Genomic DNA, 115,343 nt, shown 5'->3' with positions numbered 1-115,343 from the left:
CCCGATGGACGAACTCACCCTTCAAGTCGCCCGAAAATGGCTGGAGTTCCGGCGCCGCCGCTGGCCCGATACTGCCAACCCGCACCTGCTGATCAACAAGCACACCGCGCTGGGAACCGGCCCCATCGGCAAGAGCTCGGTCGCCGGGCCGGCTCTGCACCGCCAGACCGCGACCCTGGAACGACTCCGCATAGACCGCCAGCTCGAAGAAGCCCTCGTCCACGGTCCCGACCCGCTCCACCTCGCTGAGGTCTTCGGCCTCAGCGAGAAGACCGCGATCCGATACGCGAACTCGGCGCGGGCACTGCTGGAACAGGCAGCCGAGCACTCAACATCCCACTCGGGAAAAGAACTTGGCCCGGATTGTGGAGCCTTGAAGAATGACGGCCATGCAGATTCGACAGGCATGGCCTGATGACGCTTCAGCGGTCGCTGGCGTCTACGTGCGCTCCTGGCAGGCGGCCTTTGCCGGTCTTGTTCCGCAGCACTACCTCGATGCCATGGACCCAAGCCGTGAAGAGTCCGGCTGGAAGACACGCATCGCGGAGACACAGTGGCCAACTTCGGGAGTACTGGTAGCCGAGACCGAGGTGGGGATCGTCGGGTTCGCAGGTTACAGCCCGTCTCAGGAGACGCCCGCCGTCGCGGAGATCGGCACGCTCTACGCGATGCCCGAGGTATGGGGCACGGGGATCGGAAAGCAGTTGATGCTGGCCACGCTGACCACCCTCGGACAGGCCGACTACACGCAAGCCACCTTGTGGGTACTGGAAGGCAATGAACGCGCCCGGCGCTTCTACGAGGCCGCCGGTTGGCGCGCAGATGGCGCGGCCGTGGAAGACACCACTGGCGGAGCCGCTCTGAACAAGTTGCGATACCGCCGCCCTCTCGGCTAGCCCGCTCACCATCTTGCGCGTCCGGAGAGCCATGAAGCGGCGTGGTCGCGAGTTGGAGTCGAACTCGCGGATCCAGTGCCGTGGAGCACGACGACGGACCCCTGGGTTCCCACTCAGAGCCCTTCAGTTTCCCTGAACTCACGGAGGTCCACGGGCATCGCCGAGATACGGGTCAAAGGGGCAACGAGATGATCTTGAAGCCCTGATGCGCTCGGACTCACCTGCGACGGCGGGCGGCAGGGTCGCGTTCGGCGACGTGCCGGGCGACCGCGTCGACGCCGGGGCGGGCGTACCGCTCCAGGGAGCGGACGGAGGCGTGGCGGGAGCGCGCCAGCAGCATCGGGGTGGATGTGCCGCCCTCGGCGTCGGCGGCGAACACGATCGCGTACTGCTGGACGAACTTGGCGTTCATGCTTACCTGGGTCATGCCCCCAGATCCTCCGTCACGGGCAGGCACTCGGCGAGCAGGTCGACGACGTCGCGCCAGGCTCGCTGCGCGTGCCGTGGGTGGTAGCCGACGCCGGGACGCACGGGGTGGTCGACCGGCGGGTGGTGGAAGGCGTGCAAGGCGCCGCCGTAGACCGCGAGGCGCCAGTCGACGCCCGCGGCCTGCATCTCTGCGGTGAACGCGTTCCGTTGCGCGGGCGGCATGATCGGGTCTTCCGACCCGACCCCGGCCCACACCGGGCAGCGAATGCGCGCCGGCTCGCCCGGTCGGCCCGTGGTCAGTGCGTTGACTGTCCCGATCGCGCGCAGGCTGACGCCGTCGCGCCCGAGTTCCAGCCCGACGGCACCCCCGGTGCCGTAGCCGATGGCGGCTATCCGGTCGGGGTCGGTCCGCGGTTCGGCGCGCAACACGTCGAGCGCCGCATGACCGATGCCCCGCATCCGGTCGGGGTTGGCGAGCAGCGGCATGCAACGGGCCAACATCTCCTCGGGGTCACCCAAATAGCGCCCGCCGTGAAGGTCGAAGGCCAGCGCTACATATCCCAGCTCGGCGAGAGCATCGGCCCGGCTGCGCTCGACGTCGCTGAGCCCCGTTCCCTCTGGTCCGAGCAGCACCGCGGGCCGGCGGTCGACGCCGGCCGGGAGTGCGAGGTGCCCGATCATCGTCAGACCGTCGGCCGGGTACTCGACCGTGCGCGTTGTAATCGTCGTCATGAGACTGGACTGTAGTGATCGTCGAGCCCGGTCGGGCCGGGGTTCACCGCTGGCAGAACAGCGCGGATGTCCCTCTGAAATGCGGCGATGGCTCACAAGAACCGTCAAAAACCCCGTTCCCACGGCAGCGCTATCGGATCACCTGCCCAGGCCACGGCGTTGGAGGCTGACCCTAGCGGCAGGATTCTGGCGTATACCGGCCCGGCCCCCTGAAGGGGCGTCACCAGCTAGTAGGGCTTTGTTACGTGTCTGGGCAGGCGGTGGTTCTGGTGGTTTCCTGCTGGTATGAGGGCGGATGAACTCGCTTTGTGTCGTGGCCGGTTGGAGGAGTTCGCCGGGGAGGTGTTCGCTTCGCTGAGACGTGCTGACCAGCGGGTGAAGGGCCGGTTGTATCTGCGGGGTCTGTTGCTGGACGGGCGTCGGAAGTCGATGCAGCCGATGGCTGGGCGTCTGGGTGTGGACCATCAGCAGTTGCAGCAGTTCATGACGTCCTCGACCTGGCCGGTGGGCACAGTCCGCGCGGGGTTGGCCCGCCGTGCGGTCGGGGTGGTGCGTCCGCAGGTGTGGGTGGTGGACGACACCGGCTTCCCCAAGGACGGAGTGTCCTCGCCCGGGGTGGCCCGGCAGTACTCCGGCACCCTGGGCAAGGTCGGCAACTGCCAGATCGGCGTCAGCGTCCATGCCGCCTCCGGCACCGCATCCTGCCCGCTCTCGTGGCGGCTGTTCCTGCCCCAGAGCTGGGACAGCCCAGAAGCGGCGGACCGGCGGGCCCACTGCCGGATCCCCGACGAAGAGCGTCACCGGCCGAAGTGGCAGCTCGCGCTGGACATGCTCGACGAACTGGCAGCGGTCGGACTGTGGCCCGCGGTGCTGGTCGCGGATGCCGGCTACGGCGCGAACGCCGACTTCCGGCACGCGCTGGAAGACCGGGGCCTGGCCTACGCACTGCAGGTCAAGGGCGAACTGACCGCTCATGCCGAGGCGGCCAAGCCCCACCAGCCGCCCTACGGTGGGCTCGGTCCCAGGCCGCTGCCCCGCTACCGAACCCGCCCACTCAGCCTGCGCGAACACGTCCTGGCCGCCGGCCGCGACAAAGCGGTGACGGTCACCTGGCGCAAGGGCTCCAAAGCCGCGATGACCTCCCGCTTCGTGTTCCTGCGCATCCGGCTCGCGGGACGCCGTCCAAAGCCCGCTCCCGACGGTGTCATCGGCCTGACCTGGCTGATCGCCCAGTGGCCCGAGGGTGAGGACGAGCCGGTCAAGTACTGGATATCCAACCTGCCAGCCGACATCCCGGCCCGGGATCTGGCCCGCCTCGCGAAGTTACGGTGGCGCATCGAGCACGACTACCGCGAGCTGAAGACCACCCTCGGACTCGACCACTTCGAAGGCCGCTCATTCACCGGCTGGCACCGCCACGTCACCCTCGTCACCGCCGCCCACCTGTTCCTGACCGAACAGCGGACCTGCCCAAAAGTCCCTGCCAGGGCCTGACCCTCTACCAGGCCCTGGACCTCCTCCAACATCTGCTGGCCACCTGGACCGGAACCTGCCCCACCTGCCAACAACCCACCCCATGGCAGCCCTACGACACCACCTAACAAAGCCCTACTAGGGACAATACCGGTGATTTAGGTGCTCTTCTGGCGTCTGCTGGCGGGTTTGGTGGGCGGGATGAGTGTGATTGCTGCTGCGGGTGGTCGGGGTGGGTTGCGGTGGTGGGTGTGTTTGAGGTGCCAGTTGGCCATCTTGCGTTTGATGACACGGGGGTTGGAGCGTTGCCTGCGGGGTGGCAGGAGTCGTTCCAGCAGCTCACGGATGGTGTGGGTCAGGGCTCGACTGAGTCGTGAGGGGGGAAAGTGCCGCCTGGTCGGTGACGTGGCGGCGAGCGATGCGAAGGGTGCGGGTGAAGGACAGTCTGTCGGGGTCGAGGCCGGCCTGGTGAGCGGTGTGGTGCATGACGTCCCGGAGTGCGTGGTGGACAAGAAGGAAACCGTAGATTTCCTGCTCGACGCCATCGGGGTACTGGGAGCGGAGGACGAGGCGGTGTCCGCCCTGATGGGTCTTGATCTCGTCCAGGGTGTTCTCGATCTCCCAGCGTTGATGGTAGAGGCCCGCCAGGTCGGCCGCAGGGGCCTCCTGCGGGTTACAGATGGTCGTGATCAGCCGGTAGACCGTGTCGTCGTCCTCGCGGCCGAGGGTGTACTCGATGACGCGGACCCGGACCGGGTCCCGGTGCTTGCGGTCGCCTGCCGCAACGATCTCGGACAGGTAGGAGCCGTCGTCGAAGGCTTCGAGGACCGGGAGCACGATGTTCTTCCGGACGCGCCACAACAGGTCCGCGCCCGTGTCCGAGGCGGCCCGCCACAGCTCGAAGCCGGTGATGCCGCGGTCGGCCATCAGCAGCATTCCCGGCTCGAGCCGGCCCAGCAGGCCGGGAATCAACTGCTGTTCATGAACCGACAGCGGGCCGGTCGCCGCGGCGAACACCGCGTGTGTCCCGCACTCCACCAGTGCAGCGACCCTCACCTGCGGGTAGGCACTGCGCTGCTGTCCCCGGCCCGAGCCGGGCCGGCCGAAGAAATCGCTGTTCGCCCCGGTGTCCGGCACATCGAAGACCGTGCCGTCCACCGCAACCAGACGCCACTGCCGATACCAGGCACCAGTAGTGTCCGGGGCGGCCACCGGCCGGCACACTCGCGCGAACAGCACCTTCAACGGCTCCGGCCCCAATCGCCGGCGGGCCCGGCCGATCGCCGCTGTCGTGGGCACCTGCCACGGTTTCTCCCACCGCCGCACCCGCTCCAGCCCCTGCGTCAGCAGTCGGGCCACCTCCTCATAGCCCTGCCCGGAGAACAGACACATCGCGAGCACGAAATAGACCACCACCCGGGCCGGCAACAGCCGCGACCGCTGTTCCAGACGCCCACACCCAACAACCACCTCATCCACCAACTCGGGCGGAAACACCCGCGTCAGCACACCCAGAGCGATCCGGTCCGACAACCGCTCACCCGACGACTTCACCTGTCCAGGCCTTGGCACACCACACCCAACGACCCACCACCAACAAAGTCACCGGTATTGCTACTAGGGACTGTTTCTCGGATCTCCTGACAGGACTGGGGTGTTGAGGTCAGGGTGGTGGGATGGGTCGTGGGGATCTGACGAATGCGGAGTGGGACCGGCTGGAGTCATTCCTGCCTCGTGGTGGTGGGCGCGGGGGTCGGTGGAGTGACCACCGTCGGGTGATCAACGGGGTTCTCTACCGAGTGCGGACGGGTGTCCAGTGGCGGGACCTGCCGGAGCGGTTTGGGCCGTGGGAGACCGTCTACAAACGGCATCGTCGCTGGTCAGCTGATGGAACCTGGAAGATGCTGCTGTCTCGCATCCAGGCCGCCGAGGATGCCGCGGGCCGGATCGACTGGGATGTGTCCGTGGACTCGACCGCCGTGCGAGCCCACCAGCACGCTGCCGGAGACGTAGCCGCGCTTGTCGTATCGCGTGGCCACGGCCCGGGACTGTTTCAGCTTGTTGATGGCCCGCTCGACGGTGTTGCGTTTCTTGTAGCGCTGCCTGTCGAAGCCGGGTGGCCGTCCGCCACGTGAGCCTTTGCGCTGGCGGGCGGCCTGGCTGTCGGTTTTCTCCGGGATGGTGTGCCGGATGCCCCGGCGGCGCAGGCTGTCCCGGCGTGGCCCGTTGCTGTACGCCTTGTCCGCGGCGAGGCTGTCGGGCTTCTTGCGCGGTCTGCCCGGACCGGTGCGCGGAACGCGGATCTTGTCAAGTACGGGGTCCAGTTGGGTGCAGTCGGCCCGTTGGCCGGGTGTGACGATCAGGGACAGCGGCCGGCACCGGCCTTCGGCGCTCAGATGGAGCTTGGTGGTGAAGCCGCCCCTTGAGCGGCCCAGTCCCTCACCTGCTTCACCACCTCCACCAGGCGGGCGTGAAGGCTCTGCCACGGCGGTTCGTCCTGGTGTTCCCCGCCCGCGTCCCCTTTTGACGTGCGGGGCGCGGGCGGCGGGCTGGTACGGGCGCCCGCCGCGTGCTGATGAGCGCGCACCGCCGTGGAATCCACCCCGATGTCCCGTCGATCTCACCGGCGGCATCCGCTTCGGCTTGGACCTGCTGGAGCAGCCGCTCCCAGGTTCCGTCGGCCGACCACAGCCGGTGCCGCTCATAGAGCGTCTTCCACGGCCCGAACCGTTCCGGCAGGTCACGCCGGTGGATGCCGGTCCGCACCCGGTGCAAGATCCCGTCGATCACCTGCCGATGATCCCGCCACCTACCGCATCGGCCATTGCCCACCGGCAGGAACGGCCGCAGCCGCTCCCACTCCGCATCTGTCAGATCACCCCGCCCCATGGCCGAGACAACGATCCGCCGACGTGACAGTCACATGGGCGGACAAATCCCAGGGCTTACGCTCCCGGGCATGACCAAGTTCTTCGCCGCTGTGTGCCTGCCGCCGACCTCGCCTCGGAAGGTTCCCCAGGCCATAGCTGCCATCATGGCGCCCTACAACGCCAACCTCACCGAGGAATGGAATCCGGTCGACCACTGGGACGGGACTGTCACATTGACGGTCGGGCTGGGATGATCTCCGGGTTGGTGGGTCCGGGGAGGGGAGCCGATCATGCCTTCCACGGCACCGTCGTACAAAGGCCACCGGTACCCGGTGGAGGTCATCTCGCACTGCGTGTGACTGTACTTCCGCTTCCCGCTCAGCTTCCGCGAGGTCGAGGAGCTGATGCTCGAGCGCGGAGTGATCGTCTCCTACGAGACAATCCGCCGCTGGAGCCTGAAGTTCGGTCAGGCCTATGCCAACTCGTTGCGCCGGAGGTGCCCCCGGCCGGGTGACAAGTGGCATCTCGACGAGGTCTTCATCAAGATCAATGGTGAGTGGAAGTACCTGTTGCGGGCCGTGGACCAAGACGGGATGGTACTCGACATCCTCGTGCAGGCCCGTCGTGACAAGGCCGCGGCCAGGCGCTTCTTCCGCCGGCTCCTCAAAACGACCGGGCGGTGCCCAGGGTGATCGTCACGGACAAACTCCGTGCCTACGGCGCAGCGCACCGTGAGGTGATGCCCTCGGTGGAACATCTCTCGCACAAGGGGTTGAACAACCGGGCAAAGAACTCCCATCAGCCGACGAGGCAGCGTGAACGCGCGATGAAAGGATTCCGCAGCATTGGCGGGGCGCAGCGGTTCCTGTCCGCGTTCACCGGGATCTCACCCCACTTCCGACCCGACCGCCACCACATGGCCGCCGGCCGCCACCGCCTCGAGATGACCATCCGCTTCACTATCTGGAACCACATCACCGGCAGCACCGGCCTGCCCGCCAGGGTCTGAACAACAGGCCGCCCCGGCCCCCGCTCGCCCACAGACGATCACGCCCCCGACAACGTGACAACGCCAGATGTTGTAGTCCACGCCGAGTGCCACCAGGAACACGAACCCGTACAGCGGCACCGAGGCGTCCGTTCTGCTGAAGCCGAGCAGGTGCTCGAAGACGACGGCCGACACCCCCAGCGTCGCCAGGAATTTCAGCGCGACGGTCGCCACGAGCAGGACCGGGACGAGCAGTGAGCGCAGCAGCAGGACCAGGATGAGCAGGATGATGCCGAGTACGACGGGCACGATGAGCGTGCGGTCCCGGGCGGCCGTCTGCTGGGAGTCGTACTGCTGGCGGGGCCGCCCCGAGGCTGGGTGAAACGCGGCGCGCCCTCCCTCGAATCGTCTTTGCGGGGGCTGCCAAGTTGCCTTCATATACCGCCACTTGAACGTTCTTAGTCGCCGAGGATCCGCTCCCCAGCAGCCCGTCGCGCCAGCTCCCGTCGAGAAGGATCGAGGAGTGGGCCACGCCGTACGGGCTGAACCCGTTGGGGCGCAGGTGCGGCTGCGGGAGGATGCCTCCGACGGCGATCTGACCGATCACCTGGTCAACGACGAGCACCACGCCCGGCCAGACCGTACCGGCCCGGTGTCCGGCGTGCAGGCCTTCGATCCGCCTGGCGCGGGTGTGCGCACCGGTCCGCCCGGACGCCGGGCCGGGTGTGGTCGGTCAGCGTCTGACGATCCGGTCGAGGGCGGCGGCGAGTGCGGACTTGACCGCGTCGCGGTGGTGGAGGGGTTGCGCGGGCAGTTCGTCGACGGGGCGTACGCCTCGGTCGGCGAGTATGTAGAGCAGGCGCAGGGTGCGCAGGCAGTTGCTGAGGTGAGCGGGCACCGGCGTGCTGATCCGGGCGGCCCCGAAACGGTTGGCAATCGGATCCAGCCAGCGGACGGCGTCGCGTTCACTCAGGTCCGTGCGGGTGAGGACCCGGGCGATCGCGCGTGCCAGGCGGTCGTCCTCCAACTGGTCGTAGACGTGATCGGTGGGCGCCGTCAGCCGAGCGGCGGCAAGGTCCAGCATCCGCACCGGCGCCACCCGGGGATGGCAGCCGAAGCCGGCGAGCAGGTCCGCGCCGTGCGCCACCGCGTGCAGCCAGCCGAGCGTCTCGTCGTGGCCGCGTAGATCCCGCTCCACCGGGTACCAGCGCTCGAACGCGTCCACCCAGCCGGGCTTGAAGTCCCCCGCTTCCACCAGCATGTCGAGCACGAGCGGCGCGAAGGTGCGGGCCTCGACCCGCGGGTCGGTGAACCGGCTGGCCATCTCGTCCCCCAGCTCCAGCCGCCGGGACGCCGCGATCGTCCCGCGGGCGATCCAGGTCGCAAGGACGGTGTAGGGCGCGCCGTCCCGGACCTGCGGATCGGGATCCGCGAGGGCACGGGACAGCTCGCGAACGAGGTCGTCCATGGGCCGGTCATCGGGCACGGCACAGTCGGCGGCCTCGACGCTTTTCCAATCGGTCATGAGGAGCAGAATAGGTTCATTCCATGACTGCACGCCTGCGAATTATGTCCGAGTATCCACCCGGACATTCAACTCCCCGGCCAGCGGCGGCAGTTCCTGCGTTCGCGTACCGCTCCCTGCCTTGGTCGGCCGCGTGCCGACGACGAACGGTGCTACCGCACGAAGATCACTGAGACAGGACCCGGACATTCACGGGATCACTTCAGGATCGAATCAGCCCTAGTGTCATCGGTGTCAGCAGGAAAGACCGCAACCAACAGCCGCTGGAGTTCACGATGCGCTCGCGTCTCGCCGCCCGTTCCACCCGTCTCGTCCTGGCCGCCGCAGCCATCACGGCCCTCGCCGCCACCACCACGGCCTGCGACCCCGAAGACGCCGCGGACGCCGCCGGTCCCGCAGCTCCCTCCGCCGCCGCCTCCGCGAGCAGCGGCGGGAGCGACGGCTCCTCCAGCGACAAGCCCTCCGCCAGCGGCTCCGGGTCCAACGGCTCCTCCACCGGCGGCTCGACCGACAAGACCGACTCCGGCGACGGCAAGAAGGACGGCTACGGACAGTCCTGCGGCACCAACGACCTCAGCTTCACGGTCACCTCGGAGTCCCAGGCCGGCGGCTACTACCTCGTCACCGCCAAGGCCAAGCCCGGTATCACCTGCTTCCTGGAGGTCAACACGCCCAGCGTGTCCTTCGGTTCCGGCGCCGACGGTGTCGCCTCCCCCGTCGGGCAGGGCGGCGAAGACCCGATCAAGCTCACCGGCTCCGCCGTCGCGTACACCGGCATCAACCCCAAGACCACCGACGGCGACGGCGGCACGGAGTTCGAGAACGTCATCATCTCCACCACCGAGGACGACCCGAACCCCGCCGAGCTCAAGCTCCCCGACCCCGCCACCGTCGAAAAGCCCATCGTCACCAACTGGGCCACCAACCGTGCCGAGGCCGTCCCCGTCATCGTCTGACCGGGCACCGAGTCACACCGAGCCGCGCCGATCCACACCGAGGCCGTCGACGCTGCGGGCTCCACGCCACGGCGTCCGCGGCCCGGTGGCCGTCATGTACGGGGGAACGGGAGAGAGCAGGGATCACCCCTCCGGGCCCGACCGGCGGGGCAGCACCTGACCTGCGACGGCCCGGCCAGTGCCGTCCCGCTGCGGCCAGTGGGTCAGTAGGTCAGCGGGTCAGTAGGTCGGCGGGCTGGACGGGATGCCAGGCACCGCAACAGGACGGAGCACCATCAGAGACTCTTCCTGGCGAGCCACCATCGCGAAGGGGAATCTGCCGATCTCCAGGCAGAGGTCGACATCGTCCGGGTGGTTTCCGCTCCGCAGCCCACTGGCAAGATCGGCTGCGGCTCGGGAAGTCCTCGCACGGTCGAGATACGGGGCCGCCTCGACATCGTCTCCGGCCATGGAACGACTGATGTACTCGGCGCAGGCCAGGTCCTCGTCGGCCCGGCCTTCCTCGCCGGTGACGACGAACGTCACTGGGCCGGGATCCCCGGCCCGCAGGAACCGCGCGGTCGGGCCGGCCACCACGAAGCTCGCGCACAGGACCAGCGGTGCGTCGGCGACGGCCAGCGCGCCCACGGTCCCTGCCGTCGTCTTCTGCACCATCGTGCGGCCCGCGAAATCGCGTGACCTGAGCAGGCCGGGTGAGTTCACCGCATCGAAGCCCGCTGCCGGCGCACCGTCCTTCAAGGCCACCCACCCCGGATGGCTCTCCTTCAGGGCAAGGGCCTCGATCTCGGTCGAGGCCAGCACGATCCTCTCGACGCCACGCGAGAAGGCCCACGCGGCCACGGTGCGCATGACGTCGATGACGACAGCGACACGGGGAACGCCGGTCAAATCCGGTATGCCTACGAAGTGATGATCCATCGCACCATTCTGGCGCCCCGGACCATCCGGGGGGTCTCCTCGCCCGGATCGGCGGTTCGGACGTACCCGGCGAACACGAAGAACAGCGGGCACGACGTCGTGCCGAGCCACCCCCTCTTCATGGCGTCTTCGTGGTGGTGCCACTCTTCGTGGTGGTGTCACCAGCACCCCGAACCCACTGCCTGGAGCCAGTGACCATGGATCCGGCCCGGACCAGAGTGGTGCCATGCCCACTCGACGCGAAGCCCTCGCCACCTCGGCCGCCCTCTCCGGCGGCGCCCTCCTGTCCGCCGCACCGCCCGCGGCGGCCTTCCCCCGCACGGCTCCGGACCGTACGACGGCCGCATCCGGTCAGCACCCCGGCAGCAGCACCATCGCCCTCACCCACGCCACGATCCTGGGCGCGGGCGCCGACCGCACCGTTCTCGTACGCGACGGCCGCATCATCCGTACGGGCCGCTCGGCCGAGGTCGCGATTCCGAGCGGGGCGACGACGTACGACCTGACCGGCAAGTACATCGTCATGGGCGGCCTCATCGAGTCCCACGTCCACAACCAAGGGCCCGAGACCGTGCTGCCGCCCCTCTTCCCGCTCAACGGCGTGACCGCAGTGCGCGAGATGTGGGGCGGGCCCCTCCACCACGAGTGGCGCGGCAAGGTCCGTGCGGGCAAACTCCTCGGCCCGCGCTGGGTGATCGCCAGCTCGATCATCGACGGGCGGCCCTCGTTGTGGGCCAATGACACCGGCGATCGCGTCGTCGAGGTCACCGACGCCCCGTCCGCGCGACAGGCGGTGCGCGAGGCGAAAGCGAGCGGCGCCGACTTCGTCAAGGTGTACTCGCGGCTGACACCGGAGGCGTACGAGGCGATCGCCGACGAGTCCCGCAGGCAGGGCCTGCGTCACGCGGGCCACTGCCCCGACACCCTTCCCGTCGCCCGAGCGAGCGACAGCGGGCAGCAGTCCATCGAGCACCTGCACGCCCTCCTCCTCGCCACCTCGGCCCGCGAGGACGAAATCAGGCGGGCCATGGCGAGGATCCGTATCGACCCCGCCCTCGGCACCAGCTTCGAGCGTTACGCGAGCTGGTTCCGGCAGGTGCACGCGGTGGAGTGGGAGGCGATGCGGACGTACGACATCGGCCGCACCCGTGCCCTCTTCGACCGGCTCGCCGCCAATGGCACCCGCGTCGTACCGACCCTCACCGTCCACCACTCGCTGGAGCGCACCGATCAATTGCCCACCGAGTCACCGGAGTTCGCCTACCTGCCCGGCTGGATGACCGAATCCTGGCCCGCCATCTGGTCCTCCCTCACCGCAGGCCGCACCGCGCAGGACACCTCCCGTATCCACCAGATCTACGAACACCGGCTGCGCCTCGTCGCGGAACTCCACCGGGCCGGTGTGCAGTTGATCGCGGGTACTGACACCGGTACCGGCTACGCGGTTCCCGGCTTCTCCCTGCACCACGAGTTGGAACTGCTCGCCGAGGTGGGGCTGCCCACGCGGGACGTGCTCCAGGCAGCGACCAGCGCACCCGCCCGGATGCTCGGACTGCCGGACGACCGAGCAGACCTGCTGGTCCTGGACGCGGACCCGCGCACCGACATCCGGCACACGCAGCGGATCCACTCCGTCCTGGTCGACGGCCGGTACCTGGACCGCGCGGAGCGCCTGCGCCTGCTGGCCGATGTGGCGCGCGCCGCCGCGAGCGAGCCACCGGCGACGGGCACCGCGACGCCCCACATCTGCGTCCACTGACCACCCGGCACCGTCCTCGCGAGGCGGCGGCAGGCAGGGCCGCACGGGTCTCGGCTCGATGCCGCCGACCGAGGGCGGGCTCGGCCCGGTCGGTGAGACCGGTGGGATGGCGAGCGACGTCGGGAAAAGGTGGGTCTGCCGCCGTCTCCCCTTCACGTGCGGCGTCCACATCAGGACGAGTCCGGGCAGCATCCGCCCCAGGGATCAGTCGAGCAACGCGGTCGCTTCGACCTCGACGAGTACGTCCGGCTTGAAGAGGTACTCGACTCCGATGAGGGAGGCCGGCGGCATGGGGAGCCGGAGCCCGGTCTCGTCGGCGACGGCCTCCACACCGGCCATGAACTCGCCGATCTTCTCCGGGCTCCACCGGGTCACGTAGAACGTCAGGCGCAGCACGTCCGCGAACGACACGCCCGCGCCCGCCAGCCCGACGGAGGTGTTGCGCAGCGCCTGGGCGACCTGCCCGGCCAGATCGCCGGGCGCAACCGGAGTGCCGTCGGCCCGGCGTGCGACCTGTCCGCTGACGTGGATGTGCTTCGTTCCGGTGCCCACGGCCACGTTGTGGTACGGGGCCGGTTGCAGCATGCCTTCCGGCGTGAAGTGCTGAACAGTCATGGGTGTTTCTCCGTTGCTCTAGGTATCCGTAAGCCACCTAGTGCAAGAAGGACACTTCAACGAGACCAGGTTTCGCCATGGATACCGACGACGAATTCCGCATCGACCCTCCACACCGCGAACTGCTTGACCAGATCCTCGACAAGTGGTCGCTCAGCGTCCTCAACGAACTCTGCGAACGCCCGTGCCGCTTCAACGAGTTGCGCCGGGCCATCCCGCAGGTCACACAGAAGTCGCTGACCTCGACCCTTCGGCGGCTCGAACGGAACGGCGTGGTCGAGCGCGAGGTCGTCTCCACCCGCCGGTGGCGGTCAGGTACCGGATCACACCCCTCGGCAAGACCCTTCGACCCCCCATCGACGTGCTGCTGGCGTGGGCCTCACAGAACATGCCCGCCATCACACGCGCCCGTGACGCCTTCGACACCCGGGAAGAAGAATCAGGCCTCTGATCCGCCTGCCCTTCCCCACTCCGCCCCATCCACTCCGCCCCATCCACTCCGCCTCCTCTGCTCCCCCTCCCGTCACTCCCGGTGTTGGGTCTCTCAGGCTTCGATGTACGCCACGATCGTGATCGTCTTCAGGGCCGTCACGAAGTAGATGACCCGTACGCCGTCGATCTCGTCCGTGTAGTCGCGCAACAGGGTGCCGGGCACCTCGGTGCCCAGTTCGGGGTTGACGCTGATCGCGACGATCGCGCGGTCCAAGCGGTGCGTCTCGCCCGCGGTGAGCTTGGACAACTGGGTGAGCGCGGGCTCCACCGTGATGACGTGTGAGCGGCGCGGGCCGGGCTCATGCGACACGGGGCCGCTCTTCCCCGAAACGGGCGAGGTGCTCGTCCCGGGCCGTCGCCCACGGCATCCCGGCCTCGGGAGAGAGGGCCGAGCCGTCGGCCTCCTGACGCCCCGCCCCTCGAAGGCGGCCCCGCCCACCCGGTGAGGCTGCCTTCGACCGTTTCCGCCCCCTATCGCAAAAGGAACGGCCTACAGGGCGAAGGTCTTCGGGGCATTGCGGGCGCAGGGTGTGTCAATTTAACGGCTCTGTTCCGTAGTCGGTGGTGACGACATGTGACGAGTCTCGTTGACATCACATGTGCGATGCCAACTCCCTTGTGGGAAAAGTGTTTTCGGGGCTCGCTGCGCTGGTCATCGAGGAGGTGGTGGATGGCGGTGAGGTGATCCGGATCGCGGCCCGGACCCGGGATGTTCCTTTGCCCTGCCCGGTGTGCGGGGTGCTGACGGGGAAGGTGCACGGGTACCACAGCCGGACCGTGGCGGATGTGCCGGTCGACGGCCGAAAGGTCGTGATCCACGTCCAGGTACGACGCTTGGTCTGCCCGGTCCTGGGATGCCGGCGGCAGACCTTCCGTGAACAGGTCCCCGGGCTGCTGGAGCGTCTCCAGCGCCGCACCACGCGTCTGACCGGCCAGGTCTCCGCGGTGGTGAAGGAGTTATGCGGCCGGGCGGCCGCCCGGCTCACACGGTCGCTGGCCGCGCCCGTGTCGTTCGCCACCGCCCTGCGGCTGCTGCGGCGCATCCCCGTACCAGCGGCACGGACCCCGCGAGTGGTCGGGGCCGACGACTTCGCCCTGCGCCGCCGACACCGGTACGCCACGATCATCATCGACGCCGAAACAAGCGCGCGCATCGACGTGCTGCCCGACCGTGAGGCCGCCGGGCTGGAAGCCTGGCTGCGCACGCATCCCGGCGTCGAGGTCGTGTGCCGGGACGGGTCGGCCACCTACGCCGAGGCGATCCGTCGGGCGCTGCCCGACGCGGTGCAGGTCAGCGACCGATGGCACCTGTGGCGGAATCTGTGCAACAAGGTCCTGGCCGAAGTGCGGGCCCACGCCCCCTGCGGGGCAACCGTGAATGCGCCCCGCCCCGGCGGGGTCCACGAGCAGACCACCCGCGAGCGCTGGCGCAAGGTCCACGACCTCCTCGGCCAGGGTGTCGGACTCCTGGAATGCTCCCGCCGCCTGAACCTGGCCCTGAACACCGTCAAGCGCTATTCCCGCATCCCCGAGCCGTCGGCCGAACGCATCACCCCTCGCTACCGGCCCACCCTGGTCGACCCCTACCGCGAGCACCTGCGCACCCGGCGCGCGGCCGAGCCCGCGGTGACCGTCACGCAACTGTTCCGCGAGATCAAAGCCCAGGGCTATACCGGCAGCCACAACCTCCTGGTCCGCTACCTCACCCAGGGACGAGCCGAAGGCAACCGGCCGGTAACCACCCCACGCCACGCCACCCGGCTCCTGCTCACTCACCCCGAACACCTGTGGACCAAGGACACCGCCCTCCTGTCGACCCTCACCACCGCATGCCCCGAGATGGCCGAACTCGCCCGACTCGTCGCAGAGTTCGCCCAGCTGCTGACCCCGTCGAAGGGCAACGACACCCGGCTCACAAGTGGATCAGCGCCGCCCGTGTGGCCGGCCTGCCCCACCTGCACAGCTTCTGCAACGGCCTGGAACCCGACCGCGCCGCCGTCAACGTCGGCCTGACCCTGCGCTTCCACAACGGCCGCACCGAAGGCGTCAACACCCACACGAAGAGAATCATGCGCCAGATGCACGGCCGAGCAGGATTCGACCTCCTCCGCCACCGAATCCTTCTGTCGTGACAACAGAACGTCACCACCGACTACGGAACAGAGCCAATTTAACGGCTGATCTTGGTTGTTGAGGTTCAGTTGTTGGCCGGGGTGAGCCGGCCCTCGAAGGTGATCTGGAACGCGTTGAGGGGTGCCTTCCAGCGCATGGCCCACCTCTTGCGGCCCTTCCCCGTCGGGTCCAGGCTCATCAGCGCCATGTAGACGCACTTGAGGGCGGCGGCCTCGTTGGGGAAGTGTCCGCGGGCCCGTACGGCCTTGCGTATGCGGGCGTTCACGGACTCGATCGCGTTCGTCGAGCAGATGACCTTTCGGATCTCGACGTCGAAGGAGAGGAAGGGCACGAACTCGGCCCAGGCGTTCTCCCACAGCTTGATGATCGCCGGATACTTCCGGCCCCAGGCTTCCTGGAACTCCCCGAACCGCTCTGCCGCCGCGTCTTCGTTGGGTGCGGTGCAGACGGGCTTGAGGGCCTTGGCGACCTTGTCCCGGTCCTGGCGGGCCGCGTGACGGAAGCTGTTGCGCAGGAGGTGAACCACGCAGGTCTGGACAGTCGTTCGAGGCCAAACGGCCTCCACCGCCTCGGGCAGGCCCTTGAGGACATCGCAGACGAGCATGAGCACATCGTCCAGGCCGCGGTTCTTCAGCCCGGTGAACACGTGCAGCCAGTACTCGGCGCCCTCACCACCGTCGCCGGCCCAGATCCCGGGATGTCCCGGGTGCCTTCGACGGTCACCGCCATCACGACGTAGACCGGCCGGTTCGCGACCTGCCCATCCCTGATCTCGACGTTGATGGCGTCCACGAACAGAACCGGATGGACACGGTCGAGTGGCCGGTTCTGCCATTCGGTCATCCCCTCCATCACCTTGTCGGTGATCGTGGAGATGGTCTGCTTGGACACCTCCGCCCCGTAGACCTCGGCCAGGTGCGCGGAGATCTCCCCGTGGGTGAGGCCCTTCGCGGACAGGGAGAGCACCCTTTCGTCCACGCCGGACAGGCGGCGCTGCCGCCTCTTGACGATCTGCGGCTCGAAGCTGCCGGCGGTGTCCCGGGGCACCCTGACCTCGACCGGGCCGACGTCGGTCAGCACGGTTTTCGCACGAGTTCCGTTGCGGCTGTCGCCGCTGTTCTTCCCGGCCGGATCGTGCTTTTCGTAGCCGACATGGTCGGTGATCTCGCCCTCCAGGGCCGACTCCACCACCCGCTTGGTCAGCTGCTGCAGCAGCCCACCCTCACCGGTCAGCTGCAGGCCCTCGTTGCGGGCCCGGTCGACCAGCATCGCGACGAGCTGTTCGTCCGATGCGGCCGACGGCACCGCACCACCGCCCGGCTCCTCGACGGAATCGTGCTCGATCACTGTCCCGCTCACCTGGCGTCTCTCCTTGATCAGCAGATCCGCCGTTGATTAGACACTCCCCGTGTTCCAGAACAGCGCCAGAGAAGGCGACGACGTCTGTCCGTGCAGTCCGCTGTACCTCCGGTGGTGGGGGTACCCCCCGGAACATTCGGGAGCAGACTCCCTTTCGTGACCATGGAATCGAGGGCGAGGATTCTCTCAAGCCGAAGAAAGTAAATTAAGGGGTAAAAGTATGAATAGGCGCCGGAAGAAAATCAGCCGACGGGGACTGCTGGCTACCGCAGTGGCCGCGATAGGGGCGGTCCTCGTTCCTGTGGCGGTCCAGGCAGCACAGGCCGACGTGCCTGAGAAGAAGCAGAACGTGGTCCGCGCGCTGGAGCGGGCGGCACACCCGCTGCGCTCGACGGAGCCCGGGGGAAACACGGCCGACCTGCGAGCCCTGGACTCGATGATCGGCGACGCCACGGTGGTCGGTCTCGGAGAGGCCACTCACGGCTCCCACGAGTTCTTCACCATGAAGGAACGGGTCTTCCGCCACCTCGTGGAGAAGAAGGGTTTCACCACTTTCTCTCTGGAGATGAGCTGGTCCTCAGGGCTCCAGATCAACGAATATCTCCAGACCGGAAAGGGAGACGTCCGCAAGATCGCCAAGGAGGCACTGGGCAGCTCTCCCTGGGAACGAGAGGAGTTCGTGAGCCTTATCGAGTGGATGCGTGATTTCAACCGCAGCCACCCCAACCGCACCGTCCACTTCATGGGCAACGACGTCGGCGCTCCCACACTGAGCGACGAGTTCTTCGGCCGGGTGACCAGCTACGTACAGCGCAACCACCCAGCGGTTCTGCCGCGGCTCAACGGGCTCTACGCCGGCCTGCGCCCCATCGATGACGTCTTCGCCTACCTGGGCAAGCCGCTCGCGGAACGACAGCAGCTCGCCGCCAAGGCACAGCAGGCCCTGGAACTTGTCAGTGGCCAAGAGGGCTCTGAGGAAGAGGAGTTCGTGTGGGCCGAGCAGAACGCCCGGTCGATCGCCCAGACCACCAAATTCCTCACGATGGACATCACCAACCCCGACTCGGTGGCCGCCTCGCAGCGCTTCCGCGACGAGGTGATGGCCCAGAACGTCACCTGGTGGCAGCGCGAGACCGGCGGCAAGGTGTTGCTGTCCGCACACAACGACCACGTAGGCTACCTTGCAGGCGACCCCGAGATGTATCCCAAGACACAGGGCTCATTCCTGCGCGACACCATGGGCAAGAACTATCTCCCCATCGGCTTCACCTTCAACCAGGGTTCCTTCCTCTCGAAGGACGCCGCCCTCGGCGGTGACTGGAAGAAGTTCACCGTGGGATCCGCCGGCCCCGGCAGGAACGAACACATCCTCGACCAGGTCCGCTACCGGGACTTCTACCTCGACGTCCGCCACTCCCCGGCCCCCACACGCTCCTGGCTGAACACCGCACGGCCCACGCTCAATCTCGGCACCCAGTTCCCCGCCGAGCCGCGCGACATCGCGATCGCCAAATCCTTCGACATTCTCATCCACCTCCACGAAGTCCGGGAGGCCGACAAAATGAAGCCGTGACGGCGGTCTCTCGGTTCTGGGACAGGTTACAAGTTCGTGAGCGACGCGACCGCGAAGGACTGGCTGCTGCGCAACGAGCACGACGACGCCGTGACGCGTCCGGCTCGACCAGCGCCAACAGCGCGGGCCGCAGTCCCGGATCTGCCTCGACTGCCCGCTTGCACCCGCCACCGGGACGGCGGACCCGACCCAGCGGTTCCGCCCCCGCTTCCAACTCGTCAACACCCTTGCGGAGGGTGGTCTCGCTGACCTCGGCCGCCTGCGCGACGGCCCGGATCCCGCCGCGTCCCAGAATTCGAGCCTCAGCGCCCATCAGTAGACGGCGCTGCCGCTCGTCCAGGCGGAATCGGGGGCTTCATCCCCATTCCGAAGCGATGGGCGGTCGAGCGGACCTATGGCTGGCTCATGCTCCACCGCCGCCTGGCCCGCGACTACGAAACCCTGCCCACACGCTCCGAAGCCATGATCCACCTCGCCATGACCGACCTCATGGCCCGCCGCCTCACCAACGAAGCCACCATCTCCTGGCGCGACCCGACACCACAGACCAAACAGTAGATCCCGGGATAAAACACTGGGAGAAGACGACCTCTTAGCTTGGAATTTATCCTCGTCGGGCTTGGTGTTCCTTGATCGATTCGGCGCGTTTGACCGTCTTTCCGACGTCGTGACGTGTGGCCCGCTGCTTGTTCCTCGAGCCGGGAGGCCGTCCCGGGCCTGGCTTGGACGGTTTCGGTGCTGCCGCTGGGCGAGCGGTAGTCGGGCGGATGTTGCGAAACCCCCGCCGCACCCGGGCAGGGGTGAGGCGGCGGGGCTCGGCGGGCCGCTCCCAGGGGCGGCGGAGGTCCTCGGCCAGCGGCCGGGCAAGGCGGAGTTGGGTGTGGGCGACGATGATGAGCCAGGTCCACAGGTCGGCGCTGTCGGCGTGGCGGATCTTCGGGGCGGTCCAGCCGAGCGTCTGCTTCAGGAGCCTGAAGGTGTGCTCCAGGTCGAATCTGCGGAGGAACGACTGCCACCAGCGGTTCACGTCCGCGCCGGTGGCAGCGGTGGCCGAGCACCACAGCCAGACCGGTTTTGGGTCCCGGTCGCCTGGCAGGCGCTCGACCTTCAGCCGCACCAACGTCCCGTGCAGAATGGGGAGTTCTTCGTCGGCGTGGTCCAGCCAGGGGCCGCGGTGGGTGAGCCTGGGATGCATCCGGTCCCATGCGATCGCCTCGGCGGTGCCGTAGCGGGTGGTGCCCGTGAGCGTGGCGACCTCGGGCTGATGCCAGCTCTCGGGCTTCGCGAAGGTGAGGACGCCACCGTGCCGACGCGGCCGTCCGCCCTTCGGCCCGGAGCGGGCGGGGCCGGGGTCGCGGAGCATGACGCGGTCCGAGCGCAGGCGTCCGACCAGGACGACCGGCAGGTCCGCGAGAGCGTGGGAGAGGTAGGCGACGTCGTAGCCGGAGTCCATCGTGATCAGGACCTTGGGATCGCCGGGCTGCCAGTGTCCGGCCTGTGTCAACCGCTCGACGACATCACGCAGTTGGGCGGCGGTGACGGTGGTTGAGTCGTCGGCCGGCCCGAGGCGCACAGCGTCCAGCAGCGCGACCCAGGAGGTGCGGCCGGCCTCCAGGGCGGCGACGAAGGAGTACGGCCAGCCGTTCCTGTCTCTTCCCAGGATGTCCAGTCCTCGGGGGGCGTGCTTGCGTCGCTGTTGCCGTGCGCCTGGGCGCACTCGGTCCGGAGCGGTACGCCGGGAGCATGTCTGCGCGACGTCCGTACCCGAGTGATCTGTCCGATGCTCGCTGGGAGCTGATCGAGCCGGCTCTTGCCGCCTGGCGGTTCGAACGCCGGGGCAGGGCACTGGACTTCGGCCGGCCACCCGAGCACGACCTGCGCGAGATCATGGACGCGATCTTGTACGTGGACCGCACCGGCGTGCAGTGGCGCTGCCTCCCACACGACTTCCCGCCCTGGAACACGGTCTACGGATACTTTGCGAAGTGGCAGCAAGAAGGCGTGTTCGCCCAGCTCAACGGCCTGCTCAGGCAACTGTTGCGGCAGAAGGAAGGACGGGACGCCGAACCGTCGGCCTGCATGATCGACGCGCAGAGCGTCAAGACCTCCACCAGCGTCCCCGCCTCCGGCCAGGGCGTCGACGCCGGGAAGAAGATCGTCGGACGGAAGCGGAGCATCGTCGTCGACACCATCGGCCTCCTGCTCGCGGTGCTGGTCACCGCGGCAAGCGTGCAGGACTCCGCGGCCGGCACCCGACTGCTCGACCAGGTCTCCGCCGAACACCCCGGCATCCGCAAGGTCTGGGCCGATGGCGGCTACCGCCGGCACCTCGTGGAACACGCAGCCGCACCCGGTATCGACATGGAGATCACCGCCCGCACCCCCGGAACCAGGGGCTTCACCCCCATACCGAAGCGATGGGCGGTCGAGCGGACCTATGGCTGGCTCATGCTCCACCGCCGCCTGGCCCGCGACTACGAGACCCTGCCCACACGCTCCGAAGCCATGATCCACCTCGCCATGACCGACCTCATGGCCCGCCGCCTCACCGACGAAGCCACCATCTCCTGGCGCGACCCGACACCGCAGACCAAACAGCAGATCCCGGGATAAAACACTGGGAGAAAACGACCTCTCAGCTTGTTCTTTAACCCTTTCGGTGTTCAGGGACTGAACTGGATTCAGAGTTTCAGTGGCCCGAAGGTGCCGTCTCGGAACGTGAAGACGGTCGGCTCGGTGTCGAACTCCTCCCGGAAGTACCCGCTGTAGCCAGGTTCTTCGACGTGGGGTGCGAGCAGGTCCAGGACGGTGTAGAGGTCACCCATCATGTCGTCGAGCCAGAGGTTGCGGCTGAACAGTCCCCATGCGTGGAGCTCACCACCGGGGGTGAAGCCTCGCGACTGGCGTAGTAGGGATACAAAATCGCCTCCTGGCAGGCGACTGTCCGGATCCGGGGAGAGCAGTGGATACGAGTGCTCCTCCGCGTCGAGCTCTGCTGGACGCTCGGGGGCCAGGCCGAGGTGCCATCGCAGGGCTGCCAGGACCGTGTCGGGCGTGTCGTCCCGGAGGAAGCACGTGAAGACGAGTTCGTAGTGGAGGCTCACGGGAGTGCATTCTGCCCGGCGCCGCTGACAGACCCAGATCATGGCCTCACAGCCGGGCTTGATCACGTTCGATCAGGGCGCCCGGGCGTCTGACGGTCTTGCCCACGTCGTAGCGGGTGGCGGGCTGCTTGTTCTTCGAGCCGAGCGGGCGACCGGGGCCTGACCGCGATGGTTTCGGCGCACGGGCCGGGCAGTGCAGAGGCTGTCGCACGGCTCCTGCCCCGTGAAGGTCAAGACAGATTCTTGGGCGTGTGATTGATGAGCTTGTTGAGGTTGTGCACCGTGCCGAGGAGCTTGATCTCGGCGTCCACCGCCTGGCGGCCGCGGTAGTTGAGGTGTCGTCCGAACCGTTGGAAGATCTGGGCGAATCCCGGCTCGACCAGTGCACTGCGTTGACGGTACTGGGCCGTCCCGTTGGGGTGGCAAGGCGGGCCGCCATGCCCTGCTGGCCGGCAGGGGCCTGCTGACGTTTCGCGGGAAAGCCTGCCTGGTCAGCATCGCTGGTGACCGAGACCAGTGGCGGGAGGTCAGCGAGGGCCTCGAAGGACGCGGCGGAAGCGTACCCGCTGTCAACGAGCCAGAGTTGGATGTCGCCAGGGAGCCGTGCGGCCTGGTGATTGTGCTGGGTCTTCTTCACCATCGGAACGAGGGCGGTCCTGTCCGAGGGATTGTCGTGCGCTTCGATGGCCAGCAAGAATTGACGGCGGGCGCACACTATCTGGATGTTGTATCCCTGCAGGTAGCCACCGCGTTTGCCGGGAATCAGCCGGGAGTCGGGATCGCTCAGGCAGGCACGGGAATCCGAGGAGGGGGCCGGTCGGGGTGCGTGGGCCCGCTCCAGCCAGGCCCGCATCTTCACCAGTCGTGTTCGGGGCCGACCAGTCCGGATCGTCCCCGGGGTCCTTCGTCGCCACCTTGGTCACCTGCAGCCCGGCGGCCCGGCCCCGGGTGTGCTGACTTGCATCGCACGTCAGTAACTGAACGTCGCGGCCGGTCGGGTCCTGGAGGGCCACCGTCCGGTCGATGATCTCGATATCGGGACGGTCCAGGCGCACGTGGCCGGGGGGATCGAGGACGATCTCCACGTTGACCCTGCTGCAGGTCTCGCCGTCCTGAACGGTGTTGCTCCCCCTCATGCAGGAGCCCGTGGGTGCTGCCGTTGAGGACCCCGTCGAGGAGACCGAGCGGGTGGGAGGCACGCCAGCGGGCCCGCTGCTTGCCTGCGTCCTTGAGGTCGTCCAGCTCGTCGACCACCACGATTGGGAACAGCAGGCGCACGAACTGCCGGCGCGGCGTGTCGAGCACCTCGTGCAGGTCGACGTCGGCCAGCTTCACCTCGTTCTGGATGCAGAAGCTGGAGTCGGCCACGACGAACACCTCCCGCTGGCTCCGCCGGCCGATCCGCGTATCCAGGGCGGCCACGGCCGCCTCGAACGCCTCGATCCGTTCGGCGGCCTCAAGTTGGACCAGGCCGTTCACGAGGCGTCGCTGGGCGGTCCCGGCGAGCGTGCCGCAGCTGCCCTGCAGCGCCCGGTAGCGGTCGGTGGACACGAGCTGGTCGAGGTCCCGGTTGCTGATCTGGGAGCGCAGCATCCGCGCGGACTCTATGGCCCACTCCAGATACGTCAGCAGCCCCTCGAAGGCACTGTCGTACGGCCGCTGCAGGTTCATCGCCGTGGTGTGGACGCTGCTGAGGGCTGTCGGATGTTCTTCCAGTCTGCGCCGGGGCTCGGTGTGATGAGCATGCGGTGATCGTGTCGGCGCGCAGATGCGGTACCTGGTCAAGCAGTTCAAGGGCACCAAGGAGGTCGCCTCGCCCCGATGCTGCGGGTCTCCCGGCGCGCCGTCGAGCGCTACCTGAAGGACCAGATCAAGAAGCCCCGCACCGACGTCGCCGCGCGCCTGGAGCGCGAGGTGAAGAAGCGGTGGCAGCCGCAGATCCGGGCCAATGCACAGGGAAGGGCTGCGACGACCGGCGGCATCGTCATCGACGTCCACGCCCGCCTCGGCTACGCCGGAGTACCGATGGACACGACGGACGAGGACCGCATCCGGCACCTCACCCACCTCACCGTGGCCCTCTCTCCCCAGCACGCCGCCCGCCTCTTCGACGCCCAGGAACAGGGTGCCAACGAGGGCCGGCTGCGCGAGCTCGCCGCCGAAGCGCTCAAGGAGATCCACTTCCAGGGACGGCGGCCGCCGCGCCGGCTCCCTGCAGGAAGTCCAGATCAACGACGTGCTGTACCTGGACTTCGAGCTGTAGAGGCCGTACCCCGAACAGCCTGCGAGCCCCGGTGTGGCGCTTCAGTTGGCGAGTGAGCACGTGAGTTGGCGACCGGAGCGTTCGGCGTCGATGGCTCGGCCGTCGTAGGCGTCGAGCAGTGGCTTCATCTGCTGATGGTCGGGGCTGTTGGTTCTGCTTGAGCCAGTGAATGGGCTCCATGCGCGCTGGCCAAGCCTCCGCTACGTCTCCGACGACACCGCGGGCCTCGCCGCCACCGCCTACATCTGTGCCCGAGTCACCCACGGCGAACCGCGATGCGCCCCATGCCCTCCCGAAGCCCGACATGATCCCGAGCACGAGGTGTCAGCCTGCCACTGCGAGAACGCGTATCGGTGGGATGACCGATGCGCGGGGGGTAGGGGCGTGGCCATAGTCCTCGGGAGATCGTTCGAGGGTTGCCGTGGAGCGCCCATTTTTCGAAAGGACCTTCTGTGGACACGTATGCGGATCTGGTGTTTCTCGGCGGGCGGGTGGTCACGGTCGATGCGAAGTTCTCCGTCGCCTCGGCCCTGGCGGTGACCGGTGGGGTCATCAGTGCCGTCGGTGGGCGGGACGACGTCGCGCCGCTCGTCGGACCCGGCACCCGCGTCGTCGACCTGCGGGGGGCGACGCTGCTTCCCGGTATCAACGATTCCCATCTGCACGGATGCGCCTTCGGCATGTCGACGCCGCCGCTCTCCCTCGCCCTCGGCCATCCCGCCGTGTCCTCCCTCGTGGACGTGGCCGAGGCGGTACGAGAGGCCGCCGGACGGGTTCCGGGCGGGAAGTGGATCACGGGGCACGGCTGGGATCCCGGTTACCTGGACGAGTGCGTCTCCGATCCGTCGCGGCTGCCCTCGCGGCGCGACCTCGACGCCGTGAGCCCGGACCACCCAGTCGTCCTTTACTCCTTCTCCGGGCACGCCACCTGGGTCAACTCCAAGGCACTGGAGCTCATAGGGATCGACCGGCACACCGTCCCGCCGCCCGGCGGGGCCATCGTCGTGGACGAAGCCGGGGAGCCGACTGGGCTGCTCCACGAGGGGGCCCAGGCCCTCGTCCACAACACGCTGCCGCCGCTCAGTCGGCAGGAGCGGACCGACGCGATCCGGTCGACCCTCGCCACGCTCGCCCGGCTCGGTGTGACCAGCTACACCGAGCCCGGGCTCGGCCCCGGCGGCGACGGCATCATGCGGGGCGCGCTCGGCGCGGAGACCCTCGACGTCTACCGTCGGCTGCTGGCCGACGGCGAACTGACCGCCCGCCTCGGCGTCCTGCTCCTGCCCACCGGAATGGCGAGCACTGCCGAGGAGTTCGCCCGCACCCTCACCACCCTCGGCAAGTCCGGCGACGCCGATCCGCGCCGCCTCGCGATCCACGGGGTCAAGATCTTCGCCGACGGCATCGTCCCCAACAAGACGGCCTGGATGCACGAGCCGTACGTCGGCGGCGGCTGCGGCTCCCTGTGCGTCGGTGGCGAGACCGACGCCGAGCGGACCGCCGAGATCGACGCCATGATCCGGCATGCCCACGCCGCCGGGCACCAACTGGGCGTCCACGTCACCGGCGACCGGGCCAGCGACACCGTCGCGGACGCCTTCGCCGCAGCCATGGCCCAGCACCCGCGACCCGACGCCCGCCACTACGTCATCCACGGCGACTTCCTCACTGCACACAGCATGAAGGTGCTGGCCGCGCACGGCTTCGGCGTCAACATGAACCCCACCATCAAGTGGACCGTCGCCGACATGGAGGAAGACTTCGTCGGTGCCGAGCGGGCCGCGTACGCATGGCCCTACCGCGATGCCATCGACGCCGGCGTGCGGGTCGCGAGCGGATCCGACGCCCCCGTCACGCACCCGGACTGGCGCCAGGGCGTCGCCACCATGCTGCTGCGCGAGTCGAAGGCCGCCGGCCGGGTCAGCGGCCCCGAGCAGTGCATCGGCCTGGCCGAGGCGATCCGTACATACACGATCGACGCGGCCTGGCAGGATTTCGCCGACGGCTGGAAGGGCTCCCTGGAGCCGGGCAAGGTCGCCGATCTCTGCGTCCTCGACGGAGACCTGCTCACCGCCGACCCCCACGACATCCCGGAGATGCCCGTCGTCCTCACCGTCGTGGACGGGCAAGTCGTGCACGACACCCTTCGCGATTGACGTATTCCGGGCACGTGATCATTCTTGGAGGATGGCAGCTGAGCGAAGCAGGACGGACATCCTGGACGCGGCTGTCCACGTCCGTGAGGCCGCCAGGAGCGCCACGAGCGGCGCGACCGGCGTCGACACGGTCCTGGCGGCGCTGTCGGAGGTGGTGGAGTACGACCACGCCTCCCTGGCACGGTGGGATCCGCTGCGCCGGTGCCACACCACCCTGGCCGGGAGCTACCCGGACGATGCCACGGCCTACATCGAGACCCGTCTCCATCACGATCCGATGTTCCCCGTGCTCCGCAGCCCGGCCCGAGGCGGTCTCTGGCTCAGGGACGTCCCCTGGCAGCTCCTGACGGCATCCCCGGGCTTCCAGGAGGTGCTGTGTCCGCTCGGCATTGAGGACGGCGTGGCCCAGTGCCTTTTCGCCACCGACGGTCGGTATGTCGGCATGCTGAACGTCAGTACCCGCCGGCCACGGCGCACGCCCGATCCGGCGCGCGCCGTGGTCACCCTGCTCACCGAGGCCCTCGCTGCGGCCGTCGGCCCCCGCGCAGTCCCGACGCCCGAGGAGATCGCCGCGGCCGACCCCGCCGCGCGGCGTCCTGGCGGGCTCTCGCCACGGGAGCTCCAGGTGCTGACCGAACTGACCGCCGGCCGCACCAACCGGGAGATCGCCGAGCGGCTGTACATCACGCCGCGCACCGTAGGAACCCACATCGAGCACATCCTCGCCAAGCTCAACCTCCCCAACCGCGCGGCTGCCGCCGCCCGAGCCGCCGCCTGGGGAATCGAACCCTCCCGCTGACGCAAGCCCGGCAACGCAGAACGCTTGGACTGCGGGCGTGCCCCTGCGGGACACTCCGCTTCCTCACCTGCTGGGGCGACAACAGAGGGCTGAGGCCAGTGTGGTCCACGCCTGCGGGCTGGACGATCCGTGCTGCCGTACGCGCTGCCCGCCCCGTGCTCAACTCGCCAACTGGTGACCGCGCAGGTCCGCGCATACGACCTGCTGCGGATGTTTGGCCGCGAGGGGCGGCCCACGCCGCCCTTGGGGCAGGCGTTCGCCGAGTAGGGGCGGATCGCCAAGACCCTGCCCCTGCTCCGGTTCATCCGTCGACGACACCTACCGCCGACGGATGAACCGGCAGCTCACCGTCCAGGAGTCCCGTCACAAGCTCGCCCGCGACATCTGCCACGGCGAGCGCGGACAGATCATGCAGGCATACAGGACGGGGCAGGAGGACCAACTCGGGGTGCTCGGCCTGGCCCTCAATATCGCCGTGGATGCTGTCACGTTGACTGAGCGGGTGGGATGATCTCCGGGTTGATCACGGTGGAGGGGGAGTCGTCCGTGGGGAGCGCGTCGCCGTCGTACAGGGGTCACCGGAACCCGGTCGAGGTGATCTCCCACTGCGTGTGGCTGTACTTCCGGTTCCCGCTCAGCTTCCGTGAGGTCGAGGAGCTGATGCTCGAGCGCGGCGTGATCGTCTCCTACGAGACCATCCGCCGCTGGTGCCTGAAGTTCGGGCAGTACGCCAGCGCGCTGCGTCGCCGGCGGCCGCGCCCCGGGGACAAGTGGCTCTACCTTCTTGAACGGGTTGGTCCTCCCGTTCGTAGGGTGAGGACACCCAGGGGAGCTGGGTGTGGCTGACAAGTGGCTGCCGTTCGTGGCTTCAGGTGCTTGGCCGCCTGGCTCCCCACGACGACTCGGCCGCCGATTGGGAAGTGCGAACAAGTCGCTGTGTAGAGCAATGCCGGCGAGGTCGTCCGTGGTACGCAAGGCATGTACGACCGAATGGAGCACGATGAGCCGGATATGGGCGGGAACCGACTGCGGCAAGACCCACCACCACTGCCTGGTCCTGGACAGCGAGGGCGACACGCTGCTGTCGCGTCGGGTGGCCAACGACGAGCCGGAACTGCTGAAGCTGATCGGTGACGTCCTGGACCTCGCCGACGGCGGCAAGACGACCTGGGCGCTTGACATGACCGGCGGCGAGCCCGGCCTGCTGATCGCCCTTCTGGTCAACCATGGCCAGGAGCTCGTCTACATCCCCGGTATCGCGGTCAACCGGGCCACCGACAGCTACCGCGGCCAGGGCAAGACGGACGCCCGTGACGCCCGCGTGATCGCCGACCAGGCCCGGATGCGCCGCGACCTCCAGCCGATCCGCCCCGGCGACGAAGCCACGCTCGAGCTGCGGCTGCTGACCGACCACCGCGTCGATCTGGTCGCCGACCGCACCCGCACCACCAACCGGCTCAAGGCCCTGCTGAACAGCATGTTTCCGGCCCTGGAACGGGCCCTCGACCTGGGTAACGTCGGCCCGCTGGTGCTGCTAACCGGTTACCAGACACCGGCAGCGATCCGCCGCGCGGGCAGTCGGCGGCTGACCGCCTGGCTGCGCAACCGCAAGGTCTGCAACGCTGCTGCCCTCGCCGAGAAGGTGGTTGAGGCCGCCGAGCGCCAGCACACCGCCGTCGTGGGTGAGAAGGCCATCGCGAAGATGGTGCACACCCTCGCCAAGGAGGTGATGGTCCTCAACGAGAAGATCACCGAGACCGACAAACTCATCGAGGGCCGGTTTCGCGAACACGAACTGGCCGACGTGATCCAGTCCATGCCCGGCATCGGCACGATCCTCGGTGCCGAGTTCCTCGTCGCCGTCGGCGGCAGCCTGGACGCCTTCCCCACGGCCGACCGGCTCGCGGCCTTCGCCGGCGTGGTCCCCGCCCCACGCGACTCCGGCCAGGTCAGCGGTAACGACCACCGACCGACGAGATACCACCGTCGCCTGCAGCGCGTCTTCTACATCTCCGCGCTGGTCAGCGTCCAACGAGACCCCAACTCACGGAAGTTTTACGACCGCAAGCGCGCCGAGGGGAAACGGCACGTCCAGGCCGTCCTCGCGCTCGCACGCCGTCGCGTCAACGTCCTGTGGGCTCTGATCCGTGACCGACGGTGCTACCAGGTCATACCCTCAGTGACGACGGCGGCTTGACATCGGCATTGGGAAGCACCTGGACGAGGTCTTCGTCAAGATCAACGGCGAGCAGAAGTACCTCTGGCGGGCTGTCGACCAGGACGGCATGGTGCTGGACATCCTCGTACAGAACCGGCGGGACAAGACCGCGGCCAGGCGAATCTTCCGTCGTCTGGTGAAGACGACCCGTACAGTGCCGCGGGTGGTCGTCACGGACAAGCTCCGCTCCTACGGCGCCGCTCACCGCGAGGTCATGCCCTCGGTCGAGCACCGCTCGCACAAGGGGCTGAACAACTGGGCCGAGGACAGCCACCAGCCCACCCGGCAGCGTGAACGCGCGATGAAAGGCTTCCGCTCCGCCGGCGGGGCACAGCGGTTCCTGTCCGCGTTCAGCGGTATCTCACCGCACTTCCGGCCCCGCCGCCATCTGATGACCGCCCCCGACTACCGCACCGAGACGCAGCACCGCTTCACCACCTGGGAGCAGGTCACCGGAACCGCCGGTCTGTCCACCACGGCCTGAGCACAGGCCCCACCATGCCCCGACACACCATCAGATACCCACACACCCAACAACGTGACAGCGCCGGGTAAGGGGCTCGGTCCATGGACCGAGCCCCTTACCCATGGCCTGCGGACGCGCACTCTCAGTGCGCGGGCAGACCGACCGCCGGAGTCTCGGGAACATCCAGCCGCACCGCGTCCTTCTCCGGCCGCAGGAAGCAGACGGCGAGCACACCGGCGACCGCGACCAGGCCCGCCATCACCAGATACGCGGAGTGGTAGCCCGCAGGCACCGATGCGGCCGCATCCACCATCCGGCCCGTGACCAGCGGGGACAGGACGCCTGCCAGAGCGTAGACGAACGCCAGGGCGCCCAGGGCCACCCCGCGCTGCCCGGCCGGGGTGATCCGTGCGACGGCCGTCTGAGCCACTGTGAGGATCACGTTCGTCAGTGCCATCGGGCCGACCATCAGTGCGATCTTCACGGCCACCGCGTCCACCTCGGCGAACGCGGCGATCGACATGGCGGCCACACACATCACCAGCCCCCCGCCGAGCCCCGCAGGCAGGCGGGGCGCCGTCCCCTTCGACGAGGCCCGCCGGGCGAGCAGACCATGAGTCAGCAGTACCACCGCGTTGCCCACCGCGGTCGCCGTCACCACGGCACCCGATTGCTTCAGACTCAGTCCGGACACCTCGTGCAGATAGTCCGGCGCCCAGGTCAGCCCCGCAGAGAGCAGCCAGTAGGCGGCAAACGCCCCTAAGGCGGCCGTCAGCCAGGTGCCGGAGAGCAGCAGCCGACGGTAGGGAACGGACGGACTGCTCCCGTCACAGGCCGCAGAACCAGCGTCAGCGCAACCACTTCCAGCGGATTCAGCGTCAGAGGAATCGCTGCCAGCGGACGAGGCGGATCGCCGGCCGAGCGGGGCAAGAGGCCCCTCCTCGCCCCGTGCGTTCCAGCACATCGCCCAGACCAGACCGACGAGCCCCACGGAGCCGAAGGCCCAGCGCCACCCCCATACGTCGATCACCACGGTGAGCAGCGGGGCGGACACGGCCACCCCGCCCGCCGCCCCGACCATCAGCACCGCGGTCGGCAGGGTCCGCTCCCGCTGCCCGAACCAGCCGTGCAGGTGGTGCACCGCCACCGGTGCCGCCGGACCCTCCGCCGCCCCGAGCAGCACCCGGGTCGCCAGCAGCGTCCCGAAGCCCGCGGCACCCAGCAGCATCGGCAGCTGCGCCGCCGACCACAGCAGCGCCATGCCGAGCAGCAGCACCGTCGTCCGGACGTGGCGGGTCAAGAAGGACACCCCGAGCGCGGCCAGGCTGAACAGGGCGAAGAACGCGGCCTGCGCCGTACCGAACTCGCCGCGGGTCAGTCCCAGCTCCTCGCGGATCGGATCGGCAGCCAGCCCCATCACGGTCTTGTCGGCGAAGTTCACCAGCATGAAGGTGAGCAGCAGCCAGGTGGTGCCCCAGGCGCCCCGCCGCGCCTCTTCCGTATCGGCGGGCGGCGCGGTCGCTTCCCCGGTTCCGGCGCTCATCCGTCTTTCCCGGGCGCCCCGCCGCAGCCGCACGCGTCGTCGTCCGCGACGCCGACGCTGATCATTCCGGCCGCGCGCCTGCGGCCTTCGGGCGAGCGCGTCAGCTCCGTCTCCAGATCGGTGCCCTCGGCCACCGCTGACGACTCCGCGGCTGCCCAGTTGAACACTCCGCGGGCCATCGTCGACGTCTCGGCCGTCGCCCGCCGCGCGTACACCCGGGCCCGTATCCGCGCCACGTCCACATCGGCCGGAGCCGCCAGCGCGGCGGTCTCCGCCAGATGCGAGGCCAGCCGCAGTTCGCCCTTCTCCAGCAGCTCGGCCGCGCGCCCCGCAAGCACGGACGCACCGCCCGCCGCGGCGGCGAACTCGGCCGCGACCGCCGCGTCCGGAGCCGGCTTGAGGTGCGCCGGGTTCTGGTCGTACCAGCCGCCCCACAGCCGCCACAGGTTCCGTACGACGAACTCCGGCTCGTCGTAGGCCGGATGCAGATAGGGTTTCGCCAGCAGCTCCTGAGGTACCCGCACGCCGTGCACCACGGCGTCGAGGCGGTGACCCGCGTTCATCAGGGCCCTGGTCTGCTCGCACAGCGACTCCAGGAGACTCGCGGTGTCGTCGAGCGCCTGGTGGACACGGTCCCTGCCCACGATGGGCACGCCGTGTCCCGGGAGCAGCATTTCGGCACCCAGCTCCTGCATGGCGCGCAGGGCCCGCGCCCAGTCCTCCGGATACCGCTGGACCTTCTGGGGATTGCCCGCGTTGGGTGTGTTCCAGATGAACAGGTCGCCGGTGCACAGCGTCTTGAGTTCGGGGATCCAGACATAGGTGCTGTCGTCGGTCTCGCCCTTGGCGTGCACCAGCTCGAAGGTCAGATCGCCGCGCCGCACGGTCATCCGGTCTTGGTAGGTGGTGTCGGGATAGCGGTAGGTGGACGGCCAGTCCAGCGACGGCACGCCGAACTGCCTCCGGTTGATCCAGCTGTTGTACCCCGCGGTGCTGATGTAGCGGTCGAAGCGGGCGGTGACGGCCTCGTGCGCGATGACCTCGGGCCGCGCCCGGCCCTCGCTGTCCGCTGCCGCGTCGAACGGCGCCACCCCGAAGACGTGATCGACATGGCCGTGCGTGTAGACGACCGTGCCGACCGGCTGCGCACTGAACGCCCGGACCGCCGTGTACAGCGAACCTGCGGTACGTATGTCGCCGGAGTCCACCAGAACCAGCCCGTCGCCCGTGTCGAAGACCGCCACGTTGGCGAAGGCGGGCAGGAAGCCGACCCGCTCGCGCACGGTCACCAGCTCCGTGCCCGAGTACGCCCCCGACAGATGGGCCAGCAGGGTGTCCTTGCCCTGCCACACCCGGTCGACATAGCTGAGATAGTCCGTCGGCTTGTGCTTGGTCATACCTGCGGCTCCTTCGGTGCTGGGCGGCGGATCGCCGGAATCCCGAGTCTCGGCCTCATCGGTGAGCTCCGACACCCGCCCTCGTCACACCGCTGTGCGCTGCGTACTGTGACACGTCACAAGAGCCACCGGAACGCGGGGGGATCAGTCGTGCCACTGTCCGACGAGGCGAGGGCCCTCGCTCTGCGCTGCGAGCCCCGGGTCAACGAGCTGGCGCGGCACATGGCCCGGGAGTCCTTCGAGCAGCTTCCGGGGTACACGGAGCTCCCCGACGACGTGAAGGACCTGGAGATCGCCGCCACCGCCCGGCACGGGGTGCGTCTCTTCCTGCGACGGGTCAGTGATCCGCATCCCGGCTCCGGCGGGCTGCGGCTGTTTCGCGAGCGGGCCGCGCAGCGCGCCGACGAGGGCATGCCCCTGCACCTGCTGCTGCGCAGCCATGCGCTCGGCATGTACGTCCTGTGGCAGGCGCTCCGCGAGGCCGCAGAGCCAGGCGAGGAGGGTGCGCTCATCGAACTCGTCGACCTGCTGCTCCAGTCGCACCACTCACTCGTCGGCGCGGTGGCCGAGACCTACATGGACGAGCGCTCCGCGCTGGAGGCGGAGCAGCGGGAGCGGCTCCGCTCCCTGGTGCGTGGCTTTCTGGACGGGACGCTGGAACCGGGACAGGTGCTGCTGGAGGAGCTCGGTCTGGGCGGGCCGGCGCTGGTACTCGCCGTCGCTCTGGAACCGGCGGACGGGCCGGACCGCGGCCAGCCGGACCCTCTCAGCCCGGTGACGGTGCGGCGCAGGATGCGGCGGATCCAGACGGTCCTCGACCAGACCTTCGGTACGGAGCTGCTCTTCCTGTTCGACGCGGGAGCCGGCCGGGCCGTCGTCCCGCGGGACTGCGAGCCGCCGGATGATCTCGCCCGACGGCTGTCCCGTGCCTGCGGGGTCGGGGTGCGGATCGCCGCGGCGCGGGCGGCGGCACCCGCAGCGGTACCCGAGGCATCCCGCACGGCGGCGGAGATCCTGCGCATCGCGCGGGTGTGCGGACTACCTCCGGGCGTGCACGGTCTCGACGACGTGCTCCTCGAATTCCACCTGTCGCGGCCCGGCCCCAGCGGCTGGCGCATCGCCGCCCTGCTGGACCCGGTCGCTGCCCGCCCTGAACTCCTGCGGACCCTGCGGACGTACCTGGCGCAGCAGCAGGACCGGCGCCTCACCGCCGTACTCCTCGGGCTGCATCCCAACACCGTCGATAACCGGCTCGCCCGGCTCGCGGAACTGACCGGGCTCAATCTGGGGGCTCCACGCGACACCGCGCTCGCCATCGCGGCCCTGCTCCTGCACGACACCGGGCAGGGGGACGAGGGTCACGGCAGCGCGTGAGAGCCTCCGGCCAGCGGCGGTCGCCAACCGCCGGCGCCCACTGCCGCCAGGTCACCAGCCAGCCGCCGGCCGCCTCCTGCCCGGCCGCCAGATGGTCCAACGCTCGGCCCATCTCCGCCGCATGGCCGAGGAACTCGGCGTGCACCACGAGGCCCTGCGCAACTGGATCCGCCAGGCCGAGGCCGACACCGGCGAACGCGACGGCCTGCTCACCACCGCCGAGCGTGAGGAGCTTGCCGCCCTGCGCAAGGAGAATGCCCAGCTCAAGCGTGCGAATGAGGTCCTGCGGACAGCCTCGGCTTATTTCGCGGCCCAGCTCGACCCGACCCGGCCCAGGTGACAGCGCTCGTTGACGAGCACCCGCATCTGGGGATCGAGCCCGTACTCCGGGAACTGAACATCCCCTCCTCCACCTACTACCGGTGGCGCCAGGCCGAGAAGGAACCGTGCGAACGGCGCCGCCGGGACGCCGAGCTGACCGGGCGGATCCGGCAGGTCCACGACGAGTCCGGCGGGATCTACGGCTCACCCCGCGTGCACGCCGTCCTCAAGCGTGAGGGCGTCCACGCCGACAGGAAGCGCGTCGAGCGGCTCATGCGCCAGGCCGGCCTGGCCGGGATCAGCCCCCGCCGGGGCAAGGGTTTCACTCGCCGTGACCCGGACGCCGATCTGGCCCCTGACCTGGTGCAACGCGACTTCACCGCGAATGGGCCGAACCGGCTGTGGGTTACCGACCTGACCATGATCTCCACCAGGGAGGGGCCGTTGTGGCTGTCCGCGATCCGCGACGCGCTCTCCCGCCGGGTGGTCGCCTGGGAGACCTCCGCCCGCGCGGACGCCGACCTGGTCCTCACCTCGCTGGAGTATGCCCCGGCCAGCCGCGAGGTCGCCCCCGGTGAGCTCATTCACCACGCCGACCACGGCTGTCAATACACGTCCGTGAAGCTCACAACACGCCTGGTCAGGGCCGGTATCCAGGCGTCCATGGGCTCGGTCGGCGACTCGTTCGACAATGCCCTGGCGGAGAACCTGTGGATGGTCATCAAGACCGAGTGCATCCGCGGCCGCGTCTTCGCCACCAGGGCCGAAGCGAACCTCGCGCTCTTCGAGTACATCGACGGCTTCTACAACCCCCGCCGCATCCAGAAACGGCTGGGCTACCTCAGCCCGATCGAGTTCGAGGAGAAGTACTACGCCGACCAGGCAGCGACCGAACAAGTGAACCTGAAACCACGTCAACCCGCTCTGACCAGCTAGTCAGCCACTCCCACGCTGCGGGGGAACCTCACATGTCATCTCAAGGTGTCTCCCGTGTGCCATACGAGGCAGGGGCCGTTTCAGCCAGCCGGCATGAGGAGCTGCCCTGGTGAGGCCGAAAGCAATGATGAAGGAAAAGACGCTCAGGTCGCCGGCCAGGCCAAACGCGGGGATGGTTACTGAGGTTTTCACATTGTCGTCGGGCAGTGACTATTGGTGACCCCTGCGGTATGTCGGAGAGATGTGGTAGGCGGAGGGTGGGGGTCTGACAGCCTTGTCACGTTGTTGGGTGCGTGGGTGTCTGACGGTGCGTCGAGGTGTGGTGGGGCCGGGTGCCGACCTGGGCTCCGGCCGCGGTAGGCCGGCCGGTGACGCCGGTGATCTGCTCCCGGATGGTGAGGCGGTTGGTCATTTCGGCTCGGTGTTCGGATGCGGTCATCAGGTGGCGTCGGGGCCGGAAGTGGGGTGAGATACCGCTGAACGCGGATAGGAATTGCCCGGCCCCGCCCACGCTGCGGAAGCCCTTCATCGCCCGTTCGCGTTGCTCGTCGGCTGGTGGCTGTTCTCGGCCCGGTTGTTCAGGCCCTTGTGCGAGCGATGCTCCACCGAGGGCATGACCTCGCGGTGAGCGGCGCCGTAGGAACGCAGCTTGTCGGTGACGACCACCCGCGGCACCCTGGGCGTGAGTGCCCTGACAGGACGGTGGTCCCGGGACGGCCCTGCGGCCACTTCGCACGTTCCGCAGGGCCAGCCCATCTTCCAGATGTGACCACCGGCCAGCCCGGCAGCCGGCGCCCGCAGCCCCTGAAGACACGGGCCCCGGTTCTGGTCGACGTGATCAACAGGACAGGGCCATATCGCAACGCTGCCCGTACTCGCGACGCTGCCCCGGGTGACAGCGAAACAGCCTGGACCACAGCCGGGATCGGCTCACCACCACCCCGCCCTGCCGCCAGCAGGGGTCGGTCCACGGTCGGCAGGACTGGAGCCCCGCTGACGGGCCAAGGCGGAGCAGCGACGGCTCGGGACGCCTGCTGTGGTCCGGGGCCGACCGGCCCGGCAGAAAGCACGACCAGGCCGCGATGCGCACCGAAGGCATCGCCGAGCAGCTGTGTCTGCATCCGCAGGTCAAGGCGAAGGTCGACGAGGGACACCGGGGCCTGGCCAACAACTTCCCCAACCAGGTCCAGGCACCGCCACGCAAGCCGAAGGACAAAGTGCCACTGGACGAGAACTACGCCTGGCGCGAGGCGCGCCGACGGCAGTCCTCCGCGCGGATCTGCGTGGAGCACAGCATCGGCGAGGAGAAGAAGTGGCGGCCGCTCCAGCGGTACCTCGGCCGATGCGAGTCCTACGCCGAAACCCACGCCGCCATCGCCGGACTGGTCTCCGACCGTGCGGCCCGCAGGCCCACCCGGAGGCACAAGAGCACCGAACTCGTGCTCGCCCGGAAGGCCGACTGCTAATCACCCACCAGCCGACCCGCCAGGTCGGCACGCCCCGACCTCAGTCGCGTACCGAGTCGTTGCGTCTGCCTCTTCCTGGCGGAGGCGTTCAAGTTCGAGGACTTCTCGCACCGAAACCTCGGGCAGTTGGGCGCCGACGCCCCTGGGGCGCTCCCGTCCCCAGGGGACGTGCGTCGTCCGGGGAGACGGGACGGGGGTGCGTACGTAGGGCGTGGCTAGGTAGCCGTCACCGACGCGAGGCAGCGCTCCGCGATGGGAAGTTCGGTTCGGCAAGAGGCCGATCGGCCTCTCGGGGAACCAGCGAGACCGGAGATTCATACATGGCAGCCAACGGCGTCACCTACACCGGCCTGGACGCACTGCTCGTGCCCGAGAGGTCGGTCCTCCTACTGATCGACCACCAGGGTGCGCAGTTCGCCGGGATGCACAGCATGGACCCCAACCTCGTGGTCAACAACGTGACCGCGCTGGCCAAGGGCGCCAAGCTGTTCGAGGTACCTACGATCCTCAGCACCGTGGTCGAGGACCGGGGCGGGCGGATCATCCGGCAGATCCAGGATGTTTTTCCGGACCAGAGGCCGATCGACCGTACCACGATCAACACCTGGGAGGACCAGCGGGTCGTCGATGCCGTCGCCGCCACCGGCCGCAAGGACCTCGTCATAGCCGGCCTGTGGACGGACATCTGCCTTGCCTTCCCGGCGATCCACGCGCTGGGCGACGGCTACCGGGTCTACGCGGTGACGGACGCGTCCGGCGCGACGACGGCCGAGGCACACGAGCGCGGGGTCCAACGCATGGTCCAGGCGGGTGTCATCCCGATGACCGCCGGCACCGTCGTCTCGGAATGGCAGCGCGACTGGGCGCGCGAGGCGACCGTCCCCGGCATCAGCCAGATCATGTTCGACCACGGTGGAAGCTTCGGCACGAGCCTGGCCTGGGAGCTTCAGCTCCTCGGCCAGGACTGACGAGCCCGGAACCCGCCCTCAGGTCGTCAGTGGCAGGTCCCGTAGTTGGCGACGAGAGGTGACACCGAGCTTGCGGAAGATGTTCCGCAGGTGGGCGTCGATGGTGCGTGGGCTCAAGAAGAGCTGCGTGCCCACCTCCTTGGACGTCGCGCCCGTGGCGACCAGCCGGGCGATCTGGAACTCCTGCGCGGTGAGGCGGGTTGGCACCTCGCCGACCCGCTTCCGCGCGCGGGCGCCGGTCGCGGCAAGTTCTCGGGCGGCCCGCGCGGCAAACGCCGCAGCCCCGAGCGCGGACAGCTGCTCGTATGCCGCCTGCAGCTCCACCCGCGCCTCGGTGCGCCGGCCCTCACGGCGCAGCCACTCCCCGTACAGCAGCCGGGCACGTGCCACGTGCGGGGCGCCCTCGCTGCCCGCGAGCCGCTCGATCGCCTCCCGGTACAGTTTCTCGGCCGTCGGCCCCTCGGTGAGCAGGGCCCGCGAGCGCAACTCCGTGCCGAGCGCCCACTCGGAGCCGCTAGCGGCGGTACGCTCGGACAGGCGTCTCATCACGGGCTCCGCGAGATCGGGACGTCCCGCGTGGGTCGCCGCCTCGATGAACTCCACGGGTACCCAGGAGTAGAAGCTGATCTCGTCGAGGTCACCGGCGGTCAGGCAGGTCGCGAGGGCGGCGTCGTACCGGCCCAGCCCGTTGAGCAGTACAGTCCGGGCGTACTCCGTGGCGCTGAGAAGCCGCCCCTCACCGCGCGCCGCTGCGTCGTGGGTGGCGATGTCGGCGAGCCGGGTGGTGCGTTCCTCGTCGCCGCGCCACGCGGCGACGGTGACGTCGACGTGGAGCATGGCCGGGGTGCCCACCTCGGCCGCGATCGCGTGCGCTTCGTCGACCAGTGCGGCGGCATCGGCGAACTCGCCGGCGTGGACGTGGGCGAGGGCCCGGTAGCTGAGGGCCACGGGGAGTTCGGCGAGCATGCCCGCGCCGCGCACCAGCTCAAGCTGACGGGTGGCCAGCTCCCGCCAGGCCGTGTCGTCCCACAGGTCCATCGCGGGACCGCAGGCGGCCCATAACTGGCCCACGTCACAGGCGTCGCGTCCCGCACCGCCCCGGTAGACGTCCACGGCCCGCCGCAGTTCCGGCACGGCCGCCGCGTACCCGTGCCTGACCTGGGCTGTCAATCCGTCGAGCAGTACGTCGAGCGGGCGTGACCCCAATGGGGTGGGGCTCAGAACACGGACGGTCTCGGCGGTCTCGCGCATACGGTCGACGGGGGTGAACCGGCCGACGAACACCGCTGCGGCGAAGGCTTCGAGGAACGTCTCGCGGGCCGTGCAGGTGTCGAGCGGCGCCATGAGCCGGGCCGCCCAGAGCAACTTCTCGACAGCGGCGTCGTCCCGGTTCCTGTCGAACGCCATCCGAGCGCGCAGCGTGGCCACTGTGGCCCTCTGGAGGTCGTCGAGCGGTCCGGCTTCCGCCATGGACAGCAGGGACAGCGCCGCTTCGGCATCGCCGCTGTCCCGCTTGGCGCGCGCCGCGGCGACAGCTCGTACGCCGCGACGAGCAAAATCCGGCGTCAGATTCGCCGCCTTCTCCAGGAATGCCGCCGCCGCGGCGACGCCACCGCGGCCCCGGGCCCGCTCCGCCGAGCGCTCCAGCGCCGCGGCGACGTCCTCGTCCGGCTTGCACGCGGCTTGCGCGGAGTGCCACGCCTTGCGGTCTGGCTCTGTGTCCGCGACGGCCTCGGCGAGGGCGCGGTGGACCGCGCGGCGGTCGTCGAGGGCGGCGGACCGGTAGACGGTCGACCGTACCAGCGGATGGTGGAACCGCGCCCGTCCGCCGATAGCCAGCAACCCGGACTCCTCGGCGAGCGTCACTGCCTCGGCGGGGATGCCGAGTCGCTCCGCCGCCGCGCCCAGGAGGATCGGACAGCCGGTCGGCTCGGCCGCCGCGATCAGCAGCAGGGTTCGTGCCTCGGCGGGGAGCTCGGCCAGTCTGGCCCGGTAGCTCGCTGCTACCTTCCTCGACGTGGGGGAGGTAGCCGGCAGCGCGAACCCGCCCGCGAGGTCCGCGCCGTGGGGCAGTTCGAGGAGGGCCAGCGGATTGCCGCGCGCCTCGGCGAGGATGCGGTCGTGCACGGCAGCGTCGAGAGGCACGTGGATCTGCGAGGCAAGAAGACGGCGGGCGTCGTCGTCCGCCAGGCCGCGCAGCCTCACCTCGGGGAGGCAGGCCAGTTCGGGGAGGCCCGCTGGTTCGTGGCGTTCGCTTGCATCACGCTCGGCGAAGATCAGTCCCACGGGTTCGGCCTGGAGCCGGCGCGCGACGAAGGCCAGTGCCTGGGCCGACGCCTGGTCGAGCCAGTGCGCGTCGTCGACGACGCAGAGGACGGGCTGCTCGGCCGCGGCCTCGGAGAGGAGGTTGAGCACCGCCAGGCCCACGTGGAAGCGGTTGGGCGTCCCGTCCCCGGTGCGCCCGAACGCCGCGTCGAGAGCCTCGCGTTGGGGTACTGGTAAGCATTCCTGCCAGCGCAGGACCGGCCCGCAGAGCTGGTGGAGGGCGGCGAAAGCGAGTTCCGATTCGAACTCGGCGCCCACGGCACGCAGCATCTTCAGGCCCGGTGCCGCCAAGGCCTGGTCGATCAGTGCGGTCTTGCCGATTCCCGGTTCTCCCCGCACGACCAGCGCTCCGCCGTGCCGGGACCGGATGCCGTCGATCAGCCGGTCCACGGTGTCCCACTCGCTCCGTCGGCCGAGGAGCGCGTGCCGTTCCCCTCCCGGACCCGATCCCCGCATCAGAGGACCCGTCCTGCGCACGCGCCGGTGGCGACCGGTGGTATGGCAGGGGATGCGACCGGCGATGGCATGCAGGCGCTCTCGACCCGGACGCCGAAACTCGCGGGCGTGATGCTGGGCCGGCCGTCTAGGTGGGTTCTGCCGACGCGAACGGGCACTTCGCCTGCGAGTTTGGCCATGGGACTCCCTCTCGTTTCCCGGATGCGACGCGAGCCGGCGCACGGTGAGAGTCCCATCCAGCTTGTTGACGTGTCAACAAGTAGCTGATGGTCTTGCCTGCGTGTCGTCGCCGGCACGCCGAGCACCCTCGGAGACACCACCCAGGAGGACTGATGGCTCCCCCTTCACCTCGCGAACCCCACGCAGCCGGGAACTCGGCCCCCGGCCCGCCGCCGCCTTTCGACCCCGAACTCGCCCCGGCTCTCGCGCCGCTGGCTGGAGTCCTGCCGCCCGCGATCCTGCCCTCGATGATCCCGGCCGTGCGCCGGACCGTCGCCGCCCTACGGCCGTCGGACGAAGACCTGACGCGCGGCGGGGCAATCGAGGTGCGGGAACGCCGGATACCGGGCCCTCCCGACGTCCCGCTGCTGATCTGCCGCCCGCACGGCGTCGCCGCCCCCCGACCGGCCGTGTACTTCACCCATGGCGGCGGCTTGATCCTCGGCGATAACCGCAACCTCATCGGGGAGATGCTCGACTGGGTGGAGGAGCTCGAAGTCGTCCTCGTGTCGGTCGACTATCGGCTCGCCCCGGAGCACCCCTACCCTGCGGCGATCGAGGACGTGTATGCGGGACTGGTCTGGGTCGCGGAGCACTCGGCTGCCATCGGGGTCGATCCCGACCGGCTCGTGGTCGCCGGGGCCAGTGCGGGCGGTGGCCTGACCGCGGCGGCCACGCTCCTGGCCCGGGACCACGGTGGCCCGCGCCTCGCCGGACAACTTCTCGCCTGCCCGATGCTCGACGACCGCAACGACTCGTTGTCCGGCCTCCAGATGGCTGGGCGCGGTGTCTGGGACCGCACGTCGAACAAGACCGGCTGGACGTCGCTGCTCGGGGAGGCGCGGGGCGCCGCCGACGTCTCCCCGTACGCGGCCCCGGCCCGTGCGGCCAGCCTGGCGGGATTGCCGCCGCTCTTCGTCGACGTCGGCTCCGCCGAGACGTTCCGGGACGAGGTCGTCGCGTACGCGTCCCGCTTCTGGCTCGCCGGCGGCGATGCGGAACTGCACGTCTGGCCCGGCGGATTCCACGGCTTCGACGCGATGGTGCCGGGCGCGGCACTGTCCCGAGCCGCCCGCGCGGCCAGGCTGCGCTGGCTGCGCCGGGTGCTGTAGACGTGCACAGGTTCGGCACGCTCCTGCTCGGCACGCCCTGGTCCCACCCGCCCCGGTCCGCCCCGGTCGCCGCTGCAGCCGGACACCGCGCGAAGCCTCGGACGGCCCTCCGGCTACGATCTCCGCACCATCGGACCCGCACCCAGAAGATTGGCCCCATGAACGAACCACGCTGGCTCGACGAGCGTGAGGCGGCTGTCTGGAAGCAGTACCGGGACCTGCAGCGCCGGCTGCAAAGCGCCTTGGACAGGCAGCTCGCCCGCGACTCCACACTGTCCGGGGCCGAGTACGCGGTCCTCGTCCCCCTGTCCGAGTCGCCGGGCGACGTCCTGCGAGCCAGGGAACTCCAGGCGGAGCTGGGCTGGGAGCGCAGCCGGCTGTCACATCAGGTCAGCCGGATGGAGTCACGCGGCCTGGTCGCCCGCGAGCCGTGCACGGACGACGCGCGCGGCTCGATGGTGCGCATGACCCCCCAGGGCCGGGACGCGATCGAGGCCGCCGCACCGCAGCACGTCGAGACGGTCCGCCACTCCTTCTTCGACCCGCTCTCCCCCGACGAGGTCGACACTCTGGGCGTGCTCCTCGGCCAGCTCCTCGCCTCGCTCCCGCGCGACACGGACTGACCGCTCCCCCGTCCGCCCGCTCCCATGGCCGATCATGGCGCGGTGCCCGCACGCGGTGCGGCGCCGTACTCGATCACGTCGTCGGCAGGCCGACCCTGCGTAGGCCCGTCGCTTAGGCGACCGTCACCGACGCGAGTCGGTCCGACGCGCTGCAAGTGTCTTGTCGTGGCAGACCTACGTGAGGAGCCGGAATGAAGATCACCGTTGTCGGACGAGGGCACGTCGGGGGCGGACTGGCGGGCCTGTGGGAGAAGGCCGGCCACAAGGTGACCGGTTTCGGCCGTGACGGCGGAGACGCGGCCGGCGCCGACGTCCTGGTGGTCGCGGTGCCGGGTCCGGCGATCGCCGACGCGCTGGCCCGTGTGTCGGGGCTGGCCGGACAGGTGACCATTGACGCCTGCAACCTCTACGGACCGCGGGACGACTCCTTCCGCTCGCTGTCCCACCAGGTGAAGTCGATCGTCGACGGACCGACCGCGAAATCGTTCTCGACGAACTTCGCCGCGATGTACGACCGGATCGCGGCGCAGCGCGTGCGCCCGAGTAACCTCTTCGCCGCCGAACCGGCCGCGCGGGAGACGACCGAACAACTCATCAGGGATGCCGGCTACGACCCCGTCTTCGTCGGCGACCTGGACCCTGGCGCCCGCCTGCTCGAAGACAGCTCGGCGCTGACCCGCGCGGTGGCCGGACAGCTCGGCCCCTTCTTCTACCGTTACGGGCCCCCCGGCGAGCTCTGAACCACCACTGCCCCTCCCCCTCGAAGGAAACCCATGCACGAGAGCGATCCGAGCGAGGCCGCCAAGGCGGTCGTCCGCCGCAACACCGAAGAGGTACAGGGCGGCGGTGACTTCGCACTCTTCGACAAACTCTTCGCCGACGACTTCCTCGACCACACCCCGCAGCCCGGCCGCACCGCCGACAAGGCGGGCGCGCGCGAGCTGTACCAGGCTCTCCGCGAGGCCTTCCCCGACTTCCGCCCCGTCATCCACTGGCAGTCCGCCGACGGCGACCTCGTCACCACGTACAAGACCTATCACGGCACCCACAAAGGCGAGTTCTTCGGCATCGCACCCACCGGCAGGCAGATCAGCTTCGACACCGTGGACGCCATGAGGGTGCGCAACGGGAAGATCACCGAGCACTGGGGCGTCGCGAACCTGTTCTCGCTCATGCAGCAACTCGGCGCACTGCCATCTACCGTATAGGTGCTCGACCTCTCTGCACGCGAATTCGGCCCGGCAGACCCCCACAATGGCCGCCGATCGGCGGCCTGATGTACGGCCGGGCCGACAACTCAAGCCTGGGCCACCCGGGCATGGGGCGGCCCAGGAAGTTGATATGCCGGTCCTTGAGCGGGGAGAGCCGGCCGCGCCCTCGTCCTTGACGTCGTGCCCCTCGGGGCGCGGAGCCGGGTGACGGCGGCATCCAGGTAGCGCGGGTGCCACACCGCGGCAAGCTGGTCCTCCTGGCCTTCGTGGTACGCCCGGCGGATCTGGTCCCGGCCGCCGTGGCAGATCCCGCGGGCGAGGCGGTGGCGAATTCCCGGACAGCGAGCTGCTGGTTCATCAGGCGACGGCAGGTGTCGTCGACGACGGCGAGCAGGTGCTGCTCGACGGTGCGCCGGATCGCGCCGTCCCTTGCCGCAGGGTCCTTGCAGGCCTCGACAGACAACCGGGTTCCTGATCCTGTACAAGGGCCAGAGCGCGGTCGAGCGCCGCAACCGGGGCTCGGTGGGTACTGCCGCGCCTGGTCGGCGAGGTCCGCTACGCGACCAGGAGCCGGGCGGGCCTGTTGCGGCATCCCTCCTGGCACCGGCTGCGTCCCGACCTCGCACCGGACATCACCTGACCCAGGCGCTGCCCACTGCGGCGGGTGCAGTCCGTATGCGGATTACAGATCTCACACGGCTCGATGTCCGGCTCTGTCAGCGCGATCAACGCGTCCTCGCGGTCCAGGAACCCGAACCGGGTGCTGCACAGGGAACAGCCCCCGCGGTGCAGCATCGCCGTCTCACCCGACCGCTTCGGCTGGATCTTCCACGGCTGCTCGGCGTGCCCGCTCCCGGGCACGCTGCTCCTACTGCTCCTTGATCTCCAGTTCCCGGATCCGGCCCCTGACCTGGCGCAGCTGCCACTCGGCCAGGGCCCGGCTCTTGTCCAGGTCGGATATGCCGCCGGGCATGGTTACGCCACGGCCGGCTCGTGGGCGTGCTTGAGCGCCATGCGGCCTCGACACGGTCGCCGGCGTCGACGGAATCCCAGAAGGGGTGCATGGAGACGGTGAGACGCTGAGCTCCATCAGCACCCCCGACAACCGATGCGCCCGCCTCACGATCAAGACACGACAGGGGAACACCCAGGCTCTGCCTGCGGGTACGGCGTCCGCAAGCAGTTCTCGTACGAGTTCGACCACGAGTTCGGCGCAGCTGTGAAGCTGTCCGTCTCCTAGCACGCGCAGCAGACGCCGACGGCCCGGTACCGACGAGGGAAGCGGTACCGGGCTGAGGCTGGCGAAGAACGCGACCGAGCTGATGACGCCTTCCAGACGAATGCGCAGCCTGGCCGCCTCACCAGCGGATCCCCGGCCCGTCGAGAGCGGCGGTCTCTTGAGCCAGCGGCCGACGAGGGTTGCGGCTATGCCGACGAAGGCGAGGAAGTTCTCGGACCGGTCGGATCGGTCGCAGCGAAGAAGACGGCGAGGATCACATTTCGAGCTAGGGGCGGCGGTCGCGGATCGCAGGTAGTTCTCGGCGTGGTGGAAGCGGAACAAGGGGTTGATGACCGTGGTGTGGTGCAGGGCGATCCCGCCGAAGAACTGGCCTAACTGAGGCGGAATGGCCACAGGGTCACCGGGGTCGGCGATGTTGACCCATCGCGTGCCGCCGGGCAGGTACGCCCCCGCCGCGCCGGGCCGGTGCCCTGCCGCGCGGGGATCAAGCGGTCGAAGACGGCGCGGGGCAGTGCCAGGGTTGAGCCGAGGGTGAGGAACAGGTCGGGTTGCAGTTCCGGGTGGGCATGCAGGGCTTCGTGGGCAACGACCGATCGGACCATCCATGTCCGTCCGACACGCGTCGCCAACGGTTCGGTGCGGCTGTGCGGAGCACGGCGGGAGCCGCGCCGAGTGAGCAGGCGCGCCCCAGAAGACCCGTCCTCGTGCGGGGAGAGCTCGTGGAACGCTACGGATGGAACGGTGTGCACCACCGGCCGACGCCGGGATCCTGTCAGACCCCGCCGGGCCCGGCGATCGATGGGTGCTATGCCTGATGGGCCGCAGCGATCTGGCCGACCAGGACGGCGAACGGCATGTCGAGGGCGGCGTAAAGGGCGCCGGAGTCGTGGGCGGCGTTATCCGCCAGCGCCTCGACCATGAGGGTCGCGTAGTCGGAGACGATGACACCCGCCTGCTGCATGCGGAGCAGTCCGGCCTCCCGTTTGGCCTGGCTGAAGGTGCCGGAGGCATCCAGGGTGACATAGGCGTCGTACCCGGCACCTGTGGCGGAGATCGCGGGCAGGGCCGCGCAGACCTCGAGCGACACCCCGGCGAAGATCAGCTTCTGTCGGCCGGTGGCCTCGATGGCCTCACGGACCCGGTCGTCGTGCCAGGCGTTGACGGTGCTGCGGTCGATGATCTTCTGTCCGGCTGGCAGTGCCCGGACCAGTTCGGGGGTGGTCGGCCCCCACATGCTGTCGGCCGCGGTGGTGGTGACCACCAGCGGGATGCCCAGCACGGTCGCCGCCTGGGCCAGCGCCACCACATTGTGCTTCAGTTCACCGACCGGGACGTCCCGAACGCCGGAGAGAAGCCCCACCTGGTGGTCGACCAGCACCACGGCGGCGTTCTCCCGGGTAATCGACTCCTGGAACTTGCTGCGCTCGCTCATCTTTCCGCTCCTTCGAGGGTTGGGTCACAGCCTCATTAGTCACTAGTCTTGATAGTCAAGATTAGTGACTACTTTGAAGGTATGCCCCTGCCGCCCGGAGCGCAAGCACCGGCCGGGCCGGGACACCCCTCATCCCGGGCGAGCCAAGCCCGCCGGACAGGACTAAAGTTGCCGGTCACAGCAGAGCGGCAGACAAGCGCGGAGACGGGAGGGACCTTGACCGGGCACCAGAACACGGACCCGGACCTCGGCGTACTCGCCGCCCAGGTTCTCTTCTCCGTCCAGCGCGAGCTGTTCACCGCCCTCACCGAACAGGGCTTCGACGACATCCAGCCCCGCACCGGCGCCGTCCTCGCCTATCTGCGGACCGACGGCATCCGCGCGAGCGAACTCGCCCGCGCCTCCGGACAGCACAAGCAGGTCATCGGCACCGTTGTCGACGACCTCGAACGCCTGGGCTACGTCGAACGCAAATCCGACCCCGCAGACCGCCGAGCCAAACTGATCCACCCCACCGAACGCGGTCTGCTCCAGATGGAGGCCGCCACCTCCATCATGCGCACGATCGAGGAACGCCACGCGAAGGCGCTGGGCAAACGGGAGTACGCCGCCTTCAAGACCGCTCTCCAGCGCGTGGCCGCACTTCAGCACGAGACCGAGCACGGCAGCCAGGGCACCGGGACACGGACGGTCCGCCCCGACCGGTGAGGCCGGTTGAGCCCAGGTGGCGCACGCGCGTGCCGGGCCGGAGATGTGACTGGTGGAGTCGGGCGGGGGAACTCTCCGGATTCCCTCGGACTCCGCGTGGGTGCCCGATCGGCGAAGGTCACGTCTCGCGCGCCCAGGAGCCGGAATCCTGCCTCGCGAGGCGGCAAGCCGACCAGCTCGACCATCATGGCCGGGCCGCACCGGTCATAGGCGTCTACGTTGCCGCACTCAACATCACGTAGCGGCATCTGCGGTGCTCCCTTGTCCTTGGACATGGACGTCATGGCCGGCGGCGGCTGACCTCGGCCACGCAGGCGCGCCAGCCCCCGGCAGCGGCCCCGCTGGCACTTGACGGGCGACGCTGATGTGGACGCTGAGAGTGCGGGCGAAGATCGCAGCGGGCAGCGGGTGGGGGTCGGCGACCCCGGCGAGTTGAGGGCGGCGGCCCGGTCATGCGCCTGGGGGATCTGTGCGCCGCGGGTGCGGGCCGTGCTGTCAGGCGAGGACCTCGTCGACGGCAGGCCAGCGTGGGGTCGGCTTCAGCCCGGAGGGCAGCCTGACAGTCTTGCTGTAGCCGAACTCCCGCAGGGTCTCGGCGGCATGCTCGCGGCCGTAGCCGCTGTGCTTCGTTCCGCCGAACGGGGTCCCCATCATGGTCCGGTTGTAGTTGTTGACGAAGACGATGCCCGCCTCGACGCCCCGGCTGACACGCAGCGCGCGGGCGCTGTCGGCAGTGTAGACGCCCGCAACGAGCCCGAAGTCGGTGCCGTTGGCGATCTCGACTGCCTCGGCCTCGTCGTCGAACGGGATCACGCAGACAACCGGGCCGAAGATCTCCTCCTTCGCAATACGCATGTCCGGGCGCAGGCCCGTGAAGAGGGTCGGGGCCACGTAGAAGCCGCCTGCGAGGTCTGGGTCCGCCGGCAGTTGGGCTTGCGCGGTGATCTCGGCACCTTCCCTGACGCCGGTGGCGATGTAGTCCAGGACGCGCTGCTGCTGGGCCCGTGTGACCAGAGGTCCGACGTGGGTGGTCGGGTCCAGGCCCCGGCCCACGCGGAGCTTGCCGACGGCCCGGCCGAGGCGGTCCACGACCTCGTCGTGCACCGAGCGGTGGACCAGCAGACGGGAGGCGGCCGTGCAGGCTTCGCCCTGGTTGAAGAAGCCGCCCTCCAGGGCCCCGGCGACGGCGGCGTCGAGGTCGGCGTCCTCAAAAATCACCAGGGGGTTCTTGCCGCCCAGTTCCATCAGGGTGGGGGTGAGATTGTCCGCGGCCGTTCTGAGCACTGCGGCGCCGGTGGCGGGGGAGCCGGTGAAGGATAGTTTGCGCACCAGGGGGTGGCCCGCCAGCGCGGCGCCCACAGACCCCTTGCCCGGCACGACGTGCACGACGTTGTCGGGCAGGACGGACTGGATGATCTCGGCCAGCCGCATGACGGTCAGCGGGGCCTGCTCCGGCGGCTTCAGTACAACGGCGTTCCCGACCGCGAGCGCCGGAGCGGTCTTCCCCGCCGTGTGGATCGGGGGCCAGTTGAAGGGGATGATGCCGCCGATCACACCGAAGGGCTGGAGCGAGGTCACGTCCAGCGCGTAACCGCTGTCACGCACGGAGCCTGGCATGTCGTGGGTGAGTCCGGCGAAGAGTTCGAAGCACGCGATGCAGGCCTCCAGGTCGAAGTGGGCCTGGCCGCGGGGCTTGCCGTTCTCTCGGGACTCCAACTCGGAGAGTTCATCGGCGTACGACCGGATCTCCCGTGCGACGTCCAGCAGCAGCCGGCCACGCTCGGTCGGGGTGCGACGGCTCCAGGAGAGGAAGCCTTCGTGGGCGGCGCGTACCGCGTCGTCGACCTCGGCGTCGCCGCAGCCCGTGGCCTTGGCCTCCAGGGCGGCGATCTCGGCTTCGATCCGTTCCTCCTTGTGCCTGGAGGCGCTCGCTTCGAGCTTGGTGCCGTCCAGCGCGACGCGGCCCATCTTGACCATGCCGAGCTTGGTGGCCAGGTGCAGGAACTGGGTGAACAGGTCGGCGAGGGCGTCGAGGTGGCGGCGGCGGAACCGGGAGATGGAGCGGAAGTCCGGGGCCTGGTCGGCGGCCAGGTATCGGAACGCGATGTCGTCGGCGCACTTGCGCTCGATCGCCCGTGAGGAGCGCGCCCCGGTGGTGTAGCCGTAGATCAGCAGACGCAGCATCAGCCGCGGGTTGTAGGGCGGGTAGCCGCGCTTCTCGGTGTAGTCCGCCAGGACCGGCCCGAGGTCCAGCACCTCGTCCACCAGGTCGGCGACGAACCGGGCGAGATGGTCCTGGGCAGCCAGTCGTCCAGCGACGGGGGCAGCAGCAGGACCTGGTGCGGGTCGAACGCCCTGAAACGCTTGTCCACCGCCGCCGGACGGCCCTGCGGCTGCTTCGGCCCGACCGGCTCGACCTCGAACTGAGGTTCCCCCGAGATGTGGGGATGGGTGACAGAAGGTCAGATGGGTCTCATGAGAGGAGCCCAGACGATGCCTGCGCCGAGGAAGTACCCGCTGCAGTTGCGTGAGCGTGCGGTACGGATATACCGGACCGCCGAGCCGAAGCCCGTGATCCGCCGCATGGCCGAGGAACTCGGCGTGCACCACGAGGCCCTGCGCAACTGGATCCGCCAGGCCGAGGCCGACACCGGCGAACGCGACGGCCTGCTCACCACCGCCGAGCGTGAGGAGCTTGCCGCCCTGCGCAAGGAGAATGCCCAGCTCAAGCGTGCGAATGAGGTCCTGCGGACAGCCTCGGCTTATTTCGCGGCCCAGCTCGACCCGACCCGGCCCAGGTGACAGCGCTCGTTGACGAGCACCCGCATCTGGGGATCGAGCCCGTACTCCGGGAACTGAACATCCCCTCCTCCACCTACTACCGGTGGCGCCAGGCCGAGAAGGAACCGTGCGAACGGCGCCGCCGGGACGCCGAGCTGACCGGGCGGATCCGGCAGGTCCACGACGAGTCCGGCGGGATCTACGGCTCACCCCGCGTGCACGCCGTCCTCAAGCGTGAGGGCGTCCACGCCGACAGGAAGCGCGTCGAGCGGCTCATACGCAGGCCGGCCTGGCCGGGATCGCCTCCTGGGCCTTCAGATGCGCTCGGTGACCGGGCTCGGCTCGGGAACCGCGGCTTTCTCGACGACTGTTCGGCGTTCGACCAATCCGAGAGCCACACCAGCGATGATGACCATCCCGCCAAGGGCCTGGGTGAGCCGGACTGTCTCCTTGTTGATCACCACAGCACCGAGCACACCGAACACGGGTACCAGGTTGAGAATGTTGACCGAGACGCTCGAAGTCATCCTGCTCAGACCGTAGTTGTAGAGGAGGAAACCGCCGACGGAACACGCCACGGCCAGATAGGTGAGCATCACCGAGGCCGAGGCGTCCGGCACCCGCCAGTCCCCGATCTCCAGGAGTGAGGCGAGCAGGAAGCCGGCGGCGCCTGCCACCGTCTGGTGGTAGGTGAGGTTCACGGCATCCTGCCCCCGGCCCGCATACTTGCCCAACACGTTGTATCCGGCCCACATCAGCCCGCCGAGCAGGAGCAGCACGTCACCGAACCAGCGTGCGCTGCCTCCGACTTCTGCCCCGTTGCGTACGACCAGGAAGGCTCCCAGTGCGGCAAGTAGCACGCCGCAGACCCGGAGCAGCGGCATCCTGGTCCGGAGGAGAGCCAGCTCCAGAAGCATGGTCATCAGCGGATAGGTGGCCACGATCAGGGAGGCGTCTGAGGCGGTCGACAGCTCAAGGCCGATGTTCTCCAGCACGAAGTAGGCCGTGATGCCGAGCAGGCCGCTCAGGTAGATCATCCGCCGCTGGCGGGCATCCGGCGGGGCGGCCGGGTTGCGGCGCATGCGCGCCATGATCGCGAGCAGCACGGCGGCGATAGTGAAGCGGATGGCCCCGATGGTCAGCGGCCCGACGTCCGCCAGCACCTCCTTGGTGACCGCGTACGAGCTGCTCCACAACAGCGCGGCCGCCACGACTGAACAGATCGCCAGAGCCCTCGTCTTCCGTTCTTCCACCGCTGATGCCCTCTCGCCCGGAACCTCGACTCCGCTCTGACCGCACAGCAACGAAGCGAATCATGAACGGGATTTTTGGGGATACGCTAGAAAGCAATCCGGAAGAATGACAAGTCAGACGAATATAATTCGGACTTTGGGGAGTGGAGCTGAATGTGGACGAACTAGATTCGGCGTTGCTGCGACTTCTGCAGCAAGACGGTCGGCGCACCAACCGGGACCTGGCACAGGAGTTGGGCATCGCGCCCTCCACCTGCCTGGAGCGAGTGCGCGCCCTCCGCGAGCGCGGTGTGCTGCTCGGATTCCACGCTGAGGTGGACCTCCCCTCGCTCGACCGAGGGCTGCAAGCGATGATCGCCGTGCGGGTGCGGCCCCCGACGCGTGCGGTCATTGAGCAGTTCAAAGCCTTCGTGGCGCGCATGCCCGAGGTGATCGCGGTCTTCGTGCTGACGGGCACCGACGACTTCCTCCTCCATGTCGCGGTTCGCGACACCGACCAGCTGCATTCCGTGGTTCTGGACAAGCTGACCGAGCGGCAGGAACTCGCAGACGTACGCACCTCGGTGATCTACGGACACCTGCGAAAGAACATCATCGAGCCGATGTGAGGGCGTTACGCGGGAGAACGAGGAGCTGCGCGCGGCCGGCCGTCCCTTGCCATCGGCGGGGGCAATGGCCGAGACCCGGCGGGACGAGCTGGACGCAATCGATCCCGGAGCGGTGCCCGGTATGGAACACCGGGTGGCAACGCTGCTACCGCCTCGTCCAGAACCACATCCAGGCCGGCGGCACGCTCCCGACGACCGACGGCGACGTCGTCGTCCAGGGCGAAGACCTCGGCCGGTGGGTGAACGCGCAGCGGTTCGGGTGGGAGCAGCTCCTGCCCGTGCAGCAGTGGATCCTGGAGAACACCCTTGGGATCGAGGCGGCCAGGGAGGACGAGCGGCCGGTGAAGCGGACGCAGGATGCGCAGTGGGCGGCCAACCTCGCGGCGGCGCGGCAGTTCCACGTCCGTGAGGGGGGCTGCAGGACGATGAGAAATGTTCTCGGGGAGTCTCCGTTGCAAACGGGCCCGTTCGGCTCTTGCAGGCTGGTGGCGCCAGGCGGGAGGGCTGGCGCTGCCCACAGGCGGACGTGGCCTACTTGTACCAGTAGCGGACGCCGCCATGGTGGCTGCAGGTGCCGCGGAACTTCGCCGCGTAGCTGGTGGTCCCGTCCTTGCATTCGGCGGTCGCGCCCGCCGGGTGCGCGCTGCCGGCCCTGCACACGCCGGTGGTGTGCGGTGCGCACGTGGCGGTCGCCTCGGCCTGGACGGCCGGGGCCAGGAGCGCGGCGAAGACGGCGAGCGCGGTGAGGGTGGCGTGGGCGATGCCGCGGCGGTCCGGTGCCGGGAGAGTGCGGATCACGACGTGGGGCCTTCCTGGTTCAGCCCCATGCTGTTGTCGTGGGGTTGGGGGTCGGGGTGGTGGGGTCGCCGCGGAGGAAGAGTGCCTGGGCGGAGGGGTCCTGCTCCTCCCCCGCGGCGAGTCGGGGTGCGGACGGGATCGTCCGGTACTCCGGTGGTCTACCGGGCGGGGATCCTGGCCGGTGATGCCGCCGGGTGGGGTCAGGCGTCGCAGGTGTCGAGCATCCGGGACAGGGCTTCGGACTCGGCCGGGTTGGCGGTGAGCCGGTAGGTGGCCTTCACGCTGATCCAGGCGCGGCTGTAGGTGCACCAGTACGACTCAAGCGGCGGGCGCCAGTCCCCCGGGTCAGCCGGAATGCTCAGAAGGCCACTGGGCCCAGGACGGTCCCGACAGGCGGCCCGGGGACGGGATCGCCGGGAGCTGCCGGGGTGGGCGCGAAGGTGCTGCCGCGGCCCTTTGTCGGGACTCCCGCGAGTTCGTTCTGGTACGGGACTTGAGTAATTTCGAGGCGTGGCACGTGCAGCCGCGTCAGTGCCCGTGAGGCCGGCGCGGGAGCACGCGCCATGGTGCGCTCAGCGCCGGCCGTGTGGGGTGTGTCATCTGAGGAGGTGGGGCGGTTTGCGCGCCCGAGCCCCGTTCAGGGCTGGTTGCGGAGTTTCTTCCTGTCGATCTTGCCAAGGGCGGTGAGGGGCAGCGAATCGGCGAGATGGAGCATTTTCGGGGCCCAGAGTGCGCCCTTGCGGGCGCGGACGTGGTCCATCAGATCCGCTGGAGTGGCCTGCCGTCCGGGGCGCAGGACCACGGTGGCGGTGACGGCTTCGCCCCAGTTTGGGTCGGGGGTGCCGTAGACGGCGCTGGCGGCGACGGCCGGGTGTGTGGCGAGGGCGTCCTCGACCTCGCGCGGGTAGACGTTGAACCCGCCGGTGATGATGGTGTCCTTGATCCGGTCGATGATCGTGATCAGGCCGGTGTCGTCCTGGCGGGCGACATCGCCGGTGTGCAGCCAGCCTCCATCGAGCGCCGTTGCGGTCTGCTCGGGCTTGTTCCAATAGCCGTCCATCACGAGCGGTCCTCGGACGCACAGCTCGCCGGGCTCGCCTGCCGGTACGTGCCGGCCGTGCGGGTCGAGCAGGGCGATCTCCACGCCGGGCATGGGCCGACCGCAGCTGCCCAGGACGTGCGGGTCGTCGCGGTGCTGGGCCGGGTCCAGGACGGTTAGGGCATTGGGGGCCTCGGCCTGGCCGTAGTGCTGGCTGAGCACGGGGCCGAGGAGCTGGTGCGCTTGGGCGAGCCGGGCGGGTGCGGCGGGTGCGGCGCCGTAGAGGACCCAGTTCAACCCCGACAGGTCGGCTGCGGGGAGCCGAGGGTGGTCGAGCAAGGCGTACAGCATCGTGGGGACGACGAACGTGGCGCTCACGCCGTCGCGTTCGATCGCGTCGATGACGTGGTCTGGGTCGAAGGAGGGGTGGAGTTCGAAGCCCGCGCCGTGGAGCAGACCGGGGGCGACCAGGAGCCCGGCGGCGTGCGACATGGGGGTGGTGATCAGGAAGTGGGTGTCCGGCGGCCAGGCCCAGGTGGAGCAGGCCCAGGCGTTGGCGAGCAGTGAGCGGTCGCGCAGCATCACGCCCTTGGGTTCGCCGGTCGTGCCGCCGGTGTAGAAGAGGTAGAGCGCGGGGCCGCGCGGGTCGTCCGGACCGGGGGGTGTGTCGGCGGCGAGGCGGTCGAGTTCGGCGAGGGTGATCGCCTTGGTGCCGTTGGGGCGGGCCCGGGCGGCGAAGCGTGTGTCGTCCACGACCAGGTAGTCGGACGCGCTGTCGCGCAGGACGGTCCGGTCGGTGTCCGCGGTGGCCAGCGGGTGCAAGGCGGCGTAGCGCAGTCCCGCCAGGCAGGCGGCGGCCATGACGGTGAACGCCTGAGGGTTCGGGCCGCACAGCAGGGCGAGCCCGTTGCCGGGCGTGAGGCCCAGTCGTCCGAACGCGGCCGCGGTGCGTTCGATCCGTTCCGCGGTCTCACCGTAGGTCCAGGTGTGTTTTGTCCCGTCGTCGCCGGTGAAGCGGAAGGCGGTGCGCTCGGGCCGCCTGCGCAGCGCCGACAGGATCAGGTCCGCGTAGCCGGGTCTCATCGGGTCCTCCCCAGGATGGTCACGGCGGCCACCGCCTCCTCGATTCCGTAGAGGCCGCCGCCGTTCTCGGCGATGGCGATGCGCGCGTCGGGGACCTGGCGCTCGCCCGCCCGGCCGCGCAGCTGTGTGACCAGTTCGAAGACCTGCGCCAGTCCGGTGGCGGAAACCGGGTGGCCGCGCGATTCGAGTCCTCCGGACGGGTTCACCGGAACGGTGCCACCGAGCGCGCCGGCGCCCGAGGCCGACCACGGGCCGCCGTCGCCGATCGGGCAGAAGCCCAGGTTCTCCACCTGCTGGATCTCGCCGAAGGCGGTGGCGTCGTGGACCTCCGCCACGTCGACGTCCTGCGGACCGATGCCGGCCTTCTCGTAGGCGGCGAGCGCGGCCCGGCGGCCGATGTGCCGTGCGGCGTCGTTCGTCGCCCGGTCGGTGCCCGACAACAGGGCACTGCTCAGTACCGCCACGGCCGACTCGTCACGGGTGGAGTCGGCCCGCGTCACGACGGCGGCGGCGGCCCCGTCGCTGACTGGTGAGCACATCGGCACCGTCAGCGGCCACGCCACCCGCCGCGCCGCCAGGACCTCCTCCGCGGTGAACGCTCGGCGGAAGTGGGCTCGGGGGTTGTGGACGGAGTGGGCGTGGTTCTTCGCCGAGACCGCGGCCAGGTGGGCTTCGGTGGTGCCGAAGCGCTGCATGTGGGCGCGGGCCAGGGAGGCGTAGATCTCCATGAACACCGACCGGTCGCCGTCCACGGACAATTCGGGTGGCAGGGGGTCGGTCAGGGCGGCGAGCGCGGCCAGGGTCTCCTCGCGGTGGGCGACGTCCATGGCCCCGTCGAACACCGCCAGCCCCTGGGCGGGATCGGCGCAGACGAGCTTGTCCACGCCGACGGCCAGGGCGACGTCCGACAGGCCCGCCCGCACGTGGGCGATCGCCAGCCACAGGGCTGTGGCACCGCCCGCGCAGGCGTTCTCCACATTCACCACGGGTACCCCGGCGAACCCGTGCGGGCGCAGGGCGACCTGGCCGGGGATCATGTGCTGGCCGTCGATCGCCTTCTGGCTGACCGTGGCGTGGAAAACGGCGCCGACGTCGGCCGGGGCGAGCCCGGCGTCGCGCAGCGCCTCGTGCGCGGCCTGGCCGGCGAGGTCGCCGGCACCGCGGTCGAGGTGGCGGCCGAAGGAGGTGGCTCCGACGCCGAGGATGAGTGCTTCGCGGTTCATGACACGACCCGGTTGCGCAGCACGCCCAGGCCGGAGACTTCGAGTTCCACGGTGTCGCCGGGTTCCAGGAAGCGACCGTGCTCCAGTCCACAGCCGGTGGGCACGGTGCCCGAGCACAGGATCTCTCCGGCGTGCAGCCGGGTCGACTGGGAGGCGAAGGCGATCATGTCGGCGAAGGTGTGGTGCATGTCGGCGGACGTGCCCCGGCTGGCCTCCTCACCGTTGATGCGGGCGGTCATCGTGAGCAGGTACGGGTCGCTGAGCTCGTCGGCGGTGACGATCCACGGGCCCAGGACGTTCGAGTCGGTGAAGTCCTTGCTCTTGCTCAGGCCCAGCCCGGTGGCGATCTCCTCCAGCTGGGTGTCGCGGGCGCTGAAGTCGTTGAAGATTGTGTAGCCGAAGATGTATGACGGAGCGTCCGCCGTGGGGATGTCCGTGCCGCCGCGGCCCAGCACGCAGGCGAACTCCAGCTCGTAGTCCCGCACCGAGGAGTACGCGGGCCAGTGGATGTCGCTGTCGTGGCCGGTCACGGAGAGCCGGTTGGTCACGTAGTACAGCGGGCGTTCGAGCATGATGGCGGGTAGTTCGACCTGGTCGGCCGGGATGCCCTGGATCCGGGAGCGGGCATTGCGGAAGTGATCCATGAAACTGCCGAAGTCCCGGATCTGTACGGGCCTGGGCAGCGGGGACAGCCAGCGCACCTCGGACGCGGGGACGACCGCTTCGGACGGCGCCTGTTCGGCAAGCCGCTGCAGGGTCTGCCGCACGGGTTCGCCGCCGTCGATGATTGTCTGCATGGTGGTCAGCGCGGGGGCGTGCTCGCCGGTCACCAGGCGGTGGGCTCGGTCGAGCAGCAACAGGCGCTCGCCCTGATCGAGTACGAGCGCGGTCCGCTCGACGCGGTCGTGCTCCACGGTTGCGAGTTTCACGGTCGGTTCCTCTCCTCAACAGGCTGCAGGGGTCGGTCTGCGGGGATCGGGTGTCAGACGAAGGCCACGACGCGGGCCGGGGCGGCGCTCGCGCGGGCGATCTTGATCGGGAAGAACGCCACCCGGAACCCCGACGGGGGCAGCGCGGCAAGGTTCGTCAGCTGCTGGACGATGAAGACCTCCCGCTCGCGGCCGGCCCGGTGGCCGTCCCACAGCACGGAGTTGTCGCCGCTGTCGCGGAACTTGCCCGCCATCACGGAGAAGCTCAGGTCCCAGCCCGCGGCGTCGGTGCCCAGGACCTTGGCCCCGAGGTCGGCCAGGAACAACGTCGACTCGCGGCTCATGCCCGGGTAGCGGAAGAACTCGGGGTCGGACAGCCCGTACCGCTCCTGGCCGGTGCGCAGCAGGACCGCTCCGCCGGCCGGGACCGGGGCGCCGTTGTCGGCGAGGGCGGACTCCAGCGCCTCGACGGTGATCGGGGCGTCCGGTTCGCATCGGTCGCGCAGGTCCAGCACGAGCGCCTCGCACCACAGCTCGTCCAGGGCGATGTCGGTGATGGTGCGGGCGGGCCTGCCCTCGCAGGTCGAGCCGTAGTGCAGCGGGGCGTCGACGTGGGTGCCGAGGTGGGAGTTGAAGTCGGTGAGCAGTTCCGCGCCCCAGCCCTCGCCGTCGGGCAGGTCCTCGACGCTGCAGTGCATGGCGGCGGCGAACTGCTCTCGGCCCTCGCCCGTCGGGTGCGCGTAGGCCACGGCCGGCGCGATCACCGGGGCGAGCGCGCGCAGCTGCTCGGGGAGCCGCTCGCGGTCGGCGGGGTCCAGCGTCCTGGTGAGGTCGATCAGTTCCATGACGAACCCTCCTTAGTTATTGGACGCTCAGCATAGAACTGGACCGATAGCATAGGCAAGAGTTCGCCGCCCGGCGCCGCCCGGCCGGCGTGGCAGAATCGGCCGTGTCAGGCCGCCGCAACGTTGGGAAGGACACCGCGTGGGTGCGACCCGCAAGCAGGAGATCTCCGCCGAGACCCAGCGCCGGCTGGTGGCCGCCGCGTGGGAACTCGCCGCCGAGGGCGGGTCCGCCGCGGCGTCCGTCCAGGCCGTGGCGGAGCGCTCCGGCATCAGCCGGGGCTCCGTGGCCTGGCACTTCGGCTCGAAGGACGGGCTGCTGAAGGCGGTGATCGAGGAAGCGTTCCGATGGGGCTCGGACTTCATGCGCGAACGCCTGGCCGCCGCCGGGCCGGACGCCGGAATCGAGGCGCTGATCGAGGCGAACTTCGCCCTGATGTCCCGGCCCGAGGCGCACATCTTCTCGACACTCCTGATCGAGGCGGTGAGCCGCGAGTCGGCCCTGCGCACGACGTACGCCGAGGAGTACGCCAAGATCCGCGGCCTGTACGCCGACCACCTGCGCGCGACCGGTGCGCACGTCACCGACCCGGAGGCCGTCGCGGCGGCACTGCTCGGCGGCACCCTGGGAATCAACATCCAGCACCGCCTGGACCCGGCCATGAACCGCCGACGGGCTGTGACCGCTATGACGGGCATCTACACGGACGCGCTGTCCGGAACCAGACCTGACACCCCGTCCGGCACCTGACCCACACCCGCCCCCGGGCCGCGCCGGACGAGGCCGGTCACCAGCGCGCCGCCTAAGCCTCGATCCGCCGACGTGGTCTGGGCGTGATCTTCTGACGGGCTTCTGAGCCGGTTTTGGGTCGGCCGATGGGCATGGGCGTGCTGCATCCGCTGGTCTGCCCAGCTTTTCCATGGTTTGGTTCCGGTCGGGCCCTGGCGGGCGGGGTGGGCAGAGACTGTCAGGCGGGTTCGGGTGGGCGGTGTCGAACAGGTGCGTCCAGGCTTTTTGCCAGCGCCAGTTGCGCGGAAGGTACAGGGTGACGCGCTGTGCGGAGCGGGCGATCCGGGCCGGAACCTGGACCAGGAGGGTGGCGGTGGTGGCCTTGGCGTGGAAGGCGGAGGTCAGTGCCCCGGCGGCCCGCAGCAGGTTGTAGGCCATCGCCCACTGGATCAGCCAGGCGGCGTTGGCGTGGAAGTGTCCCGACGGCAGGTGGGCCAGGGCGGAGGCTTTGCTGTCGGCGATGACCTGCTCGACGACGGCGTGGTGCGGTGCTCCCGCTCGGCCTCGAGCGGCGGCGCGGGGGTGTCGGTGACGAACGGGTGGTAGCGCCAGACCGGGAACAACTCGCCCTGCTCGCCGACGACGGCGGGTTTGGCCAGGTCACGGACCCGGCGCACGATCAGCCGGGCCGTGACCCGCTCGCCTTTCTTGCGGCTGGCGAAGGCGGTGTAGGCGGGTATCTCGGCGACCTCGGCGTCCGAGATGAGCTCGCCGGTCTCAGGGTCGGGTACCGCGGTCGGGTAGGTGATCTGCTGCCACGCGGTGTCGGGGATGCTGTGGATGGCCCGTTTGATGGAGGGGTTCATCCCGGTGGTGAGGGAGAAGCGGGCGCCGGACCGGCGGCAGGCGGCGATGACACCGGCGTTGTAGAACTGCGAGTCCGCGCGCAAGATGCGCATGCCGGTGCGGCCGGCCTCGACGGCGGTGGCCAGCGCCTCGCTGACGAATTTCGGGGCGCCCCGGGAGTCGGCTGCTTTGCCGCGGCGCATCCGCACGGTGGCGATCACCGGTCGGGAGGTGGGGGTGCAGATCGTGGCGAGCAGAGGGTGCAGGGTGCGGATACCCTTGAACCGGCCGTACTCGCCACCCTGCTTGGTGCGGCCGTAGACGCGTTTATGGGTGGAGTCGACGTCGATGAACGCCTTCTCGCCGGAGCCGGGCAGCAACGGGGTGTGCGCGGCCAGTTCGCCGAGGAACCTGCGGTGTACCGCGTGCAGTTGGAGGGCGTGACCGTGGGTGAAGGAGCGGAGGAAGGTGCCCAGGGTGGACGGGGCACGGACCTCTTCGAACACGGCCGACATCGCACCGTGGCGCAGAACGTCGAGGTCGTCGATGCTGTCCGCTCCTGCGGCCATGCCGCCCACGATTCCGGTGACCTTGGCGTCCGCCGAGGCACCCGCGCCGTTCTTCGTCCCGGTCAGCCTCACCTTCTCCCTCACCAGCCGGGGCAGACCGCACCGCTCGGCCAGCCGCATCACCGGAACCAGCCCGGCATGCGCGATCAGGTTCGCGTCATCGAAGGCAGCAGAGGCCGCCGCCCGCGTGTGGGAAACTTGCATCTCGGAAGTGCCTTGCTGATTGTGCGTGCTGGAAGCCTGAAGAACTCCCATCATCGCAGTTCGCAAGGCACTTCTTCGTTTTCCGAGACGTTATCCACAAGGCACGGGTCGGTGGATCGAGGCTAAGGGCCCGCAGAACAATAAGTTGCGCACTCCTGCTCTTGACGCCGCAGTTCATGCACGGTGTTCGACAGCAAGTTGATTATCTGCGGGCCCTAACTTGATCTTTAACCTCGGGGCCCGAACGAGTCCTCGCACTTGATCACTCGGACTGGTAACTGCCATACGTGCGGGCGGCCTTCGGCTGAGCATGTGATCCGACCAAGGAACACACAACGCTCAGCACGAAGGCCGTTGGGATGAGTCTGTTGCATCATGCTGTCCGGCAGGATCCGTTTGCGGAACTGTCACGCTTCCGGGGCGAGTTCTATTCCTGTTTGACCAGGCGTGCGGATGCGTTGTTCGAGCTCGCGGACGCCGTGTTGTGCGCCGATGGTCCGGTCCGGTCGTTGGTGGAACTGTCGCTGGTGGGTGAACACCGTCGCGGGCACGGTGGACTCTACGACGCTCTGGCCACGGGCCAGATCGATGTGGCCCGGCTTCGGCGGGCCCTGGCAGCGGTGTCATTGCCGCGATCGGCGGACGGCCGGCTGGTCCTGGCCGTCGACATCACCTGCTGGCTGCGGCCCAGCGCGCACACCTCACCGCAGCGGATCCTGTGCCACACCTACGGGCGGGGCAAGGACCAGCACATTCCCGTTCCCGGCTGGCCGTACTCGGTGATCTGCGCACTGGAAACGGGACGTACCTCGTGGACCGCGCCGCTGGACTCGCTGCGTCTGTCACCTGGCGACGACGCTGCCACCGTCACGGCCGGGCAGATGCGTGAACTCGTCGAGCGGCTGATCGCGCCGGGCAGTGGAAGGACGCCGACCCGGAGATCCTGATCGTGATGGACGCCGGATACGACGTGCCTCGCCTGGCCTTCCTGCTGAAGGATCTGCCGGTTCAGGTGCTGGGCCGGATGCGTTCGGACCGTGTCCTGCGCCGTGCGGCATCGCCCCGCGAGCCCGGTGTCCGGGGCCGTCCGCCTCGCCGTGGCGGCGAGTTCGTCTTCGGCGACCCGGCCACCTGGAACATCCCCGACGTGCAGACGGTGACCGCAACCCGTCTCTACGGCACCGCCATCGTCCGGGCCTGGGACCGGCTCCATCCGCGACTGACCCACCGTTCGGCCTGGACCGCGGAACTGGGCGCCCTGCCGGTGATCGAGGGGACCGTGATCCGCCTGCAGGTCGAGTACCTGCCCAGCAGCGCGACACCGAAGCCGGTCTGGCTGTGGTGGTCGGGCACCGACGCCACCACAGCCGACATCGACCGTCTGTGGCAGGCGTTCCTGCGGCGCTTCGACATCGAGCACACCTTCCGCCTGTTCAAGCAGACCCTGGGCTGGACCTGCCCGAAGATCCGCACCCCCGAAGCCGCCGACCGCTGGACCTGGCTGATCCTTGCCGCCTTCACCCAGCTCCGGCTCGCCCGTCCGCTGGCGGCAGACCTCCGGCGGCCGTGGGAGAAGCCGGTCCCGCTCGGCAGACTCACCCCCGCACGAGTCCGTCGCGACTTTCGGCACCTCCGGCCGAAGGCCGCCTGCCCAGCCGGAGCACCGAAATCCGCTCGGCCCGGCCCGGGACGGCCACCCGGTCGCAGGAACAACCAGCCCACTGCACGCTATGACGTGCACACCGTCCGCAAACCCGACCCCACAAAGCGACACACGAAGAAGACAACGACTCCACGCCCCCGCCGCACAGGTTAAAGATCAAGTTAGGGAGCAACGTAAGAACGCATCTGCGCGACACGTCCGTCGGCTGTCATCCAGTCAGCTGCGGAACTGCCGACGTATCGCCATCCGGCACGCTCGTAGAGGTTGATGGCGGCGATCGCCCCGGCTTCGACTTCCAGAACAGGCCTGAGTCCGTCGGCTGCAGCTGCTTCGATCGCCTTGTCCAGCAGCCTCGCGGCCACCCCTCGTCTGCGGGCACCAGCACTGACGAAGAACCGCGCCACGGACACCAGACGGTGCGAAGGCAGCCCGACAGCCATAGCCAGCGTCTCCCCGGGACGAGCGAGGACCACATGCCCCAGGACAGCCGAACCTTCGACGGCCACCCAGGCATCGAGCATGCTTCGGGGAGTCAGCCAACCCTCCGGATCGACAGGCCAATCCACTGGATAGCGATCTGACGCATGGACCGTGGCGAGCGCCTGGACGCAGCCCTGCATGTGGCTATCGGCGCGAGGACGAATCGTCAGTTCATTCACTCCGGAATCCTGGCACGTCGCCGTTCACGATGAACTCCCCACCCCACAGTCCGCAAACGCGCCGGAAAGCTCCCCGAGCAGCGCCGTGCGGACCTCTATCAGCTCGGGATGCGCTGGTAGACGGCTGGGCGATCAATTCGATGTTCACGGATTCGGGCTCTGGCTCAACTTCTGTGGCCCCGGCCTGACGAGCGCTCCCGCACGTCGGCCCAGGTCAAGGTCGGTTGCGGTGCCGACGGGACGGGATAAGGGGAAGGTGAGGACGCGAAGATTGCATGGAGGTATGGGAGTTAACCCTCACGCCGCCTCCATATATACTGGCGTCCAGTGCAATGTCACATTGCACCTGCATCCTGAGTGCATCAGTGATGCCTATGAACGACGCCTCTGAACAGGGAGAACTACCCTCATGTCTCGTATCGCTCTGCTCGCCACCGCGGCCGTGGGCCTGGCCTTAATCGGCGCGGCCCCGGCCACCGCCGCACACGCCCCCACCACCACTGCCGCCACCGTGACGTGCGGTCCGTCCGCCCTCCGGGTGGGCTTGTCGACCAAGGTGTGCGCCGAAGTCACCGGCAACAGCGTGCAGCTGTACGGCCAGATAAACCTGGCGGGCCCGCCCAGCCCGGGCTCCACGCTCCCGGTCAAGGACCTGACCACGACCCTCACCGGCAACGCCGTCGGCGGCACCTCCCTCGGCCACCTGGTGCAGCCGGTCCGTTTCCAAGCCGCGACCACCCAGGTCCGTGGTGTCGGCGGCACCGTCCCCTGCGGCTCGACCGTCCACGCCGAGTTCACCTTATCCGCCCTCGGCCATCCCTCCAGCCCGGTGACCCTGAACGTTCCGGTCACCTGCTGACGAACGTCCGACACAATGAGCAGGCTGCGCGGCCGGAACCGAACGCGGAGCCTTCCTGCGGCAGCGAGGGCGGTCACTTCGGGCAGCCCTTGAATTCCCCGTTCTCCCACGCTGTGCGGCAGATGGCCCGCCAGGGAGCGGCCCGAAGATGAGGTGACCCCGGCAAGGGGTTTCTCCCTGGCGGGCGGGTAGTCGACGGGCGTGCGTCACGCACGCCCGGCCCCGGTAGGTGTGAGTGTCGACATCGGGGAGCGCGGCCAGCGGCAGCAGGCGCGGCGCCGCGCGGGCGGTGCTGAGCGCGGCAATCGCGTCGCTGACGAGGCCGTCGCGGTGGGTCTTCTCCTGGTGGCCGGCTGCGTAGGTGGCGGCCCGGTCGTCGTGCTGGTCGCCGCATACCGTCCCGGCCGCCCCGCACCCTTGCCTCTCGCAGGTCCACCGGGACCATGTGTCCCGGTGTTCGACCCTGTAGCCCCTGCTGCACCCCACGTGTGCTCTCTTTTTCCGGGCTCGGAAGGGGTCAGTACATCAGCGGGGGTGGTGGTGTGCGGCGGACTCTTCGGGGCCGGCCCTCAAAGAGTGACGGGCGGGCTGGCGCCGGTCCGGGCGCCAGGAGAACAACAACAGCGAGTGACTGGCCTCGGGGTACACTTCCCAGCTCCCAACTCCCCTGCCGCAGTGCGCCTTCCTGGGAGAACGCCCCATCAACCTCCCATGCGTATCAGATATTTGATAGCAATACGGATTACGGCCTCCTAGTAGGGCTTTGTTACGTGTCTGGGCAGGCGGTGGTTCTGGTGGTTTCCTGCTGGTATGAGGGCGGATGAACTCGCTTTGTGTCGTGGCCGGTTGGAGGAGTTCGCCGGGGAGGTGTTCGCTTCGCTGAGACGTGCTGACCAGCGGGTGAAGGGCCGGTTGTATCTGCGGGGTCTGTTGCTGGACGGGCGTCGGAAGTCGATGCAGCCGATGGCTGGGCGTCTGGGTGTGGACCATCAGCAGTTGCAGCAGTTCATGACGTCCTCGACCTGGCCGGTGGGCACAGTCCGCGCGGGGTTGGCCCGCCGTGCGGTCGGGGTGGTGCGTCCGCAGGTGTGGGTGGTGGACGACACCGGCTTCCCCAAGGACGGAGTGTCCTCGCCCGGGGTGGCCCGGCAGTACTCCGGCACCCTGGGCAAGGTCGGCAACTGCCAGATCGGCGTCAGCGTCCATGCCGCCTCCGGCACCGCATCCTGCCCGCTCTCGTGGCGGCTGTTCCTGCCCCAGAGCTGGGACAGCCCAGAAGCGGCGGACCGGCGGGCCCACTGCCGGATCCCCGACGAAGAGCGTCACCGGCCGAAGTGGCAGCTCGCGCTGGACATGCTCGACGAACTGGCAGCGGTCGGACTGTGGCCCGCGGTGCTGGTCGCGGATGCCGGCTACGGCGCGAACGCCGACTTCCGGCACGCGCTGGAAGACCGGGGCCTGGCCTACGCACTGCAGGTCAAGGGCGAACTGACCGCTCATGCCGAGGCGGCCAAGCCCCACCAGCCGCCCTACGGTGGGCTCGGTCCCAGGCCGCTGCCCCGCTACCGAACCCGCCCACTCAGCCTGCGCGAACACGTCCTGGCCGCCGGCCGCGACAAAGCGGTGACGGTCACCTGGCGCAAGGGCTCCAAAGCCGCGATGACCTCCCGCTTCGTGTTCCTGCGCATCCGGCTCGCGGGACGCCGTCCAAAGCCCGCTCCCGACGGTGTCATCGGCCTGACCTGGCTGATCGCCCAGTGGCCCAAGGGTGAGGACGAGCCGGTCAAGTACTGGATATCCAACCTGCCAGCCGACATCCCGGCCCGGGATCTGGCCCGCCTCGCGAAGTTACGGTGGCGCATCGAGCACGACTACCGCGAGCTGAAGACCACCCTCGGACTCGACCACTTCGAAGGCCGCTCATTCACCGGCTGGCACCGCCACGTCACCCTCGTCACCGCCGCCCACCTGTTCCTGACCGAACAGCGGACCTGCCCAAAAGTCCCTGCCAGGGCCTGACCCTCTACCAGGCCCTGGACCTCCTCCAACATCTGCTGGCCACCTGGACCGGAACCTGCCCCACCTGCCAACAACCCACCCCATGGCAGCCCTACGACACCACCTAACAAAGCCCTACTAGGACCCGATCGCCTGACAACCGTCACTCAGTGTGCATGCTCCACGGGAAGTGAGCCAGAACCCGAGAATCGACAGCACCCGGCCAGGACGAAGACGTTGCGCACCCCTGCCAACCATGCGAAACAGCTGCGTGACGCACAGTCAAGGGTTGCGTGGGGCCACCAGGCCGGACTCGTAGGCGAAGACCACGAGTTGGGCGCGGTCACGAGCCTGGAGCTTGGTCATGGCCCGATTGATATGGGCTTTCGCGGTCAGCGGGCTGATCACCATGCGGTCGGCGATCTCGTCGTTGGACAGACCCTGCGCGACCAGGACAACGGCCTCGCGTTCGCGGTTGGTCAGTTCCTCCAGCCCAGCGCCGGTGTCGGTAGAGAGCGGCTGGGCAACGTACCGGTTGATCAGCTTGCGGGTGATCGAGGGCGCGAGCAGGGCATCGCCACGAGCGGCGACGCGTACGGCGTGCAGGAAGTCCACCGGCACCACGTCCTTGACCAGGAAACCGGCAGCGCCGGCACGCAGGGCGTCGAAGACGTACTCGTCCAGGCCGTAGTTGGTCAGGATGACCACGTGCACCCCGGCCAGGGCCGGGTCCGCGGCGATGCGCCGGGTTGCCTCGATGCCGTCGCTGACCGGCATCTGGATGTCGATGAGCGCGACGTCGGGCAGGTGCTCCTTGACGAGTTCCAGGCCCTCGATGCCGTCGGCGGCCTCGGCCACCATCTCGATGTCGCCCTCGAGGTCGAGGAGGGCGCGAAATCCGCTGCGAATGAGGGGCTGGTCGTCGACCAGCAGGACACGGATCACGACGTCCGCTCCACGGGGAGCTCGGCCTGGACGGTGAAGCCGCCCCCGTCACGTGGTTCGGCGCGTAGCCGGCCTCCGAGGGCGGTGACGCGTTCGCGCATGCCGAGCAGCCCGAGGCCGGGCAGCGGGGCGGTGGCCGGCGTCGCCTTGCCGTCGTCGTCGATGCGAATGGCGAGGGAATCCGATAGGCAGTCGATGCGGACCGCCGCGGTGGTGGCGTCGGCGTGCCGGGCGATATTGGTGAGCGCCTCCTGCACGATCCGGTAGACGGTCCGGTCCACCGCGGCCGGTACGTCGTGCTGCCGCCCGTCGATCGTCAGCGTGGCGTCCAGGCCCAACGTCCGGGTTCTTTCCACCAGTTCCACAACGTCATCGAGCCCGCGCGGCGGGGTCGTGTCGTCGTCGCGCAACGCCTCCAGCGTGGCCCGCAGTTCCCGGCTGGCCTCGCGTCCGGCCTCCTGGATCGCAAGCAGCGCTTCCGGCACCTGTTCGCCGAGTCTGCGGGCCACATGGACCGCGACTTCGGCCTGCACCTTGATGACCGAGATCTGATGAGTGAGCGAATCGTGCAGTTCCCGCGCGATGCGCAGCCGCTCCTCATCGGCGCGACGCCGCGCGGTCTCCTCCCGGGTCCGCTCGGCCTCCTCCGCCCGCCGCTCGGCCTGCCGCACCGCCTCCCCCGCGGCGAAGGCGGCGATCAGCCAGGCGATCTCGAGCACGCCGCTGCCCCGCCCGAACGCCTCCCGCACCGGCTCGTCCTGGAAGACCAGCGCCGTGAGGTGGAGAGCGACCAGCATGGTGACGGACGCCGCCACGGTGAGGGCGCGGTGCCCGGCCCGCACCGCGCCGTACACCGCGACCAGATACGAGACGGCGAGCACGTCGAAACCGGCCGCCTGATACCCCACCGCACACAGCCCGGTAACGGCCAGGACCAGAAGCGGAGCCCGGCTGCCGGCGGCCAGCGCCAGCCCGCCGCCCGCCAGGAGCGCATAGCCGAGCAGGTACCTGCTCGCCGTGGAGCTCTCACCGGACAGCCCGGTGCCCACCAGCAGCGCCGCCACGCCGACGGCGACCGCCCAGTCCCAGACACCGGCCGGGACACCGAACCGTCCTCTGTCCATACGCGCACCCTAACCGGACGCCACTACGGGCAAGTCCCGCTCACGAACGAGCGGGCGACTACCGTCCCCGCAGTACCCGCGCGTTGTCTGCCGCACCCGCAGCAGGTGCATGAACCACCGGCAGCAGCGCGAATTGTCTGCGTCCGCTGGACGACTGACGGCGGGGCCGCCGAACATGCTGGGCCGACATCGAATCGCACTGAGGCGATATCGAATCGCAGGAGACAAGGAGGCCTCTCATGGCAGGCCAATCCGTGCTTGCCGTACCGGCAGCCGCGCACATTGCAGTCCAGTCGGCTGCCACTACCGGCCTGACCTCCGGGCGACTGGTGGGCACCACGGCCGCCGTCGTGGCACTGGCCGGCGTGGTCATCGGCGGACTGGCTCTGGCCCGCTCCACCGATCGTCCCGGCACGGGCAACAGGCGAAACAGGGCCATCATGGCCATGGCGGCGGGACTGGTCGGCCTGACCATGGGCGTAGTGAACCTGGCCGTCGCCGACGGTGGCCCCGGCACCGGCAACGGAGTAGTCGCTGGCGCCATCGCCCTGGCACTGGGGCTGATCGGCACGGCTCTCAGCGGCCTGGCACTGACCCGCGCTCGGCGCACCGGCTGACGGCGACGGATACAGGCACCCGTTCGCGCCTGCCTGAAGATCCATCAGACGCCGCCGAGTACAGCGCTGTCGAAACTCGGGTTCCGGCTCACTTTCCGGGCTCTGTCGCCATTTTGGGGGTAGCAGCTGGTTGATCACGGTGAGAGCAGGATGCGGCGTCGTAGAAGGTCGAAGTTGGCTCGGCCGTACATCTGTCTCTTCAGCAGCTTGAACCTGGTGACGTTGCCTTCGGCTGCTCCCGAAGTGTAGGTGGTGGTGAGGGCAGCCTGGATAGCTGCGTGGTCGCGTCGCATGCCGTTGGCCAGGGTGCGGAGTTCGCGTTGGCCGTCGAGGCGGACGTCGGCGATCCAGACATCGAGGCCCAGGTGTTCGCTGCGTCGTTCGCGCACCATGAGTGCAAGACGGCGAGCGTATGTGGTGGTCGTGGCCAGCGCAGGACTCCGCTCGCACAGTTCGGTGAGGCATTTGCGCTCGGTGTCTGTGAGGCGCTCGGGGCGTCTCGTGATCCAGTCGGTGACCCGACGGACGGTCATGTGGGGCAAGGGAGCGGTTTGCGGGATCGTCCCGTTGCGGTAAGGCTTCAGGTGCCGGCGGACGGTGTTGACGTCGCCGCGATAGCCGAGCTGCTGGATCTCCCGGGTAACAGCGGAGGCATTGGTGCAGCCCTCCATCCAGCGGTGGTGCAAGTGGAGGCGGTAATCGTCGATCAGCGTGGGGCGGTGGGTAGCGGCGAAGAGGAGTTCCATGACGTCGGCGGCCCGTGCGAAGCGGTTGACTGTGCCGCGGCTGAGGTGGAGATCGCGTGCGATGGCACGGAGGCTGTCGCCACGTTCGATGCGTTCGTGGACCTGTTGGTGGCGTTCACGAGTGCGGGCGACCAGAGGCCGCGGCCGCCCATGGATGTCCAGCTCCGCGCGGCCTGGGTTCTCCTGAGTCTGGCCGTCTTCGGTCCGGTCGTCGTAGCACGTGAGGCGTTCTCGCAGGACGGCGCGGTGTCGGCCCACGACACGTTCGACTGCTTCGGCCGAATTGTGCAGTAGGTGCCAGGCGTCGGCCACCTGCCGGGCCTGCGGAGCACCCGCTTGGGCTCCGTCGCGGAAGGAGCCAGCGCGGTCGCGGCAGATCATCCGCACCTCGGGATGATCTCGCAGCCAGGACGCGAAGGTGCTCGCGGCGCGATCGGCAAGCACGTCGAGCGGACGGTGGGTGGACATGTCGATGAGGATCGTCGCGTAGGTCCGTCCGCGTCGCACGGCGAACTCGTCGACGCCGAGAAGCGGGACCGAGCCCGAGGACGGGAGCGGCAGCGCGCGGATCAGCCGGAGCAGAGTGTCCTTGCAGGTGCCGGTAGCCATGCGTTCGCAGAGGCGTGCTCCTGCCCGGCCGCCCAGGAACAGGGCCATGTCGGTGAGCTGGGCAGTGAGAGCGTCCGTGCGGCGTGCGTGGCGCCGGGTCAGGTTCGGTATCTGCTCGGCGAACGTCCGCCGGTCGCATTGATCGTTCCCGCACACGAGCCGGCGGGCCCGTAGTTCCAGTCGTACACGCTTGCCTGCGACCGGACGATCCGCCAGAGCCCGCGGGTAGTAGCAGTGCACTTTTGAGGATCTTCGTCCGCAGTCGGGACATGCGGCCGACGCGGCTTGCGACCGCACAGCCAGCCGAACCTCCGTATCCGTGAGTGCCACTTCCTCGACCTGAACCCCGACACCCGGCAACAGAACGTCCGCGACGCGAACCCCACCCATCACACAAGATCGATGCCCAACTACCCCCAAAATAGCGACAGAGCCCGGAATGTGAGCCAGAACCCGCAGTCGTGAACATCCGGCGCGAGCGCGGTCTCGTTCCACCCAGCCGCTCGCACAGGTGCGCGCAGCAGCGCGCATCCCTGGATCCCGTGCAGCGGGGCTCTGCGCCCTGCCGCGCCGGGTGGAATCGTGCAGGTGGTCGGTCTGTGTCTGTCAGCGCTTTCCACGAAGCTGGAATGCTGTGAGCTGCGGTTTTCCAGCGTGGGTCACTGTTCGGGGCATAGCAGGCTGCGGCCTGATCTGACGCGGGAAACGTCCGTTCCCCGGGGTGGAACGGCTCGGGCGGAGTGGTGGAGCGCGCCGTATTCCACCCGCGCGCACGGCACTGGCCTGTTCCTCGCGGTGCTGTTCCACCGTGTGTGCGGAGCTGGAACGGCGCCGTCTGCCGACCGTGACCTCCGCAGGCTCGTGCCCTCGAACCACAGGCTGACGGGAAGCGACAGCCTCTTCTCTGGGGCTGGTCATTCCGTCGCCGCTGACTGAGCAGAACCGGCCCGGCCCTCGCTCAGGCGAATTCAAGGGGCCGGGCCTTCTGCTGGGGCCACTCCTACGAGCACCCACCCCGAGCGGCCAGGGACGCCCTGCGGAGCCAGTCACGAACTCTCTGACGGATACGGCAAACTGTCACACAGTGCAATCGGGGACAAGGTTGCGTTCCATCCCCCCAGACCGTCGCCCGGCAGAAGCTCTGCGCAGTGCCGCCGCGAGGAATCCGGCCGCCGGCCCGGCGGCCGCGCTGACCGAAAGACCATCAGCGGAACGTGGAGAATTCCACCCAGCCGCAGTCGCGCGGTTCTCCTTTTCCACCCGGCCGCTCCCACATGGAACGACCAGGACCCCACTGCCGGCCAGGCCCGCGAACGGCACTGCCCACCACCTACACAATCGGCGCCGAGCAGCGCGGAAAACGCGAGCGAAGTATACACCAAACAGTGACCCACACTGAAAATCCCAGGTCACAGCATTCCACCCGCGCAGTCGGCGCAGGGCCTCACCTCCGCACTCCCCGGCCGGACACCCACTGCCCCAGCAGCTGAAGGCAACGGCTTCCGGGCACGCACGCGGGCTCGGGACAGTAGAAGAGGGTGGGGTGGAATCCCTGGAATTCCACCCCACCCCTGTGCAGCGCTCCGGGTAGCTCGCCCACATTCCACAGCGGTGGAACGTCACACGCCAGCGGCCCGTTTGATCTGCCCGAGGTACTTCCGCACCGTGCCCTCCCGGTATCCGCAGCGCTCTGCCAGGACCGGAGCAAGGGCCTTCGCCGAAAGCTCCTGCTCCTGCGGCGGCAACTGCCTGTAGTGGAATTCCACCCGTGCCGGGCCCGTCAGATGGGAGCCGTCCTCCTGGTCGACCTCGCCCTCGCTGATGCCTGGGGCCGACTCCCCAGCATCCGACTCGTCCTCGTCGCGGGGCTTCGGAACCCGAGCCTGAACGATGCTGCGGCCACCGCTCTCTTCACCGGACGCGTGCACCGTGTGCCGTTCCGTCGCCCGAGTCTGCTCCTGCCAGCTGGCAGCAAGCCCAGGCGGCGTACCGGACTGCTCCCCCGCGTCGTCGTCGGGGCTGCTCGAGAGGGGGCCCTCTTCGTGGCTCTCCTCACTCTCATGGTCGAGGACCGTCTCGGCGGTCGGGCCTGCTGCCGCAGGTGCCGGAACGGCCTCGGGGTCACCCTGGTCCCGCTCCTGGAACAGAGCGACGTAGTCGCGCAGTTCGTCTGCAGTGACGGGCTGCCCGGTGGCGCCCAGGATTCCGTCGCGCTGGTACACGTACTCGGCGAGGGCGGCAGCATCGGGCGAGGAGCCCCGTTCAGCCGCGTACGTGAGCCAGGCGTTGTAGAAGTAGTCGGTCCATGTCTCTTCTTCGGATGCGTCCTGGGAAGCATCGGGCCCGGACCCGCCGTCGGGTGCGGGCGCGCCGCGCTGCTTGAGCACTTGTAGCAGGGGCCGGATCTGCTCGTCGGACAGCGGGTCTCCGGCTGCTGTGGCGATGCCGTACCGGTCCTGGAGCCAGAGTGCGAACTGCGCACTCGTCGGCTCGGAACCATAGGCGCCGATCCAGGCCCGGTAGGCGTCTGCGAGACGTCCGCCAGCCCTGGCATCGTCCGGTGTTGGCTCGGGCTGCGTCCGTACATCGGCTGCTGAAGGCACCTGGAATGACGGATGCGGTTCTCCGGCACGCAGCTGCGTAGATTCCATCTTCTGCGCGGCAGAGGTCTCACCGGCGGGGCTCTGCCTCTGCTTCGGGGCCCGGACGGCCTGGGCCGGGGCCAGGGGGAGCAGGGCGGGTTCGATGCCCGCGGCGGCGAGGCCGGCCTGGGCGGTCTCGCCCAGCGGGACGCCGTACTTCGCCAGGCGCAGCGGCATCAGGGACTCGACGGGGGCCTTGCGGCGCCAGTTGCGGCCGAAGCGGGCCTGGAGGCGGGCCTGGTAGATCAGCCGGTCCTGTTCGAGCTTGATGACCTGCTCGTAACTGCGCAGCTCCCAGAGCTTCATGCGGCGCCACAGCTTGAACGTCGGTACGGGGGAGAGCAGCCAGCGGGTGAGGCGGACGCCCTCCATGTGCTTGTCGGCCGTGATGTCGGCGATCCGGCCCACCGCGTGGCGGGCGGCCTCGACGGAGACCACGAACAGCACCGGGATGACGGCGTGCATGCCGACGCCGAGCGGGTCGGGCCAGGCCGCGGCTCCGTTGAAGGCGATCGTCGCGGCGGTCAGCAGCCAGGCGGTCTGGCGCAGCAGCGGGAACGGGATGCGCAGCCAGGTCAGCAGCAGGTCCAGGGCGAGCAGGACACAGATACCCGCGTCGATACCGATCGGGAAGACCAGCGAGAAGTCCCCGAAGCCCTTCTGGAGGGCGAGTTCGCGCACCGCCGCGTACGAACCCGCGAACCCGATCGCGGCGATGAGCACCGCTCCGGCGACCACGAGACCGATGAGTATCCGGTGGGTGCGTGTCAGCTGAAGCGAAGTGCCCCTACTCATGCACCTGCCGCCGCTCCTGTATCTGCATCATCTGGCCACACTCTCACGAAGGGTTACCCAAGCCATGCACTCCGCGGAGTACGTCGCAGAATCGTCGGCGAATAGTGATCACGGAGTACGCAAACCGGGTAGCCTGCCTCTCGCCAGCCACCCGAACTGCTCTCGAGGTCTAGGCCCAATACCGGTGATTTAGGTGCTCTTCTGGCGTCTGCTGGCGGGTTTGGTGGGCGGGATGAGTGTGATTGCTGCTGCGGGTGGTCGGGGTGGGTTGCGGTGGTGGGTGTGTTTGAGGTGCCAGTTGGCCATCTTGCGTTTGATGACACGGGGGTTGGAGCGTTGCCTGCGGGGTGGCAGGAGTCGTTCCAGCAGCTCACGGATGGTGTGGGTCAGGGCTCGACTGAGTCGTGAGGGGGGAAAGTGCCGCCTGGTCGGTGACGTGGCGGCGAGCGATGCGAAGGGTGCGGGTGAAGGACAGTCTGTCGGGGTCGAGGCCGGCCTGGTGAGCGGTGTGGTGCATGACGTCCCGGAGTGCGTGGTGGACAAGAAGGAAACCGTAGATTTCCTGCTCGACGCCATCGGGGTACTGGGAGCGGAGGACGAGGCGGTGTCCGCCCTGATGGGTCTTGATCTCGTCCAGGGTGTTCTCGATCTCCCAGCGTTGATGGTAGAGGCCCGCCAGGTCGGCCGCAGGGGCCTCCTGCGGGTTGCAGATGGTCGTGATCAGCCGGTAGACCGTGTCGTCGTCCTCGCGGCCGAGGGTGTACTCGATGACGCGGACCCGGACCGGGTCCCGGTGCTTGCGGTCGCCTGCCGCAACGATCTCGGACAGGTAGGAGCCGTCGTCGAAGGCTTCGAGGACCGGGAGCACGATGTTCTTCCGGACGCGCCACAACAGGTCCGCGCCCGTGTCCGAGGCGGCCCGCCACAGCTCGAAGCCGGTGATGCCGCGGTCGGCCATCAGCAGCATTCCCGGCTCGAGCCGGCCCAGCAGGCCGGGAATCAACTGCTGTTCATGAACCGACAGCGGGCCGGTCGCCGCGGCGAACACCGCGTGTGTCCCGCACTCCACCAGCGCAGCGACCCTCACCTGCGGGTAGGCACTGCGCTGCTGTCCCCGGCCCGAGCCGGGCCGGCCGAAGAAATCGCTGCTCGCCCCGGTGTCCGGCACATCGAAGACCGTGCCGTCCACCGCAACCAGACGCCACTGCCGATACCAGGCACCAGCAGTGTCCGGGGCGGCCACCGGCCGGCACACTCGCGCGAACAGCACCTTCAACGGCTCCGGCCCCAATCGCCGGCGGGCCCGGCCGATCGCCGCTGTCGTGGGCACCTGCCACGGTTTCTCCCACCGCCGCACCCGCTCCAGCCCCTGCGTCAGCAGTCGGGCCACCTCCTCATAGCCCTGCCCGGAGAACAGACACATCGCGAGCACGAAATAGACCACCACCCGGGCCGGCAACAGCCGCGACCGCTGTTCCAGACGCCCACACCCAACAACCACCTCATCCACCAACTCGGGCGGAAACACCCGCGTCAGCACACCCAGAGCGATCCGGTCCGACAACCGCTCACCCGACGACTTCACCTGTCCAGGCCTTGGCACACCACACCCAACGACCCACCACCAACAAAGTCACCGGTATTGCCTCTAAGGGCGATTCCGCGCTCCGCGGCCGTAATTGACGGGTCTCCGTCAAGGCGGATATCCGCCAGGCAGAACGGTCGACACGCGGGTTGCCGCCGCGAAAACTCTTCGCAGCACCTGGAACCACCCATTCACCGGGTGCGTGGAGGAGAGTCATCCATGACCAGATTATCCGCGAGGCGGAGGTCCCGGCTGCTGGCAGCGGGGCTGTCGCTCGTACTGCTGCCGGCAGGGCAGGCCGTCGCAGCCGGGGCGTTGGGGACAGCGGGGGCGGGCACCGACCGTGCCACATCACCCGTGCACGCACCCAGCACCGCGCGAACCGTCACCCTGATCACCGGTGACCAGGTGACCGTGACCGACCTCGGCGCGGGCCGGAAGTCGGTCTCCGTGGAGCGTCCCAAGGGCGCGACCGGAGCGGTTCGCAGCGAGATATCCAACGGCCGGATCACCGTCATACCCGACGAAACCCGGCCCTACCTCCAGGCGGGCGTCCTCGACGCCGAACTCTTCGACGTCACCGCTCTGATCGAGCAGGGGCTCGGTGACCCGTCGTCCGACGGACTCCCGCTCATCGTGACGTACACGAAGAACGCCCGGAGCGCGACGCCCCACGGAGCCCGCCAGGTCCGTGGGCTGCCGAGCATAGGCGGTGCGGCCCTGGAGGCGTCGAAGTCCGGGGAGTTCTGGCGCACGGTCGCGTCGGACGTCACCTCCGGGGCACGCGGCGCGACTTCAGGCAGCGCACGCTTTTCGGGAGGCGTCGCAAAGATCTGGCTGGACGCACGCGTCGACGCCGCGATGGAGGCCAGCAACGCCCAGATCGGCACCCCCGCGGCCTGGGAGGCCGGGCTGACCGGCAAGGGTGTCAAGGTCGCCGTCCTCGACACGGGTGTGGACCTGACCCACCCCGATCTCAAGGACCGGGTGAGCGAGACCAAGAGCTTCATCGACGGTCAGGAGGTCGCCGACCGGCACGGTCACGGCACGCATGTCTCCTCCACCGTCGGTGGCAGCGGTGCCGCGTCCGACGGCAAGGAGAAGGGCGTCGCGCCCGGCGCCACGCTCGCCGTCGGCAAGGTTCTCAACAACCAGGGGTCCGGCAGCGAGTCGCAGATCATCGCCGGTATGGAGTGGGCGGCCAAGGACGTCCACGCCAAGATCGTCTCCATGAGCCTCGGATCGTCGGAGGGCAGCGACGGCACCGACCCAATGGCCCAGGCGGTGAACACCCTCTCCAAGGACACGGGCGCCCTGTTCGTGATCGCGGCCGGCAACGCCGGCTACCCCGGCAGCATCGGCTCCCCCGGCGCAGCCGACTCCGCGTTGACGATCGGCGCGGTCGACTCCGCCGACAAGCTTGCGTACTTCTCCAGCCAGGGCCCGCGCCTCGGCGACAACGCGCTGAAGCCCGACCTGTCCGCGCCGGGCGTGAACATCCTCGCGGCCCGTTCGCAGCTCGTGAGCGGCAACGGCCTGTACACATCGATGAGCGGCACGTCCATGGCCACCCCGCACGTCGCGGGTGTGGCGGCGCTGCTCGCCGAGAAGCACCCCGACTGGAGCGGACAGCAGCTCAAGGACGCGCTGATGAGCACGTCCAAGCAGATCAGCGGCACGTCGTACGAGGTGGGTGCGGGCCGCGTAGACGTCCCGTCCGCGATCGCCGCGCAGATCACCGCGACCGGCAGCGCCGACCTCGGCTTCACCAGCTGGCCCTACGAGGCGAACAAGCCGGTCACCAAGACGCTGACCTACACCAACGCCTCCGACCGGCCGGTCACCCTGGCGCTGACCGCCGAGGGCGCTCCCGCCGGCGTGGTCACCCTCACCGACTCCACCCTCACCGTGCCCGCACACGGCACCGCGCAGACCACGGTCACCGGTGACGGCACCGCCGCACCCGTCGGCGCCACCTCCGGCAGGATCATCGCCAAGGACGGCGACACCGTGGTGGCACACACGGCCTTCGGCCTGACCAAGGAGGAGGAGCGCTACACCCTCACCGTCCACGTCAAGGACCGCGACGGCGCGGCGTCCGCCGCAAACCTGACCGTAAAGCAGCTGGCCAAGGACACAGACCCCTTCCCTGCCACGGTCGGCGAATCCGGCACGCTCAAGCTGCGTCTGCAGCCCGGCATATACACCCTGTGCAGCTTCCTCGACGTGCGTGGCAGCAAGGGCAAGGACTCGCTCGGCCTCGGTCTGCTCACCGAGCCCGAGGTCACCATGGATCGTGACCGCGAAGTCACCCTCGACGGGACGAAGTTGCGGGAGATCCGGGCCGAGGTGGACCAGCGGACCCAGACCCGTCAGCTGTTTATGAAGTTCAACCGGTCCGCGAACGGCGATTCCTTCACGCCTGCCGTGCAGGTCCCGCCGAAGTACGACAGCATCTTCGCCGCGCCGACCCGCAAGCCCGCCACGGGCACCTTCGAGTACCGGACCGTCTGGCGGCTCGGCAAGCCGCAACTCGATGTCGAAGCAGGCGGCAAGCGGCTCGGCGAGACGACCGTCCAGTACGGATCGGACATGTTCACCGGGCGTAAGCGGATGTCCCTGGTGGACGCGGGCGCCGGATCCGCCGCCGACTACACCGGCAAGGACGTGGCGGGCAAAGCGGTCGTCGTGCGTCGCACCGACGCGATCACGACCACCGAGCTGGCCCAGAACGCACGGGATGCGGGCGCCAAGGCCCTGTTCGTCACCGACGAGGCTCCCGGACGGCTGATGGCCAACTTCAGCGGGGCCGAAGGGGAGACTCGTCCCCTGTACAGCGCGACGGTGAACGCGCAGGACGGGGCGCGCCTGATTGAGGCCGCTCGGCTCGGCCGGGGCGTGGAACTGACCGGCACCGAGTTCACGCCTTATGTCTACGACCTCAGCAAGGGATACCCGGGGGCGATCCCCGCTGATCTGACGTACCGGCCGGGCAAGAGCGAACTGGCCGTGGTCAACAACAAGTACCACGCGCCGAAGCCCGCCGACGGAGGCGAGTTCCGCTACTCGATCACCGACAGCTTTCCCTACGGCATCGGCTTCCAGGAGAAGATCAAGTTCCCCGCGGAGCGCACCGACTACATCAGCGCCGGCCCCGACCAGGGCTGGCACGAGTCCATGTCCAGCGGCCCGGGCGCCCTCGAGGAGCGCAGCGGAATCGTGCACTACCGCGGCGGCACCCGCTCCGGGACCGACTGGTTCAAGCCGGTCTGGCACCCGTGGCTGGGTACCGGTCTCGGCTGGGGCCAGCGCCGCGCCGGCAACGACCTGGAGTTCAACACGCCGGGCTGGGGCGACTCTGGACCGGACCACACCGGCTTCGGCGAAGTGTTCAACCAGAAGTCGCTGACCCAGTTCACCGAAGTGTACGTGGACGGGGTGCAGGTCGACCGGAAGCAAAGCTCGGGGGTGCACGCCTGGCGCGTCAAGCCGACCGAGCAGGACTTCAAGGTCGTCACCGACACCACGATGGACCCGGACGTCTGGCGGCTCTCCACGAAGGGCCACTCCGAATGGACCTTCAAGTCGTCCGCCACGCCGGCCGACCGGTGGACATATCTGCCGGTGCTCAACCTCGGGTTCGACGTCGACACCGACCTGCAGGGTGACGTGCGGGCTGGAAAGCGACTGGATCTCGGGATCTTCTCCGAGTACATAAAGGGCGCGACGGACACCGGGAAGATCACCGACTCCACGCTGGAGGTCTCCTTCGACGACGGCGCGACGTGGACATCCGTCGAACTCGACGGCGTACGCGGCAAGTCCGCCGCCTGGACCGGCTCCGTGCGGGTGCCGAACGACGCGCGGTACATCTCCGTGCGGGCCTCGGCCGCCGACAACAGGGGCGGCTCGGTCAAGCAGGAGATCATCCGCGCGGTCAGCGTGCGGAAGTAACCGACCAGGTGGGAGCCGCGCAGTCGGCCGCCCGGCTCCCACCTGCCGCATGAGCGGAGTAAGGGCCGCACCCTGCACGTAGCGCTGCTCACCGCACGCCGCGGGCGGGCCGGGCTGGCGGGGCAGATCCATGGTCTTGAGCTGGGTGGCGGCGGCGCAGATGTCGGCCGGGACGTAGTCGTCGTGTTCGCCGTCATTACTGAACTGCCTTTCTCTGCTAGGCACTGTTTCTTGGATCATGTTCGGAGCCAGATCGCGAGGGCCGCGAGGGTGACGGTGCCAAGGTAGATATAGGCGCGTTTCTCGTAGCGGGCGGCGACCGCTCGGAAGCCCTTCAGCCGGTTGATGGCCCGTTCGACGGTGTTGCGTTTCTTGTAGCGCTCGCTGTCGAAGCCGGTGGGCCGGCCGCCTCGGAAGCCCCGATTCTGCCGGTGTTTCTGCTGGTCGAGGCGTTCGGGGATGGTGTGCTTAATACCGCGTCGTCGCAGGTGGCGACGGTTTCTTCGGGACGTGTAGGCCTTGTCCGCCAGGACGTGATCTGGTCGGGTGCGGGGCCGCCCGACTCCGCTGCGGGGCACGGAGATCTCCTCCAGCACGGCCTCGAGCTGGGGGCCGTCGCCGTAGTGGCCGGGTGTCAGGACGAAGGCGAGGGGGCGGCATCGTCCCTCGGCGGCGAGGTGGATCTTGGTGGTGAATCCGCCTCGGGAGCGTCCCTGGCATTCGCCGATCCGACCACCTCCTCCAGCCGGACGGCCAGTTTCCGCAGCACCGGATCGACCTGGTTCGTCCCCCGAACGTTCCCCTTTTGAGGACCCTCGGCCGCCGACGCCTTCCGCGCGCCGGCAACGTGCTGGTGGGCTCGCACGGCGGTCGAGTCCACGGACACATCCCAGTCGATCCGGCCCGCGGCATCCTCGGCGGCCTGGATGCGAGACAGCAGCATCTTCCAGGCTCCATCAGCTGACCAGCGACGATGCCGTTTGTAGACGGTCTCCCACGGCCCAAACCGCTCCGGCAGGTCCCGCCACTGGACACCCGTCCGCACTCGGTAGAGAACCCCGTTGATCACCCGACGGTGGTCACTCCACCGACCCCCGCGCCCACCACCACGAGGCAGGAATGACTCCAGCCGATCCCACTCCGCATTCGTCAGATCCCCACGACCCATCCCACCACCCTGACCTCAACACCCCAGTCCTGTGATCTTCGCCACCGGCATGCCCTGCGCGGACAGCAACACCCAGTGCCCCTGGGCCTCCCGATCCTACGAGTGACCGGAATCGACCCATCAACAACGTAAGGAGGTTTTCAGGTGGAGTCGGTGGTACGAGGGTCAGACCGGTGGCGGTGAGGCAGCCGTTGGTCAGGTGGGGCCGGAGCTGGATCCTGCGTAACTCGCGGCGGAGGACACGGTCGAGGTCGTCAGGGGCGTCAAAGGCGGTGTTGGCCATCGCTCTGCGCACGAGTGACCAGATGGCCTCGACGGGGTTCAGGTCAGGCGCATAGGGCGGGAGGCGGAAGGTGGTGAGCCAGTCGTGCTCGGCCTCATACCGCTTCAGCCCGGCGGCCAGGTGGGTGTTGAGATTGTCCCAGACCACCACGATTGGGCCGCCGAGCTGGATATGCGCCCGCACCAACAGGTCGCGGTAGTCCTTCCAGGAGAAGCTCTTGCGTGCGCCTTTGAGGAAGAGGTGGGTGCGGGGCCGGTGGATGAGACGGCTTTTCTCGCCGGGTTTGTAGCAGCACAGCGCGGCGACCGAGGTCCGGCGGCGGGACCTGCCACGGACGCGGATGACGGGGGTGTGCCCACGTCGGCCCCAGGTGCGGGCCCGGGGCGGCGTCATCGAGAAGCCGGCTTCGTCCTCGAAGACGATCCAGGCGCCACGTGCCGCCGCGAGGCTTTTACCCGCGGCCACACCTCCTTCTTCCACAGCTCCACCGCGTGCTCGTCACGCTCGACTGCTCTGCGGGCTGGTGCCTGCCAGGACCAGCCGTGCCGTTTGAGCAGCCGCCACACCGTCGCCACCGACAGGCTCACCCGCAGCCGCCGCGGCGGATCACCGCCTGGACCCGGGCCAGAGTCCAGCGTTCGTCTTCGAAGCCGTGAGCTGCAGGTCCCTTCCCGAGTTCTTCCTCGAGTACGGCGAACTGGGAATCGCTGATGGTCGGGGAGTTCGCCGGACCTGCAGAGCGCAGGCCCTCCGGTCCGCCCTCGCGTCAGGCACGGCGCCAGCGTTCCACGGACCGCACACTCACCCGCAAGTCCCTCGCGATCGCTGCGGTCTTCTCACCCGCGGCGAACTTCTCGCCGGGCTGAAGCCGGATCCCCTCACGAAACGCCCGACGCTCAGCGGTCAGGCCCCCACCCTCCGGATACCTCATCCCACAGGCATACCGCAGGAATCATGAACCGTCACTCCCCGACGACAACCCGAAAACCTCAGTAATGGCTGCCCTGAACGCCTCCGTGAAAGCAGCCAAGGAATCACGCGGCGAACACGGCCAGGACGCCACCGTGCACACGATGCAGCCACGCAAGAAGACCACGCCCAGGGAGAAGGCTGCCCCGGCCAGGAAGACCACAGCCGCCAAGAAGCGCACGGCGAAGAAGACCACCACGAAGAAGACCGCGGCCGCGAGGAAGCGCAGCGCGTCCTGAGCGGGCGCGGAAACGGATGGTCATGGAGTTGCCGCAAATCGCTCCGATGCTCGCGACCTCGGGCAGCCTGCCGCCCGTGGCCGTGGAGGACCGGTGGGCGGTCGAGGTCAAACAGGATGGACAGCGGGCCATGGTCTACCTGCCCGGTGACGGGACGGCGCTCCTCCGGTCCCGGTCCGGGGCGGACATCACGACCGTCTACCCAGAGCTCACAACACTCGGGTCCGTATTCGGTCGGCCCGCGATTCTCGACGGGGAGATCGTCGCGTTCGACAGCGAGGGGCGCAGTGACTTCGAGTTGCCGCAGTCCCGCATGGGTCTGTCTTCAACGGCGAAGGCCGCCCGGATGGCCCTGCAGGTGCCGGCGCATCTGGTTCTGTTCGATGCCGTGCACCTGGACGGCCACCGTCTGACCGGGCTGCCGTACACCGCACGCAAGAATCTCCTGGAGGACCTGGGGCTGGACGGGAAGCACTGGTCGACGCCCGCGGCGGTCGTCGGACACGGCGAGCAGGCACTGGAGATGACCCGGACCGCAGGCATGGAAGGCTTGATCGCGAAACGGCTTACTTATGTGTACAGCTCCTCGACCTCACCCAAGCTGAGCGGGAAGCGGAAGTACAGCCACACACAGTGCGCGATGATCTCCACCGGGTACCGGTGCCCCTTGTGCAACGGCGGCGTATTGCCCACGGACAACCCCCTCCACCGTGATCAACCCGGAGATCATTTCACCCGATCAGCCAACGTGACAGTGTCCGAGTGGTTGGGAAACCGGACCCACATACGGTATCCGACGCCCATCTCCGACCTGCTCGACTTCCACATCGTCGACACCGGCGAGGAAACCACCCCGGTTCGTGCCGAGGTGGACGCGGCCTTGCACGGCAACCAACAGGGCACGGTGCACGGCGGATTCCTGGTCGAGCTCGCCGACACGGCGATCGGGACGGCCCACTCGACCCTCATGGGGACCGGTGAATCTTTCACTGCACAAATTGCGGAAATTCCGTTGCGACACCGGATGCGGAACCGCAGAATGCGCACGCAAAGTACACACGATCTTTCAAGGATGAAGAGTGACCGAGAACGACGAGCAGCGCCAAACCCTGACCAATGGGCAGGGTGTGCCGGTCCTGACCTATCTGCAGGGTGTTCGGGAGGGGCACCCGTGGGCGGACCTGGCCGAAGTGGTCGGCCCCGACCCCGTGGACACCATCGTCTCCGGTATGTCCGGATGGGCAGTCTCGGGAGCCGTGGAGCTCGGTGAGCAACTGCTGCGCCGTGGCGCACGGGTGATGCGGCATGCCCATGAGATGCGGAGGGACTTGGTCGCGTGCCCGCCACCGGCCGACTGGTCATCATGCGCCCTGGGAAACGGACTTCGGGCAGTCCCTTGTGACCTCGCTGCCGACGCGGTGTTCCCGGCATGGCGAGCCGCCTTTCCTGCCGACCATCCCGACCACCACTCCGGCAGCGACGAAGAAGCGCTCAACAAGCTCCTGGCACCCATGCTGGCAGGCTCCGTTCTCGGGCCGGTCCTTCCGTGCAGCGCCTTGGTGGTGGACGATATGGACCGTGTTGTCGCTGGGGCGATTATCACCGACCGTGACGGGCTGCCGTGGATCGCGGACGTGTTCCGCCGGCCCGAAGCCTGCTACGCGGGCCTTGGCGCCAATCTGCTGCGCCGGGTGCTCAGCGCTGCTGCGGCCGACGGGCTGGCCGACATTTCGCTCGTCGTGAGCGATGCGAATCCAGCCCGCCGCGTCTACGAAAAGCTCGGTTTTGAGCTGACTGGCACATCACTGACTGTCGTAGTGCCGTAGGTCTCGAAACCCCGTACAGCCAGTGAGCTGCCCCGAGTTTCGCGGCCGGTTTGCGTGTTTTCAGGCGGCCTTCGAGGGCGCCTGGGAACGGTGGTGCCGGATCTCGAATTCCTCGGGTGGGAGGTAGCCGAGGGCGGAGTGCAGTCGCTCGGTGTTGTACCAGCCGACCCACTGGGCGACTGCCCGTTCGACCTGGTCAGCGTCGCACCAGGGGCCGTGGAGCTCGATCGACTCGGCTTTGAAGGTGCCGTTGAGGGCCTCGGCCATGGCGTTGTCGTAGCTATCGGCGACAGGGCCGACCGACGCGGTGGCGCCGGTCTCCAGCAGGCAACGAGTCGGGTCGGCTGCCCTGGGGCTTTGACCCCTGATTCTGAACACGGGTTATGCGGCTTCGGCCAGCGTAGTTGATGTTGTTTGGAGTGTTTGTTCGTAGGCGATGGGGCTGCGGTGTCCGAGGCGGGAGTGGCGTCGGACGGTGTTGTAGCGGTGGAGCCAGCGGAAGAGGTCCAGGCGGGCTTCGCGTTCGTCGTTCCAGGCCCTGCGGCCCTGGAGGGTCTCGCGTTTGCAGGTCGCGTTGAACGACTCCGCCAGGGCGTTACTGACTTCGGCTCGTCAGGGTGAACTTTCCCGAAGTCCCTGACAGGCTTGGTGTGGTGGCTGTATTCGATGGTGTGTGAGGTATTCGGATGGGGGCGGGCTGACCGTTGCGGGACGGGTGCGTCGGGAGTCGGTGCGGATGCAGGCGGCCGAGCTGTTCGAGCAGGAGGTCAAGCCACCGGAAGTGGCACGGCGTCTGCGGGTGAGTCTGAAGTCGGCTTATCAGTGGCACCAGTTGTGGCGCGAGGGCGGGGTCGGGGCGCTGTCGTCACGCGGTCCGAGTGGGTCGCGGTGCCGGCTGTCTCCGCGCTGCTTGGAGAAGCTCGCCGCGTATCTGGAGCAGGGTCCGGCCGCGCACGGCTGGGTGGAGGACCAGGTGTGGACCGCGGCGAGGGTGGCCATGCTGATCGGGCGGAAGTTCCACGTCTCGTACAGCGTCTCGGGCGCCACGAGGCTGATGCACCGGCTCGGCTTCAGCCCGCAGGTCCCCGCGCGCAGGGTGGCCGAGCGGGACGAGCAGGCCGTCACCGCATGGAAGGAGGCGACCTGGGCGGAGGTAAAAGGGCCCGGGCGGCCTGCGGGGGCTACATCTGCTTCGAGGACGAAGCAGGCTTCACCCGCCGACCGCCCCGAGGCCGGACCTGGGGACGACGCGGACACACCCCGGTCGTGACGGTGAGCGGACGCCGCTCGGGGCGGCTGTCGGTGGCCGGGCTGATTGCGATGCGGCCCGGCTCACGGACCCGGCTGTGCCACCGCCTGCGCACCCACCCCTCGGGCAAGGGCAAGCGCCGCAGCATGAGCGAGCGCGACTTCATCGCTCTGGTCGACGGCGTGCACCAGCTCGTCAAGGCGCCGATCGTGCTGGTCTGGGACCGCCTGAACACCCACGTCTCCCACGCCATGCGCGAGTTGATCGCCGAGCGAGCCTGGCTGACGGTGTTCCTGCTGCCCGCCTACTCGCCCGACCTCAACCCCGTCGAGTGGGTATGGGCGCACGTCAAACGCAGCCTGGCCAACCTCGCCGTCATGGCCCTCGACCGACTCGAGGCCCTCGTCCGCAACCGGCTCAAGCGCCTGCAGTACCGCCCCGACACCCTCGACGGCTTCATAGCCGGCACCGGCCTGACCCTCGACACCCTGACCTCACCCTGACGAGCCGAAGTCAGTATCCGCCGAGCTGCCGATGGCGCTCATGGACTGGGTCACGCCAGCCTGGCGGCAGGCGTTGGCGAAGGCCCGGCTGCAGTACTGGGCCCCGTGATCGGTGTGCATCACGGCGCCGGCGAGGCTGCCGCGGGTCCGCTCGGCTGCTTTCAGGGCGTCGACGACGAGGTCGGCGCGCATATGGTCGGCGATCGCCCACCCGGCCAGGCGCCGTGAGCAGAGATCGATCACGGTCGCGAGATAGCGGAACGTCCCGCCGGCCAGCGGCAGGCATGTGATGTCGCCGACGTACTTTCGGTTCACCTCGTCCGCGGTGAAGTTACGGCCGATCAGGTCCGGCACCTTCGCCGCGGCGGGGTCCGGGATGGTGGTGCGATGCTTCCTGCGCAGGCGGAGGCCGGCCAGCCCGATCGCCTGCATGATGCGGGCGACCCGCTCGTGGTTCACGCGCTCGCCGTCCTCGCGGAGTTCAGCGGTGATCCTGGGGGCGCCGTAGGTGCCGTCCGAGGCCCGGTGGATCACGCGTATCCGGGCGGCGAGCTGGGCGTCGGCAGCCTGGCGGGCTGCCCGCAGCGGTGCACTGCGGCGCCAGTGGTAGAAGCTCGAGCGGGCGATGCCCAGGATGCGGCACAACCGCTTCACGCCGTAACGGCGCTGGTGGTCCTCAACGAACTGGCAGCGGTTCACCAGCCCGTCTCCGAGGCGAAATAGCGGGCCGCCTTGCGCAGGATCTCCCGTTCCTTCTTCAGCTCGGCGTTCTCCCGCCTCAAGGCGGCGACCTCGGCCTCCAGAGCCGACGGCGCCACCGGAACCGTCGGCGGCTTGGCCGCCCGACGGCCGCGCGGACGACCGGCTCCGGCCGCCCGGATCCAGTTGCGCAGCGTCTCCGGGTTCACCCCCAGGTCGGCGGCGATCTGCTTGATCGTCGCCTCGGGCCGCGAATCGTACAGCGCGACCGCGTCCGCCTTGAACTCCGGCGGATAGCGCTTCATGACCACGACACGTCCATCTCTCAGATCCTCAAGATCCACTATCTCGAGTGTCCAAGATCAGGGGTGAAGGCCCGAGATCATCGCGCACTGTGTGGCTGTACTTCCGCTTCCCGCTCAGCTTCCGTGAGGTCGAGGAGTTGATGCTCGAGCGCGGTGTCATCGTGTCCCACGAGACCGTCCGCCGCTGGTGTGCGAAGTCCGGGCAGTCCTATGCCAACACGCGCTGCGCCGCCGGCGTGTGCAACTGGGCGACAAGTGGCACCTGGACGAGGTCTTCATCGAGATCAACGGAGAGCGGAAGTACCTGTGGCGGGCCGTCGACGCTGACGGCACCGTGCTCGACATCCTGGTCCAGAACCGGCGGGACAAAGCCGCGGCCGGGCGCTTCTTCCGCCACCTGCTGAAGACGACCCGCTCGGTGCCGCGGGTGATCGTCACCGACAAACTCCGCTCCTACGGCGCGGCCCACCGCGAGGTGATGCCCTCGGTCGAGCACCGCTCCCACAAGGGCCTCAACAACCGGGCCGAGAACAGCCATCAGCCCACCCGGCAGCGCGAACGCGCCATGAAAGGCTTCCGCAGCGTCGGCGGAGCCCAGCGGTTCCTGTCCGCGTTCAGCGGCATCTCACCCCACTTCCGGCCCCGCCGCCACCTGATGACCGCCACCCACTACCGCGCTGAAGTCACCCCCACCCGCTTCGCCATCTGGGACCACATCACCGGCGTCGCCGGCCTGCCTGCCGCGGCCTGAGCACGGAGCCGGAACCCGCCCCCTCCATACCCGACACACCATCAGGCACTCACTCCCTCAACAACGTGACAGCACCCTCGCCCCGGGTTCTGAGGCGGAGAGCGGTGGCCCGTTTCCGCGACACCGTCATCGCCGCAGGCATCAACTGCGGTTCGCCGAGGCACAGAGACTTACTCAAACCCACAGGTGCACCCCTCCGCCGGGCCACGGACGAGACGGCCGTCCCCCGTGAGAGCTACCCGCAAGTGCGCTCCGCAGGGGGACGATCCGGAACCGTCTGATCCGTAGGTTCGAGACCAGCCGCGGCGCTCGGTCCGCGGATCTGGAGAAGGGGGTCTCATGAGGCTGGTCTGGCAATTTCTGGCGGTCGCGGCGGTGGCGTTCATCGGCAGCCAAGCCGTGGCGGCGGCGGACGGGAGCCCCTGGCCAACCCTCGTGCTCGGCCTGCTGACGGCGGTGCTCGCCGTCCCGGTCTACCGATGGGTGGTACGACGGACCGAGCGCCGCCAGCCCGCGGAGCTCGCCACGAGCGGCGTCTGGGGCGCGACCGCGCGCGGCGCGCTGATCGGCGCCGCCGTCTTCGGGGCGGTAATAGCCAGCCTCGCCTTCCTCGGCGACTTCCACATCGACGGCCGGGGCACGGTGACCGGTGCGATCGGGCTCGTCGGATTCATGGCGGCCGCCGCTGTCACGGAGGAACTCCTCTTCCGCGGCATCCTGTTCCGCATAGCCGAGGAACGCCTGGGCACCTGGTGGGCGCTGACCACGACCGGTTCACTGTTCGGCCTGATGCACCTGACCAACGAGCACGCCACGGCGTGGGGCGCCCTCGCCATCGCCATCGAGGCCGGCGGCATGCTCACCGCCGCCTACCTCGCCACCCGCAGCCTGTGGCTGCCGATCGGGCTGCACTTCGGCTGGAACTTCGCCGAGTCCGGCATCTTCAGCACCGAGGTCTCCGGGAACGGCGCCACCCACGGCCTTCTTGACTCCTCGACGTCCGGCTCCGCACTGGTCACCGGGGGCGACTTCGGACCGGAGGCCAGCGTCTACTCCGTGCTGTTCTGCATCCTGGTGACGGCCGCCTTCCTGCGCCTCGCCCACCACCGCGGCCACCTGCAGCCCCGCCGCCGACGCGCCGAGCAGACCGACGCCACCGATACACTCGTCCGGTGAGCCGGCTCGGCAAGACGCGCGTGCATACCCTCAGCGAAACCCGAAGTGACGTACGAGCGGCGGGAGCCGAGGCCATAGGCGCCGTACGACCGTGGCACGGAGCCGTATCGCTGTGGCACCGGCTCGACGTGACGGCTCGGGACCTTGCGCTCGGGCTGCTGTTCCTCGTCGCCTCGGTGCTCCCCGGTTTCCGGGACAATGGGACCACCATCGGCGACGTGGCAACCCGCCCCCTCGACACCCTGGGCGTCGTTGCCGTCGCCTTGGAATGCCTGTCCCTCGCCCTGCGGCGGCGCTCCCCAGCCCTATGCCTCGCCCTGGTCTCGTTCGGGTTCAGCCTCGACCAGCTCTGCGGCTACCACACGTTCGCCGGTACCGCCCTGGCCATCGCCCTGCTCAGCGCGGGCGCCCACCTGCGCCGGAATCGGCATACCACCGCAGTCCTGTTCTCAGTGGCGTACGTGCCGCTCGCCGTCGCGCTCTCCCGCATCGGCCGGGGCGGCGAGCCGACGAGCGGGTTCATGACCTTCTACCTCATGCTGGCCTTCGCCTGGGGCATCGGGGCCTGGCTGCACGCGACCCGGGCTGCGGAGGCCGAGCGCCGCCGCCGCGTCGCCGACGACACCCGCGCCGCCGAACGCACGCGCATCGCGCGAGAACTGCACGACATTGTCACCCATCACGTCACCGCGATGGTCGTGCAGGCCGAGGCGGCCCGTTACCTGACCGCCGCGCCCGAACGCCTCGACGACACGCTCGACGCCATCACCGACACAGGCCGACAGGCCATCACCGACCTGCGGCAGCTGCTCGACCTGCTCGAACCGAGCCACGGCCCCGGCCAGGCCACCGTTCAGGGCGCCGAACCGAGAACACCCGCCATTGGCGGACTGCGTACGCTCGTCGAACAGACCCGACGGGCCGGACAGCCGGTCGAGTTCACCGAGGAGGGCACTCCGGCCGTGTCGCCGGGCAGCGCCGACCTCGTCGCCTACCGAGTGGTACAGGAAGCCCTGACCAACGCCCTCAAGTACGACCGCGGTGGCCTGACCACGGTCCGGGTCCGCCACACCGACAAGGAGATCACCGTGGACATCGCCACGGACGGCACCGGTTCGGGCTCCCCGTCCCCCTGCGGCGGCGGACGAGGCCTGGCCGGGCTGCACGCACGGGTCGACGGCCTCGGCGGCGACTTCGACGCAGGCGCGTGCACCGGCGGCGGCTACGCCGTACGGGCCCGCATACCCGTGGGCGGCGCGGCGTGAGCGCACCGACCCGGGTCCTGGTCTGCGACGACCAGATGCTGATCCGCACCGGCCTGGTCACCATCATTGGCGCGCAGCCCGATCTTGAGGTGGTGGGCGAGTGCGGGGACGGCCGCGCGGCGGTCGACCTCGCCGGGCGGCTGAGCCCCGACGTCGTGGTGATGGACGTACGGATGCCAGTGCTCGACGGCATCGAGGCCACACGCCTGCTGGCCGGGGCCGGGGTGGAGCGGCCCGTCAAGGTCCTGGTCGTCACCACGTTCAACCTCGATGAGTACGTATACGAGGCACTGCGCGCGGGCGCGAGTGGCTTTCTGCTCAAGGACGCGCCCCCGGCCCAACTCCTGCACGGCATCCGCACGGTGGCCGTGGGCTCCGCCCTGCTGGATCCCGAGGTCACCCGCCAGCTCGTTGGCCGCTACGCTGCCCGCATCCGGCCCGTCAACGACGGCAGCGCGAGCGAACTGCCGCTGACTTCACGTGAGTTGGAGGTCCTGCGGCTCATCGCAGACGGCCTCTCCAACAGCGAGATCGCCAGGAGCCTCCAGATCAGCCAGGAGACCGTCAAGACATTCGTCTCCCGCATCCTGGCCAAGCTGGGCCTGCGTGACCGCGTCCAGGCCGTGGTCTACGCCTACCGCCACGGGCTGGCGACTTGAGTGGCGGGGCACGACACACGGCCCGGACGGCGCGGTCCGGCCAGAACACGGTGGCGAACCTCCAGGGCTGGACGGCCCCGGAGGACGCCGCGCTGGGTGAGCAGGGCGCCGTCGGAACGCCGCGGTCAGGGTGTGACCGCGGCCCTTCGCGGTGGCGATCCAACGCCAGGCACTGTTTCTCGGATCTCCTGACGGCCTTGGGTGACGACGGTGTCGTGCCGGGTGGTGGCCATGGCGTGAAAGACGTTCGCCCCTTCCGGCTCGGTCCGCCAGCATCCAGCCGTTCTTCCGCTCCTCCAGCGGAGCGAACAGTCCCCGCATGTACGCGAGCACCGACTCACGCGGATCAGACCTGGTGAAACGGTGCACGAAACGGCTCGTGCAAAGAACTCAGTTCACCCGCCCACGACCGGGCATCAGACAGTTCCCCACCCATGAGCACACCAACGACTGACCTGCCCAACCATCACCACAAACACCGTTGCAGCACCAGAACGTCGCCCGAAACGGCTGGGGAGCTGTGCGGGTTCGGATCTGTGTCAGGACGAACGGAACGCAAGCGGGGTGGCCCAACCGCCGCGTCCCGGCACACTATTCGAGTGACCTTTCGATTGATGCCCGGCACCGGGCTCGTCCTCCCAGCGAACGCAGGCGTCCTGCGATTCGGCATGACCGAGCATGCGGCACAGTGGACGGCGTCAACTCTGGCGGACATCCGCGCCGGCGGGTGGATGTGCGGAGCGCACTGGACCTTCTTCTTCGTTCACTGCGACATCCTGGTCACGGCCTATGCCTGCACGGCTTGTCCCGATCAGATCATGGGGCACTTGATCGTCGAGCGGACCGAGCGCGTCCCGGACCGGGCCGCCGACGTTCCGGTCGCCTTCGGCGACTTCGACCTCTTCGGCTACCCCATCCATGAACTGACCGAGGTCCTCGACCCGTCGGACCGCAAACTCCTACTGTCCGCAGACGTCAACCCTCAGAGCACGCACTACCTGTCCGCCGTACGCCTCGACGCCTGTGAAAGCGACCGCCGCTAGGCACTGTTTCTTGGATCATGTTCGGAGCCAGATCGCGAGGGCCGCGAGGGTGACGGTGCCAAGGTAGATGTAGGCGCGTTTCTCGTAGCGGGTGGCGACCGCTCGGAAGCCCTTCAGCCGGTTGATGGCCCGTTCGACGGTGTTGCGTTTCTTGTAGCGCTCGCTGTCGAAGCCGGTGGGCCGGCCGCCTCGGGAGCCCCGATTCTGCCGGTGTTTCTGCTGGTCGAGGCGTTCGGGGATGGTGTGCTTAATGCCGCGTCGTCGCAGGTGGCGACGGTTTCTTCGGGACGTGTAGGCCTTGTCCGCCAGGACGTGATCTGGTCGGGTGCGGGGCCGCCCGACTCCGCTGCGGGGCACGGAGATCTCCTCCAGCACGGCCTCGAGCTGGGGGCCGTCGCCGTAGTGGCCGGGTGTCAGGACGAAGGCGAGGGGGCGGCATCGTCCCTCGGCGGCGAGGTGGATCTTGGTGGTGAATCCGCCTCGGGAGCGTCCCAGGCATTCGCCGATCCGACCACCTCCTCCAGCCGGACGGCCAGTTTCCGCAGCACCGGGTCGACCTGGTTCGTCCCCCGAACGTTCCCCTTTTGAGGACCCTCGGCCGCCGACGCCTTCCGCGCGCCGGCAGCGTGCTGGTGGGCTCGCACGGCGGTCGAGTCCACGGACACATCCCAGTCGATCCGGCCCGCGGCATCCTCGGCGGCCTGGATGCGAGACAGCAGCATCTTCCAGGTTCCATCAGCTGACCAGCGACGATGCCGTTTGTAGACGGTCTCCCACGGCCCAAACCGCTCCGGCAGGTCCCGCCACTGGACACCCGTCCGCACTCGGTAGAGAACCCCGTTGATCACCCGACGGTGGTCACTCCACCGACCCCCGCGCCCACCACCACGAGGCAGGAGTGACTCCAGCCGGTCCCACTCCGCATTCGTCAGATCCCCACGACCCATCCCACCACCCTGACCTCAACACCCCAGTCCTGTCAGGAGATCCGAGAAACAGTCCCTAGTACTGCAACGGTGTTTGCTGTGACGGGTAGGCAGGTCGATCGTTGGTGTTGTCATGGGTGGGGATCTTGCTGAGGTCAGGTCGTGGGCCGGTGAGTTGGGTGCGGTGCAAGGGCGGTTTCTTCACCGATTCGGCAGATCGGAGCCTCGTGAGTCAGCTCTTGCCTATATGCGGGGACTCGTAGCCCCGTTGCAGCGGAAGAACGGCTGGACGCTGGCCGAAGAAGCCGGCCACGCAGGTCCGGACCGCATCCACCGGCTGTTGAACCGGATCGAGTGGGACGCCGACGAGGTTCTGGACGATGTGCGTGACTACGTGGTCGAGCATCTCGGCGATCCTGGTGCGGTGCTGATCGTGGACGACACCGGCTTCCTGAAGAAGGGCACCGGTTCGGCCGGGGTGCAACGGCAGTACTCCGGCACCGCGGGCCGCACGGAGAACTGCCAGGTCGGTGTCTTCCTCGCCTATGCGGCCCCGCTCGGACGAACGCTGATCGACCGCCGTCTGTATCTGCCTGCCTCCTGGACGGACGACCGAGAGCGGTGCCGCCGGGCCGGCATTGACGACGAGGTCGGCTTCGCGACGAAGGTGGCGATGGCCAAGGAGATGGTCCGCCGCGCGATCGCCGGCAAGATCCCGTTCCGCTGGGTGACCGCAGATGCCGGCTACGGCTACAGCAAGGGCTGGCGCTCTGAGCTGGAACAGGCGGACGTCTTCCACGTCATGGCCACCACCCGCCACGACACGGTCGTCACCCGCTGGGCCATCGACCACCCCGTGAGCGATCTATTTCCCGCCCTGCCCCGGCAGAAATGGAAACGCCGCTCGTGCGGCCAGGGCTCCCACGGGCCCCGCGTCTATGACTGGGCACGCGTCGAAGTCCGCCCCTGGCACCGGCCCGACCGCCGGCATTGGGTGATCGCCCGTCGCAGCGTTGCCCGTCCCCAAGAGCTCTCCTACTACATCGCCTACGGCCCGGCCGACGCCACCCTGGACGAGCTGATCCACATCGCCGGGAGCCGCTGGGCGATCGAGGAATGCTTCCAGACCGCGAAGCAGGAGTGCGGCCTGGACGACTACCAGGTCCGCCGCTACCCCGGCTGGCACCGCCACATCACCCTGGCCATGGCCGCCCACGCCTGCCTCACCGTCCTGCGGGCCCGCCAGCTCGACACCGGGAAAGCAGAAACGGATCCTCCCAGCTCATCCACCTCAGCCTCGCCGAGATCAGACGCCTGATCCACCGCCTCACCAACCGACGGCACGCACCCGTCGACCACATCCTGCACTGGTCGACCTGGCGCCGAAAACGACAACACCAAGCCCGAACCAGCCACTACAAACAACGAGGCCACGCCCCACCGACTGACCACCCGTCACGACAAACACCGTTGCAGTACTAGGTCGTCAACTCGGGCTCTGGGTCCGGCGACGACGCACGATGAAGAGCATGCCCGCGCCCGTGGCCACCGCTGCGGCAGCCGCGCCTGTGATCGGCAGCGTCGAGGAGCCGGTTTCTGCCAGGATGCCGCCGTTCGTCGTGGTCCCGTCGTCGCCGGCCGTCGACGACCCGCCGGCCGAGCCGCCCGAGACATCGGCCGAGCCGCCCGTCGAGCCAGTCGGCTCCCCACCCGTGACGTCCAGCGTGATGTCGGCCTTGTCGTTGGCCTTGTTGGGGTCGAATGGCCGTGCCTCGGTGCTCAGGGCCATCTGGCCCTTGGCGTTCGCCACCCGCTTGTCGATCTTCAGCTCGAAGGTGTAGGTCTCTTGGCTGCCCTCGTTCAGCGACCGCATGCCGCAGACGTACGCCTTACCTTTGGCCTGGCAGAACTGGCCGCGCTTGACGACCGACGTTCCGGCGGGAGGCGTGATCATGACGCTGACGGACCGTTCCCCCGGTTTGGTCAGGATCCAGGCGGGCCCGGCGTTGATGAACTTCACCTTCATCTTCACCGTGTCACCGACGCTTCCCTTCAGCGCGGCACCCGTCACCTGGTAGTCGGCCGTGTTGACGGAGCTGACGGGCACATTGACAACTCGTGCGGTCCCCTCGCTCCCGGCCTGTCCCTCGACCAGTTTCACCGCCGGCGCGGTTCCCGCCACCGGCTGGGTGCCGTTCTCGTCCGCTCCGGGATCGACGTCCCAGACATTCACTCGCAGCTCGTCGTTGAGCGCGCGGTCCAGTGCCTCGACGCGGAGAGGCCTCTCGGGCGTGTAGACGGTGCCCGGCTCCACCACTTGGTCGAACGCACACACCGCGATCCATCTCTCGGGCATCTCGTCGTAGGACCGGACCTGCTGTGTCCGGCAGTTGGAGGGAACCTCCGCGAAGTCGAGTCCTCGGGTGACGCCGTAGGAGACCCACACCTTCTCGGCCGCCCCGGTGCCCTTGTTCGCCACGGTTGCCGACAGACCCAAGCTGCTCCCAGGTTTCACCCCGTTGACCGGCTCGATGCCTCCAACGACCAACTCGGGTGCGGTTTCACCGCCGAAGGCGGCAGGAGCCGCAGCCAGTGCGATCAGGCCGGCAGCGCTGAGGGTGGCAGCAACGGCACGGGAGGCGCGACGGTTGTGCGGGGGAATCGGCATTGGAGAGATCCTCTGCTGGGACGCGGGAAAACGGGCGGTGACTTCCAGGAGAAAAGTTTCCGGTCACTAGACTCTTATCGAACTCGAACGGTTGCGTGGCCGGTGCCTCCTCCGCCTTGCGATCACATCCACCGGATGCCGTGAGCCCCGGCCCAATGTCGACAGCGACCACCAGCGCGAGTCCGGAAATGCGCTGCCTCCCTTACCTGGAGGCGATCGCCGAAGTCACCAGCCGGCTCGCCCCCGGCGACGGCCGGCGCTGATCGTCAAGTGCCGGCGAGACGCCAGAGCGAAGTGACCTCAGCGGCACGGGCGGCGTGGAGAGGATCCGCGGTGCCCCCGCTCGTGGATACCGCGGCCGAATGTCGGTCCTGTCCACCACGTACAGGCCCGCTGCCTCGATGTCGGCCAGGAGTTCGCTGCGCGTCCTGAGTCCAAGGTGCTCGGCCAGGTCCGACAGGATGAGCCGTCCTTCGCCTCCCGGTTCGAGGTGCGCTGTGAGTCCGTCCAGGAAGTCGCGGAGCATGCCGCCGCCCGGGTCGTAGACGCCTTGCTCCACGGCGGAGGTGGGCCGGGCTGGAATCCAAGGCGGGTTGCAGACGCTGAGGTCCGCGCGCCCTTCGGGAAACAGGCCGGGGCCCACGACGTCGATGCGCCCGCTGAGGTTCAGTCGGCGGACGTTCTCGTGTGCGCAGGCCAGGGCGCGCGGGCTGATACCGGTGGCCATGACGTGGTCGATGCCCCGGCGGGCCAGGACGGCGGCGAGTACTCCCGTCCCCGTCCCGAGGTCGAACGCGGTACGGCGACCCGCGCGATGGGCCGCTGGGCCCGGCGTGATCAGCACGGCCAAGGGCCAGCGTCCGCCTTCCCCGGCAAGGTGAGTCTTACAGGTCAGGCCACCCTGGAAGCGTCCCAGCCCCTCGTCGGGGCGGTGCTGCCAGGGCGTCGTTCTTTTCCCGGCACCCGTGGGGATCTTCCGCGCGCTCCGGCCGCATGCTGGTGAGCCCGGCAGGAGGTGGAGTCCACGCTCACCATCGACCAATCGATACGGCCCTTCGTGTCGGCGTCGGCCAGGACAGCCGCGAAGACCTTGCCCCCCGTGCCATCCGCCGACCAGCGCCTATGCCTCTCGTACCTGGTCTTCCACTGGCCGAAACGCGCAGGCAGATCCCGCCAGGGCACCCCGGTGTGCTGCACTCAGGCCACCGGTCATTGGCAGCACGACTGCCTTCCGTCCCGTTCGGGGGCGGACCGATGCGTCCGGCCGCTTGCAGGCTTGTCACGGTGTCCCAGCGGCCTCGGCGTGGAGCAGCTCGATCAGCTGGGGGCGGTGCAGCCTCGCGATGGGTTCCAGCAGGTCGGGATGGCGCAGCAGCGCGCCGGCTTCGGTGTCGTGGGCGCCCCGGTCGACGAGGCGCTGCAGGCCGGCGCTGTGATGATCAGTGGCCGCGTGGTCCCGGTGTGCTCGGATGGCGAGGGCGCGGTCGGCCAGCAGGCAGGCAGCCCAGCTGACGACGGTCTCGTCCGCGGTAGGGCCACATTCGCGGATGACGAAAGGACGGCCCATCAGGCAGGCGGAAATCTCGCGTGCTCCCGTTTGGCGGGACACGTCACCGGCTGGCTGCCGTCCGCCACTGAGAAGTCAGTGGCGTCTGCCACTGGGTGTCAGTGGTCTCGCCATGAGGGGTGTCAGTAGGGGCTGGCGTCGTCGGAGTCCGTGAGGCGAAGGCCGTACCGGACGTCGTCGGGCAGGACGGCGGTCCCGTTCTCTGCGCGGACCAGGAGCCCGGCATCGAGCAGGCCGGTGACGGTGACCGCCTACCTTGCGCCGGGCGTGTGCCGACGCGTGACTCGGCGGCACGCCAGGAATGCGATCGCGACGACCACCAGGTACAGCGGTACGAGTAGCACCGCGTCACCGGACGCCTGCTCCACCGTCACGCCCGCGTCGCGGGCCTCGCCCTGCAACATGATGCGGTTCACGGTCAGGACGGTCAGGTGCGTGCCGATCGCCGCCCACAACGGGGCGTGGCCCACGGCCGCACGGGCGGCGATCAGGGTCAGGCTGAAGACCGTCAGGAGGATGAGGTAGTCGACGGGGTGCTGCCCCTCCGGGGCGATGCCGATATGGCCCGGCTCGTCACCGGCCAGCCGGGCAATGCCGACCGTCACCAGCGTCGAGGTGCCCGGTACGAGCAGGAAGACCGCCGTGGTGCCGAGCGCCGCCAGTGCGGGACCGAACCGTCTGCGCAGCAATGTCCACGTGTAGCCGCGCAGCGTCGTCTCCTCGGGCAAGGCTTCAAGCAGGAACGCGACGACGGCGTTGGTGACGAGAAAGCCGACCAGGGTGACGAGGTCCAGCTGCTGCCAGACGAGTAACCCCACAGCCGTGCCCGCGCCCAGGACCAGCGCCGCTGCCGCGGCCGTCACCCCGACGCCGGTGAGGAACGCCCGTAGGCTCGCGCCCGGACTGCCGAAGCCGACCGTCCGGGGGTGTGACAAACGCAGGACGAACGGCACGGCCACGACGGTGACGAGGGCCGCAGCGATCAGCCGGGCGGCCAAGCCACTGGCTCCGGCGGCGTCCGCCAGTACGGGTCCGAGGCCGTTGCCGACACCGAGCGCCACCGCCATGATCAGGCCGCCAGCCAACGCGCGGCCCATGGCCCCGGCGGCCGTGGGCGCGGGTGAAGGTGCGGGTTGTCGTATGTGTAGCTCGGTCATAGCGCTCCTGGTGACGGTAGGGCCGACTCCTGTCGACAACCCCGTGTGCTTTCCAGGCTCGCCCGACCACCAGTCAGAGGCGTCGTCCGCGCGGACGACGCCCCTATACATCCTTCGGCGCAGTGGACGATAGGGGTCGACTGGTCCTTGGCCACCGGCTCCGGCTCCGGCTCCGGCTCCGGCTCCGGGAACACCCAGAGGCTGAGTGCCCGCCTTCATGCGACTGCCGCTCCACCGCCTGGGCGATCGACGGGGCAATGCGGCTCGGAGGATGGTCCACGCTCTTTGTAGCTCGCCGAAACGGTCGTGTTCGTCGACGGTCTCTGGCACCGCCCCTCCTCGGTCCATCAACGAGCCGTTCCATGCCGCACCTACATAGCGGTTCATATGCCATATTGCGCACGTAATCCCAACGAAAGGCATGCCATGAAGTTCGCAGTCATCGGCGGTACCGGGCTGATCGGGGCGCAGGTCGTCTAGGATCTGAACGCCGCCGGACACGAGGCGGTACCTCACTCGCAGTCCACCGGAGTGGACGTCATCAGCGGCCAGGGACTGGACGAGGCGGTGGCGGGGGCCGGCGTCGTCGTCAATCTGACGAACTCCCCGACCTTCGACGAAGCGTCCCCGGCCTTCTTCCGGACCTCGATGGACAACCTTCTGGCCGCGGCCCAGAAGGGCGGCGTCGGCCACTTCGTCATCCTCTCGATCGTCGGCACGGACCAGGTCCCGGAGCTGGACTACTACCGCGCCAAGACGCTCCAGGAGAACATCCTCGCGGCCGGGCCGATCCCCTACTCGATCGTCCGGGCCACTCAGTTCATGGAGTTCATGGACGCCGTCCTGTCCTGGACCACCGACGGCGACACCGTCCGGCTGCCCGCCACTCCGATCCAGCCGATCGCGTCCAAGGACGTGGCCGGCGCGGTGGCGGAGGTCGCCGCGGGCGCCCCGCTGAACGGCATCCGCAACATCGCCGGCCCCGAGATCTTCAGCCTGGACGAGCTGGGCCGGATCACCCTCTCCCACAAGGGCGACGACCGCACCGTCGTCACCGACCCCACCGCCGGCATGTTCGCCGCCGTCAAGGGCGACGTCCTCACCGACAAGAACGCCCACCTCGCCCCCACCCGCTACACCGACTGGCTCTCCTGACATCCCCGCCTCCCGCGTGTCCTGTCCCGGCCCGGCAGTCTTTCCGTCGCACGCGCAGGGTGTCGCGCCTTGAGCCGGATGGGAATCCGGCTACGGTCCCCCGATCCCACGTCAGGCGGGACTCACATACAGCCCTTCGATCCCGGGATAGACCGGCCACGGCTCTCGGGGTGGGACAGGCCAGTGGACATCGCGACGGTCCACCACCCGCATGGTGCTGGATGCGCCGGTGCCGGTGAGCCGGGCGAGGAACGCATCGATGGCGGTTTGCCCGACATCGACCGCAGCTCGTTCGTCCTCGGTCAGCAGGATGGGGCGAGCATGCGCTGCAAGGTCTCCTTGGCTTCCAGTAGTTGCGCCTTGCTGAAGCCCTTGGGAGCGTAGAAGTCGCGGCGGGCTCAGGCAGCCCTGTGCTGGCACTGCTCGAAGAAACTGCAGGTTCACCAGGCGTGGCCCAGGTCGAAGTACTGCCAGGGTTCGCCGGTGGCCGACGGGCCGGTGACGATGTGCACCGGCCCTTCAGCCCAAAGTCCATGGCGGCTCTCTCCTGTCCGATCGAGCGGACCGTACGGCCTACAACATCGCCTTCTGGGGTTGCGTGGGCACCACGATGACTGTGGTGGTCCCGGCGGCCAGGGCTGCCTTGAACTCTCGCTCCAGGTCCTCGGTGGTCTCCACGTCGACGGCACGGCATCCGAAGCCGCGGGCCACGGAGGCGATGTCGATCCCAGGCAGGTCGAGTCCCGGAACGCCCGGCGTCTCCTCCAACACCGCGAACGACTTGAGGATGGAGTACTCCTGGTTACGCATGACCACGTAGACGATCGGAAGGTTGTGCTGCGCCGCCGTCCAGATGGCCTGGACGGAGTACTGGAAGGAGCCGTCGCCGATCAGGCCGACGACCGGCCGTTCGACGCCCCTGTCCTGGTCGCCGAGCGCGACCCCCACCGCAGCCGGGGTGCCCCAGCCGATACCTCCGCTTGCCGTGGCGAAGAACGATCCGGTCCTGACCGTCGGAAGCCACTCGACCTGCTGCGCCATCGTGGACGTCGATTCGTTGACGATGACCGCGTCGGACGGCCGCACCCTGCTCAGGGTGGCATAGACCTCCGGTGGAGTGAGCGGGCTGTTCGGCACCTGCGGCAGCTCACGGGGCCGCGCCATCGGCTCCGGAGCGGTCCGCGCAGCCCCCTCCGCGACCATGTCCAGGAGCAACTCGATCGCCTTCATGGGATCGCCCAGAAGGCTGTCGCCCACGCGCGCCGCCGCGGCAACACCCTGATTGCCGGTGATCTGCAGAAGCTCCGTGCCCTCCGGCAGGTACAGGCCGGGCACGTAGGGGTAGTACCGGAACACCTCCGCGCCGATCACCACCACCAGGTCATGTCCCGCCAGCCGGTCGCCGATGGTCTTCACCGACATGCCGAGCGGGCCGCAGAAGAGGGGGTGGTCTTCGGGGAAGGAGGCGCGGTCCAGCAGCGGGGCTCCGTAGACGGCGGCGCGCAGCTTCTCCGCGAGCGCGACGGCTGCGTCCCAGCCGCCGCTGCGGTCGACCTCCGGCCCGAAGACCAGCGCGGGACGACAGCTGGCGGAGATGCGGTCGGCGAAGCCCCGCAGCCGCTCCGTGTCGGGGGCGACGCGGTCGCTCACCGTCCGCACACGGGCAAAACCGGAGAGGGGACGCTTCCAGTCGTCCATGGGAATCGACAGGTAGACCGGTCCCGTCGGCGGCTGCAACGCCTCCGCGTAGGCCCGCATGAAGGCCTCGGGGACGTCTTCGGCACGCGCCGGCTCGTAGGACCATTTCACCCACGGCTTCGGCAGTGTGGTGGCCTCACGGTTGCCGAGATACGGCTCCCCGATCACCAGTTCCCGGTGCTGCTGACCCGAGGTGATGATCAGGGGCGTGTTTCCGTGGTAGGCCGCCACCAGGTTGCCCACGGCGTTACCGAGCCCGGCCGAGGAGTGCACGTTGACCAGTGCGGGGCGGCGGGTTACCTGGGCGTAGGTGTCGGCCATCGCGATGACGGACGCCTCCTGCAGGGCCAGGATGTAGGTGAAGTCCTCGGGGAATTCCTGCAGAAAGGGCTGTTCGGTGGAGCCGGGATTGCCGAAAACCGTGGTGAGTTTGAGGGTCCGCAGCAGGTCGTAGGTCACGCTACGGACGGTGGATCGCTCAGTCATTGTTGCTACCGGCTTTCATGCTCGGGCTGGGCGCCGGGGTAACGGCCCCGCCAGTGAGGTGAGCACCTCTCGGTGAAGGCTCCGTCCCCTTCGTCGATGTCGTGGTACGCCAGAACCAGGGCGACGATTTTGATCCTGCTCGACCAAGGCGTCCTCGTCGCGGGATGCGGTCCGTTCGGTGACGACACGATTAACTGCTGCCACAGCGAGTGGGGCGTTGGTGCGCCGCAGGGGTGGCGGGTTCCATGGCCTGCTTCATGGCCTCTTGGCCCGGTTCGGTGAGGTGGTGGACCAGGGCGAACCTGTGCCGTTCAGAGACTCATCGCTGCTGGGCGAGCCGCGTATCTGTACTCGTTGATGACGTCGCCCAGTACTCGGGTGTGGAGGAGTCGGTGCGCGGTCAAATCGGTCGAGGGCGCCGGGTGCTCCCGGGCGAGGGGAGGAAGTTGTCCCCGGTCCCGGTGGGGCGATGGTCGCTGTAGTGGAAGGCGTAGACGTCGAGCACGCGTCGAGCGTGGGCTTCGTTCAGGATCAGCAGGTGGTCAAGGGCCTCGCGCCGGAGTCTCTCGATGCCCCTTTCGCAGTGCGCGTTCATCCGTGGGGCCCGCGGCGCCGTCTTCAGGGTCTCGATGCCCTCTGCCGCGAGGACCGGGTCGAAGGACTCGGTGTACTTGCGGTCCCGGTCGCGGACCAAGAAGCGCGGCGACTCCAAGCGCAGGCCCGGGTCGACGGCGATGCTGCGGGCTTGCTGGACCGTCCGCTGCGCGGTCGGATGCGCGGTCACACCAGCGATGCGCAGGCGGCGCGTGCCGTGCTCGAGGAAGACCAGCGCGCAGACTCGGCGAAGATCGGCCAGGTCGATGTGCAGGAAGTCGCAGGCGATGACGCCGTCGGCCTGCGCCGTCAGGAACTCTCGCCACGTCGGCCCACCTCTACGCGGAGCAGGGCCTACTCCGGCAACAGTCAAGGTCTCCCAGACCGTGGAGGCTCCGACCCGATGCCTGAGCCGCGCGAGCTTGCCTTGGATCCTGCGACACCTCCAGCGCCGATACTCTGCGGCCAGCCGCAGCGCCAGCTCTTTGATCGCCTTCGTGGTCGGTGGCCGGTCGGGCCTGCTCCGGCGCTTGCCGCAGTCCCACCGGCGCGCCACGAGCCTTCGATGCCACGCCAATACGGTGCCCGGAGTCACCGGGAACACCTGAGCCCAACGACGCCGGGGGATCAACGAGGACAACGCCGCGAACCACAGCCGGTCCGCCGGCTCGTAGCGCACCGGACCCGCAAGTTGCCTGCGCAGCACCGCGTTCTCGTGCCGCAGGAAAAGAAGTTCGGTGTCCTTGGCCACCTGCCGACGCAGCAGCAACACCGGGACCGACAACAGCTTCCTCGTCACCCGATAGACCAGCGAGACAATCACCCGCGGCATCGTCCTACGCGACCCTGAGCGCCACCAGGCCCCCTACGACCTGCAGCCACGCATTTCTGAACGGCACAAGGTCCACCGGTCTGCGGGTCTCGACGTTGACCAGCACGCTCCCGGAGACGCGGCCTTTGCGCATCGCGTACTCATCGACGCCGACAACCCGTGGGCTCCGCGGTCGAGGCTCCGGGAGAGCGTCGACCGGGCGCAGAACCGTGTCCCGGCCTGCTCTCGTCCCAAGGACGTCGGCCGGCCGGGCACCGCGCGGCGAGTCCGGCCTCGGCCGGGGCCGACCGCATTCGTTCGGTCGGTTGGCTGTACCGGCGGGTCAGGCCCGCGACCTGTTCGACGAACGTCCGCCGCCCGCAGGAGACGTCTTCGCACGTGAAGCGCCGGACACGAAGCCGCAGTACCAGCCGCCGTCCCGCAACGGGAAGGTCAGCGGGACGGGGCATCCGACATCTGACACCGACTCGAATCACCTCGCCGTCGTCCTGCACCGACACCACCCTGATCTCCGGAGCCGCCAGGAAGAGCAGTTCTTCCAGCCGGAGCAGTACCTCGCGCACAGCCCAGAACCATCAGCCCGGCACCGACAGTTTCCAGACGATCTCGCGAGACGTGCGAGCGAGAACAACAGTCACAGGGAGTAGGCCCACAGAAGTGGGACCAGAACCACGAACGGCTCATCCAGAACTCCGAGACGCTGATCACCTGGGCGGCCATCACCCTCAAGACCAGGCGCCTCGCCCGCAAAGGTGCCGCCCTCAGCCGGCCGAGGAAACCGGCGTCGGCCGACACCTGACGGCGCTTCTTCCATTCGGTGCCTGGCCCGAAGTCCGGCAGTCCGGAGGGCCGCCGGACGACGGTGAAATACCGGCGGGTCGAGCCCAGAGAAGGGAAGGCCCTGTGAAGGCGGTCTGGACTTGCGCGCGCTTGGTGAAGCGCTCCAGAAAGCGGGGGTCGCTCGCCTCAGGGGTGAAGTCGGCGGATGCTCCCCAGTCTTCGTCGAGATCAGTGGGGTCGTCCTCGCGGATCTCCCAGCGACCAGCCTGTTCGGCCGGCGCCGCGCGGACGCCTGCCTGCCGCTCGACCTCACCTGCGAGGCAGACGGCGCGCTCCCCTCGCACAGGCGGGCCTGACAGTGCACCGCGCCGCGCTCGCGACGCCGCCCCCAGCATGGGCGAAGGTGCGCGCCGCACTTGTACGTCCCGACGGCCACATCGCCTGGGCGGCGGAGAGTACCGACGACGCGACCCTGACAGCCGCGGCAAACATGGCCCTGGCGATCACAAACCGCACATGACCGGCCGCCGCGCGGATGTGGGCACGGCGCACGCTCCACACAGAAGCGGAACGCTCCGGCGCGGACCGAGCCCGTGGCCCGCTCCACCGGTGCTCATCCACCCACGGTGGCCCCGGTGGCAGGCCCGTCACGCGTCGGCCGGTCGGACAGCTCCGTCCACAGGTCGAGAAAGGCCCGCAGCGGCGCGCTCGGCCGGGTGCCAGGTCTCCAGACGAACACCTTCCGCAACCGGATGGCCGGCTCCAGCGTCACGACGACGAACCGCGGGTCGGCGGAAAGCACCGGACTCGCATGGGAGGTCAGGGCGATCCCGATCCGCTCCGCGACCAACGCGACCTGGAGAGCAACGTCATTCGTCGCGTAGGCGATGTCCAGCCGCAGCCCCTTGGCGGCGAAGGCCTCACGGACGAACGCATGCACCCCGCTGTCGGGGCCGTAGCTGATGACCGGGCTCCGAACCACCTCGTCAAGAGGCATCGGCCGGTTCGCGGCCCGGCTTCCGGCGGGGAGGACCGCGACGATCCGGTCCTCCAGGAGCACCCGCGACGCGACGGCGGCGAGCGCGCCCTCGGGCGGCCCCGCGACCACGGCCGCGTCGATCTCCCCATTACGGACCTTCGCCAGCAGAGACGGGCTCGACGCCCCGGTGAGACTCACAGCGACCCGCGGGTACCGGCGGTGGTACTCCCCGAGCAGCCGGGGTATACAGGTGCCTTCCAGGCCGCCGACAGTGCCGAGCGCGAACGAGCCGCCGAGCAGACCGGAACGGTCGGCGAACTCCAGGACGGCCGCCGCGGCGGCTGCCAGACAGGCGCGGGCGTGCGGCAGCAGGGCGGCGCCGCCGGAGGTGAGGACCACCTGTCGGGGCAGCCGTTCGAACAGTGCCTCTCCCAGCTCCTTTTCCAGGGCCTGGATCTGCTGGCTGATCGCGGGCTGAACGACATGGCAGCGAGCCGCCGCCTTGGTGAACGACTGCTCCTCCGCCACCGCGATGAAGTACTCAAGGGTCCGGAGCTCCATGGCCGACAAACTATCAACTCCTGTGCTGACAGCCCGGGTTATTGCCGCAGATCCAAGGGCTGTCCGTGCGGCGGGCCTGGTGCGATCAGTTGCCGTGACGGCGTCCATCACCGCTGCGTATTGGACGTACGCAGCGGGTACCCCGAGGCTGGTAGCCGAGCGTAGGCCGGCCCGGTGGCCCAGGCGAAGGGCGGGGACAGACCACGATGAGAGTGACCGTCGTCGGCGGAGGCATCGCCGGGCTGACCTGTGCCCTGAGCCTGCACGCCGCCGGTTTCGAGCCACAGGTGTACGAAGCGGCGCGGACGGTCGAGGCGATCGGCGTGGGGATCAACCTGCTGCCGCACGCTGTCAGGGAGCTATCCGAACTCGGGCTGGCCGGTGAGCTGGAATCCGTCGCGCTGTCACCTCGTCGGCTGAGCTACCGCGGCCGGTCGGGCGAAGTGGTCTGGGAGGAGCCGCTGGGACTCGCGGCCGGATACCGCTGGCCGCAGCATTCCGTCCACCGTGGGCGTCTGCAGATGCTGCTGCTCGCGGCGGTGCGTGAGCGACTGGGGCCGGACTCGGTCCGTACCGGCCTGCTGTTCCAGCGATTCGAGCAGACCGCGGGTGACGTCCGCGCCCACTTCATCGACCGGTCGAGCGGATCGCCCTCGGCCGCTGACGCAGACGTGCTGGTCGGGGCCGACGGCATAGACTCCGCAGTCCGCGCCCAGCTCCACCCGGGCGAGAGCGCCCCGCAGTGGAACGGCGTCCACATGTGGCGCGGCGTCGCGCGCCACCCGCACGTCCTCGACGGCCGTTCGATCGTCGTGGCCGGGGGCACCCCCGGCGCCAAGTTCGTCGCCTACCCCATCGAGAACCCCGCGAACGCGGATGGCGAAGCCCTGGTGAACTGGGTGCTGGAGGTCCGGCACGGGCCGTCCGCCCCGCCTCCGGACGGCCCCGGCCGTCGCATCACGGCGGCTCAGGCACGCGCCGGGCTGTCGTCCTGGAACCTGCCGTGGATCGACCTCCCGATGCTCGCCGAGCGCTCCTCAGCGATCTACGAGTACCCGATGCTCGACCGCGACCCATTGCCGCGCTGGAGCTTCGGGAGGGTCACCCTGCTCGGCGATGCCGCACACCCGATGTTCCCCATGGGAATGAACGGGGGATCGCAGTCCGTCGTTGACGCCCGTGTACTGGCCTGGTGCCTGGCCCGGGAGAATGACCCCGCCGCCGCGCTCCGCCGCTACGACCGGATGCGTCGGCCGGTCGTCAACGCTGTCGTGCTGGCCAACCGGGCCCTGGGACCGGAAGAGATCATCGCGCGAGCCGCGGACCACGGCGGGGCGCTGCCCGCCGGGCAGGCCGAGAAGATCGCGGACCATTACAGACAGCTGACCCGGGCCACTGTGGGCCAGGTCAACACCCATGCGTCCTGGACGGTCCCACTGTCTGCCGCAGACCCGGCACACTGAGGACCGGGAACCCGGCGTGCCGAGCACCGGCTATCCGCTGTCTGCCGCCCTGGAGCGGCCGACGGCCTCGCGAGGAATGCCCGCGGCAAATACGTCGCGACCGCCGCCTTCTGTCGAGCAGAAGGCACAGCCACATAGTTCCGCGTGCCGCCCTGCGTGTTCTTCATCCCCGCGCACGGCCTGCATGGAAAGACGCCAAGACGCCGGGCAGGCGCCGCGCCTGTCCCCCAAGAACCGGAGACCATCATGTCAACCATCAGGGACATCGTGCTCGTACACGGTGGCTTCGTGGACGGATCGGGCTGGCGGGGGGTCTACGACCACCTGACAGACGAGGGCTACCGGGTGGCCATCGTCCAGAACCCGACGCTGTCGCTGGCCGGTGATGTCGCCGCCACCCATCAGGTCCTCGACGGCCTCGACGGCCCCGCCGTGCTGGTCGGCCACTCCTACGGCGGAGTCGTCATCACCGAGGCCGGCAGCCACCCGGGGGTCGCCGCGCTCGCTTACATCGCCGCGTTCGCACCGGACAAGGGCGAGTCCGTCAGTTCCCTGATCGCCGACCCGCCGCCCGGTGCGCCGGTCCCGCCGATCCTGCCGCCGACAAACGATCGCCTGTTTCTGGACCGGGACAAATTCGCGGCCTCGTTCGCCGCCGACGTCCCTCTACCGACCGCCGCGTTCATGGCCGATTCCCAGGTCCCGTGGGGTGTCGAAGCCCTCGCAGGAACGATTTCCGAACCGGCCTGGCAGCACAAGCCGTCGTGGTACCTGGTCGCCACCGACGACCGCATGATCCCGCCGACCGCTCAGCGTGCCATGTCCGAGCGCGCCGGCGCGACCGTCACCGAGACCCCCGGCAGCCACGCCGTCTACGTCTCCCGCCCGGCCGTTGTGGCCGCTGTCATCGCCAGGGCCGCGCGCGGCCTCGCCACCCACTCGTAGAGCGCGTCCAGAAGGTGCCGTCCCACGCCCGGAAAGCATGGCCGGGTGGCCACAGAGCTGTTCCGCCTCCTCATCGTCATGGCCTCCGCATTCCCGGACTGTGCACAACGGACGGCGGCGGCCTACTCGGTGAACACCGAGTTCCACGAGCCGCTGACGACCATCGCCCACCTCTCGGCCCTCTGCACGGACCTCGGCTTTTCGACCGGCGTACTGATCTGTCCACAGCGGCAGACGGCGCTCGTCGCGAAGCAGGCTGCACAGGTCGACATCCTCACCGGTGGACGGTTGCGACTCTGGATCGGCGTGGGCTGGAATCCGGTCGAGCACGAAGCAATGGGGGGCCGACTTCCTGACGCGCGGACGACGGATCGAGGAACAGGTGTTGATCCTGCGTGCCTTGTGGGCGCGTCAGGTCATCGATGTCGAAGGCGAGTTCGACCGTGTGGTCGGCGTAGGCCTTGAGCCACGGCCGCCGCAGCAACCGATCCCTGTGTGGATGGGCGGGTGGAGCGACATCGTGTTGGACCTCATCGGCCGGATGGCCGACGCTTGGTGCCACGGCAGCGAATGGGAACCAGACGTCCCCAGGAAGTTCGAAGTGATCGCCACCGCCGCTGAGCGAGCCGGCCGCCTGGCCTCCGACATCGGCCTGGAGGGTACAGTCGAGTGCCGAAGCTGGACTACTACCGCGCCAAGGCGCTCCAGGAGAAGATCCTCGCGGCGCCGTCGCAGCTGACATAGGCCCGCGAGCCTGATCAGCAGCTCCCGCAACTGCTCGCGGACGGGCCGCCCGACGCCGATCAGGCCTGGCGGAGGCTGCGGGGCCAGGGCTCAGCGTCCCTGCCAGTGGGGTGGGCGCTTCTCCGCGAAGGCGCGGGCGCCTTCTTTCGCGTCTTGGGAAGCAAGTACGGGCGTGACGAACCGGTCCTGTTCGCGCAGGGCGTCCTGATCACGGAACGCGGTCCGCTCGTTGACGACGCGTTTGACGGCCGTGATGGCGAGTGGGGCGTTGTGGGCGACGCGGTAGGCGAGTTCCATGGCCTGGGCGAGTGCCTCGCCCGGCTCGGTAAGGTGGTTGACGAGGCCGAGCTGCTCAGCACGCGCGGCGGGCAGGGGGTCGCCGGTGAGCAGGAGTTCCAGGGCGATGTTGCGGGGGATGCGTTCGGGGAGGCGGACCATGCCTCCTTCGGGGGGCACGATGCCGTAATGGACCTCGGTCTGGCCGAAAGTGGCGTTACGGGCGGCGATGATCATGTCGCAGGCGAGGGCCATTTCGGTGCCGCCGCCCAGCGCGTAGCCCTCGACGGCGGCGATCAGCGGGGTCTTGATGTCGATGCGGGTGATGCCCCCGAAGCCGCGTCCTTCGATGACGGGTGTGTCGCCTTTCGCGAAGGCCTTGAGGTCCATGCCGGCGCTGAAGACGCCGTTTGCTCCGGTGAGGATGCCGACCAGGAGTTCGTCGCGTGACTCGAGTTCGTCGATGGCGGCGGCCAGCGCCCGCGCGGTGGCGCCGTTGATGGCGTTGCGGGCCTGGGGTCGGTCGATGGTGATCACGAAGACGCCGTCGTGCTGCTCGGTGCGCACCGCGGGGGTGCCTGAAGCCTCGGTCATGATGCTGGTTCCCTTCTCCTTCCCCCTGGGCTGCGTCTGGGCGGACGTGCCCTCAGTCGACTACCTCCGCCTCGCGCAGGCCCGTGATCGCGGCCTCGTCGAAGCCGAGGTCGCGGAGCACTGAGTCGGTGTGTTCGCCCAGGTCGGGGGCGGGGCGCGGTGGGACCTTCCGTTCCTGGTCCAGTCGTACGGGGCTGTCGATGGTCAGGGGCGGCTCTGCGCTGCCGTCCTCCATGGGGACGAGGATGCGGTTGGCTGTCAGTTGGGGATCGCGGGCGAACTCGTCGATCGTCTGGGCGATTCCGTAGGTGAGGTCGGCGGCGTCGAGCACTTCGCGCCACTCGGCGAGGGTCCGGGTCTCGAAGGTCTTGTCGAGCAGGTCGGCGATCTCGGCCGCGTGGGCGTGACGACTCGGTGTGTCGGCGAAGTCCGGGTTCTGCGCCGCCTCGGGGTGGCCGATGGCCTGTAGGAACAGGGGGACCTGTTTGTCCTCGTTGGCGAAGGCCAGCAACAGCCAGCGGTCGTCCGCCGTGCGGTAGGCGCTGGTGAGTGCGTTCGGCGGGTCGGTCCGGTCGACGGGTCGAGGAATCTTGCCGCCGACGACTGCGGCTTGCAGCCACATGCCGGCCGCCCAGGCGCCCTCGGCGATCAACGACGCCGTGACGCGGGCGCCCTCGCCGGTCTTCTCCCGCCGGTACAGCGCGGTCATGATGCCGGCGTACAGGGAGACGGCCGTGGGGTGGTCGCCGGAACCGAACACCGACATCGCGGGTGCCCCGTCGCGCTGGCGTGTGTAGTCCATCAGGCCGCTGCGCGCCCAGTACGCGGTCACGTCGTAGCCGGGCAGATGGGCGTCCGGGCCTTCCTCGCCGAAGCCGGTTACGTCGGCGTAGATCAGCCGCGGGTTGAGTGGTGTCAGGTCGTCGTAGTCCAGGCCCAGCTTGGCCCGGGTACGGGGCGGGAAGTTGGTCACCAGCACATCGGCCCACTTCGCCAGGCGTTCCAGTACGGGTCTGGCACCAGGCGACTTGAGGTTGAGGGCGATGCTGCGCTTGTTGCGGTTGTCCAGCTGCCAGGGGTAGTTGAATCCGTCGGCGCGGGGGTTGGGAGGGATGCGGCTGAGCATGCGGTAGGAGTCGCCGGTGTGGGGTGGTTCCACTTTGACGACGTCGGCGCCGAAGTCGCCGAGCATTGTGGCCGCGGCGGGACCGGCGATGAAGCTGGCCAGGTCCACGACGTGGAGTCCCTCCAGCAGGGGGGTGTCCGCCATGACAGGTCCTTTCTCGGCAGGGCCCACGCGATACCGAAGGCCGCACTCGGCCAGGCGGGAAATGTCGGCGCGCCGGCCCGCGGGTCAGTGGCTCGGGTTCGGTGTTACCGGGGCGAAGGCGTTGTAGCCGGTGATGTCGCGGCCGACGATCAGTGCCTGCACCGAGTCGGTGCCCTCGTAGGTGTCGATGGCCTCGATGTCGCACAGGTGCCGGGCCACGTGGTAGTCGAGGATGATCCCGTTGCCGCCGAGCATGTCGCGGGCGTCTGAGAGGATGGCCCGCGCGCGTTCGGTGTAGTGCATCTTGGCCAGCGCCACCTGCGGCATCGAGTACTTGCCCTCGTCCATCAACTGGGCGAGCCGGGACTGCATGCACACCATGCTGGTGATGTCCGCCAGCATCCGCGCCAGCCGGTACTGGATGAGCTGGAAGGCAGCCAACGGCATCCCGAACTGCTTGCGCTCCTTGGCGTAGGCCAGTGCGGTCTCGTAACCCGCGATGGCCGCGCCGATCGACTCCCACGCCACGCAGTAGCGCGAGGCCAGCAGGACCTTCTCGGTGTCGCGGAAGGTCTCGCCACCGGCGAGCTTGTTCTCGGCGGGCACGCGGACGTCCCTGAGGGATATTTGGGCGTTCTGCACACAGCGCAGCGCCGTCTTGCCCGTGATGACTTGCGGATCGAACCCTGCAGTGCCTTTCTCGACCACGTAGCCGCCCACGTGCCCGTCGTCCCCGCGGGCCCAGATGATCACGTAGTCGGCAAAAGTGGCGTTGCCGATCCACCGTTTGTACCCATTGAGCACATAGGAGTCGCCGTCCCGGCGGGCGGTCGTCTGAAGCTTGACCACGTCCGTGCCGTGCGCGGGCTCGGTCAGACCGAAGGCACCAATCTTCTCCATCCGCGCCATGGCCGGCAGGAACCGCTGCTTCTGCTCCTCCGAACCCAGCAAGGCCACGGAAGTCATGGCCAGGGCCGAGTGCACGCCCATGAACGTGGACATGCTCAGGTCGCCGCGAGCCAGCTCCATGATCACGACCCCGGCCGTCACATTGCTCATCCCCGGGCATCCGTAACCGGGAATCTGGAAGCCCGCGATCCCCAGCTCCGCCAGTTTGGGCACCAGCGCGTGCGGAAACTCGGCGCGCTCCCAGTAGGGGTTGATGACCGGGCTGACCTCCCGGTCCATGAACTCCCGGACCCTGTGCCGAAGCTGCTGCTGCTCTTCCGTGAGGAGCTCCCCCAGCAGGTAGTAGTCGGTCTCCTCCGGGCCGCCCAGCACCGGTGGCTGCACCACCTGTCCGTTTCCGGCTGGACTCACGGCGCCCAAGGCGCCCTCACCCATGCCTTGCGCTGCACCCTGCGTCGCGTTCATGCGCTGCGTCCCTTCTGTGCTGTACAGAGATCGGATTGCGTCTCTGCAGGCGAGGCCAAAATTCACCGAAGATGGACATTTAATGCATAGCGGAAAAATTAAACTGCGGATTAACACTTGTGACTCATCTGTCCACTACGCGAGGGACGGTTCTTCCGTCGAAGCCCGCCGTCTTCTCCACCCGGACCCGCCATGCCGGTCAGGGGGTGGGAGAGCGTGGCGATGTCGCGCTGCCTCCCGCCTATTGCGGTGCCGCTGGTCAGCGGGACAGCGCGGATGTGGCCGCAGAGGTCGGAAACGTAGGCGACGCCCGCCTCACCGTCCACGGCTAGGCCGATCGCTTCCTCGAAACCGCCGGCAAGGATCTCAGGTGCGCTCCCCGACGCGTCGGCTGCGGGAAGGGGGGCCCGGTTGAGCGTGTTGCCACCGGGCGGAGCGCCACGATCGGTCCAGTACAGCCAGTCGCCCTCGATGTGCAGATCGATTGGCTCGGGCAGCCCACTCCACAGGACCTCGATGTCCGAACGGTTCCCGGCGCTCTCGCCGGGCGGGGTCTCCAGAGCGGCACGGAAGATGCGGCCCTTGTCGCCCTTGACCGGTCCCTTCTGTGTCCAGTAGAGGTGCCCCCTGGCGGGATCCACCGCCACGCCGATGCACTCGCCCATGATGCCCTCCTCGGGCGGGTTCACGACGAGGTCGGTCAGCCCGCTGCCGTCCACGCGTACCCTGCTGATCCGGTGGCCCTCGCGATCGCCCCAGTACAACGTTCCGGCGCCGTCGGAGGTCAGCTGCTTGCCGGTCGTGATCACCCCGACAGGAACCACCTCACGTGGCGTGCCTCCATCGAGGTCCATCGCGTGTACGCCGCCATTGCGCCGGGAAAAGTCCTGTCCGGCTTCGCCCGGTTCGGCCGCGTTGACGACAGGTTCACCCATGGTGGTCCAGCAGACCGTTCCGGACTCCACGACCACGCCGTCCGGGAAGGCCCCCGCATCCTCGACGAGGATCTCCACCCGGCCGTCGGGAAGGCTCAACCGCAGCAGTTTTCCTGGCACGACCTGCAACACGAGCAGTTCCTTCCACACGGCCTTCGCCTTTCTCTCGGTTACTTGACGAGGCCCGTTCCAACGGTTCGCCGAGGAGAGGGAGAGCGAGGGCGGCAGAGGAGTACCGCCGGTCACTGCCCTCCGTCGGCCGTGGCCGGAGGCTCTGGCCAGCCCAGCAGCCTGAGGACGGCGCGCGTGCGGTTGTCGCGGAGTTCCGCCAGCCGCTCGTAGGCCGCCTCGCCAGTACCGTAGGTCTGCTCGACCTCGTCGAGCACGCTCCCCATACCGGCAGGGTCCGGCTCGCCGATCTCGAAGGTCATCTGGGAGGCGACATGTGTCACGAGGTGCCGCATCCCCTCCGGGCCGCCGCCGAGAACCCCGCTCTGGAACGGGCCGATCGTGGCATACCGGAGACCGAGCGATGCCCGGACCAGGTCGTCAAGGTCCGCCACGTCGATCACGCCCTGCTGGACGAGGTAGGCGGCCTGGTCGTCGAGGACCTTTTGAAGGCGGTTGCCGACGAACCCCGGTATCTCCTTCTTGAGTCGGATCGGCACCTTGCCCAGCTCTTGGTAGACCGCCATCGCCCGGTCGACAGACCGCACGGATGTCTCCGGCCCAGGCACCACCTCCACCAAGGGCATGAGCTCTGGCGGGTTAAACGGGTGACCGATCACCATGCGGTCGGCCGCCGGGTTGCCCTTGGCGATGACGGACGGCAGCAGGGAGGACGAGGAGGACGCCAGCACCACGTCGTCGCGGGTGTGCGCGGCGAGGGTCGCGAACATTTCCTCCTTGACTGGAATCCGTTCCGGCCCGGATTCCTGCACGAAGTCCGCGTCTGCGGCGGCCTCTGCCAGATCGGCGGACGCGGTCACCAGCAGTCCGGCGAGATGCTGGTCCAGTACGTCCTGAAGATCGGGACGAGGGTCGCTCACTCGCACCTCCCAGCCCGCTGCGCCGAACAGCCGCGCCCACGAGATCCCGATCACTCCAGCACCGACGATCGCTGCTATGGCCACGAAGAACCACTCCAAGGTGCGCGTGTAGGGAGTCTGACGCGCACAGGGCAATCTCACCCCCATTATTTCACGACAATTCGCGCCTCTCGCTTCGGCGACTCGACTGGGCCGCCAAGCCGGACCCCTCGGAGGCGCGCACCCGCGTGCTCGGGATCTGGCGGGGTGCCGATGACGATCGTCTACGACCGGACCAAGACCGTCGTCCGCCGGCATGTTTGTTCCGGGCGAGGCGGTTCCGCTGCATCCGGAAGCGGTCGGTTTCGCCGGCCACTACGACTTCGGCATCGACGTCCTGGCCGCCTGCCGCCCTACCGGCAAAGGATGTGTCGAGCGGCAGGTTCCCATCGTCCGCGACACGTCCCGGCAGGCAGGTCCTTCTCCTCGGCCGAGGAGAAGGACGCCGCCTTCACCACCTGGGTGCCGCAGCGACGGGACCAGGCCCGCAGGACTCATCAGCAGATCATCGGAGAGCGGATCGATCGTCAACACGATGTCGAGCTCGATCTGAGTGGGCGAGCGGAAGAAAGTGGCCCATCAGGCGGCCAAGAGCGGCCTCGTGTGGCTCACGCGCCACGCGGCGAGCCTCGCGGGAAGGCAAGGAGCGCACTGCAACTTGCTCTCACCCGGCGTAACCCTCACGGCCTCGGCCCTGGCGACGACGACCGAGGAGCGGAGGTACGAAGCCTTGGCATCCATACGCTCCCCGCGTCTCGGCAAGTCCGAGGACATGGCAGCGATGGTGGCGTTCCTCTTCTCGGACGACGACGCCTTCATCAACTGCCGGTCGTTCCTGGTCGACGGCGGCGCGCACTTGAGCCGAGAGCCGGGCCCGGTGACTCGATGTCAGCTGGCCGGCTTTCGCTTCGTCCCCCTGTCCGTGGCCACGAGGAGGTTCCACGCCGTGGCAACACCAGCAGGCGGCGGCTCATGGGAGCCTATGCCCAAGATGGAAAAGATTCGTTATGAAACGTCCCGTTACAAGCGTTCTGTCCATCAGGTTCACCGAGACTTTTGCCGTCCGGTACCCGTTCGTCTGTGCCGGGATGGCCTTCGCGGGCGGCGCTGCGCAGCTGGCGGTGGCCGTCTCCCTAGCGGGGGGCGTCGGTGGGGGCCGCAATGATGTCTCCGGAGACTCTGCGACAGACCGTCCACGAGGTCCGCAAGGGTGTGGCGAGCGCTCCGTTCCACATCAACCTCATGTCGTACTTCGACAACACCGAGCTCGTTCGCGTCTGCGTCGAGGAGCGATTACCGATCGTCTCCTTCCACTGGGGCCATCCGCCTGCCCACCAGCTCAAGCAGCTCCGTGAGGCTGGCATTTCGGTGTGGGAGCAGGTCGGCTCCGCCGACGCGGCACGGCGTGCCGTCGACGACGCCCAGGGCTGGGAGGCGGGCGGGCACAACTACGGCGGTCTGCCCACCATGGTCGGTGTGCCCGCCGTCGTGGATGCCGTGGGCCAGCACTCGCTGGTACTCGCCGCCGGTGGAATCACCGACGGACGCCAGGTCGCCGCAGCCCTGTGCCTGGGCGCCGACGGCGTATGGGTGGGCACCCGCCTGGTCGCCTCGCCCGAGGCCCCTGTCCATCCCGAGCACCACCGCAGGCTGATCGCCTCGCTGGACGAGGACACGGTACGCACTGGGATCTTCGGCCCGGAGTGGCCCGACTTCAATCCGATGCGGGTGCAGCGCGACCGTGTGGTGGCCGAGTGGAGCGACCGGCCGGCTGAGGTACCGCCCCACCGTGACGAACTCGAACAGGTCGGCACCACCGTCTTCCAGGGCGAAGAGACCGTGCTGCGCAAGTTCAACGTGCTGCCGCCCGTTCCCGCGACCGAGGCCGACCGGGAGGAGATGCCCTGGCTCATGGGTCAGGGCGTCGGCCTCGTCCAGACATCCGACCCGCCGGGGACCTCGTCCGGGACGTGACGGGCCAGGCCGAGCGCGCCCTGACGACCCGGCGGCAGCAGTGAAGGGGCCGGCCGGCCGCGGAACACGCGATGCCGGCTTCTCGCAAGAACGATCGGCCGTCGGGCCCGGCCGGACCCCCGCTTCGAGTTCCTGAAGGTCACCATGAGTTCTCACGACCGGAAGGTCGCCGTCATCACGGGTGCATCGCAGGCCATCGGCGCCGGACTGGTGACTGCCTACCGCAAGCTCGGGCAGCCCGTCGTGGCCACCACGCGCACCGTCGCCCCCTTCGCGGGACCTCGTCGATGATCCGCTGCAGTTAAGGCACCTGCTGCGGCGGGACATAGATGTTCAGCGGCGAGATCCAGCCGCCGGCGGTCCGGCCGGTGACGGCGAGCATTCTGGGCTTCTGGGCGCCGAGCCAGATCTCAGCGGGCTTCGGGGGCGGCTGTCCGAGCTTCGAGGGCACCCTGGAACTGATCGGACGCGCCGGACGGGTTCGGTACTGCAGGCCGCAGCCCAGGGCGCCCGGCACTTCGGCGACTACCGGGCGCTGATCAACGGCATCTCCGACCGGCTGCTCTCCCAGCGCCTGAAGGAGCTGGAGGCGGCGGGCCTCATCGAACGCACCGTCATCCCCACCACCCCGTACAGATCCGCTATCAGCCGGCCCCGGACGGCCGGGCACGGGTGGACGCTCTGCGGCCGCTCGCGCAGTGGAGCCTACGACGAGGCTCGGGCACCAGGGGCGCTGGAAGTGTCCCGGTGGGACGCGGCTCGGGAAGCACCAGCCGTTAAAAGAACTGGTCACGACAGCGGAAGCCACACTCGATCTCCGCGCGCACCGGGTAGGGGCCCTTCCCCACCACGCGTCCCATCTTCACCAGGGGACCGCTCACGGAACTCGGTGAGAGCAGGGTGACGATGACAGGCACCTCGCAAGGCGGCATCCTGTCCCCACTGCTGACGAACATCGCCCTGTCGGCCCTCGACGAGCACCTGAA

Annotated in this window: 87 protein-coding genes and 33 pseudogenes (1 of these 120 only partly in view); 61 read left to right on the top strand and 59 right to left on the bottom strand. The window is 68.8% G+C overall.

The features are described 5' to 3' along the window. A protein-coding gene (locus tag OG842_RS39810; RefSeq protein WP_266733993.1) for a hypothetical protein crosses the window boundary here: on the top strand, positions 1–415 show its end. It extends 842 nt beyond the left edge of the window; 415 of the gene's 1,257 nt are visible here — the last part of the coding sequence; its start codon lies beyond the left edge, outside the window; it ends in the stop codon at positions 413–415. Beyond that, on the top strand, positions 390–896 hold the full coding sequence (locus OG842_RS39805; RefSeq protein WP_266733995.1) for a GNAT family N-acetyltransferase: 507 nt from the start codon (positions 390–392) through the stop codon (positions 894–896). Before OG842_RS39810 ends, OG842_RS39805 begins: the two co-directional genes overlap by 26 nt. A gap of 217 nt (positions 897–1,113) precedes the next feature. On the opposite strand, the gene OG842_RS39800 is transcribed toward OG842_RS39805, so the two are convergent. Further along, complete coding sequence (locus OG842_RS39800) at positions 1,114–1,323, bottom strand: hypothetical protein (protein WP_266733996.1); 210 nt, start codon at positions 1,321–1,323, stop codon at positions 1,114–1,116. Continuing rightward, on the bottom strand, positions 1,320–2,057 hold the full coding sequence (locus OG842_RS39795; protein ID WP_266733998.1) for a dienelactone hydrolase family protein: 738 nt from the start codon (positions 2,055–2,057) through the stop codon (positions 1,320–1,322). Before OG842_RS39795 ends, OG842_RS39800 begins: the two co-directional genes overlap by 4 nt. 285 nt (positions 2,058–2,342) lie before the next feature. Here OG842_RS39795 and OG842_RS39790 point away from each other — a divergent pair, with 285 nt between their 5' ends. Continuing rightward, positions 2,343–3,551, top strand: a complete 1,209-nt coding sequence (locus OG842_RS39790; protein ID WP_266734000.1) for an IS701 family transposase — start codon at positions 2,343–2,345, stop codon at positions 3,549–3,551. 318 nt (positions 3,552–3,869) lie between these two features. On the opposite strand, the gene OG842_RS39785 is transcribed toward OG842_RS39790, so the two are convergent. Further along, entirely contained in the window at positions 3,870–5,102 is a 1,233-nt protein-coding gene (locus OG842_RS39785; protein WP_266734200.1) for an IS4 family transposase, read from the bottom strand. Positions 5,103–5,206: 104 nt separating this feature from the next. Here OG842_RS39785 and OG842_RS39780 point away from each other — a divergent pair. Then, a pseudogene (locus OG842_RS39780) lies at positions 5,207–5,536 on the top strand (IS5 family transposase); the annotation flags it as partial. Here the strand turns inward: OG842_RS39780 and OG842_RS39775 are convergent. After that, positions 5,534–6,419 (bottom strand): annotated as a pseudogene (locus OG842_RS39775) (IS5 family transposase); the annotation flags it as partial. The pseudogenes OG842_RS39780 and OG842_RS39775 sit on opposite strands and share 3 nt — an antisense overlap. Positions 6,420–6,489: 70 nt before the next feature. Here OG842_RS39775 and OG842_RS39770 point away from each other — a divergent pair. Then, a complete protein-coding gene (locus OG842_RS39770; protein WP_266734001.1) occupies positions 6,490–6,654 on the top strand; it encodes a hypothetical protein in 165 nt (54 codons plus the stop codon). A 36-nt stretch (positions 6,655–6,690) separates the two neighbouring features. Then, positions 6,691–7,409: pseudogene (locus OG842_RS39765) on the top strand (IS6 family transposase). Positions 7,410–7,472: 63 nt separating this feature from the next. Here OG842_RS39765 and OG842_RS39760 read toward each other — a convergent pair. Next, positions 7,473–7,757: pseudogene (locus OG842_RS39760) on the bottom strand (MMPL family transporter); the annotation flags it as partial. Between the two features lie 364 nt (positions 7,758–8,121). Further along, positions 8,122–8,913: a DUF2785 domain-containing protein gene (locus OG842_RS39755; RefSeq protein WP_266734002.1), complete on the bottom strand. Its 792-nt coding sequence runs from the start codon at positions 8,911–8,913 to the stop codon at positions 8,122–8,124. A gap of 275 nt (positions 8,914–9,188) precedes the next feature. Here OG842_RS39755 and OG842_RS39750 point away from each other — a divergent pair, with 275 nt between their 5' ends. After that, positions 9,189–9,869 (top strand): DUF4232 domain-containing protein, encoded by a 681-nt coding sequence (locus OG842_RS39750; RefSeq protein WP_266734004.1) that lies wholly within the window; start codon positions 9,189–9,191, stop codon positions 9,867–9,869. 219 nt (positions 9,870–10,088) lie between these two features. Here OG842_RS39750 and OG842_RS39745 read toward each other — a convergent pair whose 3' ends face one another. After that, positions 10,089–10,787 carry a 2-phosphosulfolactate phosphatase gene (locus OG842_RS39745; RefSeq protein ID WP_266737198.1) on the bottom strand — a complete coding sequence of 233 codons (699 nt, stop codon included), beginning with the start codon at positions 10,785–10,787 and terminating at the stop codon, positions 10,089–10,091. A gap of 226 nt (positions 10,788–11,013) precedes the next feature. Here OG842_RS39745 and OG842_RS39740 point away from each other — a divergent pair, with 226 nt between their 5' ends. Next, positions 11,014–12,546, top strand: coding sequence for an amidohydrolase family protein (locus OG842_RS39740; protein ID WP_266734006.1), 1,533 nt, complete (start codon positions 11,014–11,016; stop codon positions 12,544–12,546). A 204-nt stretch (positions 12,547–12,750) separates the two neighbouring features. Here the strand turns inward: OG842_RS39740 and OG842_RS39735 are convergent, their stop codons facing one another. Further along, positions 12,751–13,161: a RidA family protein gene (locus tag OG842_RS39735; RefSeq protein WP_266734008.1), complete on the bottom strand. Its 411-nt coding sequence runs from the start codon at positions 13,159–13,161 to the stop codon at positions 12,751–12,753. A 77-nt stretch (positions 13,162–13,238) separates the two neighbouring features. On the opposite strand from OG842_RS39735, the pseudogene OG842_RS39730 reads away from it, so the two are divergent. Continuing rightward, a pseudogene (locus OG842_RS39730) lies at positions 13,239–13,612 on the top strand (winged helix-turn-helix transcriptional regulator). A gap of 93 nt (positions 13,613–13,705) precedes the next feature. On the opposite strand, the gene OG842_RS39725 reads toward OG842_RS39730, so the two are convergent. Then, complete coding sequence (locus tag OG842_RS39725; protein ID WP_266734009.1) at positions 13,706–13,963, bottom strand: hypothetical protein; 258 nt, start codon at positions 13,961–13,963, stop codon at positions 13,706–13,708. Between the two features lie 287 nt (positions 13,964–14,250). Here OG842_RS39725 and OG842_RS39720 point away from each other — a divergent pair. Continuing rightward, a pseudogene (locus OG842_RS39720) lies at positions 14,251–15,785 on the top strand (ISL3 family transposase). A gap of 65 nt (positions 15,786–15,850) precedes the next feature. Here the strand turns inward: OG842_RS39720 and OG842_RS39715 are convergent. After that, positions 15,851–17,055 (bottom strand): annotated as a pseudogene (locus OG842_RS39715) (IS256 family transposase). Between the two features lie 310 nt (positions 17,056–17,365). On the opposite strand from OG842_RS39715, the gene OG842_RS39710 reads away from it, so the two are divergent. After that, positions 17,366–18,718: an erythromycin esterase family protein gene (locus OG842_RS39710; protein ID WP_266734011.1), complete on the top strand. Its 1,353-nt coding sequence runs from the start codon at positions 17,366–17,368 to the stop codon at positions 18,716–18,718. A gap of 97 nt (positions 18,719–18,815) precedes the next feature. Here OG842_RS39710 and OG842_RS39705 read toward each other — a convergent pair. Next, a pseudogene (locus OG842_RS39705) lies at positions 18,816–19,031 on the bottom strand (ISAzo13 family transposase); the annotation flags it as partial. Between the two features lie 59 nt (positions 19,032–19,090). On the opposite strand from OG842_RS39705, the pseudogene OG842_RS39700 reads away from it, so the two are divergent. After that, positions 19,091–19,276: pseudogene (locus tag OG842_RS39700) on the top strand (transposase); the annotation flags it as partial. Between the two features lie 46 nt (positions 19,277–19,322). Here OG842_RS39700 and OG842_RS39695 read toward each other — a convergent pair. Next, positions 19,323–20,360: pseudogene (locus OG842_RS39695) on the bottom strand (transposase); the annotation flags it as partial. A gap of 101 nt (positions 20,361–20,461) precedes the next feature. Between OG842_RS39695 and OG842_RS39690 the strand changes: the two are divergent. Beyond that, the gene (locus tag OG842_RS39690; protein WP_328512628.1) at positions 20,462–21,331 is read left to right on the top strand and encodes an IS5 family transposase; all 870 of its coding nucleotides are present in this window, start codon (positions 20,462–20,464) and stop codon (positions 21,329–21,331) included. 68 nt (positions 21,332–21,399) lie between these two features. Here the strand turns inward: OG842_RS39690 and OG842_RS39685 are convergent, their stop codons facing one another. From OG842_RS39685 to OG842_RS45415, 3 genes and pseudogenes are all read right to left on the bottom strand, one after another. After that, complete coding sequence (locus OG842_RS39685) at positions 21,400–21,822, bottom strand: hypothetical protein (RefSeq protein ID WP_266734012.1); 423 nt, start codon at positions 21,820–21,822, stop codon at positions 21,400–21,402. Positions 21,823–21,868: 46 nt separating this feature from the next. Beyond that, positions 21,869–22,033, bottom strand: a pseudogene (locus OG842_RS39680) (NF041680 family putative transposase); the annotation flags it as partial. A 19-nt stretch (positions 22,034–22,052) separates the two neighbouring features. Next, a pseudogene (locus tag OG842_RS45415) lies at positions 22,053–22,229 on the bottom strand (transposase); the annotation flags it as partial. A gap of 727 nt (positions 22,230–22,956) precedes the next feature. Between OG842_RS45415 and OG842_RS39675 the strand changes: the two are divergent. From OG842_RS39675 to OG842_RS39640, 8 genes and pseudogenes are all read left to right on the top strand, one after another. Further along, the gene (locus tag OG842_RS39675; protein ID WP_328512627.1) at positions 22,957–23,574 is read left to right on the top strand and encodes a hypothetical protein; all 618 of its coding nucleotides are present in this window, start codon (positions 22,957–22,959) and stop codon (positions 23,572–23,574) included. A gap of 10 nt (positions 23,575–23,584) precedes the next feature. Beyond that, positions 23,585–24,085, top strand: a pseudogene (tpg, locus tag OG842_RS39670) (telomere-protecting terminal protein Tpg); the annotation flags it as partial. A 452-nt stretch (positions 24,086–24,537) separates the two neighbouring features. Then, entirely contained in the window at positions 24,538–26,241 is a 1,704-nt protein-coding gene (locus OG842_RS39665) for an amidohydrolase (RefSeq protein WP_266734015.1), read from the top strand. A gap of 31 nt (positions 26,242–26,272) precedes the next feature. After that, a complete protein-coding gene (locus tag OG842_RS39660; protein ID WP_266734017.1) occupies positions 26,273–27,040 on the top strand; it encodes a helix-turn-helix transcriptional regulator in 768 nt (255 codons plus the stop codon). 171 nt (positions 27,041–27,211) lie between these two features. Continuing rightward, positions 27,212–27,518: pseudogene (locus OG842_RS39655) on the top strand (Tn3 family transposase); the annotation flags it as partial. Between the two features lie 68 nt (positions 27,519–27,586). Next, positions 27,587–27,814, top strand: a pseudogene (locus OG842_RS39650) (IS6 family transposase); the annotation flags it as partial. Positions 27,815–28,040: 226 nt separating this feature from the next. Next, positions 28,041–29,237, top strand: coding sequence for an IS110 family transposase (locus OG842_RS39645; protein ID WP_266726579.1), 1,197 nt, complete (start codon positions 28,041–28,043; stop codon positions 29,235–29,237). Further along, positions 29,224–29,742: pseudogene (locus OG842_RS39640) on the top strand (IS6 family transposase); the annotation flags it as partial. The gene OG842_RS39645 and the pseudogene OG842_RS39640, both read left to right, overlap by 14 nt. A gap of 124 nt (positions 29,743–29,866) precedes the next feature. Here OG842_RS39640 and OG842_RS39635 read toward each other — a convergent pair. Together OG842_RS39635 and OG842_RS39630 are read right to left on the bottom strand one after the other, a co-directional pair. Beyond that, entirely contained in the window at positions 29,867–31,267 is a 1,401-nt protein-coding gene (locus OG842_RS39635; RefSeq protein ID WP_266734018.1) for an MFS transporter, read from the bottom strand. Then, the gene (locus OG842_RS39630; RefSeq protein ID WP_266734019.1) at positions 31,264–32,664 is read right to left on the bottom strand and encodes an alkyl sulfatase dimerization domain-containing protein; all 1,401 of its coding nucleotides are present in this window, start codon (positions 32,662–32,664) and stop codon (positions 31,264–31,266) included. The genes OG842_RS39635 and OG842_RS39630 overlap by 4 nt, the downstream gene beginning before the upstream one ends. Before the next feature lie 150 nt (positions 32,665–32,814). Between OG842_RS39630 and OG842_RS39625 the strand changes: the two genes are divergently transcribed. The 3 genes from OG842_RS39625 to OG842_RS39615 all read left to right on the top strand — a co-directional run bounded on the left by OG842_RS39625 (position 32,815) and on the right by OG842_RS39615 (position 35,295). Next, positions 32,815–34,038, top strand: a complete 1,224-nt coding sequence (locus OG842_RS39625) for a PucR family transcriptional regulator (protein WP_266734021.1) — start codon at positions 32,815–32,817, stop codon at positions 34,036–34,038. Positions 34,039–34,159: 121 nt separating this feature from the next. After that, entirely contained in the window at positions 34,160–34,378 is a 219-nt protein-coding gene (locus OG842_RS39620) for a transposase (RefSeq protein WP_266734023.1), read from the top strand. Further along, complete coding sequence (locus tag OG842_RS39615) at positions 34,375–35,295, top strand: IS3 family transposase (RefSeq protein ID WP_266734025.1); 921 nt, start codon at positions 34,375–34,377, stop codon at positions 35,293–35,295. The genes OG842_RS39620 and OG842_RS39615 overlap by 4 nt, the downstream gene beginning before the upstream one ends. 349 nt (positions 35,296–35,644) lie before the next feature. Here OG842_RS39615 and OG842_RS45410 read toward each other — a convergent pair. Continuing rightward, positions 35,645–35,979: pseudogene (locus OG842_RS45410) on the bottom strand (DDE-type integrase/transposase/recombinase); the annotation flags it as partial. 224 nt (positions 35,980–36,203) lie between these two features. Here OG842_RS45410 and OG842_RS39600 point away from each other — a divergent pair. Continuing rightward, positions 36,204–36,761, top strand: coding sequence for a transposase family protein (locus tag OG842_RS39600; protein ID WP_328512699.1), 558 nt, complete (start codon positions 36,204–36,206; stop codon positions 36,759–36,761). Positions 36,762–37,081: 320 nt separating this feature from the next. Further along, positions 37,082–37,729 (top strand): hydrolase, encoded by a 648-nt coding sequence (locus tag OG842_RS39595; protein ID WP_266734026.1) that lies wholly within the window; start codon positions 37,082–37,084, stop codon positions 37,727–37,729. An 18-nt stretch (positions 37,730–37,747) separates the two neighbouring features. Here the strand turns inward: OG842_RS39595 and OG842_RS39590 are convergent, their stop codons facing one another. Further along, entirely contained in the window at positions 37,748–40,510 is a 2,763-nt protein-coding gene (locus OG842_RS39590) for a helix-turn-helix transcriptional regulator (protein ID WP_266734028.1), read from the bottom strand. A gap of 332 nt (positions 40,511–40,842) precedes the next feature. Here OG842_RS39590 and OG842_RS39585 point away from each other — a divergent pair, with 332 nt between their 5' ends. From OG842_RS39585 to OG842_RS39565, 5 genes and pseudogenes are all read left to right on the top strand, one after another. Then, positions 40,843–41,841: an alpha/beta hydrolase gene (locus tag OG842_RS39585; RefSeq protein ID WP_266734029.1), complete on the top strand. Its 999-nt coding sequence runs from the start codon at positions 40,843–40,845 to the stop codon at positions 41,839–41,841. A 158-nt stretch (positions 41,842–41,999) separates the two neighbouring features. Beyond that, positions 42,000–42,464 carry a MarR family winged helix-turn-helix transcriptional regulator gene (locus tag OG842_RS39580; RefSeq protein WP_266734030.1) on the top strand — a complete coding sequence of 155 codons (465 nt, stop codon included), beginning with the start codon at positions 42,000–42,002 and terminating at the stop codon, positions 42,462–42,464. Between the two features lie 191 nt (positions 42,465–42,655). Then, on the top strand, positions 42,656–43,204 hold the full coding sequence (locus OG842_RS39575; RefSeq protein WP_266734031.1) for a dinucleotide-binding protein: 549 nt from the start codon (positions 42,656–42,658) through the stop codon (positions 43,202–43,204). Between the two features lie 33 nt (positions 43,205–43,237). Beyond that, positions 43,238–43,672: an ester cyclase gene (locus tag OG842_RS39570; RefSeq protein ID WP_266734032.1), complete on the top strand. Its 435-nt coding sequence runs from the start codon at positions 43,238–43,240 to the stop codon at positions 43,670–43,672. Positions 43,673–44,189: 517 nt separating this feature from the next. Continuing rightward, positions 44,190–44,315, top strand: a pseudogene (locus OG842_RS39565) (ATP dependent DNA ligase); the annotation flags it as partial. A 92-nt stretch (positions 44,316–44,407) separates the two neighbouring features. Here the strand turns inward: OG842_RS39565 and OG842_RS39560 are convergent. Together OG842_RS39560 and OG842_RS39555 are read right to left on the bottom strand one after the other, a co-directional pair. Beyond that, positions 44,408–44,470, bottom strand: a pseudogene (locus tag OG842_RS39560) (hypothetical protein); the annotation flags it as partial. Positions 44,471–45,720: 1,250 nt separating this feature from the next. Next, positions 45,721–46,347, bottom strand: a complete 627-nt coding sequence (locus OG842_RS39555; protein WP_266734036.1) for an isochorismatase family protein — start codon at positions 46,345–46,347, stop codon at positions 45,721–45,723. A gap of 216 nt (positions 46,348–46,563) precedes the next feature. Here OG842_RS39555 and OG842_RS39550 point away from each other — a divergent pair, with 216 nt between their 5' ends. Next, positions 46,564–47,055, top strand: coding sequence for a MarR family winged helix-turn-helix transcriptional regulator (locus OG842_RS39550; RefSeq protein WP_266734038.1), 492 nt, complete (start codon positions 46,564–46,566; stop codon positions 47,053–47,055). A gap of 495 nt (positions 47,056–47,550) precedes the next feature. Here the strand turns inward: OG842_RS39550 and OG842_RS39545 are convergent. Next, positions 47,551–48,870 (bottom strand): annotated as a pseudogene (locus OG842_RS39545) (aldehyde dehydrogenase family protein); the annotation flags it as partial. A gap of 20 nt (positions 48,871–48,890) precedes the next feature. Beyond that, a pseudogene (locus OG842_RS39540) lies at positions 48,891–49,427 on the bottom strand (transposase); the annotation flags it as partial. Between the two features lie 121 nt (positions 49,428–49,548). Between OG842_RS39540 and OG842_RS39535 the strand changes: the two are divergent. Together OG842_RS39535 and OG842_RS45405 are read left to right on the top strand one after the other, a co-directional pair. After that, a complete protein-coding gene (locus OG842_RS39535; protein ID WP_266734039.1) occupies positions 49,549–49,857 on the top strand; it encodes a transposase in 309 nt (102 codons plus the stop codon). Then, positions 49,854–50,108, top strand: a pseudogene (locus tag OG842_RS45405) (IS3 family transposase); the annotation flags it as partial. The gene OG842_RS39535 and the pseudogene OG842_RS45405, both read left to right, overlap by 4 nt. A gap of 42 nt (positions 50,109–50,150) precedes the next feature. Here the strand turns inward: OG842_RS45405 and OG842_RS39530 are convergent. After that, positions 50,151–51,089 (bottom strand): DMT family transporter, encoded by a 939-nt coding sequence (locus OG842_RS39530; RefSeq protein WP_266734041.1) that lies wholly within the window; start codon positions 51,087–51,089, stop codon positions 50,151–50,153. Positions 51,090–51,244: 155 nt separating this feature from the next. On the opposite strand from OG842_RS39530, the gene OG842_RS39525 reads away from it, so the two are divergent. Continuing rightward, on the top strand, positions 51,245–51,697 hold the full coding sequence (locus OG842_RS39525; protein ID WP_266737202.1) for an Lrp/AsnC family transcriptional regulator: 453 nt from the start codon (positions 51,245–51,247) through the stop codon (positions 51,695–51,697). 531 nt (positions 51,698–52,228) lie between these two features. Here OG842_RS39525 and OG842_RS39520 read toward each other — a convergent pair. The 5 genes from OG842_RS39520 to OG842_RS39500 all read right to left on the bottom strand — a co-directional run bounded on the left by OG842_RS39520 (position 52,229) and on the right by OG842_RS39500 (position 57,614). Next, positions 52,229–52,495 (bottom strand): DUF3761 domain-containing protein, encoded by a 267-nt coding sequence (locus OG842_RS39520; protein WP_266734042.1) that lies wholly within the window; start codon positions 52,493–52,495, stop codon positions 52,229–52,231. Positions 52,496–53,132: 637 nt separating this feature from the next. After that, on the bottom strand, positions 53,133–54,617 hold the full coding sequence (locus OG842_RS39515) for an AMP-binding protein (RefSeq protein WP_266734043.1): 1,485 nt from the start codon (positions 54,615–54,617) through the stop codon (positions 53,133–53,135). Next, positions 54,614–55,840, bottom strand: coding sequence for a thiolase family protein (locus OG842_RS39510; RefSeq protein WP_266734044.1), 1,227 nt, complete (start codon positions 55,838–55,840; stop codon positions 54,614–54,616). Before OG842_RS39510 ends, OG842_RS39515 begins: the two co-directional genes overlap by 4 nt. Beyond that, positions 55,837–56,769 carry a fumarylacetoacetate hydrolase family protein gene (locus tag OG842_RS39505; protein WP_266734045.1) on the bottom strand — a complete coding sequence of 311 codons (933 nt, stop codon included), beginning with the start codon at positions 56,767–56,769 and terminating at the stop codon, positions 55,837–55,839. The genes OG842_RS39510 and OG842_RS39505 overlap by 4 nt, the downstream gene beginning before the upstream one ends. 53 nt (positions 56,770–56,822) lie before the next feature. Further along, positions 56,823–57,614, bottom strand: coding sequence for a cyclase family protein (locus tag OG842_RS39500; protein WP_266734046.1), 792 nt, complete (start codon positions 57,612–57,614; stop codon positions 56,823–56,825). Between the two features lie 139 nt (positions 57,615–57,753). Between OG842_RS39500 and OG842_RS39495 the strand changes: the two genes are divergently transcribed. Continuing rightward, on the top strand, positions 57,754–58,362 hold the full coding sequence (locus tag OG842_RS39495; protein ID WP_266734047.1) for a TetR/AcrR family transcriptional regulator: 609 nt from the start codon (positions 57,754–57,756) through the stop codon (positions 58,360–58,362). A gap of 219 nt (positions 58,363–58,581) precedes the next feature. Here the strand turns inward: OG842_RS39495 and OG842_RS39490 are convergent. Next, positions 58,582–59,960, bottom strand: a pseudogene (locus OG842_RS39490) (IS1380 family transposase); the annotation flags it as partial. 359 nt (positions 59,961–60,319) lie between these two features. On the opposite strand from OG842_RS39490, the pseudogene OG842_RS39485 reads away from it, so the two are divergent. Further along, a pseudogene (locus OG842_RS39485) lies at positions 60,320–61,776 on the top strand (NF041680 family putative transposase). 8 nt (positions 61,777–61,784) lie between these two features. On the opposite strand, the gene OG842_RS39480 reads toward OG842_RS39485, so the two are convergent. Continuing rightward, the gene (locus tag OG842_RS39480) at positions 61,785–62,282 is read right to left on the bottom strand and encodes a GNAT family N-acetyltransferase (RefSeq protein ID WP_266734049.1); all 498 of its coding nucleotides are present in this window, start codon (positions 62,280–62,282) and stop codon (positions 61,785–61,787) included. Between the two features lie 409 nt (positions 62,283–62,691). On the opposite strand from OG842_RS39480, the gene OG842_RS39475 reads away from it, so the two are divergent. Next, a complete protein-coding gene (locus OG842_RS39475) occupies positions 62,692–63,141 on the top strand; it encodes a hypothetical protein (protein ID WP_266734051.1) in 450 nt (149 codons plus the stop codon). A gap of 810 nt (positions 63,142–63,951) precedes the next feature. Next, positions 63,952–65,160, top strand: coding sequence for an IS701 family transposase (locus OG842_RS39470; protein WP_266734053.1), 1,209 nt, complete (start codon positions 63,952–63,954; stop codon positions 65,158–65,160). A 261-nt stretch (positions 65,161–65,421) separates the two neighbouring features. On the opposite strand, the gene OG842_RS39465 is transcribed toward OG842_RS39470, so the two are convergent. Together OG842_RS39465 and OG842_RS39460 are read right to left on the bottom strand one after the other, a co-directional pair. Then, on the bottom strand, positions 65,422–66,084 hold the full coding sequence (locus OG842_RS39465) for a response regulator (RefSeq protein WP_266734055.1): 663 nt from the start codon (positions 66,082–66,084) through the stop codon (positions 65,422–65,424). Next, positions 66,081–67,208, bottom strand: a complete 1,128-nt coding sequence (locus OG842_RS39460; protein WP_266734056.1) for a sensor histidine kinase — start codon at positions 67,206–67,208, stop codon at positions 66,081–66,083. Before OG842_RS39460 ends, OG842_RS39465 begins: the two co-directional genes overlap by 4 nt. Positions 67,209–67,447: 239 nt before the next feature. Between OG842_RS39460 and OG842_RS39455 the strand changes: the two genes are divergently transcribed. Continuing rightward, complete coding sequence (locus OG842_RS39455) at positions 67,448–67,825, top strand: DUF6223 family protein (RefSeq protein ID WP_266734057.1); 378 nt, start codon at positions 67,448–67,450, stop codon at positions 67,823–67,825. A 134-nt stretch (positions 67,826–67,959) separates the two neighbouring features. On the opposite strand, the gene OG842_RS39450 is transcribed toward OG842_RS39455, so the two are convergent. The 3 genes from OG842_RS39450 to OG842_RS39440 all read right to left on the bottom strand — a co-directional run bounded on the left by OG842_RS39450 (position 67,960) and on the right by OG842_RS39440 (position 74,220). Next, a complete protein-coding gene (locus tag OG842_RS39450; RefSeq protein ID WP_266737203.1) occupies positions 67,960–69,570 on the bottom strand; it encodes an ISL3 family transposase in 1,611 nt (536 codons plus the stop codon). Positions 69,571–70,799: 1,229 nt separating this feature from the next. Beyond that, positions 70,800–72,617, bottom strand: a complete 1,818-nt coding sequence (locus OG842_RS39445; RefSeq protein WP_266734058.1) for a DUF2637 domain-containing protein — start codon at positions 72,615–72,617, stop codon at positions 70,800–70,802. A gap of 370 nt (positions 72,618–72,987) precedes the next feature. Beyond that, the gene (locus tag OG842_RS39440; RefSeq protein ID WP_266734059.1) at positions 72,988–74,220 is read right to left on the bottom strand and encodes an IS4 family transposase; all 1,233 of its coding nucleotides are present in this window, start codon (positions 74,218–74,220) and stop codon (positions 72,988–72,990) included. Between the two features lie 201 nt (positions 74,221–74,421). Between OG842_RS39440 and OG842_RS39435 the strand changes: the two genes are divergently transcribed. Beyond that, positions 74,422–78,156: a S8 family serine peptidase gene (locus OG842_RS39435; protein WP_266734061.1), complete on the top strand. Its 3,735-nt coding sequence runs from the start codon at positions 74,422–74,424 to the stop codon at positions 78,154–78,156. 236 nt (positions 78,157–78,392) lie between these two features. Here the strand turns inward: OG842_RS39435 and OG842_RS39430 are convergent. Beyond that, a protein-coding gene (locus OG842_RS39430) for an IS5 family transposase (RefSeq protein WP_443064042.1) occupies positions 78,393–79,324 on the bottom strand; the annotation gives its coding sequence in 2 pieces (ribosomal slippage) (positions 78,393–78,950 and positions 78,953–79,324; 930 coding nt in all). A gap of 160 nt (positions 79,325–79,484) precedes the next feature. Further along, a pseudogene (locus OG842_RS45400) lies at positions 79,485–80,538 on the bottom strand (IS630 family transposase); the annotation flags it as partial. A gap of 64 nt (positions 80,539–80,602) precedes the next feature. Between OG842_RS45400 and OG842_RS39415 the strand changes: the two are divergent. Then, a complete protein-coding gene (locus OG842_RS39415; RefSeq protein WP_443064041.1) occupies positions 80,603–80,815 on the top strand; it encodes a hypothetical protein in 213 nt (70 codons plus the stop codon). A gap of 22 nt (positions 80,816–80,837) precedes the next feature. Continuing rightward, positions 80,838–81,395 (top strand): annotated as a pseudogene (locus OG842_RS39410) (ATP-dependent DNA ligase); the annotation flags it as partial. Here OG842_RS39410 and OG842_RS39405 read toward each other — a convergent pair. After that, a pseudogene (locus OG842_RS39405) lies at positions 81,395–81,508 on the bottom strand (IS6 family transposase); the annotation flags it as partial. The pseudogenes OG842_RS39410 and OG842_RS39405 overlap by 1 nt on opposite strands. Before the next feature lie 386 nt (positions 81,509–81,894). Between OG842_RS39405 and OG842_RS39400 the strand changes: the two are divergent. After that, entirely contained in the window at positions 81,895–82,641 is a 747-nt protein-coding gene (locus OG842_RS39400; protein ID WP_266734062.1) for a GNAT family N-acetyltransferase, read from the top strand. Between the two features lie 60 nt (positions 82,642–82,701). Here the strand turns inward: OG842_RS39400 and OG842_RS39395 are convergent, their stop codons facing one another. Both OG842_RS39395 and OG842_RS39390 read right to left on the bottom strand, forming a co-directional pair. Then, positions 82,702–83,019 carry an integrase core domain-containing protein gene (locus tag OG842_RS39395; protein ID WP_266734064.1) on the bottom strand — a complete coding sequence of 106 codons (318 nt, stop codon included), beginning with the start codon at positions 83,017–83,019 and terminating at the stop codon, positions 82,702–82,704. A 3-nt stretch (positions 83,020–83,022) separates the two neighbouring features. Continuing rightward, positions 83,023–83,238 (bottom strand): annotated as a pseudogene (locus OG842_RS39390) (integrase core domain-containing protein); the annotation flags it as partial. Between the two features lie 76 nt (positions 83,239–83,314). Between OG842_RS39390 and OG842_RS45395 the strand changes: the two are divergent. Then, positions 83,315–84,393 (top strand): IS630 family transposase gene (locus OG842_RS45395; RefSeq protein WP_434350968.1). Its coding sequence is split into 2 segments (ribosomal slippage): positions 83,315–83,816 and positions 83,816–84,393, totalling 1,080 coding nucleotides; the frame shifts between segments, so codons are not numbered across the junction. On the opposite strand, the gene OG842_RS39375 is transcribed toward OG842_RS45395, so the two are convergent. Then, the gene (locus OG842_RS39375) at positions 84,385–85,092 is read right to left on the bottom strand and encodes an IS3 family transposase (RefSeq protein ID WP_328512626.1); all 708 of its coding nucleotides are present in this window, start codon (positions 85,090–85,092) and stop codon (positions 84,385–84,387) included. The genes OG842_RS45395 and OG842_RS39375 overlap by 9 nt on opposite strands. Continuing rightward, entirely contained in the window at positions 85,089–85,397 is a 309-nt protein-coding gene (locus OG842_RS39370) for a transposase (protein ID WP_328512625.1), read from the bottom strand. The genes OG842_RS39375 and OG842_RS39370 overlap by 4 nt, the downstream gene beginning before the upstream one ends. A 47-nt stretch (positions 85,398–85,444) precedes the next feature. Between OG842_RS39370 and OG842_RS39365 the strand changes: the two are divergent. From OG842_RS39365 to OG842_RS39350, 4 genes and pseudogenes are all read left to right on the top strand, one after another. Next, positions 85,445–86,148 (top strand): annotated as a pseudogene (locus OG842_RS39365) (IS6 family transposase). Between the two features lie 339 nt (positions 86,149–86,487). Next, entirely contained in the window at positions 86,488–87,324 is an 837-nt protein-coding gene (locus OG842_RS39360; protein ID WP_266734066.1) for a CPBP family intramembrane glutamic endopeptidase, read from the top strand. A gap of 128 nt (positions 87,325–87,452) precedes the next feature. Beyond that, positions 87,453–88,589 carry a sensor histidine kinase gene (locus OG842_RS39355; RefSeq protein WP_266734067.1) on the top strand — a complete coding sequence of 379 codons (1,137 nt, stop codon included), beginning with the start codon at positions 87,453–87,455 and terminating at the stop codon, positions 88,587–88,589. Beyond that, a complete protein-coding gene (locus tag OG842_RS39350; protein ID WP_266734069.1) occupies positions 88,586–89,248 on the top strand; it encodes a response regulator in 663 nt (220 codons plus the stop codon). Before OG842_RS39355 ends, OG842_RS39350 begins: the two co-directional genes overlap by 4 nt. Positions 89,249–89,503: 255 nt before the next feature. Here the strand turns inward: OG842_RS39350 and OG842_RS39345 are convergent. Continuing rightward, a pseudogene (locus OG842_RS39345) lies at positions 89,504–89,684 on the bottom strand (IS701 family transposase); the annotation flags it as partial. A gap of 163 nt (positions 89,685–89,847) precedes the next feature. On the opposite strand from OG842_RS39345, the gene OG842_RS39340 reads away from it, so the two are divergent. Further along, positions 89,848–90,291: a hypothetical protein gene (locus OG842_RS39340; RefSeq protein WP_266734071.1), complete on the top strand. Its 444-nt coding sequence runs from the start codon at positions 89,848–89,850 to the stop codon at positions 90,289–90,291. Between the two features lie 15 nt (positions 90,292–90,306). On the opposite strand, the gene OG842_RS39335 is transcribed toward OG842_RS39340, so the two are convergent. Then, positions 90,307–91,238, bottom strand: a protein-coding gene (locus tag OG842_RS39335; protein ID WP_443064040.1) for an IS5 family transposase whose coding sequence is annotated in 2 segments (ribosomal slippage) — positions 90,307–90,888 and positions 90,891–91,238 — 930 coding nt in all. Because the reading frame shifts where the segments join, the coding sequence is not laid out codon by codon here. A gap of 112 nt (positions 91,239–91,350) precedes the next feature. Here OG842_RS39335 and OG842_RS39330 point away from each other — a divergent pair. Then, on the top strand, positions 91,351–92,535 hold the full coding sequence (locus OG842_RS39330) for an IS701 family transposase (RefSeq protein ID WP_266726591.1): 1,185 nt from the start codon (positions 91,351–91,353) through the stop codon (positions 92,533–92,535). A gap of 168 nt (positions 92,536–92,703) precedes the next feature. On the opposite strand, the gene OG842_RS39325 is transcribed toward OG842_RS39330, so the two are convergent. The 5 genes and pseudogenes from OG842_RS39325 to OG842_RS39305 form a co-directional block, all read right to left on the bottom strand. Further along, on the bottom strand, positions 92,704–93,885 hold the full coding sequence (locus OG842_RS39325) for a hypothetical protein (protein WP_266734073.1): 1,182 nt from the start codon (positions 93,883–93,885) through the stop codon (positions 92,704–92,706). A 266-nt stretch (positions 93,886–94,151) separates the two neighbouring features. After that, positions 94,152–94,693: pseudogene (locus OG842_RS39320) on the bottom strand (methyltransferase); the annotation flags it as partial. Positions 94,694–94,776: 83 nt separating this feature from the next. Then, entirely contained in the window at positions 94,777–95,067 is a 291-nt protein-coding gene (locus tag OG842_RS39315; protein WP_443064086.1) for a transposase, read from the bottom strand. Positions 95,068–95,164: 97 nt separating this feature from the next. Further along, positions 95,165–95,452, bottom strand: a complete 288-nt coding sequence (locus OG842_RS39310) for a hypothetical protein (protein WP_266734074.1) — start codon at positions 95,450–95,452, stop codon at positions 95,165–95,167. A gap of 251 nt (positions 95,453–95,703) precedes the next feature. Next, positions 95,704–96,609 carry a CPBP family glutamic-type intramembrane protease gene (locus OG842_RS39305; RefSeq protein ID WP_266734075.1) on the bottom strand — a complete coding sequence of 302 codons (906 nt, stop codon included), beginning with the start codon at positions 96,607–96,609 and terminating at the stop codon, positions 95,704–95,706. A gap of 483 nt (positions 96,610–97,092) precedes the next feature. Between OG842_RS39305 and OG842_RS39300 the strand changes: the two genes are divergently transcribed. Continuing rightward, on the top strand, positions 97,093–97,764 hold the full coding sequence (locus OG842_RS39300) for an SDR family oxidoreductase (RefSeq protein WP_266737205.1): 672 nt from the start codon (positions 97,093–97,095) through the stop codon (positions 97,762–97,764). A 573-nt stretch (positions 97,765–98,337) separates the two neighbouring features. On the opposite strand, the gene mdlC is transcribed toward OG842_RS39300, so the two are convergent. After that, positions 98,338–99,921, bottom strand: coding sequence for a benzoylformate decarboxylase (mdlC, locus tag OG842_RS39295; RefSeq protein WP_266734077.1), 1,584 nt, complete (start codon positions 99,919–99,921; stop codon positions 98,338–98,340). 338 nt (positions 99,922–100,259) lie between these two features. Next, a pseudogene (locus OG842_RS39290) lies at positions 100,260–101,365 on the bottom strand (integrase core domain-containing protein). A 994-nt stretch (positions 101,366–102,359) separates the two neighbouring features. Between OG842_RS39290 and OG842_RS45390 the strand changes: the two are divergent. Then, entirely contained in the window at positions 102,360–102,674 is a 315-nt protein-coding gene (locus OG842_RS45390; protein ID WP_353962601.1) for an aromatic-ring hydroxylase C-terminal domain-containing protein, read from the top strand. Between the two features lie 93 nt (positions 102,675–102,767). Here OG842_RS45390 and OG842_RS39285 read toward each other — a convergent pair whose 3' ends face one another. Continuing rightward, on the bottom strand, positions 102,768–103,694 hold the full coding sequence (locus OG842_RS39285; protein ID WP_266734079.1) for a LysR family transcriptional regulator: 927 nt from the start codon (positions 103,692–103,694) through the stop codon (positions 102,768–102,770). A gap of 206 nt (positions 103,695–103,900) precedes the next feature. Here OG842_RS39285 and OG842_RS39280 point away from each other — a divergent pair, with 206 nt between their 5' ends. The 4 genes from OG842_RS39280 to OG842_RS45380 all read left to right on the top strand — a co-directional run bounded on the left by OG842_RS39280 (position 103,901) and on the right by OG842_RS45380 (position 106,841). Beyond that, complete coding sequence (locus OG842_RS39280) at positions 103,901–105,157, top strand: flavin-dependent oxidoreductase (protein ID WP_266734081.1); 1,257 nt, start codon at positions 103,901–103,903, stop codon at positions 105,155–105,157. A 246-nt stretch (positions 105,158–105,403) separates the two neighbouring features. After that, complete coding sequence (locus OG842_RS39275; protein WP_266734082.1) at positions 105,404–106,102, top strand: alpha/beta fold hydrolase; 699 nt, start codon at positions 105,404–105,406, stop codon at positions 106,100–106,102. A 78-nt stretch (positions 106,103–106,180) separates the two neighbouring features. Continuing rightward, positions 106,181–106,567, top strand: coding sequence for an LLM class flavin-dependent oxidoreductase (locus tag OG842_RS45385; RefSeq protein ID WP_443064085.1), 387 nt, complete (start codon positions 106,181–106,183; stop codon positions 106,565–106,567). After that, complete coding sequence (locus tag OG842_RS45380; RefSeq protein ID WP_443064084.1) at positions 106,455–106,841, top strand: LLM class flavin-dependent oxidoreductase; 387 nt, start codon at positions 106,455–106,457, stop codon at positions 106,839–106,841. The genes OG842_RS45385 and OG842_RS45380 overlap by 113 nt, the downstream gene beginning before the upstream one ends. Before the next feature lie 95 nt (positions 106,842–106,936). On the opposite strand, the gene OG842_RS39270 is transcribed toward OG842_RS45380, so the two are convergent. From OG842_RS39270 to OG842_RS39250, 5 genes are all read right to left on the bottom strand, one after another. Continuing rightward, positions 106,937–107,716 carry a crotonase/enoyl-CoA hydratase family protein gene (locus OG842_RS39270; RefSeq protein ID WP_266734084.1) on the bottom strand — a complete coding sequence of 260 codons (780 nt, stop codon included), beginning with the start codon at positions 107,714–107,716 and terminating at the stop codon, positions 106,937–106,939. Between the two features lie 52 nt (positions 107,717–107,768). Then, positions 107,769–108,986 (bottom strand): CaiB/BaiF CoA transferase family protein, encoded by a 1,218-nt coding sequence (locus OG842_RS39265; RefSeq protein WP_266734085.1) that lies wholly within the window; start codon positions 108,984–108,986, stop codon positions 107,769–107,771. Positions 108,987–109,070: 84 nt separating this feature from the next. After that, positions 109,071–110,282 carry an acyl-CoA dehydrogenase family protein gene (locus OG842_RS39260; protein WP_328512624.1) on the bottom strand — a complete coding sequence of 404 codons (1,212 nt, stop codon included), beginning with the start codon at positions 110,280–110,282 and terminating at the stop codon, positions 109,071–109,073. Between the two features lie 188 nt (positions 110,283–110,470). Next, entirely contained in the window at positions 110,471–111,427 is a 957-nt protein-coding gene (locus tag OG842_RS39255) for a hypothetical protein (RefSeq protein ID WP_328512623.1), read from the bottom strand. Positions 111,428–111,537: 110 nt separating this feature from the next. Beyond that, positions 111,538–112,443 (bottom strand): 3-hydroxyacyl-CoA dehydrogenase NAD-binding domain-containing protein, encoded by a 906-nt coding sequence (locus tag OG842_RS39250; protein ID WP_266734089.1) that lies wholly within the window; start codon positions 112,441–112,443, stop codon positions 111,538–111,540. A gap of 493 nt (positions 112,444–112,936) precedes the next feature. Here OG842_RS39250 and OG842_RS45375 point away from each other — a divergent pair, with 493 nt between their 5' ends. The 3 genes and pseudogenes from OG842_RS45375 to OG842_RS39235 all read left to right on the top strand — a co-directional run. Then, on the top strand, positions 112,937–113,548 hold the full coding sequence (locus tag OG842_RS45375) for an SDR family oxidoreductase (RefSeq protein ID WP_443064039.1): 612 nt from the start codon (positions 112,937–112,939) through the stop codon (positions 113,546–113,548). Beyond that, positions 113,545–114,357, top strand: coding sequence for an NAD(P)H-dependent flavin oxidoreductase (locus tag OG842_RS39240; RefSeq protein WP_266734091.1), 813 nt, complete (start codon positions 113,545–113,547; stop codon positions 114,355–114,357). Before OG842_RS45375 ends, OG842_RS39240 begins: the two co-directional genes overlap by 4 nt. A gap of 144 nt (positions 114,358–114,501) precedes the next feature. Beyond that, positions 114,502–114,627, top strand: a pseudogene (locus tag OG842_RS39235) (3-oxoacyl-ACP reductase); the annotation flags it as partial. 31 nt (positions 114,628–114,658) lie between these two features. Here OG842_RS39235 and OG842_RS39230 read toward each other — a convergent pair. After that, positions 114,659–114,808 (bottom strand): hypothetical protein, encoded by a 150-nt coding sequence (locus OG842_RS39230; protein WP_266734093.1) that lies wholly within the window; start codon positions 114,806–114,808, stop codon positions 114,659–114,661. On the opposite strand from OG842_RS39230, the gene OG842_RS45370 reads away from it, so the two are divergent. Beyond that, positions 114,749–115,261, top strand: coding sequence for a winged helix-turn-helix transcriptional regulator (locus OG842_RS45370; protein WP_443064083.1), 513 nt, complete (start codon positions 114,749–114,751; stop codon positions 115,259–115,261). The two genes, OG842_RS39230 and OG842_RS45370, sit on opposite strands and share 60 nt — an antisense overlap. Positions 115,262–115,343 lie beyond the last annotated feature (82 nt).

The sequence above is a fragment of the Streptomyces sp. NBC_00376 genome (assembly GCF_036077095.1).
Classification (GTDB): domain Bacteria; phylum Actinomycetota; class Actinomycetes; order Streptomycetales; family Streptomycetaceae; genus Streptomyces.
The sequence above is the reverse complement of the archived record's forward strand: the minus strand, read 5'-3'. Positions and strand labels throughout refer to the sequence as shown.

Bases quoted from the DNA above. Each gene is read 5' to 3' on its own strand.
- OG842_RS39285 (WP_266734079.1), bottom strand. From the start codon at position 103,694: ATGGAGCTCCGGACCCTTGAGTACTTCATCGCGGTGGCGGAGGAGCAG.
- OG842_RS39710 (WP_266734011.1), top strand. From the start codon at position 17,366: ATGAATAGGCGCCGGAAGAAAATCAGCCGACGGGGACTGCTGGCTACC.
- OG842_RS39445 (WP_266734058.1), bottom strand. From the start codon at position 72,617: ATGAGTAGGGGCACTTCGCTTCAGCTGACACGCACCCACCGGATACTC.
- OG842_RS39370 (WP_328512625.1), bottom strand. From the start codon at position 85,397: ATGAAGCGCTATCCGCCGGAGTTCAAGGCGGACGCGGTCGCGCTGTAC.
- OG842_RS39590 (WP_266734028.1), bottom strand. From the start codon at position 40,510: ATGCGGGGATCGGGTCCGGGAGGGGAACGGCACGCGCTCCTCGGCCGA.
- OG842_RS39325 (WP_266734073.1), bottom strand. From the start codon at position 93,885: ATGCCGATTCCCCCGCACAACCGTCGCGCCTCCCGTGCCGTTGCTGCC.
- OG842_RS39800 (WP_266733996.1), bottom strand. From the start codon at position 1,323: ATGACCCAGGTAAGCATGAACGCCAAGTTCGTCCAGCAGTACGCGATC.
- OG842_RS39535 (WP_266734039.1), top strand. From the start codon at position 49,549: ATGCCTGCGCCGAGGAAGTACCCGCTGCAGTTGCGTGAGCGTGCGGTA.
- OG842_RS39280 (WP_266734081.1), top strand. From the start codon at position 103,901: ATGAGAGTGACCGTCGTCGGCGGAGGCATCGCCGGGCTGACCTGTGCC.
- OG842_RS39790 (WP_266734000.1), top strand. From the start codon at position 2,343: ATGAGGGCGGATGAACTCGCTTTGTGTCGTGGCCGGTTGGAGGAGTTC.
- OG842_RS39310 (WP_266734074.1), bottom strand. From the start codon at position 95,452: ATGGGCCGTCCTTTCGTCATCCGCGAATGTGGCCCTACCGCGGACGAG.
- OG842_RS39515 (WP_266734043.1), bottom strand. From the start codon at position 54,617: ATGAGACCCGGCTACGCGGACCTGATCCTGTCGGCGCTGCGCAGGCGG.
- OG842_RS39265 (WP_266734085.1), bottom strand. From the start codon at position 108,986: ATGGCGGACACCCCCCTGCTGGAGGGACTCCACGTCGTGGACCTGGCC.
- OG842_RS39415 (WP_443064041.1), top strand. From the start codon at position 80,603: ATGGCTGCCCTGAACGCCTCCGTGAAAGCAGCCAAGGAATCACGCGGC.
- OG842_RS39455 (WP_266734057.1), top strand. From the start codon at position 67,448: ATGGCAGGCCAATCCGTGCTTGCCGTACCGGCAGCCGCGCACATTGCA.
- OG842_RS39475 (WP_266734051.1), top strand. From the start codon at position 62,692: ATGTCTCGTATCGCTCTGCTCGCCACCGCGGCCGTGGGCCTGGCCTTA.
- OG842_RS39750 (WP_266734004.1), top strand. From the start codon at position 9,189: ATGCGCTCGCGTCTCGCCGCCCGTTCCACCCGTCTCGTCCTGGCCGCC.
- OG842_RS39795 (WP_266733998.1), bottom strand. From the start codon at position 2,057: ATGACGACGATTACAACGCGCACGGTCGAGTACCCGGCCGACGGTCTG.
- OG842_RS39275 (WP_266734082.1), top strand. From the start codon at position 105,404: ATGTCAACCATCAGGGACATCGTGCTCGTACACGGTGGCTTCGTGGAC.
- OG842_RS39460 (WP_266734056.1), bottom strand. From the start codon at position 67,208: ATGGACAGAGGACGGTTCGGTGTCCCGGCCGGTGTCTGGGACTGGGCG.
- OG842_RS39805 (WP_266733995.1), top strand. From the start codon at position 390: ATGCAGATTCGACAGGCATGGCCTGATGACGCTTCAGCGGTCGCTGGC.
- OG842_RS39755 (WP_266734002.1), bottom strand. From the start codon at position 8,913: ATGACCGATTGGAAAAGCGTCGAGGCCGCCGACTGTGCCGTGCCCGAT.
- OG842_RS39660 (WP_266734017.1), top strand. From the start codon at position 26,273: ATGGCAGCTGAGCGAAGCAGGACGGACATCCTGGACGCGGCTGTCCAC.
- OG842_RS39580 (WP_266734030.1), top strand. From the start codon at position 42,000: ATGAACGAACCACGCTGGCTCGACGAGCGTGAGGCGGCTGTCTGGAAG.
- OG842_RS39675 (WP_328512627.1), top strand. From the start codon at position 22,957: ATGCAGGAGCCCGTGGGTGCTGCCGTTGAGGACCCCGTCGAGGAGACC.
- OG842_RS39575 (WP_266734031.1), top strand. From the start codon at position 42,656: ATGAAGATCACCGTTGTCGGACGAGGGCACGTCGGGGGCGGACTGGCG.
- OG842_RS39745 (WP_266737198.1), bottom strand. From the start codon at position 10,787: ATGGATCATCACTTCGTAGGCATACCGGATTTGACCGGCGTTCCCCGT.
- OG842_RS39510 (WP_266734044.1), bottom strand. From the start codon at position 55,840: ATGAACCGCGAAGCACTCATCCTCGGCGTCGGAGCCACCTCCTTCGGC.
- OG842_RS39500 (WP_266734046.1), bottom strand. From the start codon at position 57,614: ATGGAACTGATCGACCTCACCAGGACGCTGGACCCCGCCGACCGCGAG.
- OG842_RS39595 (WP_266734026.1), top strand. From the start codon at position 37,082: ATGGCAGCCAACGGCGTCACCTACACCGGCCTGGACGCACTGCTCGTG.
- OG842_RS45390 (WP_353962601.1), top strand. From the start codon at position 102,360: ATGCTCCCCAGTCTTCGTCGAGATCAGTGGGGTCGTCCTCGCGGATCT.
- OG842_RS39240 (WP_266734091.1), top strand. From the start codon at position 113,545: ATGATGTCTCCGGAGACTCTGCGACAGACCGTCCACGAGGTCCGCAAG.
- OG842_RS39330 (WP_266726591.1), top strand. From the start codon at position 91,351: ATGGGTGGGGATCTTGCTGAGGTCAGGTCGTGGGCCGGTGAGTTGGGT.
- OG842_RS39735 (WP_266734008.1), bottom strand. From the start codon at position 13,161: ATGACTGTTCAGCACTTCACGCCGGAAGGCATGCTGCAACCGGCCCCG.
- OG842_RS39435 (WP_266734061.1), top strand. From the start codon at position 74,422: ATGACCAGATTATCCGCGAGGCGGAGGTCCCGGCTGCTGGCAGCGGGG.
- OG842_RS45385 (WP_443064085.1), top strand. From the start codon at position 106,181: ATGGCCTCCGCATTCCCGGACTGTGCACAACGGACGGCGGCGGCCTAC.
- OG842_RS39570 (WP_266734032.1), top strand. From the start codon at position 43,238: ATGCACGAGAGCGATCCGAGCGAGGCCGCCAAGGCGGTCGTCCGCCGC.
- OG842_RS39585 (WP_266734029.1), top strand. From the start codon at position 40,843: ATGGCTCCCCCTTCACCTCGCGAACCCCACGCAGCCGGGAACTCGGCC.
- OG842_RS39620 (WP_266734023.1), top strand. From the start codon at position 34,160: ATGGCCGAGGAACTCGGCGTGCACCACGAGGCCCTGCGCAACTGGATC.
- OG842_RS39470 (WP_266734053.1), top strand. From the start codon at position 63,952: ATGAGGGCGGATGAACTCGCTTTGTGTCGTGGCCGGTTGGAGGAGTTC.
- OG842_RS39270 (WP_266734084.1), bottom strand. From the start codon at position 107,716: ATGACCGAGGCTTCAGGCACCCCCGCGGTGCGCACCGAGCAGCACGAC.
- OG842_RS39690 (WP_328512628.1), top strand. From the start codon at position 20,462: ATGTCTGCGCGACGTCCGTACCCGAGTGATCTGTCCGATGCTCGCTGG.
- OG842_RS39740 (WP_266734006.1), top strand. From the start codon at position 11,014: ATGCCCACTCGACGCGAAGCCCTCGCCACCTCGGCCGCCCTCTCCGGC.
- OG842_RS39360 (WP_266734066.1), top strand. From the start codon at position 86,488: ATGAGGCTGGTCTGGCAATTTCTGGCGGTCGCGGCGGTGGCGTTCATC.
- OG842_RS39555 (WP_266734036.1), bottom strand. From the start codon at position 46,347: ATGAGCGAGCGCAGCAAGTTCCAGGAGTCGATTACCCGGGAGAACGCC.
- OG842_RS39305 (WP_266734075.1), bottom strand. From the start codon at position 96,609: ATGACCGAGCTACACATACGACAACCCGCACCTTCACCCGCGCCCACG.
- OG842_RS39635 (WP_266734018.1), bottom strand. From the start codon at position 31,267: ATGAGCGCCGGAACCGGGGAAGCGACCGCGCCGCCCGCCGATACGGAA.
- OG842_RS39450 (WP_266737203.1), bottom strand. From the start codon at position 69,570: ATGGGTGGGGTTCGCGTCGCGGACGTTCTGTTGCCGGGTGTCGGGGTT.
- OG842_RS39630 (WP_266734019.1), bottom strand. From the start codon at position 32,664: ATGACCAAGCACAAGCCGACGGACTATCTCAGCTATGTCGACCGGGTG.
- OG842_RS39645 (WP_266726579.1), top strand. From the start codon at position 28,041: ATGAGCCGGATATGGGCGGGAACCGACTGCGGCAAGACCCACCACCAC.
- OG842_RS39770 (WP_266734001.1), top strand. From the start codon at position 6,490: ATGACCAAGTTCTTCGCCGCTGTGTGCCTGCCGCCGACCTCGCCTCGG.